A 115,343-nucleotide genomic window follows, 5' to 3' on the forward strand; every position below is an offset into this window, starting at 1 on the left:
ATCGCGGTCAAGTCGATTCGACGTCGAAGTGGATTGACCGGTGGTGTAGGAAAGATCAAGCCCCGTGACATCATGCTGTTTGCCCGCCAAATGGCAACCATGATCCGCGCTGGAGTACCTGTATTGCAAGCCTTCGCCGTAGTGGCCGACAGTCTCAAAAAGCCAGCTATGAGCGCTTTGGTACAGGAATTGATGAACGAGGTGGCTGCAGGCTCCAGTTTCTCTGATGCACTGCGCAGGCATCCACAACACTTCGACCGCTTATTCACCAACATGGTCGGTGCAGGTGAGCAATCTGGCTCGCTGGATCGCATGCTAGAGCGGGTAGCAAGTCACAAGGAAAAGATCGAGTCACTCAAGGGACGTGTCAAAAAGGCACTTTATTACCCTGCAGCAGTGGTAGCCGTGGGCGTTGGTGTCACAGTGTTATTGCTGACCAAGGTAATACCGCAATTCGAGAGCTTGTTTCATGGCTTTGGTGCTGAGCTACCTGCCATGACACAGATGACCCTTGCCATGTCTGATTTCACCCAACGCTACTGGCTGTGGGGTATCGGACTGTTAGTAGCCATGGTGTTAATCGTGCGCCATGGCGTCCAGCATTCCGAAGCCTTCGCCTATCGTATGCATGCCTTGTCACTAAAAATTCCGGTAGTCGGTGACATTCTCGACAAGTCTTCGGTGGCACGCTATTCGCGCACCCTGGCCACGACGTTTGGTGCAGGGGTGCCGCTGGTTGAATCGCTGGAAACTGCAGCGGGAGCCTGCAGCAACAAGGTCCATGAGCGAGCCATCCAACAAATTCGCGAGAACGTCGCCGCTGGACAGCAATTGCACTTCGCCATGCGACTGACCGGACAATTTCCGGCGCTGGCAGTGCAGATGGTTAGCATCGGCGAGGAATCCGGGGCATTGGATGCCATGCTCAATCGCGTGGCCGATTACTATGAAGAGGAGGTCGACAATAAAGTTGACGCCCTGACCTCTCTGCTGGAACCCTTTATTATCGTGGTACTCGGGGTACTGGTGGGTGGTTTGGTAGTGTCCATGTATTTGCCGATCTTTGAACTCGGTACGGCCCTATAAGGTGCCGCCGGGGTCAAACTATTTGATGTTGGATTGGAGCTGTTTATTTGTTCATGGATATCTCTCCCTCACTGCTCTGGCCGTTGGCCGCTGTTTTTGGGCTATGTCTGGGCAGCTTTCTCAACGTCGTGATTACGCGTCTGCCGGTGATGCTGATGTACGGCTGGCGGGCCGAAGCACGTGAAGCCCTGGAACTGGAAGCGGAAGAGCTTCCCCGCTTCAATCTGCTTAGCCCACCATCGCAATGCCCCCGCTGCGGAACACCAATCGCCTGGCACGACAATATTCCCTTGCTGGGCTATCTGAAGCGACGCGGTCGCTGCGCCACTTGCGGGAAGCGCATCAGCCCTCAATATCCTCTGATCGAGTTGGCAGGAGGAGCACTGACACTGGCAGTGGTAGCGATCCATGGGGCAAACCTCGCCTCACTATTCTTGATTGGTGCCTGCCTCTCATTACTGGTCCTTGCCGTTATCGATTTTCGTACCCAGTTGTTACCCGATGTGGTTACCCTGCCGCTACTCTGGACAGGACTGCTCTATCACCTGTTGTTCCAGCCACTGATGCTGCAGAGTGCAGTAATCGGTGCCATGGCCGGCTACTTGGTACTGTGGGGGTTTTACTGGTTATTCAAACTCGTGACCGGTAAGGAAGGCATGGGTTACGGCGATTTCAAGCTAATGGCAGCATTAGGAGCTTGGTTAGGCTGGCAGAATCTGCCACTCCTACTACTGCTGTCGGCCGGTGTTGGTGCCTTGGTCGGAGTAACTGCACAACTTGCCATGCCGCGCTTGCGTGGTACTCCCATGCCATTCGGCCCTTTCCTGGCCATGGCTGGCTGGATTGCCTTGCTCACCGGCACGCCGTTAATAGCCTGGTATCAAGGAGTATTGTCATGAAAAGTCGGCTTACCATTGGGGTGACTGGAGGTATCGCTTCAGGCAAGTCGACCGTAGCGCGCGCCTTTGCCGCACACGGCATTCCCTGGGTGGATGCTGATGATGTGGCTCGTGAGGTCGTCGAGCCCGGCGAACCAGCACTGGCCGAGATCACTGCACGCTACGGCAACAAGGTACTCACCAAGGATGGTCGCCTCAACCGCCGTGCTCTGCGAGAGATCGTCTTTCGTGACAGTACTGAACGGCACTGGCTGGAATCGGTAACTCATCCAAGGATACGTCAGCGCCTGTTGGGATGCCTGCAACGCATGCGAGCCAGTGCGGCCCCCTATCACCTGCTGATTTCCCCTTTACTATTCGAATCCGGACAGCATGAACTGGCGGACCGGACACTAGCGATCGATATCCCCGAAAGCCTACAGATCTCACGTACTACCAGCCGCGACGATGTCGATGAAGCGCAGGCACGTGCTATTATCGCTGCTCAAATGTCTCGCAGTGAACGCCTGGCACGCGCTGATGACATCATCGACAATAGCGGTGATCCTCAGGCACTGGAGCGTCAGGTCGCCGAACTGGATCGCAAATATCGGGCATTGTGCGAAGAAGCGTAATTCGGCATCCTTATCGATACGCTTTCAACCTGTCGAATCATCATGAATCAAGAACAGTCATCCCGCCCCTTGGAAGTGGCATGCCCTCAATGCCATGCCAAAGTGTTGTGGATCGAAGAGAACCTCTATCGTCCTTTCTGCTCCAAACGCTGCAAGCTGCTAGACTTGGGCGCTTGGGCAGACGAATCGCATCGGATTGCAGGTGAATCCGCTATGGACGAGACCGATATCGATGAGATGATCCTACGTGCCGAACGTGGACAGCAAGAGTGAAGCGTCTATTGCCATGAAGCCCGCCTATCGGCTGTTGGCAGAACTGGAAGCCACCTTCGACGACACCATCGAGTGCATTGAAGCCCTAGTGGCCTGCTACCGACAGCATCCTAGAGCAGCCTGGGCTCTACACAGCCCAACTCCAAATGCTGACTGGCTACGAGCCGCACTACTGGATTTCTGGTACCAGGATGGGCAAGACGGGCGTGTAACGCGCAGCTACGTGGGGCTGATCGCCGCTGACGAGGATTTACTCGAGCACGTCACCAGAGTCAATGCGGCCAAGACGAATTTTGCCGACATTTTGGCGCGGATTCGGCAGGAAGCTGCAACGCTCATTCCCGAACTCAAGGCAGTGCTGCCTTTCCGTCACCCTGCACTGCATACTCACTTACGGGGCCAAGGGTTGGCAAGACTGCACCTGAAGCAGTGCTGGCGAACCCTGCCCGTCGCCGATGCCCCGCTTTCCCGGGCACGCCTGGCGTGGTACTCCAGCGGCCGGTCGATCAAGAAGCTCTCAGTACATGATGCTGAGAAGAAACTATTGGCGTTGGATCAAGACGCTCCCCATATCCGTATTCAACTTCAGCGCCTAGCGGGTATTCCGGATAGAGAACCGCTGGCTCAGGTGCAGAAGCAAGCGCCACTGATGCGTGCCAACCTGTTCTTTCGCGAACCGCTCGTCGATGGCCGCTTGCGCCGGGCAATGAATGTGGCATTGCCGTTGTTCATCCCCAGTCATAATGGGCAGCTGCCTGATCACAACACTCCACCACCTTTCCCCAACGACAAGCGTACCCGTGCCAAACGCAGTGATGAGCGTCTGGAAGATGAGGTATTTCTGCCAAGCCTGCGCGTATATCGGTACAAGAACTAAAGAAGGAAGAAGGAAGAAGGAAGAAGGAAGAAGGAAGAAGGAAGAAGGAAGAACAGTGTGAGGGTATTAATGCACTAGCTACAAGGGGTTTTCTTCCCTCTTCAAGGCACGAAGTGCCGTCTTATGTCTTCTCTCTTGCAAGCGCGTAGCGCCGATCTTTCCTTTTCAAAACAACCGATTCAGGCCATTTTGTGTGGCGACACGATACGCTTCGGCCATGGTCGGATAGTTGAAGGTGGTATGAATGAAATATTTGAGGGTATTGGCTTCACCCTGCTGCTGCATGATCGCCTGACCGATATGCACGATCTCCGAGGCTTGGTCACCGAAGCAATGGATGCCCAGAATTTCCAGGGTGTCACGGTGGAAGAGGATCTTCAGCATGCCTACGGTATCACCAGTAATCTGAGCGCGAGCAGTATCCTTGAAGAAGGCCTGAGCTACCTCATAGGGCACCTTGGCCTCGGTGAGTTCGCGCTCATTCTTGCCGACGGAACTAATCTCGGGGATGGTGTAAATACCAGTCGGGACATCATCGACAAAGCGGAACTCATCATCGACCAAATCATCACTGGCATTCTTGCCTTGATCATAAGCTGCGCTGGCCAGACTGGGCCAACCGATCACATCGCCCACGGCATAGATATGCGGGATATCGGTGCGATAGTGGTCATCAATCTGCAACTGTCCACGACCATTGGCCTCAAGGCCAATATTCTCCAACCCCAGATTATCCGTATTACCGGTACGACCGTTAGCCCACAAAAAAGCATCGGCACGCAGACGCTTGCCGGACTTGAGGTGTACCACCACCCCGGACTCATCGCCTTCTACACGCTCGTAATCCTCATTGTGCCGAATCAGCACACCATGCTGGCGAAGGTGATAAGACAAAGCATCGCTGATTTCGTCATCGAGAAATGACAATAGCCGATCACGGGTATCAATCAGATCGACTTTGACCCCCAGTCCGGAGAAGATCGAAGCATATTCACTACCGATCACGCCGGCACCGAAGATGATCAAAGTTCGCGGAGTGTGGGATAGCCCTAGAATAGTATCAGAGCAGTAAATACGTGGATGGCGAAAGTTGATATCACCCGGGCGATAGGGACGTGAGCCAGTGGCGATGACGATCTTCTGTGCGGTAAGTTCCTCGACTCCTTCGTGATTGTCTCGCACGATCAAGGTGTGCTCGTCCTTGAAACGTGCTACACCAAAGAACAGGTCGATGCGATTGCGGGAATAGAACTTGGTACGCATCTCCACCTGTTGGTCGATGGTTACCCGCGAGCGTTCGAGGACCTTGGGAAAGGAAAACCAGCGTGGCTCGCCAATATCGCGGAACATGCGGTTAGTGTTGAACTGCATGATCTGCTTGACTTGGTGGCGAAGTGCCTTGGAAGGAATAGTGCCCCAGTGCGTACAGTTACCGCCCACGGCTTGCTGCTTCTCTATCACGGCCACACGCTTGCCATGCTTGGCGGCGTTGATCGCTGCACTTTCCCCTGCCGGACCTGTTCCGATCACCACCACGTCGTAGTTATGGACTGCCATCAGTCTTTGATGCTCCCTCGCTCGTCCCTTCGAAAACTTCTCTCCACCCTACGAAGACTGACCGTGTTCATTTCCCGTCAATAGCGGCTACAGCCGCTCCAACAGCTATCGCGCCAAATTCGACGGCAACCGCCAACCACGATCATCTCCGCGTGGCATCATAACCTAAATCGGCACCGCGGTTCTCATCGCTACGGCGGCGCGTACTGCTTTGGCTACGCTTGCGATTTTCTTCTTCGCATATCTCGTCTTTGCCACCGCACACTTCACAGCCTTCTTTCAAGCCGAGATTATTGAGGCCGCCACACGAACCTGCGATGGGCTTGCGGCCCATGATGATGCCAATCGCCATGGCCCCTACGATCAGCAGCATGAAACCCAGCACCAACAGCCAGATCGTCATCCCGATGCCTCCTTCATTCCCCTTTACAGCATTCGACAGGAAGATTGCACCAATGTTTTGTTTTGCTTGGCATTTGGTTCTTTCTACCAGTCCACCTTGCATGGCGGCGGTGCAATGACAACCGGCATGCAAGGGTGACCGCGACGTGAAGTGATCGGGGCCGACCCACATAGGTCGACCCCGATGACTGCCTACAGCTGTGCCGATATCAGCCGCCGAAATCGTCCAGCATGATATTTTCGGGCTCGACCCCTAAGTCCAGCAGCATCTTGATCACTGAAGCATTCATCATGGGAGGCCCACACATGTAGTACTCGCAGTCCTCCGGTGCGGGGTGATCCTTGAGGTAGTTCTCATAAAGAACATTATGGATAAAGCCGGTGGGGCCTTCCCAATTGTCCTCCGGTAACGGATCGGAAAGCGCCAAGTGCCACTCGAAATTATCGAACTCTTCGGCAAGCTGATCGTACTCGTCGTTATAGAACGTTTCGCGCCAGGAACGCGCACCGTACCAGAACGACATCTTGCGATTAGTCTTGATCCGTTTGAGCTGGTCGAAGATATGGCTACGCATTGGCGCCATACCGGCACCACCACCGATGAACACCATCTCGGCGTCAGTGTCCTTGGCAAAGAACTCGCCAAAGGGTCCCATCACCGTGACCTTGTCACCCGGCTTCAGATTGAAGACATAGGTCGACATGAGGCCAGGTGGGTGATTGGTACCAGGAGGTGGTGTGGCGATACGGATATTGAACTTGAGAATACCCTTCTCTTCAGGATAGTTCGCCATGGAATAGGCGCGGATGACCTCTTCATCATTCTTGTGGGAGATCTTGAACAGGTCGAATTTCTCCCAGTCGCCGCGATATTCCTCCTCGACATCGAAGTCTGAGAACTTGACATCGTAAGGAGGAGCCACGAGCTGCACATAACCGCCGGCACGGAAGTCGACATTCTCCCCTTCCGGAAGCTTGAGGTTGAGCTCCTTGATGAAGGTGGCGACATTGGGGTTAGAGACGACCTCACACTCCCATTTCTTGACGCCAAAGACTTCTTCAGGCACTTCGATCTTCATGTCCTGCTTGACCGGCACCTGGCAAGACAGACGCCAACCATCCTTCTTCTCACGCAGAGTGAAGGCCGATTCCTCGGTGGGTAGAATGGCACCGCCTCCCTCTTCTACACGGCATTTGCATTGAGCACAGGAGCCGCCGCCGCCACAAGCGGAAGAGAGAAAAATGCCATTCGCGGCCAGGGTCTGCAGCAACTTGCCACCAGCCTGAGTGGTCACGGTGTTTTCGGGGTCACCATTGATTTCGATGGAGACGTCCCCGCTGCTGACGAGCTTGCTACGCGCGGCCAGAATCACCAGCGTCAATGCAATGACGATAACGGTGAACATGATCACGCCGAGCAAGATGACATTTGTATCAACCATGTCGGGTTCCTATCGTTGCATTCCTAGAGCTGGATACCGGAGAAGGACATGAAGCCCAGAGACATCAGCCCGACGGTGATGAAGGTAATTCCCAATCCTTGCAGGCCCGCCGGTACATCGCTGTACTTGAGCTTCTCACGGATCCCTGCCAGGGCGGTGATTGCCAGCGCCCAGCCAATACCGGCACCAGCGCCATACACCATCGATTCGCCGAACGTATAGTTGCGCTCGACCATGAACAGGGTGGCCCCCAGGATCGCGCAGTTCACTGTGATCAGCGGCAGGAATACACCCAAGGCGTTGTAAAGCGCGGGTACGTACTTATCGAGGAACATCTCGAGGATCTGCACGATGGCCGCGATCACACCGATGTAACTCAGATAGCCAAGGAACGACAGGTCAATGTTCTCGGCTCCAGCGACACCGGTCCAGGACAGAGCTCCCTCATCGAGTAGGTAAGTGAGGATGAGATTATTGACCGGCACGGTGATGGCCAGTACCACGACCACGGCAATACCCAGGCCAATGGCCGAGGAGACCTTCTTGGAAACTGCCAGAAAGGTACACATACCAAGAAAGAACGCCAACGCCATGTTCTCGACGAAGACTGAGGCGATGAACAGACTGAGGTAATGGTCGAGCATTTACACGGCCTCCTTCGGCTGGGAGTTTTCCTTCATCTGGAACTGGTTCTCCTCCACCTGTTCCGGGTTGACGCTGCGCAGCACCCAGATAATCAGGCCAATAACGAAGAACGCTGAAGGGGGCAGCAGCATCAAGCCGTTGGGTACGTACCAGCCACCATCTTGTACTGGAGCTAGCACGCTGAAGCCGAACACGCTGCCGGAGCCCAGCAATTCACGGAAGAAACTCACCACCATCAAAATCAAGCCGTAGCCAAGCCCGTTGCCGATACCGTCGAGGAACGACAGCGCGGGCCCATTCTGCATGGCAAAGCCTTCGGCGCGGCCCATGACGATACAGTTGGTGATGATCAGTCCAACGAATACCGAGAGCTGCTTGGACATCTCATAGGCATAGGCCTTGAGCACCTGATCGACCACGATCACCAAAGAGGCAATGATGGTCATTTGCACGATGATGCGAATCGCCGAAGGAATGTGATTGCGGATCAACGAAACGAACAGGTTGGAGAACGCCGTGACCGCGATGACCGCCAGCGCCATGACCAGCGATACACTCATGCTGCTGGTTACCGCCAAGGCCGAGCAGATACCAAGAATCTGCAATGCGATGGGGTTGTTCTTGAAAAGCGGCGTCAGCAGGACGCCTTTCGGAGTTGCGGCTGACATGCTTAGGCTCCTTCGGAAGAGTCACGGAACTTGGCGAGGTATTTGCCGAAGCCATCCTCTCCAAGCCAGAACTGCACTAGATTGGTCACCCCCTTGCTGGTCAAGGTGGCTCCCGACAGGGCATCGACTTCCGTCTCACCACTGGCACCACCCTTGACCAAGGTGATGTCCGGTTTGCCCTCACCTAGTTCGCCGTCGGCATAGACCTGCTTGCCGTCCCACTGAGACTTCCAGCGTGGATTATCTACCTCTCCTCCCAAGCCTGGTGTCTCGGAGTGGGAATAGAATGTGATGCCTTCGATGGTATTGCCATCTCCGCTCAGCGCCAAGTAGCCACGCATCAAGCCCCACAGCCCCTGGCCACGGATCGGTAGGATGATCTTCTCGGGATTCTGCGGATCCCCGACCAGATAGACTACCGAGTAGTTCTCTTGACGTGACAGACCGGCAATGTCGCGTTCACCCGACAGAGTACGCGACTGGGCCGGGTCACGAGCGGCAGAGAAGCCATCGTAGTTCGCTGGGTTCACCTCGTCGGTGTATTCGCCGGAGCGCAGGTCGACGGCTCGCGGGGTTACCTTCTCGAACTGCTCGTTGATCGGCTCTCCAGGCTGGTACAGGTCAGCGACCTGCAGGATGTTCGTCTTGCGGTCGGCCTCCTGGTTGAACTGCTGTTGTGGACGCAAGGCCACCGCTGCAGCGGAAACGATCACTGAGCAGACGATACAAAGCGCGAAGGCTACGATCAGGATCTTCTGAATGGAGTTGTTGCTCATCGCCATCAGGCACTCTCCTCAGCCAGTTCACCGGTACGCCGCATACGACGCTTGATGTTGGCCTGGATAAAGAAGTGATCGATCAACGGGGCAAACAGGTTGGCGAACAGGATAGCCAGCATGATGCCCTCGGGGAAAGCCGGGTTGACGACACGGATCAGCACGGTCATGACCCCGATCAAGATGCCGAAGATCAAGCGTCCCGGATTGGTCATGGAAGCCGATACAGGATCGGTTGCCATGAACACCATACCAAAGGCGAAGCCACCGATAACTAGATGCCAGTACCACGACATGGCAAACATGGGATTGGTCTCAGAGCCAACCAGGTTGAACAGCGCACTGGTAGCTGCCATTCCCAGGAAGGTACCAAGCATGATGCGCCAGGAGGCGATCTTGGTCCACAGCAGCACGGCGGCACCGATCAGAATGGCAAGTGTCGAGGTTTCACCAATCGAGCCGGGAATGAAGCCGAGGAAAGCATCCCACCAACTGTATTGCTGAACCAAGGCAGCCATACCATCTTGGTAAGCCATCGACAGTGGTGTTGCACCAGTGTAGCCATCGGCCGCCACCCATACTGCGTCACCGGAAATCTGTGCCGGATAAGCAAAATAGAGAAAGGCGCGACCAGTGAGCGCCGGGTTGAGGAAGTTCTTGCCGGTGCCCCCAAAAATTTCCTTGCCGATCACCACACCAAACGTGATGCCAAGTGCCACCTGCCACAACGGAATGGTAGCCGGCAGAATCAGCGCATAGAGCACCGAAGTGACGAAGAAGCCTTCGTTGACTTCATGGCCGCGCTTGACGGCGAACACCACTTCCCAGAAGCCCCCAACCACGAAGGTCACCAGATAGATGGGCAGGAAGTAGGTTGCCCCCAGTACGAAGTTGGCCCAAATGCTGCTGGCATCATGGCCGCTGGCGAATACCATCATGATCGCCTCACGCCAGCCATCCATTGAGCCGTACCCATTGGCGATGGCCATGTTGGCTTGCCACCCGGCATTCCACATGCCGAAGAACATCGCCGGGAAGGTACACAGCCAGACGGTAATCATGATGCGCTTCAGATCGATACCGTCACGCACGTGCGCCGTGGTCTTGGTTACGCTTGGTGGCGCATAGAAAATGGTGTCGACCGCTTCGTAAAGAGGATAGAACTTTTCGTACTTACCACCTTTGTGGAAGTGCGGCTCGAGATTGTCGAGTGTCTGTCGGATACCCATCATCAGGCCTCTTTCTCGATCGTGGTCAGGTTGTCACGCAGGATGGGACCGTATTCATACTTGCCTGGACATACATAGGTGCACAGGGCCAGATCCTCTTCATCCAGTTCCAGACAACCGAGCTGCATAGCGGCCTCGATATCGCCAACGATCATCGAGCGCAGCAACTGGGTAGGCAGGATATCCAGCGGCATCACTTCTTCGTAAGTACCTACCGGCACCATGGCCCGCTCCGACCCATTGGTAGAGGTATTGGGCGCATAGTCGTGCAACCCAAAAAACTTGGAGAGGTAGATCCCCATTACCGAATGGCGGTTGGTTCCCGGCGACAACCAGCCCATGAAGGCGCGCTTGTTGCCTTCTTCGAGCAGGCTGAATTGATTGTGGAAGCGCCCCAGGTATTTCAGGCTACCCTCGGCGGTGAATCCCGAGAACACCGAGCCGGAGATCACGCGCGTATCGTCAGGATTGATCACTTCCCCTGCGAGGAGCTCATCGGTGCTAGCCCCTACTCGTGTGCGAAGCAGGCGAGGGGTCTCGGCGCGTGGACCACCCACGGCAACCACACGACTGACGTCGAGCTTGCCTTGCGCAAACAGTTTGCCGTAGGCAATGACGTCCTGATAGCCAATGTGCCAGACACGCTTATGCAAGGAAACTGGCGACAGGAAGTGGATATGCGTACCGACCAAGCCCGCCGGATGTGGACCTCGGAACGTCTCGACCTGAACACCAGCGACATCGCTTCCCGGGACCTTGGCTTCCGGCGACGTACATAGGAAGACCTTGCCCTCGGTCAGGCGCGACAACACTTTGAGGCCATCTTCGAAGGCCTCTGGCTGCTCATTGATGATATCGGACGGCTCCGCACTCAGCGGATGGGTATCGATCGCGGTGACGAAAATATTCTCTGGAATACCGTCGAGTGCCGGTGTGCGTGAATAAGGCCGGGTACGCAGCGCTGTCCACAGGCCGGATTCCACGAGTTGATCGACCACGACCTGGCGTTCCAGGCTTTCCAGCTTGTCACGACCATGGGCAGTGAACTCAACTGCCTCTTCATTCTCTGCGATCTTGATCACCACCGACAGCAGCTTGCGCTTTTCTCCACGATTGATCGCCACGACCTCGCCTGCGGCCGGTGCAGTGAAGCGCACTCCCTCGATCTTCTTGTCAGTGAACAGTAATTGGCCCAGTTTGACACTATCCCCTTCCTGGACCTCCATGGTCGGCTTCATGCCAACATAGTCGGTACCCAAGACAGCCACGTGGCGCACCGGTCGCGCATCCTCGATACGCTGCTCGGGCGTCCCCGTGATGGGGAGATCCAGGCCTCGTTTGACTTCGATCATACGTCTCGCCCAGTTATCGGATCTGATGTTCTAGGAAAGGTGTTCGAAAGACGTGCAGACGCGTGGGATACTTGCTAGCGGTATCAGCCTGCCGCCACGGTATTCGAATGCTTTTCTTATCAGAAGGTTGCAGTACAGCCCAGCCTTGACCGGACCTTCCCAAAAATCCCGTGCATTATAAAGACATGGGCAAGGAAAGGCCACATGAGCTTAGGTCGCAGACGCACAAGAAGGCGTCGCGGGGGGAGAAGGCGCGAATTCGTTGAAACAGTGATTAATTGAGCACGAGGCCCTTTCAGGACAAACCACAAGCCGGGCGCGAGGCCGCCCGGCTTGCAGTCATGTTTCTTTGTGGCTTACGCCTTATAGATTACGGCTCTAGTCACGATCCTTGGGAAACACCAGGAAACTAACGTTGGACATATGCTGCAGAATGCGCACCACTTGGCAGCTATAGCCAAACTCGTTGTCGTACCAAACGTAGAGCACCACATGCTTGCCATCGGCAATCGTGGCCTTGGCATCGACGATGCCTGCGTGACGGTTGCCGACGAAGTCCGATGACACCACCTCCGGAGAATCGACATAGTCGATCTGCTTCTGCATCGACGAATGGATCGCCATACGCCGCAGGTAGTCGTTGATCTCCTCAGCATCGACCTCCTGATGCAGGTTCAAATTGAGAATCGCCATTGACACGTTCGGTGTCGGAACACGAATCGCGTTGCCTGTCAGCTTGCCAGTGAGTTCGGGCAATGCCTTCGCCACCGCCTTGGCGGCACCGGTTTCGGTCAACACCATGTTCAACGGTGCACTACGACCGCGACGATCGCCCTTGTGATAGTTGTCGATCAGGTTCTGGTCATTGGTGTAGGCATGTACCGTCTCGACATGACCATGATCGATACCGTAGTGATCGTTGACCGCCTTGAGCACGGGCACGATGGCGTTGGTGGTACAGGAGGCTGCCGAGACGATACGATCGTCGCCGGTGATATCCTCATGATTGATACCGTAGACGATGTTCTTGACATCACCCTTGCCCGGCGCGGTCAACAAGGCCTTGGATATGCCCTTGCAGGCCAGGTGCTGGCCAAGACCTTCCTCGTCACGCCACAAACCAGTATTGTCGACGACGATGGCGTTATCGATACCATATGCCGTGTAATCGACCTCGCTGGGAGAATTAGCGTAGATGACCTTGATGTAGTTACCATTGGCGATCAGCGCACTGTTCTCTTCATCGACGGTAATCGAACCGGCAAAGGGGCCATGCACACTGTCGCGACGCAACAGGCTGGCCCGCTTCTCCAGATCCTTGCCAATATCGCCGCGCCCACGCACGACGATGGCACGAAGACGCAGCAGATTTCCCCCGCCCGCCTTCTCGATCAGGATTCGTGCCAGAATGCGGCCAATACGCCCGAAACCGTAGAGCACCACATCCTTGGGTTCACCGTTGTTGCCATTCACATCATGGCCGCCGACGATTCCTGCGAGTTCGGTCTTGAGGAACGCTGTGACATCATTCTCATCGGAATGCTTGAAGGCCACTGCCAGCTTGCCGACATCGACATGCGCCGGCCCCAGGTTGAGATCGACCATGGCCTTGACCAGGGGAAAGGTGTCACGAACCGAAAGTTCGGTGCCTTCGACCTTCTTGACGAAGCGGTGATCCTTGAGAATACGGATTACCGATTGATTGATCAGTGAACGACCAAACAATGAAGTGACAATGTTGTATCTGCGATACAGAGTCCCCAGCAGCGGGATCATTTCCTCGGCAAGGGCTTCGTTGCTTTGCCAATCCTCAAAGACGGTCTCGAGCTTTTGCTGAGTCACGGGGGGAGCCTCTTTTCGACAATTCAGATCACAGGTATGCGAGGAGACGATCCATGCATAATGTATTGTTATTATCTGGTCACCGCTGCGCTGCCGCAATTGCTGTATAGTCGCACTCCCTGTAAGGCAATTACAGAATCACGGGGTTGACTACAAGATGAATTTAAGGCTGATATCATCCCCGCTGCCGTTAAATGTCCTCCACACGATCTGACGCCATGCCGCATTTTTCTCCACTCGTCCCACCGCGCCCTACGGGCACGCGCGATACCCTTTACTGGCACGCACCTGAAGGCAGCGCCACGGCCCTGGCGCTATCGCGCCTGGCCGATGACGCTCCACTGTTGGTAATCACCGCCGACACCGCCAGCGCCCAGCGCCTGGAAAATGAATTGCGCTTCTTCGCCCGGGTGCCGGTCATGCCGTTCCCGGACTGGGAAACCCTGCCCTACGACAGTTTTTCACCGCACCAAGACATTGTTTCGGGACGCTTGCGCACCCTGCGTGATTTGCAGGATGCCCATGACGGCATCGTATTGGTGCCGATCAACACCTTGATGCAGCGCCTGTCGCCGGTGGATTACATCGCTGGGCGGGTATTGACCTTACGGGTCGGTATGACACTTGACCGCGAAGGCTTTCGTGAAACGCTTTCACGCGCGGGCTACCGCGCCGTGGAAACTGTCTACGAGCCTGGTGAGTACGCTCTGCGCGGCGCCTTGATCGATCTTTTCCCCATGGGCAGCGAAGCGCCTTTACGACTCGACTTGTTCGACGATGAGCTCGACAGCCTGCGATATTTTGACCCCGATACCCAGCGCTCATGCGATAAGGTGGAGGCCATAGAGCTATTGCCAGCGCATGAATATTCGCTGTCGCGTTCGGCTATCGCCTGTTTCCGTGAGGGATTCGAGACGCTGTTCGATGTTGATCCTCGCCAGTGCCCACTTTACAACGATGCCTTGAAAGGCATTCCTTCCCCAGGGTTGGAACAGTACCTACCTCTGTTCTTCGAAGAAACAGCCACCTTGTTCGATCATCTGGCTGACAGCACTCAAGTCGCCTTGATGCCACAGGTATATGAGGCGGCCGAGCACCACTGGGCAGCCATTCAGAGTCGATACGAGAATCTGGGGGTCGACCCCACACGCCCACTCCTACCACCGTCCAAGGCTTTCGTACCTGTCGCCGAGGTATTCGCTGCCATCAAGCGCTACCCCAGGGTCGAACTGATCGACAAACAGGAGCACCCCCACGCCCGCCTACCGACAACCCGCTCTCCGGCACAAGTCGCCATCAACGCCCGTGCCCAACAACCTTTGGCGTCACTACAGGCCTTCCTTGAGCAACACGCGGACTTACGCGTGCTATTCGTTGCCGAGTCGCGTGGCCGCCGCGAGGCCATGGAAGAAACCTTGGCTCCACTGCACCTGACGCTTCCCCATCTGGAGGATTGGCATGCCTTTCTCGATGATGGCGCCCCCCTTGCCATCACTGAAGGCGAATTGGAGGCCGGCCTGTGGCTGGAACCCTGCGAATCGGGAAGCGGCCTGTCAGTCATCACCGAGACCGAATTATTCGGGGATGTGGTGCGCCAGAGTCGACGTCGCGAGAAAGCCACTGACGACAATGAACTGGCAATTCGCCATCTTTCGGAGTTACGCCCCGGATCGCCGGTCGTCCATCAGACCCATGGCGTGGGACGCTATATCGGACTCGAGATACTGGAAGCCGGCGGCCAGGCTGCGGAGTTCGTGGCACTGGAGTACGCCGACAGTGCGCGACTCTATGTTCCGGTGGACAGTCTTCATTTGATCTCTCGCTATGCCGGGGCCAGCGATGAGCTAGCACCATTGCACAAGCTCGGTTCGGAGCAGTGGGACAAGGCCAAGAAGAAGGCTGCCGAGAAAATTCGCGATACTGCCGCTGAATTGCTGGATGTCTACGCACGCCGCGAGGCCCGCGAGGGTTTCGCTTGCGACCTTCCCAGCGAGGAGTATGCACGGTTCGCCGGGAGCTTCCCTTTCGAGGAAACACCAGACCAAAGGGCAGCCATTCATGCCGTCCTCCAGGATATGACGTCGCCACGCCCTATGGACCGAGTGGTATGTGGCGATGTGGGGTTCGGCAAGACCGAAGTCGCCATGCGTGCCGCTTTTCTGGCCGTATACTCCGGGCGCCAAGTGGTAGTGCTGGTGCCCACGACCCTGCTGGCTCAACAGCATTACGACAACTTCCGCGACCGTTTCGCGGATACCGCCGTGCAGGTAGAGTTAATTTCCCGCTTCACTGCTGGCAAGAGACAGACTGAAACACTCAAGCGCATCCAGGAAGGACGTGCCGATATCGTGATCGGCACCCACAAGCTGCTGTCAAAGAACATGCAATTCCCCAATATGGGGCTGCTGATCATCGATGAAGAGCATCGTTTCGGCGTGGCACAGAAAGAGCGGCTCAAGAGTCTACGTGCGGAAGTCGATATCTTGACGCTTACCGCCACACCAATACCGCGCACCCTCAACATGGCCATGAGCGGAATTCGTGATCTATCGATCATCGCCACCCCACCGGCACGCCGTCTCTCGGTAAAAACCTTCATTCAGCAGCGCAACGAACCCGTCATCAAGGAAGCCCTACTACGCGAAATTCTGCGTGGTGGCCAGGTCTACTTCCTGCATAATGAGGTCAAGACTATCGAGAGCGCCGCCACCAAGGTTCGCGATCTGGTCCCGGAAGCCCGAGTTGGCGTGGCTCACGGTCAGTTACCCGAGCGCAGCCTGGAACGGGTGATGTCGGACTTCTACCATAAGCGCTTCAATGTGCTGGTGTGTTCGACCATCATCGAAACCGGTATCGACGTTCCCAGTGCCAACACCATCATTATCGAGCGCGCCGACAAGTTTGGACTGGCCCAGCTTCATCAATTGCGTGGCCGCGTAGGTCGCAGTCACCACCAAGCTTATGCCTATCTGCTCACACCACCCCCTCAGGCAATCACCAAGGACGCTGTCAAACGGCTGGAAGCCATTGGTCAGGCGGAAGACCTCGGTGCCGGATTCACCCTCGCCAGTCACGATATGGAAATTCGTGGTGCCGGCGAATTGCTTGGTGACGAACAAAGCGGGCAGATGGAAACCATCGGCTATAGTCTCTATATGCAAATGCTTGACCGCGCAGTAAAAGCGATCAAGGCTGGCAAGACACCCAACATCGAAGCGCCGTTGGACGAAGGCGTGGAAGTCAGCCTCAACCTACCGGCATTGATCCCCGATGACTACATGCCTGATGTACAGCAGCGCCTGATCATGTATAAACGCATTGCTAGCACTGCCGACGAGGCCGAGCTAAAAGAACTGCAAGTGGAAATGATCGATCGCTTCGGCCTGTTGCCGGCACCAGTAAAGACGTTGATACGCCAGACGCACCTACGCCAACGTGCCGAACGGCTGGGAATCAAGCGTCTGGAAGCAGGCCCAGAGCGTGGTCGGGTGATCTTTGGCTCAGGAACCGCCGTGGATCCCATGACATTGGTCACCTTGATCCAACAAGACCCAGCCCATTACCGTCTGGAAGGCGCCGACTCCCTTCGCTTCGATGCTGAGATGAACAACACAGACGCTCGTTTCGAGGCAGTCGAAAAGCTGCTGACACGACTCAACAGGAAAACGGAGGCCGCCTAGGCCAAGAGTAAGGAACCAATGACCAAGACTTCTTTTCCCCATTATGCCGCTCGTGCCAAGCATGCCATGGCAATGCTCACGATGCTGATGGCGGCTCTCCTGCTGTCGCCCCTGACACAGGCAAGCCAAAATGACCTGCCCAGAGGTCATTACTACCTGCCCGAAAATGGTGATGTGATCGGTGAAATGCAAACGGTCATCGCCAAGGAAGAAGACACTCTGATCGACATCGGTCACCGTCATGGACTCGGATTCGAGGAGATGCGCCGCGCCAATCCCAACCTAGGAATGTGGTATCCCGGTGAGGGAGCCGAGGTCCTCGTTCCAACGCGCTTCATTCTCCCCCCCGGACCTCGTGAAGGCATTGTGATCAATCTCTCCGAGCTGCGGCTTTACTACTACCCGCCGACATCCGAAGGCGAAAAGCCTACTGTCGAAACCTATCCGATCAGCGTCGGTCGCGAAGGCTTCGAGACACCGTTGGGAACATTCAAGACCACTGTCAAGGTCAAGGATCCTGCCTGGGCGCCGCCTGAATCAATGCGCAAGGAAGCCGCTGCTCGCGGCGAACCAGCCCCGGCAATCGTGCCTCCGGGCCCCGACAACCCACTGGGCCGGCACGCCATACTACTGAATATCCCGAGTTACCTCATCCATGGCACCAACCGACCGGCAGGTGTGGGCATGCGGGTCAGTCGTGGTTGTGTACGCATGTTACCCGAGGATATCGAGTCTCTCTTCGAGCGAGTACCCAACGGCACCCAGGTCACCTTGATCAACGAACCCTTCAAGGCAGGTTGGGAGAATGACGAACTCTACGTACAGTCTTACCCGCTACTGGGAGACAAGGAAGGCAGTGTCGAACCGCTGATCAGTGCGCTGGAAATGCTCTCCAAGACATTCGGAGATAAGCAGCCGCCGGTTGACTATGCCCAGGTAAGGCAAGCCGTGGAAGCTCCCACCGGTCGACTGCAAACCGTGCTACGGGCCCCGACTCCCGACATCGAGCCAGTGGATATCTACCGCGAACTCGATACTGAAGCGACCGTAGAACTGGCGCACCGGATCGAGACAATTTCGTGAATTTCCCTCTCAACCACAGGTAACAAAAGACCCCGCATTAGCGGGGTCTTTTGCTATCCATAGCCGAAGAACATCAACGCTCGATGTCCTCCAGAAACAGATTACAAACGCTTACTTCTGCATGGAGCGCTCGAACATACGATTCATCTGCTCGCGGTTCTCCTGAGCCATCTGCAGAGCTGCTTGGGCATCACGCTGCGCCTGGTTGGCAGTGTTCTGCGCCTGGTTAGCAGTGTTCAGGGCTTGAGTCGCATCTGACTGAGCTGACTCGGCAGTCATACGTACTTCTTCCAGGGCACTGTTGCTGGCACAGCCCGCCAGGACGGCCAGAGAGGCGGCAGCGGCAGAAAGCTTCAGAGCGTTCTTGAAGGTCATGATGTTCTCCTTGAGAGACTTCCTTGGTTCAGCTTGGGTTGTGCCTGGTGTCAAACAGGCGTCCTGCTGGTGCAGGTTCTTCTTACATGACTTCGACTGACAAGTCATGAAGTCAAACGCTGTTTTATTATAGACATGGGTATCTTGTCTACCTAGAAAACTGCGTTTTTATGTTAAGAGCCTAGCGGATCACAACGCGAGTGCCAATTTCGACAAGCTCCATCAAGCGCTCGATTTGTTCATTGGTCACGGCAACACAGCCTTCGGTCCAGTGAAACCGTTGATGGATCGATGGATCCCCCTTACCAATGCCGTGAATACCGATATCACCCCCTAGCACCGTATCTTGCGGTGGCTTGCCATACCGACGGAGATAGGAAAAGTAATCATCGTACTCCTGTTGGGTCATGATACCAGCATTCAAGGCATCAAGTGCATGCCAGGGGGTAGGATAGTTGAGCCCGAGAAAAATATGAAAGCGACTATCGAGATTGACCCAGTTGATGCGAAATTCCCCTGTCGGCGTTTTTTTGTCTCCCCTGACCCGGATCGGAGCGGCTCCCCGCTGACCAAGCGATATCGGAAAAAAACGTTCGATTTCTTGTTCACCTCGGTAGATATACAAGGTAGAGGCCTTGTCATCCACCAGCAGCCATAACTCATCAGGTGCGTGCGGGGGCAAGGTGGCCTGAGCACTCAACGTCGGCATGATGGCCAAGATCCAGACCAGCAGAAATTTTTTCAGGTGGCTCATCCGTGGTGCATCTCCGACAAACACAAACAAGTAGCGGCGCATTCATACCGTATTGTCATCCAAGATACAATCCTCTTTAGCAAAAGAGGTACGCACCAAGTCAAACATTCCATCACCACTCCATGATACGGGCCAATAGACAGCCTGTATCTTTGTTTGCAATCATGACCGCCTGTCCTTCCAGGTTGTTATCGATATCAAGCCAGGGCACGCTGTATCAACGCCTGATGCGGAGCCGAGAACTCAATGGTGCGGGCTAGATCATGCCCACGATCCGACATCTTGTTCCAAGTCTTGCGTATAATCCGGCGCAATTTGTCCTCGTCATGCTCCTTGGAAAAATCAGTGAAATAGTACTCCAGAAAAACCAGACAGGCAGTATCCTCCAACGCTTGCGCCTCGGTATCACGACGTAGATCCTCCTTGCGAATCAAAGCGGCGACTCGTTCGCATGTCACCTCGTCGTAGCCGACATCTGTCAGCACCCTGGTGGCCTGCTCAGCTTGGCGGCGTCCAAGTTCACGCCGCCAAGCCAGATAGCCAGGTCGATCACGGGGATAGTCGTCACGCGGAACACGCCAGCGCTGCAGGTGCTGAGCACGAACCGCAAGGCGCAAGACGTCGCTGGCATCCGGTGCTACACGTTCCAGCCATTCACTCATGCGCCGAGCATAAAGCTGCTCGTAAGCAATGCGTTGTCCCTTCACCTCCACAAGACGCGGATCTTCACAGTGCAGGGCATCGAATCGCTCGATAGCGGCCTGAAACCGGGATGCTTCATGCATCGTCATACATCCTCCTCGAGTCGATCACCCTATGAGCCTAACCGAAAGCAAGTTTTCAGCAAACGACTCAAGGGCATCCCTGAACTCCCGATGACGGAGCAGCCCAGCGTTCGTCCGCAGTGAACACCACGTCGGTAACCAAGGGAGAGTACACTTGTCGTACTTCAGCATCGAGGCGTTGACGAATCGCATCCAGATCATTCAACGAATTCAGCGGAAAGCCAGAGGGCAGAACCACATGCACGACCACGTATAGCATGCGCCCCGGCCTGACCATGCGTACGTGGACACGACGTGCCGGCAATTCAGCCAATGCCCGGTCGATGGCAGCCCGTACCGGTACGCTCAATGAGGAGGACGGTGTACGGTTGAGAAGCTCTAGAATGGCCCGCGAAGCCATGCGTACCGGCACGCCCAAACACAGCAACACCACAGCGATGACCAGTACAGAGTCTACATAGGGAATCAGCAACGGCCACTTGAAGAAATCGAGTACGGGAATCACACAGAAAGCCAGCAATACCGACCCAGAGATCACACTGTTGACCAACCAGTTTTCCTGGTCGGCACGCACCAGTGGACTATCAATGCGTGCCATCGTGCGGGTAAGAGCCCAGGCTGTCAGCGAGCAGGCCAGCGTAGCGAATAGTGCATATCCGATAGCCAGCCCGGCGACGATGGTCCGACCACCGGAGAACAGGGTAACACTAGCATCGAACAATGCGAATCCCGATACCCCGAGGATCAACAGTCCCTTCCCAGCGTTGACCAACGATTCGAAGTAAGTGTAACCGAAGGGGTATTCGTCGCTATCCGGCCCACTGGCCAGCCGACTGACTCGTACCGTCAGCAAAGCAATGGCGAAATAGATCAGATTGAACAATCCATCGAGCAAGATCGCCTGAGAATGGGAGATCCAGGCCACGATCACTGCTACTACGCCGACTACCAAGGCCATGATCGTCGATAGCAACAGCGCCCCCTTTTCGGATTTCATTTCCCTCTTCCCCTTCTGCCCTGGCCTCGCCCCAGCGACATCGAGCATTTGTCGGGCGAGCACAAAAAACCCCGTACGAACTGCTCGTACGGGGTAGCATGATCTCGTGACCATCAATGGACAGTGGCGGGAAACTCTTGATCCTCACTTTCTTCCTGCCACAGCTTGCTGCGAGTGATGGCATGGTCGATCATTTCCTGTGCCACTTCGAAGCGGCTCTGGCGCAACAGATCCGCGGCTTCATCAGAAAAGCGAATGCGCATCAAAGGTTCACCCTCGCCTTCGGCGGGGCGCAATACGATCTCGCCATCGGCGAGTTCAACGATTTCCAGAATCGCAGTATCGGACATCGGGGACTCCCCCTCTGAATTGGGGACAAAGAGCACAGCAATAAAAAACGACCACGGCAGCCATCCATGGTCGTTGTCTCATCTAACGACTAGCCTATCACCTTATCACCCAAGGCGTCACCACTCGAAGCTGGTTTCGCGCATACTGGCCAGCTCACGCTTGAACTCCTCCACACACCAACGCAGCTCATCAGCAAGCGAGAGTCGCTCAGCCGTAGTGATCAACGCAGGTGATATTGACGACTCACGTCGCGCCGCCCCCTCCACACCATGTAGCCGCTCGATACGCTGCAGTAGCAATGCCAGCCAGCTTCCATCACGCCGGACTAGTTCCCGAAGTCGCTCGAGTTCTGCCAGGCGACGCTCGTCTTCCACCAAAAGTTCCCGCCAGTCGTGGCGCTCCAGCATGGCATGCTCAGTCAATTCACGCAGCGCTGAGTTCAATGCCAGCTCAATAAGCGCCAACGCCCCCTCTTCCGAGGCTAGACGCCGGGAAACGGCATGCTCATCGTCACCGGCCATCGTGTCGAGAAGTAATTCTGCCTGATAGAGCAATTGATTGGTGCGGCCCCGAGGTGTCATTTACGCTTGTCCTCTACCTGCCACTTGCCATCCTCGAAAACAGCCCGCCAGCCGGTTGCCTTGCCGTCCTCTTCGGTCATCACGTATTGCGACTTGGACTTGCGCGAGAAACGAATCTGCGCTGGACGACCATCTGGATCTTCGCTGGGGGCATCGAGAATGAAATGATACTTCTCGGGCAACTCGTTGGCATGTGCCTTGAGCTCGTGGACCAAGGGTGGTCGCGTCTCTCGGTTCTTGGGGAATTGGCTCGCCGCCAGAAACAAACCGCTGGCGCCATCGCGCAGCACATAGTGATCGTCGACCTTCTGACAGGCCAGTTCCGGCATAGGTATCGGCTCCATCTTGGGAGGCGCTACCTCACCGCTCTTCAGCAGCTTGCGTGTGTTCTTGCATGCCTCGTTGGTACAACCGAAGTACTTGCCGAAACGGCCTGACTTCAATTGCATCTCCGCCCCACACTTGTCGCACTCTAGTGTCGGCCCCTCGTAGCCCTTGATCTTGAATCGTCCTTTCTCAATCTCATGACCATCGCAATCAGGGCTATTACCGCAAATATGCAGCTTGCGCGTCTCATCGATCAGGTAGCTGTCCATAGCGGTACCGCACTTGGGACAGCGATGCTTGGCACGCAACGCCACGGCCTCGGCTTCCTCGTCGGCATCAGCAGCCACCGCTTCCTCTCCAGGAATCAGATCGATGGTGGTCTTGCAGCGTTCCTTGGGGGGCAGGTTGTAGCCCGAACAACCGAGAAAAACCCCAGTGGAGGCGGTGCGAATCTGCATCTTGCGCCCACAACTCGGACAGTCGATATCGGTTGCCACAGGCTGATTCGGGCGCATGCCATCTTCACTCTCGGCATGTTCCAGGCGCGTCTTGAATTCGGCATAGAAGCTGTCGAGTAGCACCTTCCAGTCACGCTCCCCCTCAGCGATCTCATCGAGACTGTCTTCCATGCGCGCAGTGAATCCGTAGTCCATCAAGTCACTGAAGGATTCCTTTAGGCGCTCGGTGACGATATCGCCTAGTTTTTCGGCATAGAACCGTCGGTTCTCCAACTTGACGTAGCCGCGATCCTGAATAGTGGAAATGATCGACGCATAGGTCGAGGGTCGGCCGATACCACGTTTTTCCAACTCCTTGACCAAGCTCGCTTCAGTAAAACGAGCCGGCGGTTTAGTGAAGTGCTGTTTCGGATCCAGTGCCTCGAGCGACATCGGCGTTCCCTCGGAAAGGTCGGGCAACGACTGGTCCTCGTCCTTCTTGCCGGCGGGTTTCATTACCCGCGTGTAACCATCGAACTTGAGCACTCGCCCCTTGGCTTTGAGCTCGTAGCCATTGGTTTCCACCGTCAACGTGGTCGAGAGATATTCCGCCGGGGTCATTTGGCAGGCCACGAATTGGCGCCAGATCAACTCGTAGAGACGTTCGGCATCTCGCTCCATACCAGCCAGATCGGTCGCCTTACGCTCCACGTCCGAGGGGCGAATCGCTTCGTGGGCCTCCTGGGCACCCGCCTTGCTGGTATAGCGGTTGGGGGCCTCTGGCAGGTACCGCTTGCCGTATTCACGCTCAATGTGGCCGCGTACCGCTGCCACCGCATCCTGAGACAGATTGGTGGAGTCGGTACGCATGTAAGTGATGTAGCCCGCCTCGTAGAGCCGCTGGGCCAGGGTCATGGTCTTCTTCACCGAGAAGCCCAAACGACCGCTGGCGGCCTGCTGCAACGTCGAGGTAATGAAGGGCGCACCGGGCTTGGACCGAGTCGGTTTGTCTTCCCGACCAGTGATTTCGAGGCTAGCTTGTCTAAGCGCAGCAATACGCTCAAGGGTCTCGGCCTCAGAGGTGGGCCGGAACACCTCCCTCCCCTGACGCGTCAGCTCGAAACGCACCGACTTGCCTTCAGGGCTCATCAAGTCCGCATGGACGTCCCAAAACTCCTCGGGCACGAAAGCACGGATTTCACGCTCGCGCTCAACGATTAGACGAACGGCCACCGATTGCACACGCCCGGCGGATAGCCCTCGAGCCACCTTGTTCCATAGCAACGGCGACAGCATGAACCCCACCACCCGATCGAGGAAGCGCCGCGCCTGTTGAGCCTCGACACGCTCGATATTGAGCGTCCCAGGATCCTTGAAAGCTTCCTGGATGGCGTTCTTGGTAATTTCGTTGAACACTACCCGCTTGTAACGTTCGTCTTCACCGCCAATGGTTTCCTTGAGATGCCAGGCAATCGCCTCCCCTTCACGGTCCAAGTCCGTTGCCAGGTAGACGGCATCCGCTTTGGCAGCATACTTCTTGAGCTCAGCGACGACCTTTTCCTTGCCCGGAAGTATCTCATACTGGGCACGCCAGCCATGCTCGGGGTCTATTCCCATTCGCCGGATCAGCTGGCCCCAAGCTTTCTGCTGCCGATAGCTGGCCTTCTCCTCCGCAGACATCTTGCGTGTCGCTGCCGCCTGCCGGGCGCGCTCCTTGGGATCGGAGGCTGCCTTGCCCGAGCCGCTGGTCGGCAGGTCACGAATATGACCCACGCTGGATTTCACGATGAAATCATTGCCGAGATACTTGTTGATCGTCTTGGCCTTGGCCGGAGACTCGACGATGACCAGTGACTTGCCCATAGTGCTCCATTTTCCTCATGGCACCGGCCACACGACCCGTGCCTGGCTGCTCGACTCCCGGCATTTCACCGAGTGAAAAATGCGCCTACCCTACCCCAGCCTCCGGCTTGACGCCAGTCATCTCACTCCACTCGCTTTTTGACCCTAGACTGCCAGCCTATTCTCTCGCAAGCTTTGACACGCTCCTGCATCGCCGTCTCGTTCTCCATTCAATCCGCTCATGGCATCTTCGTTATCACCTTGTCATGAAGGCTTTTTTCTCAAGCGAGAGCGTGGTGTACTATGATGTAGTAAAATCACTACATCACATGAAACCCTCTATACGATTGGGTTTGTCACATTACCTCCTTATACATAACGCCACAGAAACCATTACAGGAGTTCTCCATGCCGTACCCACTTCACGACCCCATCCGCCGTACCAAGATCGTCGCCACCCTGGGCCCGGCCAGCGACCGCGAGGGAGTGCTCGAGGCCATGATCGAAGCCGGGGTCGACGTGGTGCGCTTGAACTTTTCCCACGGCTCGCCCGACGATCATCGCCGCCGCCTGGCCCGGGTCCGCGAGATCGCCGACCGCCTGGGTAAGAGCGTCGCCGCGCTCGGCGACCTGCAGGGCCCCAAGATCCGCATCGCCCGCTTCCGCGACGGCGCCGTGCGCCTCGAGGAGGGCCAGGCCTTCGTCCTCGACATGGCGCTCGACGGTGAGGCCGGCGATGCGGCACGCGTGGGTTGCGACTACAAGCAGTTGGTCGACGACGTCGTCGCCGGCGACCGCCTGCTGCTCGACGATGGCCGCCTGGTGCTCGAGGTCGAGCGAGTCACCGGCCCCGAGGTCCATACCCACGTGGTGGTGGGCGGCAAGCTGTCCAACAACAAGGGTATCAACAAGCAAGGTGGCGGGCTCTCCGCTGCGGCGCTCACCGACAAGGACAAGGCCGACCTCAAGACCGCCGTCGACATTGGCGTCGATTACCTCGCCGTGTCCTTCCCGCGCTCGGCCGCCGACATGCAGGAAGCCCGCGCCCTGCTCGGTGAAGCCGGCGCCGAGATCGGCCTGGTGGCCAAGGTCGAACGTGCCGAGGCAGTGGCCGACGACGCCACCCTGGACGGCATCATCGAGGCCAGCGATGCGGTGATGGTGGCACGCGGCGACCTCGGCGTGGAGATCGGTGACGCGCAGTTGATCGGCGTGCAGAAGCGCCTGATCAAGCGCGCCCGCACCCTGAACCGCGCGGTGATCACCGCGACGCAAATGATGGAGTCGATGATCACCGCCCCGCTGCCGACCCGCGCCGAGGTGTTCGATGTCGCCAATGCGGTGCTCGATGGCACCGATGCGGTGATGCTCTCCGCCGAGACCGCCGCCGGCGATTACCCGGTGGAAACCATCGAGGCCATGCATCGCCTGTGCCTGGGGGCCGAGCGCGAGCGCATCGCCCAGGAGTCGGGACACCGCATCCATGAAGGCTTCTCGAAGATCGACGAGACGGTGGCACTGTCGGCGATGTACGCCGCCAACCACCTCGAGGGCGTGGCGGCGATCGCCTGCATGACCGCCACCGGCTACACGCCGCTGATCGCCTCGCGCATCCGTTCGGGGCTACCGATCGTCGGCCTGGCCCACAGCCCCATCGCCCAACGGCGCATGGCGTTGTACCGCGGCGTGGTGTCGCTGCCGTTCGATACCACTCATTTGACGGCCGACGAACTCGACCCCCGAGCCATGGCAATCCTCAAAGAGCGCGGTATTACCTCACCAGGCGACCTGATGATCCTTACTCGAGGTGATCACATGAACGCCCACGGCGGCACCAATACGCTGAAGATTCTCGAGGTGCAATAGAACCATGACCGAGCAACGCCCTGGCCAGCAAACGGCTCGTACACTTCCGACACGCAAGCGCATCGCCCTGATCGCTCACGACGGCAAGAAGGATGAACTGCTGGACTGGGCCCGACGCTGGCGCGAGACTCTGACTCGCCATCAACTCGTTGGCACTGGAACGACCGCCAGACGCGTCTCCAGTGATTTGGGGTTGGATGTAGAGGGCCTGATGAGCGGCCCACTAGGAGGAGACCAGCAGATCGGTGCGCGAATTACCGAGCAACGCCTCGACCTGTTGATCTTCTTTTGGGACCCCTTCGCCCCCCAGCCTCATGATCCCGACGTCAAGGCACTGCTGCGGTTGGCAGCGCTGTGGAACATTCCGGTGGCCTGCAATGCCGCCAGCGCCGATTTCCTGATCAGCTCGCCCTATCTCAGCGAAGAAGTCAGCATCGGGATTCCCGATGCCGGCGATTGGTTGGCCGCGCGGACCACTTAGCCGAAACCAGCTTTACCTCTGGTGGGAGCGCAGATATTCTGCGCGATCCGGCCGCCAGGCCGGCTGCATGGACTCGTTCCAGCCCCATCGGCGCAATGAATTGCGCTCCCATGAGCGCTCCTAACTAGGCCTGCGCGCCTCGGTTCGGGCGCTAGCCGGCGGGCGGGCCTGGTCGAAGGCAGCCTTGATTACCGATAGACGCTCACGGGAGTGCTCGCTCAGCGGCCCACTAGCATCCAGCACATGCTCGATATGCGCCAGATGCTCGTCGATCTGAGCGTTGCTCTGCCCTTCGAGCAAGGTCGGCAACGCATCCAATGCTGCCTGGCGGTCCAGCTTGAGGATGAAGAACTGGTCACGCACCAATGCCTTGAATGCCGCCAGATCAATGGAAGGCTCCACTTCAGCACGCGTTGCCTTCAAGCGCTGGAAATTGCGTTCATCGGTAGCCGGCGCCCCACCCAATACATAAATCAGGGAGCGCATCACCGCTTCGTGATAGCTCCCCTTGTCGATTCGAGAACACAATTCCGTCTTGCGATTCTCGACGAAGCGCCGGTGATCAGGCTCGATACCCGGCCGCCGTCTCAGCGGCTCGTTACCGGCCCCCAATCCAACCATGGTCTGCAACCAAGGCTGGCCGTATATGCCAAGAAATAAGCGCTCGGAGGCCTGATCACGAAGTTCCCGATAGGCATCCAACGATTGTGCGATCTGGTGTGAAACGATGCCTTCCAGCACCCGCCATGGGTTGTCGGCATTCGTGGCGTGCCGGTCAGCCTTGACCCACTCGGCCATCACAGGGACCGGTACCATCAATGGATTACGATCGGAAAACAGCTTATAGCCCAACCGAATCGGATGCATGCGGCGGATCCAGCGCGCCGCCGACGGTGTCATCAAAGCTTGCAGCCAAGGCTGGACAAGCATCTGATAGACCCCCAGGTTGATATCGGACACACGCGCCACCGTAGCAAAACGCCGATCATCCTCTTCGCTAGGCCTTACGATCTCATCCAGATCCCCCAACTCGCGTGGTACAAATTCCAGCAGATAGTCACCATCGATATGCACTGCATCCTCATCGCGAGCTGCGGTTTCGATCACCGTCGTCTCGTACAACCCTGGGGGCAATACATCGATGTAATCCATGTTGGCGGTGAACTCGGCATGCTCCTTGCGGGAGACGCTCCCTGACACGAAAATCCCCAGATGACCGGTGGAATCGTGCACACAGTAGACGATGGTCTGCTCATTGGCCTGAATATCATCGACATCAGCATACAGATCGCGGACCCATCCCAGTGCTTGCGGCGGCGGTGTAATATCGTCCCCTTGCGAACAGAACACCACGATCGGCGAGCGGATGTTGCGTAAATCGATGCGCCGCCCATCGCGCGTCGAAAGCTGCGAGGTACTCAGGCGGTTACCGATGAACAGATTGTCCACGATATACTGAATTTCTTCGGCCCCAAGTACCACGTGGCCGCCCCACCAGCGCTCGAACTGCAGGTAGCGTTGCGCCTCACTATCAATGTTAGCGAACAGCCGATACTGCTTGGTCCATAGCGTATTGGCGGGGTTGAGCTTTTCGAAGTTCTGCACCAGCCAAGCACCGTCGAAGAGCCCGGCTCCCAGATCGCCGGCCAAAGCCGTCATCCAACTGCCACCCAACAGGCCGCCGGTATAGCGCATAGGGGCCCCGCCACGCTCGCCGGCCCAGTAGGAAAGCGGCGCTCCGGCGATCAAGATGGGACCGAAGCAGTCGGGCTCCAATGCGGCAGCCATCATGATCTGCCAGCCAGCCTGGCAGTTGCCAACCACCATGGGCCTTTCGGCGGTATCGGGATGACGGGCAATCACCTCACGCAGAAAAGCGATCTCAGCATCAACCACGTCTTCCACCGTTTGACCGGGAACGGGAAACGGCAGGAAACCGATGAAGTAGCACGGATGGCCGGCTCGCAACGCCACGCCGAGTTCGCTGTCAGGTTTGAAACCGCCGATACCGGGGCCATGACCGGCACGAGGGTCGACGACCACGAAGGGGCGCCCGTCTGGGTCGATCTCGACCCCCGCAGGTGGCAGGATGCGCATCAATTCGTAATTGACCGGGCGGGGCAAGTCCCGCCCATCCATCAGAACCTCAGCATCGAAGCCCAAAACATTGGGTTTGGTCTGCTCCATGTGCTCGAGGTACTGGTTGCCGCGCTCGCGCATGACATCAAGATACAATACGCTACGCTCGATTGTGTCGAGCCAGTAGTGAAACGCATCGCGCCCGATTCCCAACGGGTCGAAGAGCGCTGAGGACAAAGTCGCAAGGTTGGCAGGGGCCGGCAACATGAGAGACTCCCTTAAGCATGTATTGCTGCACTGCAATACAGCGTAACGCGAAACCTTGATGGTTGTCATTGCATTAAATAAGGAAAGTCACATCGGCCGGCCCATCCAGCACTTGCGCCCAAACGAAACATCAGAGCCACGAGCGAAGCAAGGCTAGGGAGTTTCAGTGATCTCCACCAGCACCTCTCCCGGCACCACGCGGTCACCACGCTGGACATGAATGGCGGAAACCTTGCCACTCGAACGCGCATGGACCTCGGTTTCCATCTTCATGGCTTCGGTAATCAATACCGCCTGACCGGCCTCGACATCATCACCCTCCGCTACTAACACTTCGACGATGGTACCCGGCATGGCAGTAGTGACGTGCCCGGACAAAGTCGCACGGGCACGCCCCGGCGATTTGGTTGCCTGGTAGCTGTCACGCGGCTCGAAGACCACCGATTCGGGCATGCCGTCCAGGGTCAGATAGACTTGGCGCTTGCCACCTGTCTCACTGCCCACTCCCGTGATCTGTACCTCATAAGACTCGCCATGCACGTCGATCACGAACTCCGTTGGCGTCCCTTCGGTAACCGGCCTCTGGGCATTACTCGCCATTGGTAGCGGTTCCGGTACCAGGCTGCCATCGCGCCGCCCTTCAAGGAAGTCACGGCCAATGTCGGGGAACATGGCAAACGTCAGCACATCTTCCTCTCCCTCAGCCAGCTCGCCGATCTCTTCGGTCAGACGCGTCATCTCCGGGTCCAAGCGATCCGCTGGGCGCCCCTCCTCTACTGGCTGGTTACCGATGGCCTTGCTACGCAGCGTACTGTCGACAGCTGCCGGTGGTTGACCGTAGCCACCCAACAGGTAACGCTTGACCTCGTTGGTGATACTCTTGTAACGACTGCCGGTCAGCACATTCATCACCGCCTGAGTGCCAACGATCTGAGACGTCGGCGTCACCAACGGTGGGTAACCGAGGTCGGCCCGGACCCTCGGGATCTCGTCGAATACCTCGCGAATCCGTGACAAGGCATTCTGCTCCTTGAGCTGATTAGCCAGATTCGACATCATGCCGCCCGGCACCTGATTGATCTGTACCGCCACGTCTTCGCGGGTGAACTCGCTCTCATAACCAGCGTACTTCTTGCGCACCTCACGAAAGTAGTCGCCGATCTCCTTGAGTGCTTCCAGATCGAGGCCGGTGTCGTATTGGGTATCCTTGAAGGCTGCCACCATGGCCTCGGTAGAGGGATGACTGGTGCCACCAGCAAAGGCCGAATTACAGGTATCGATATGCCGACAACCGGCTTCCACGGCTTTGAGATGGCATTGAGAGGAGAGCCCTGAAGTGGCATGAGCGTGTAGATGGATAGGGACTTCGACCGACGTCACCAGTGCCGCTACCAACTCATGGGTGGCATAGGGTGTCAACAGACCGGCCATATCCTTGATGGCAATGGAATCGGCACCCATATCGACCAACCGTTTAGCTTGATCGACGTACATCTCCAGGGTATGCACCGGGCTGACCGTGTAACAGATCGTGCCTTGGGCATGCTTGCCATTAGCCTTGACCGCGCGCATGGCGGTTTCCAAGTTGCGAAGGTCGTTAAGCGCATCGAATATCCGGAATATATCGATACCGTTGTCAGCAGCCTTGGCAACGAAGCGCTCCACCACATCGTCGGCGTAGTGACGATAGCCAAGCAGGTTCTGTCCACGCAACAGCATTTGCAGTGGCGTGTTGGGCAGTGCTTCCTTTAGAGAACGTAACCGCTGCCAGGGATCTTCCTTGAGGAAGCGCACACAGGCATCGAAAGTGGCACCGCCCCACACCTCCAGGGAATAGAAGCCGATGGCATCGAGCGAGGCGCATGCCGGTAGCATGTCCTCGGTACGCAAGCGGGTGGCGATCACGGACTGGTGACCATCGCGCAATACCACATCGGTCACTTGCACACGGGAGTCAGGGGTAACACTCATGACATTTCTCCTTACAGACCTGCGTGGGCGGCAATGGCAGCGGCAATGGCCAATGCCGTCTCTTCCGGATTACGCTTGGCGGAGTATTGAAGCAGTTCGGGATGGGCCGGCACGAAGCCAGTATCGAAGCACCCGCTGCGGAATTCCGGATGACGCAGAATTTCTTCGTAATAGGGGGCGGTGGTCTTGATGCCTTGCAGACGCATGTCGTTCAACGCGCGGATACCACGGTTCAGCGTCTCCTCCCAAGTCATGCCCCACACAATCAACTTGAGGCACATCGAATCGAAATGTGGCGGGATCTGGTAGCCGGTGTAGATGGCGGTATCGGTACGCACCCCAGGGCCGCCTGGCGCATAATAGCGGGTGATACGGCCAAACGAGGGCAGAAAATCGTTCTTGGGATCCTCGGCATTGATCCGAAACTGGATGGCATAGCCATGATGGTCGATGTCTTCCTGGCGAAACGATAGCTTGTGCCCGGCAGCAACACGAATCTGTTCACGGACGATATCCACCCCCGTTATGGCCTCGGTGATGGTATGCTCCACCTGCACGCGGGTGTTCATCTCCATGAAGTATATTTCGTTGCCCTTGACCAGGAACTCCACGGTGCCAGCGTTCTCATAGCCCACGGCGCTTGCCGCACGCACTGCCAGCTCACCGACGTAGGCTCGCTGCTCCGGCGTCAATTGAGGGCTAGGAGCGATCTCGATCAGCTTCTGGTTGCGGCGCTGGATGGAGCAATCACGCTCGAACAGGTGGATCACTCCACCATGCCGGTCGGCAAGTATCTGGACCTCGATGTGGTGTGGATTGACCACGCAACGTTCAAGGAACACGTCCGCCGAGCCAAAGGCCTTGGTGGCCTCGGAAATTACGCGCTCCCACGCCTGTTCGAGTTGGACAGGAGTATCACAGCGGCGGATGCCGCGACCGCCACCACCGGAGGTGGCCTTGAGCATCACCGGATAGCCGATGGTATCGGCCAGGCGCAATGCCTCCTCGAGGTTCTGCAGGTTACCCTCAGAGCCAGGAGTTACTGGTACGCCGGCCTTGCGCATGGCATCACGGGCCGCGGTCTTGTCACCCATGCGTGCGATCACGGAGGCATCAGGGCCAATGAAGGTAATGCCGGCCTCGGCACAGATACGGGCGAAATCGGCGTTCTCCGAGAGAAAACCATAGCCTGGATGGATAGCATCGCAGCCGGTCTCTCGGGCCAGATCCACCAGCCCTCGCGGGTCCAGATAGCCGGCCAGCGGATCGTCACCGACGAAATAGGCCTCATCGGCACGCTTGACGTGAAGAGCGAAACGATCCGGCTCGGTATAAATGGCTACCGAGCGGATGCCCATCTCGGCACACGCGCGTTCGATACGCACGGCGATTTCGCCCCGGTTAGCGATCAATAGTTTCTGGAACACGGTCGTAACCTCCAGGGTTGCGTCCACGGCGGGCATGAGAAAGACTGAAACGGTATAATTGTCAGCCTTGTCGAGAGGACTTCCACCTTATCGAGACAAATACCAATAGAAAAATTGATATTTTTTTGCCAACCTATAAGTTAGACCTTATACCTAGCGGAATCCCGGATGTCGCGCCCTAGTCTGCTCAATCGTCTGACATTTCGTCAGCTTCAGGTCTTCCAGGCCGTATACCGCCAGCAATCTTATTCTCGGGCGGCGGAACAACTCGGCCTGACCCAACCAGCGGTCAGCGCCCAGATTCGCCAGCTTGAGCAAGCCCTCGAGCAGCCGCTATTCAAGTACGCTGGCAAGACCTTGCATGTGTTACCCGCTGCCGATGCCCTGGCAGCCTCGGTGCAATCGATCTTCGGCCAAGTCTCCAGCCTACAAATGGAGCTCTCCGAACTAGCCGGCACCATTCGCGGCGAACTCAATCTCGCTGCCGTCTCCACCGCACAGTACGTGGTGCCTCATATCCTGGCACGCTTTCGCGCCCGCTACCCGGAAGTGCAGATTCGCTTGCGCGTGTGTAACCGTAGCCAAGCCTTGGAGCGTCTTGCCGAACGCCGGGACGACTTGGTGATCATGGGAATGGTTCCCGAGGACGCCAATCTTGCTTTCATGCCGATCCTCGACAACGAAATGATCCCTGTAGTATGGCCGGGCCATCCGCTGCTCACCGCAAAATCTCCCACACTGGAAGACTTCGCACGACACTACGTACTGATGCGCGAACCTGGCTCGGGAACACGTACCGCGTTCGAGGAATTCGCTGCTCGCGAGCGGGTATCGCTTCTGCATACCATCGAGCTAGGCACTAACGAAGCCATCAAACAAGGGGTAATGGCGCATCTTGGTGTCGCCGTCCTGCCACGACTGGCAGTGCAACTGGAGTTAGCCTCAGGGCTGCTAGCTTCGCCGGTGTTACCCGGCTTCCCCCTACGACGCTCGTGGTGCACTGTCTACCCCAAGGATCGCCATCCTTCGCCTGTCACCGAATTGTTCCTTCGCTTCGTGCGCGAGCTACTGCCGGAACTCAATGCCCACTTCAGCTCGCCACTGGAACCCATGCCCGGCCATGGGGTGGTCTGCCTGCCCCTCTCGACAACCCAAGACGGCTGATGCAACGGCGTTGATGTGATAAATTGCACGACAGCAACGTCGTGCCGCAAGGCAGCACAAGCCGCCGAGAAGAGAGTCTCGAATCGATATGAGCAACAAACCCTCGCAGTCCATATCCAGTGGTGAGAAGTACCGCAACGAGCACGGTGTTTCCGCGATCAAGGACGGCATGAAGCAGCGCAAGCAAGCCGAGGATAGCGCTGCCACCGGACGCAAGCCACCCTGGCTGCGCATCCAAATTGCCGGCGGGGAACGCTTCGAAGCGGTCAAGCGTAACGTTAACGAGCATCGCCTGAGTACCGTCTGTGCCGAATCGCACTGCCCTAACATGGGAGAGTGCTGGAGTAACGGCACCGCCACTATCATGCTGATGGGTTCGGTATGTACTCGTGCCTGCCGCTTCTGCGCCGTGGATACCGGCAATCCCAAAGGCTGGCTGGACACCGAGGAACCTGAGAACACCGCCAAATCGGTCGAGTTGATGGGGCTGCGCTATATCGTCCTGACATCGGTCGATCGAGACGACCTGGATGATGGGGGTGCCTCTCATTATGCCGCCTGCATTCGTGCCATCAAAACACGCACTCCCGAAGTGGTGGTCGAGGCCCTGACGCCGGACTTCGACGGCCACCAGGCCGCCATAGAAGAAGTGGTCGATTCTGGTCTAGAAGTATTCGCGCAGAATGTCGAAACCGTGGAAAGGTTGACCCACCGGGTGCGCGATCCACGCGCCGGCTACCGCAAGACTCTTGACGTTCTGGCCCACGCCAAGCGCTATCGCCCAGACACCTTGACCAAGACCAGCCTGATGCTGGGGCTAGGGGAAACCGACGAGGAGATTCTCGCCACCTTTGATGACTTGAGAGCCATCGGCGTGGATATCGTCACTCTTGGCCAGTACCTGCGTCCGACCAAGAACCATCTGCCGGTTGAGCGCTGGGTCACACCCGATGAATTCGAGCGCTATCGTCAGCTAGGCTTGGAAAAGGGCTTCATGGAAGTGGCCGCCGGTCCGCTGGTACGCTCCAGTTACCGTGCCGATCGCGTATTCGAAAAGAACAACCTGGGCTTGGCAGCCCCCGCCGAGGTGCCGGGCCAGACATCCGACCCGGATATCATCCCCGCCATCAACGTTGGTTAGATTAGGCTAATTCCTTCATGCTGATACCCTGTTCAATACAGGGCATCGGCAATTCACCATAGCCAGCCATCTCGATATCCCGGTGCAGCAACGTGGCCAAGTGCTCGACAAGAAGCCGTGACACCACCTCCAGGGATGGCGGCACGGCGACAAGATCAGCCAAGCGGGTCATCTGCATACCGGCATAACCACAGGGGTTGATTCGCTGGAAAGGCGACAAATCCCCATTCACGTTCAGTGCCACGCCATGAAAGCTGGCTCCACGACGGATGCGTAATCCCAGCGAAGCGATCTTGGCCTCGCCAACATAGACACCTGGTGCGTCGGGGCGCGCATGCGATTCGATACCCTCATCGGCCAGCACATGGACCACCGCTTGCTCCAGCGCCGAAACCAGGTCGCGGACACCGAGCTTGCTGCGCCGCACATCAAGCAATGGATAAAGCACCAATTGTCCAGGCCCGTGATAGGTGACCTGGCCACCGCGATCGGTCTGCACTACCGGAATGTCACCGGGCATCAACAAATGCTCCTGCTTGCCCGCCTGCCCTTGGGTAAAGACCGGATCGTGCTCTACCAGCCAGAACTGGTCCTGCGTATCAGCATCCCGGCTATCGGTAAGGGCACGCATCGCCTGCCACACGGGAAAGTAAGACTGACGGCCGAGTCGGAACACTCTGATCGGCAGCGCCGAGACGATGCCCATTCACAGCACCATATGCACACGACCGGTGGCCTTGAGCGAAGCGAACAACGCTTCGAGTTGCGCGTGGCCGGTAGCGGTGATGGTCACACGTACGGACTGGAACTTGCCATTGCGGCTGTCGACGACGCTGACGCGATTACGGTCGATACCGGGAGCGTGCGTTTCGACGATATCGACGACCACGTCGCGAAAATCGTCCGCAGCATCGCCCACGATCTTCAAAGGGTAATCACAGGGGAATTCGACCTTGGGTGCTTCGGTCATGGGACACTCGATAAAAAATATTTCTGAGTATTTTACTCAACCTATGGACGACTACCAAGGAGTGAAATCGAGGGCATGGAGACAACCGGCCATCGCCGTGGCGATGGCCGGGAGTCCATCAGTCGAACAGGCCGCTGATGAATTGACGAATGGCATCGAGAAGACGCTTGAAGATTCCGCCCTGCTCGACATCCTCCAGGGCAACCAGCGGCAACTCATCTAATGCTTCATCACCCAAGCGGATCTCAAGCGTGCCAACGCGTTCGCCCGCTTGTACCGGCGCACTGATCGACTCACGCAGATTCAGGCGGGCAGTCAGCTCATCACTGCGGCCGCGAGGTACCGTCATTCGCACCTCCTGGCCAACACCAACCCGCAATTCATTCTTTTCCCCACCCCAGATTCTCGGGGTATTGAGCACCGCTCCCTTGTCATACAGCTTGAGAGTCTCGTAGTAACGGAATCCATAGCTCATCAGCTTCTGGGTTTCCTGTACCCTGGCCTCTTCGGAGCTGGTCCCCATAACCACAGAGATCAGGCGCATGTCATCACGCTTGGCAGAAGCCACCAGGCAGTACCCAGCCTCTTCGGTATGGCCGGTCTTCAGGCCGTCGACGCTGGAGTCGCGCCATAGCAGCCGGTTGCGGTTGGGCTGACGAATGTCATTGTAAGTAAAATAACGCTCGGCATAGATGGCGTAGTGCTCGGGATAGTCGTTGATGATATGACGCGACAGCAAGGCTAGATCCCTTGCCGATGAGTAATGCTCGGCATTCGGCAGGCCGGTGGCATTGACGAAATTGGTGTTATTCATGCCCAGGCGAGTCGCATGCTGATTCATCAGATCGGCAAAGGGACGCTCCCCGCCCGCCAAGTGTTCGGCCACAGCCACACTGGCATCATTGCCGGACTGGATGATGATGCCATAGAGCAGATCCTTGAGTGGGACTTGGTTACCCACCTCGATGAACATCTTGGAACCACCTGTCCGCCACGCTTTCTCGCTAACGCTGACCATGTCGTCCATTGAGACGTTACCTTGGTTCAGCTCACGCTCGACAAGGTAGGCGGTCATCAGCTTGGTCAGGCTTGCCGGCGGCAGTCGCTCGTCGGCGTTATGCTCAACCAGGACTTCGCCACTATCGGCATCCATCAGGATCCAGGAAGAGGCCGCCAATTGTGGCGGCGATGGAACCATCGTCTGTGGACTTGGCTCCGGCTGTGGGCTCGGCGTCGCCGACTGTGACAAGGCCGGCAAACTGAACGCGGTGACGCACAGCAACGACACAGTGAGCAGGCATTGACGTGCAAATGAAGGAACAACAACTCTCATGGCACTGGTTCTCACATAAAGGAATCAGATAGTGGACTGCATGGCATGCAAGGGCTTTGGCAAACTCATTGCGCTCCATTGACCACGAATGCTTGGGCATACCCCGCCCGCCGCAGCTTGTCGCGGAGCGGTTCGAGTAGCCTGCTGTCAGTCAGCGGACCGACCTGCACTCGATGCAGGCTGGTGTCGCTAGTCACCCGTACGGGTTGAGATATTTCATCCTGCAACTGCGCCTTGAGCGCCTGAGCATTGGCCATGGAACCAAGCGCCGCCACTTGCAGGTAGATGTGCTCGCCCGGCTCATGACCATTAGCCATCGCCGGAGCGGTCTCACCCGTCGACGGTACGGGCGGAGGCTGACGTGGCATCGTAGCCACCTCATTCGTTACTTGGTGGGCCTCTGCTGCCACAGCCGTCGTGGTAGCGCTCCGTTCCGGCTCTCGAGATGCCACGGAGCGCTGCTCGGCCTGCCAGGCGACCGGGTCGATGGCTTCCACCCGCACTCTCCCCGTACCGTTGCCGAGAATATCCAGGCGCGCCGCCGCCGCATAAGAGAGGTCGATCTCTCGATCACTATGGAAGGGGCCGCGATCGTTGACCTTGACGATCACTGACCGACCGTTATCGACATTGCTGACACGGGCATAGGTAGGCAATGGTAACGAACGATGAGCGGCTGTCATCTTGTACATGTCGTAGATTTCACCGCTGGCGGTGGTATAGCCATGGAATTTCTCACCATACCAAGAGGCCACTCCCTGATTGCGATAACCGGAAGGATCCGCCAAAACGTGGTAGGTCTTGCCCCATACTTCGTAGCTCTCGCGGTTACCGCTCGGAGCGCGCGGCTCCACCCGGGGCACAGCGTCAGGCACGTTCGAGACATCCGGCGGAAGATCGGGATAAGCATCTTTGGCCATGCTATAACGCCCGGTCGACGACGATGTCGCCGCTGTCGCACTCTCTCCTCCCGAAGATGCCGAATCGTACCGAGTTCCTCCTCCGCCGGCACAACCAGCCAACAACAACACCGTGACCACCAACCCTCCTGTCAAGGCCCTCATGCCCTATCCTCCCTTTCGGCAAGAATTGCCTCGGCCAACTCGGTCACGGCCATGGCGTAAAGATGGCTGTGATTGTAACGAGTAATCACGTAGAAGTTGTCATATCCCAAGCGATAGCGATAGCTGCCATCCTCCTGATCGAGTGCCAACGGAATCACACGCTGGCCATCTTCGAGGTCATCTTCCTGCTTCGGGCGAACGCCATATTTCGCCAGCCCCAGGAGGGTTTCATAGGGAGGCCTTGTTTGATTGAAGGCAACTTCTCCAGGTGGCTCATCGGGACCAAAGGCCTCGCCATAGATCGGGGCATTCGTTTGCCAACCATGCTTGGCGAAGTAATTGCCGACACTACCAATGGCATCCACTGGGTTATCCCATAAGTCGCGCTTGCCATCGCCATCGAAATCCACGGCATAGGCACGGTAACTGGTGGGAATGAACTGCGGATATCCCATGGCACCGGCATAGGAACCTTTCAGCGAACCGGGATCGACCTCTTGCTCGCGAGTAATCTCGAGAAAGGCAAGTAACTCGCCGCGAAAGAAGCCGCCTCGGCTCGGGTGGTGAAACGCCAATGTCGACAAGGAATCGAGCACCCGGTGGCGTCCGGTATAGCGACCGTAACTGGTTTCCACTCCGATGATGGCAGCTACGACTTCCGCCGGCACACCATACTCGGCTTCGACACGATCAAAAGCTTCACGGTGCGCTTCGATGAAAGCGACACCACGTTCGATACGCTCTTGCTGCAGAAATATTTCACGATACTCATCCCAGCGTAACCGGCGTTCGACGGCGCCAGCCATGGCATCGAGCACGCCTTGCTGAAATTGAGCGTCTTGCATGGCATCGACCAACCAAGCCCTCTCGATACCCTTGGCCTCCAATTCATCTATCAGGGCAGCTACGTCGTCACGCTGGCCAGGATCGAAGCTCATGGCAGCCAAGGAGACCATTGATGCTAGCGACAGCCACGCACCAGCAACGAACAGCCATATCGCTCTTCCATGAGGTCGGAAAGCCTTCATGATCATCATTCTCCCTGGATCAGCGTATTCGTGAAGCCTAGCGTGGCAATAGCCGACGGTGGGCCTGAATCGACATGAGAATACCGAAACCGGCCATCAAGGTCACGCTGGAGGTACCACCATAACTGACCAGCGGCAAAGGAACCCCAACGACTGGCAAAATCCCACTGACCATGCCGATGTTAACGAACACATAGATGAAGAATGTCAGGATGATGCTGCCAGCCAATAGCCGTCCAAACGTATCCTGGGCAGCATTGGCCAGCCATAATCCACGACAGACAATCAGTAGGTAAAGAGCCAGAAACAACAGCATGCCGGCCAACCCGAATTCCTCACCCAATACAGCGACGATGAAGTCGGTGTGTCGCTCCGGCAAGAACTCGAGTTGAGACTGCGTCCCCTGCAACCACCCCTTGCCGAACATTCCGCCACTGCCAATAGCGGTAGTCGACTGAATGATGTTCCACCCCGCTCCCAACGGATCACTTTCGGGGTTGAGAAAAGTCAGCACCCGCTGGCGCTGGTAATTGTGCATGTTCATCCACAGCAAGGGGAGCGCGGCGGCAGCCACTACGCAAAGGAAAACGATGAACCGCCAGGATAGGCCGGCGAGCAGCACCACGAAGACAGCGGCACAGAGCACTAGCAACGATGTCCCCAAATCCGGCTGACGGGCGATCAGCAGTACCGGCAATGCCAAGACGGCGGCACACACTAACAGATCCCGCCAACGAGGAGGCAATTCACGGCGACTCAGGTAAGCTGCCAGCATCATTGGCATTGCCAGTTTCATCAGCTCCGAAGGCTGGAAGCGCACCACGCCAGGAATCACCAACCAGCGCTGGGCCCCCATTCCCATATCGCCCATCACCTCGACCGCGACCAACATCAGAAGTGATGCTCCATAAGCCAACGGAGCCCAACGCAACAACGTCACGGGAGACAGCTGGGCCAGCACCACCAAGGCCATTAGGGCAACACCAAAGCGCGATGCCTGGGCAATCACGACCTCAATGCGTTGGCCACTGGCACTGTAGAGCACCAGCAAACCAGCCCCGAGCAACATCAACAACAACAACAACAGCCATGGATCCAAGTGTATCCGCGACCACAGGCTACGGCGCCTAACCATACCGCTTTGCGGTGGACGAACTGGATAACCGCGCATCCCCCTGGCCAAATCGATGAGAGCCATACTTAGTCCTCGGCCTCCAGCAACGCATCCACATTACGACCGTTTTCTTCCGGCTCGAGTAGCCAAGCATCGGTCATGGCGCGTGCCAAGTGTGCCGCGTGGGTACTCCCTCCACCAGCATTCTCGACAATCACCGCGACAGCGATCTGTGGGTCCTCGATGGGAGCAAAAGCGATGAACAGAGCGTGGTCGCGCAAGCGTTCGGCCAACTCTTCCGCGTTATATTTCTGGTCCTGGCCCAACGAGAATACTTGGGCGGTTCCTGACTTCCCCCCCATACGATACTTGAGGCCGACACCGGTACGACGCGCCGTTCCTTCACTACCCGAGATGACTTTCTCCATTCCGGAAAAGACTCGATCCCACCATGCGTCGTTTTCGAGAACGATATCCTCCTTGGTGTCGGGCAAATCGACTGCGAGCTCTTGATCGCCGATGCGCTTGGCGATTCTCGGTTTCACCCATTCTCCACGATTGGCCAGGATGGAAGTTGCCGTAGCGAGTTGCAAAGGAGTCACCATCCAGTAGCCCTGACCGATACCAACCGAAAGGGTTTCGCCCGGATACCAAGGTTGATTGAAACGTGCTCGTTTCCAATCGCGGTCCGGCATCAGGGCCGTACTTTCACCGAACACATCATACGCATTGCGCTCACCGAACCCGAAGGTATGCATTCGCTCGGAGAGCCGATCGATACCCAAGTCATGGGCCAAGGTATAGAAATAGGTGTTGTTGGAGACAGCGAGTGCACGCTCCAAATCGACCCGGCCGTGCCCCCAACGCAACCAGTTGCGATAACGTCGTGAGTCATTTGGCAACTGATAGTATCCGGGATCGTAAATGGTCTCTTCCGGTGTGATCACACCCTCGGCAAGCCCAGCCAAAGCCAGAAAAGGTTTGACCGTCGACCCCGGAGGATACTGGCCTCGGATGGCACGATTGAACAACGGCAAATCGATGTCTTCCTGCAAGGCCTGATAGGAAGCCGAATCGATACCGGTAACGAAACGATTACTGTCAAAGCCTGGGGACGACACCATGGCAAGTATCTCCCCGCTTCCTGGCTCGATGGCGACGATAGAGCCACGTCGCCCCTCCAGCAACTGGTGGCCCAATGCCTGCAAGTCCTTGTCGAGAGTCAAGGTGAGATCCTGACCGGGTACCGGATCGGTACGCCCCAACTCACGCAATACACGACCACGTGCATTAGTCTCCACTTTCCTCAACCCAGCCTGACCGTGCAGTTCATCCTCGTAGAAACGCTCGACACCGGTCTTGCCGATGAAATGGGTCCCGGCGTAATTGCCAACATCCAGTTCCTTCAATTCCTCGGCATTGATCCGTCCCACGAAACCCAAGGCATGAGACATGATTTCAGCATCCGGGTAATAGCGTAGTAGCTGCGCTTCCACTTCCACCCCCGGAAGACGGTGGCGATTGACTGCCAATCGAGCGATCTGCTCCTCACTCAGATCGCTCATCAACAGCGCTGGCTGAAAAGGACGTTGACGTTGACGCGAACGCTGACGGAAGGCTTCGACCTCTTCCTCGGGTAAGTCCAGCAAATCCACTAATAGCGCCAGCGTCTCTTCGAGATCATCAACACGCTCACGTACCAACGTCAGGTTGTAGGTTGGACGATTCTCGGCCAGCAATTGGCCGTTGCGATCGAAGATCAACCCCCGAGTCGGCGGCAAGGGCTCGACACGAACCCGATTATCTTCCGAGCGGGTGATATATACCTCATGTCGCACCACCTGCAGATACACCAAGCGACTGATCAGTAGACTGGTCAGCAACATGACGATAAGAAATGCCAACAGCGAGCGGATACGGAAGATACGCACTTCCTGTTGCGTGTTCTTCAACGCTGGGCGGGGATTATGCATGGACGAGGCTCGGGTTGGTCATCGATATCGGCAAAGCAAAGTGAAAACAATCAGCGATGATAAGGATGTCCTACCAACAGCGTCCAGGCGCGATAGAGCTGCTCAGCAACCAGGATTCGCACAAGAGGGTGCGGCAGTGTCAACGAAGAAAGCGACCAACGCTGGTCAGCATTCGCCGAAAGATTAGCCTCCAACCCTTCGGGCCCACCTACCAGCAACGCCACGTCGCGTCCCTCCAAGCGCCAATGATCCACCTCGGTGGCAAGGCGTTCGGTGCTCCAGGGCTGGCCACCGACTTCCAGGGCAACGATATGTTCATTACCGCGCAAGCGCTCACGCATGCGCTCCCCTTCTAGAGCCACGGCTCTGGCCACATCGGCATTCTTGCCCCGTGCACCGGGAGGAATTTCATGAATCTCGAGGGCCAAGTCACGTGGCAGGCGCTTACGATACTCCTCTACGCCTTGCTCGACCCAGTCAGGCATCCGTGTACCCACCGCTAGCAGTTTGAGCTTCACGCCCATCCCCCACCACGAACCTCTTCTTCTGTATCGCTGGGCAGATCGGACCACAGACGCTCCAAGTCATACAAGCGACGGGTTTCCGGCACCATGACATGCACCACCAGGTCACCGAGGTCGACCAGTACCCACTCGGCACCGGCACGACCTTCCACGCCCAAGGGTTGCAGCCCTTGTTCCTTGACTTTTTCGATCAGATTATTGGCCAGCGCCGAAACATGGCGGGAGGAGGTGCCGCTGGCCACCAGCATCAGGTCGGTTACGCTAGTCAGGTTGGTCACATCCAGGGTGACGATGTCCTGCCCCTTGAGCTCTTCCAGGGCGTCCACCGCCAAGGTCTTGAGTGCGTCGATGTGCATAGCCCCTCTTCGTAATGGAACGCTTCCTTTATTATTCTACTCCTTTGTACCCAGCTCGACAGCGCCAAAATAAAGAAAACATGTTGCCCTGCCACCACACTTGGCAGCGACAGCCTTAGCGGTAGAGCCCATGAGTCTGGATATGCCGTTCGACCGCATCGGGAAGCAAATAGCGCACGCTACGCCCACTAGCGAGTCGATGGCGAATGTCGGTGGCGGAAATGGCCATGCGACTGGGTAGCGAGAGCCGCAGCAAGCCTCCTGCAGGTGCTGTAAAAAGTGCTTGGGGCGTAGCGACTTCTCGCTTCTCGATGAGTGACCTCAGTGCCGCTGGTAAGGAATCCTGATGATCGGGGCGCTCTATGACCACCACATGGGCCAATTCGAAGAGTCGCTCGGGCTGGTGCCAGGAATCCAGCTTGAGAAAGGCGTCGTGCCCAATCGCCATGACGATTCTTGCCTGCGTACCGAACACTTCGCGCAAGGAGGCCAGCGTATCGGAAGAGTAGGAAGGACCGTCGCGGCGCAACTCCCTGTCATCGGCTACCAACCCCGGTGTATCACCGATACCAACCTTGAGCATCGTCAGGCGCTGTTCACTGGAAACCCCTGGGTCTTCTCGATGCGGCGGCATATTGGCGGGTATCAGATGCACCCGGTCGAGCGCCAACGCCTCGTGCAACTCCACCGCACTGCGCAGGTGTCCCAAATGCACCGGATCGAAGGTTCCACCCAGCATGGCCACACGAGGCACCGCACCTTCACTTGACCGTTGACGATCAGACACGCACATGTCCGTCGCCAAGCACCACGTACTTGCGAGTCGTCAAGCCTTCCAACCCCACTGGGCCTCGCGCATGCAACTTGTCGGTGGAAATGCCGATTTCCGCCCCCAAACCATACTCGAAACCATCAGCGAAGCGAGTCGAGGCGTTGACCATTACCGAGCTTGAGTCCACTTCAGCCAGAAAACGCCGAGCGAGGCCATAATTCTCGGTTACGATGGCATCGGTGTGATGCGAACCATAGCGATCGATGTGTGCCATGGCCTCCTCGATACCATCCACCACACGGATGGCTAACACTGGGGCCAGGTACTCCGTCGCCCAGTCTTCCTCATTGGCCGCAGCGATGCCTTTCAGGATCGCCTGGGTGCGTTCACAGCCACGCAACTCGACTCCGTGCTCGGCATAGAATGAAGCCAAGCGTGGCAGTAACTCGGCAGCGACAGGCGCATCCACCAGCAAGGTCTCCATGGTATTACAGGTACCATAACGATGCGTCTTGGCGTTGACGGCAATGGCGACAGCCTTGTCGAGATCGGCCGACGCATCGACATAGACATGGCAGACACCATCCAGATGCTTTATCACCGGCACACGGGCTTCGCGCGAAATGCGCTCGATCAGGGACTTGCCACCTCGAGGAATGATGACATCGACATATTCAGGCATGGAGATCAATTGCCCTACAGCTGCCCGATCGGTAGTCGCCACCACCTGCACGGCAGCAGCGGGTAAGCCTGCCTCGCGCAAGCCAGCGTCAATACAGGCCGCGATGGCAGCATTGCTCTCACGCGCTTCAGAACCGCCACGCAGGATACAAGCATTACCCGCTTTGAGGCATAGGCTGGCAGCCTCGATCGTGACATTAGGACGCGACTCGTAGATGATGCCGATCACACCCAGCGGAACCCGCATTTGACCGACCTGAATCCCGCTGGGACGTGAGTGCAGACCGTCGATTTCGCCGACGGGATCGGGCAGAGCGGCCACCTGATGCAGCCCCTCGATCATGCCATCGATACGAGTATCGTTCAGCGCCAATCGATCCAGCAACGCGGCGTCGAGCCCCGTCTCGCGCCCCCTGGCCAGATCCTGGGCATTGGCGTCGATCAGTTCAGAGCGAGCGGCTTCCAAATGGCGTGCCATGGCCATCAATGCCGCGTTCTTGGCCGCGGTGTCCTGGCCGCGCATCACGGCCCCCGCCGCCCGTGCCGACCGCCCTAGCGATGTCATGTAGGCAACGATATCAGTGCTCACAGCAACGTCTTTGACGTTATCATCGTTTACAGGTGCGTGACGTGACATGCCGTAGAGTGTCTCCTAGCAGGGCACCACGTTCGATGGCGAGCGTGGTAAAGAAATAAAATAGAAGGAACTATAGTAAGTCACCATGGATAGCAAGTACAAAACCCGCTCGTTCCGGCTAACTCTGCTGTTCGGCGCTGGCGTTCTAGCGCTGTTGGCACTGCGGGCCACCCAAGAAGCAGTACAAGCGCTGCTGTGGTTGGGCGCGTTATGGTTGATCGGAACGGCCACTCTACACGAACTCAGTCAGCGCTGGCCCACGCATACACCCTGGCAACTAGTGCCGACACTGTTGCTGGCCAGCTTGTTATGGCTTTCCCCGCTTCAGTTCGCCTGCTGGCTTTGGGCTTTCGCTATCCTGCTGATATTACCACAGCCCTGGTGGCTGGTGACGTTCAACATCCTGCTAGCCACCCTGAGCTGGTGGCGGGTCCAGGCTTATTTGAGTACCGAACAAAGCATGTCAAGCGCTTTGATCCTGGCGGCGTTGATGCTGCTTGGCCTGATAAGGTCACTGTATTACCGTCCGCTATGGCAAGGAATCAGCGAGCGGGTTCGTCTAATGCCCGGAACACGCCTATGGACGGCCTCCCAACTGCTCGAGGATTTGCCTCGCGAAAGTGCCCGTAGCGATCGCGAAGCGACTCATACCGAATTGGTATTGCTACGGACTCAACATCGTTATTGCTGGTCTCTCGCACAGGCTTTGAGCCGCCAGCTCCAGCCCTTCGAGCACTGCTATCGGGTGGATGGGAGAACGCTGGCCACCTTGCTCACCAGCCGTGATATCGACCACGCCCGACAGCGTCGCGATGCTCTGCTGGCCTCGCTGCATGGCCCTCGACGCACTCGCGTCATATCGCTGGCATGTCCACTGACATTGGATGCCGAATGCGAGGCTCTAGCCAAGCAGAGTCGAGATCTGGTCATCATCGAGAAGGTCCCTTCCCATGCATGACGAAAAGCCTTGGCCCTCGCGCCTGTTTGCACTGATCTATGTCATGGGCGTGTTGCTGATGGTCGGCAATGCCGCTTGGCACTATCTGATGGGAGATTTCCTGAGGATATTATTGCCTGCCGTACTGGCTCTGTTGTTATTGGGGGCCACTCTGTTGCACTTGACCGATCCCCGTTACCAGAGGCCATCCGCCTATCTGGTACTGATCAGTAGTTTCTTGTTGCTCGCCGTCGAGCTCGACCAGACATCAGAGGCCATCATACTGTGGATCGGCTTGCCCCCCTTGTTGGCATTGCTGCTGCTACCACCGAGTTCGGCCTTGCTACTCAACTTGCTACTGGCACCGCTATGGTTGGTATTGCCGGTGGATGGCCAAGTAACTTACGACATGGCCTTCACCTACTTGGCGATCATCATATTGGGAGCACTCGCGCCACTGGAGCAGCGCCGGCAACAGGCCCTGCTCGAAGCCACGGACCCCATGGATTCCGAGTGCCAGGCTTTGAATGCCTCCGCCATCCATGAACTGCTCGATAGTGAATTCGCTCGCGCCACATTGCTGCAACGTCGACTTAGCGTACTGGCGATCCATTTGCCGCAACTGGAAATGGCTCACGAACAGTTCGGCGCACGCTTGCGTCTTGAATTGCTGCAACGATTCTGCAGCGTCGCACACCACACTTGCCGTGCCCATGATAGCCTTGGTCGCGCACAGACTTCGCTGTTCTGGCTTCTGCTGCCCGACACCGGGGAAACCGGTGCCCTCATGGTCAGAAATCGTTTGATTAGCGCTTTGGATGCCACGGTTCTGGCCGAGACAGGCGCCATCGCTTCGCGTATCGCGGTTTGTTCGCCGCATCCCAGCGAAACCTGGACCACTTTCGAACAACGCCTGCAGATCAAAGGACAGGCTTTGATGGAGTCAACGCATTGAACCTGGCCGACTGGCTATTCCAACTCACACCATCTCCACAGCTGCTGTTATTGCTCATCGCCGTGATCGCCTTGGTCGAATGCCTGGCCCTGCTAGGCTTGGTGATACCCGGAGTCATCCTGATGACAGCTGCTGCCTCAATGGCAGGCCACCAAGACATATCCACGTTTGCGGTGTTGCTGGCAGCCTTTCTGGGCGCCGTGATCGGCGACAGCTTGAGCTTCACACTGGGCTATACCCAGCGCGAACGGATTCCACGCCTTTGGCCCTTCGATCGCCACCCTGAATGGCTTGCCCGCGGCGCCCGTTTCTTTCAGCAGTACGGCATGCTATCAGTGATATTCGCACGCTTCGTCGGGCCGGTTCGCCCTATCGTACCGATGATTGCCGGCATGCTGCACATGTCACCGTTGACCTTTGGTTGGGCGAGTGTGGGCTCGTCCCTACTCTGGGCTCCAGCCTATGTGCTCCCTGGCTTTCTGCTGGGGCGCACTTGGCAGCAGCTTCTCGACGTACCGCCCGGGCTGGAGCTAGGACTGGTGGTTTTTGGTGCTATCGTCCTGGTGTTGGCTGTGAGCTTTTCCTGGCTGCGGCACCAGCTCGCTCGAGAAGGCCGCCTCTACCGAGTCATGGCACACTTGGCACGTGGGGGGCGCTGGCGTCGACGCGCCTGGATGTCGCTACGCGCCCGACGCCCACGCAGCGAATTCCCGCTGGCGTCACTGTGCCTGCTGATCCTGAGTCTGGCCGCACTATGCTTGTGGACGCTGGTAGTGTTGGAAGCCGATGGACCACTGGGCATGGATCGACAGATCCATGCGTTATTCGCCAGTTTCGACTGGCCCACGCTAGTGGCCCTCAGCCAAGCATTGGCACGGGCGGGCGATAGCTATGGAGTAATAGCTCTGGCGTTACCTTGGGTAGTGTGGCTGTTGTGGGCACGGCATATCTCGGCCTTCGCCCACGTGAGCGCGGCTCTAGTGGGAATTGCCATAGCCAATACCCTGTTCAAGCAGTTGGCCGCCCGCGAGAGACCAGACTTCCCAGATTATTTGTCCGGCTCCATGGCCTATCCTAGTGCTCATGCCTCTACTGCCGTAGTGGTTTATGGTCTGGCGGCTGCTTTCATTGCCCAGGAATTGCCAGCTCAGCGGCGCTTCTGGGCCTACTGGCTAGCCATCGCCCTGTGTATTCCCATGGCCTTGTCACGCTTGGTGATTGGCGTTCATTGGGTCAGCGATCTGATCGGTGGCGCCCTGCTAGGCTTGGTTACCTGCGCCCTAACACGCGTCAGTTATCACCGCTTCGCTCACCGGCCACTGCGGCCTGCCCCCTGGGGATGGTTGACCATTGCCTCGCTGGTGCTATTGGCCGCACGCTTGGCCTGGTTGCCTCCTATTTAACCAAAGGCCAGCCAGGCACCGACCCCCACCATCAGCGACCCGGCGATACGGTTGAGCAACCGCACATGAGTGCTTTCACCCAGCAGCTGCCGTGCGGTGCGCCCACCGCCCGCATAAAGCAGCAGGCACAGGAATTCGATCAGCAGAATCACCCCTACCAGCGCCAGCAACTGTGATGCCAGCGGCAGTGAGGCATCGAGAAATGGCGGCAACAGAGCGACAAAGAATGCCCACCCTTTAGGATTAGCCACCGCTGTGACAAAACCCTGCAATGCCAATTGCCTGCGAGACGCCTTAGGGGTATCGAGGGTTTCCAAGGGAATCGCCATGCGACCTCGAGAGCGCCACATCATCACCCCCAAATACCCCAGATAAGCTCCCCCCACCCACTTGAAAACAGAGAACAATTCCGGGTGGCGCAGCATCAGCGTCGCCACCCCGGCGCCAGCGGCAGCAGCCACCAGCCCGACACCGACCAGTTCACCGATCATCATCCACAAGGTACGTCTCACGCCCTGCGTCATGCCCAACACCATTGCCAGTGTCATGCACATACCTGGGGTCAACGAGACAAGAAAGAATGTCGGCACGAATACCGACAACAGCGACAGCTTGATCACTCCGACTCTCCCCAGCGCGGCAACAAAGCGTGTTTCACTCCCAACTGGTTGAGGATGCGAGCAACGATGAAGTCGATCATATCGTCGATGGACTGAGGCTTGTGGTAGAAGCCCGGCGCCGCGGGCAGTATCACCGCCCCCATACGCGTAAGCGCCAGCATGTGCTCGAGATGAATTGCCGAAAGCGGTGCCTCGCGAGGAACCAAGATCAATTGACGCCGCTCTTTGAGCGCCACGTCAGCGGCACGTTCGATCAAGTTGTTACTGGCACCTGTTGCCACCGCCGACAGCGTTCCTGTGGAGCATGGACAAATCACCATCGATGATGGCGCTCCCGATCCGGAGGCCACAGGGGCCATCCAGTCTTCGCGGGCAAAGCAGCGAACCTGGCCTGCATGCGCTCCACAGCGCTCGATGAGCGCTTCGGTCAGGCGCCGAGGCTGAGCCGGCAGGCGAGTTTCGGTCTCGGTATCGATTACCAAATGCGCTGCCTTGGAGATCATGACCCAAACTTCATGGTTCGCCGCCACCAGGCGGTCGATCAAACGTAGGCCATACTGAGCACCGGACGCTCCTGTGAGAGCGACAGTGACCGGCGGTTCGAAGTCAGTTTTTCTAGCCGCCATCATGAGCCACCCTCAGTGCTGTCAGCAGCTTTTCATGAATACCACCGAATCCGCCGTTGGACATCACCACGATCCGGTCCAATGGCCTGGCTTCATGCACCACGGCGGTAACCAGGTCATCCAGCCCCCCCATTACATGGCTGGGTATCGGACTTTGCTCGATGACACCGGCCAGCGACCAACCAAGCTCGGGCGGCCGATACCACCAGACGATATCTGCTTCGGCCACGCTCTCGGCCAATCGGCCACGCAGGGTGCCCAAACGCATGGTATTGGAACGCGGCTCGATCACCGCCAACAACCGCCCCTTTGGTGTTGCTGCACGCAACCCCCGCAATGTTGCGGCAATTGCCGTAGGATGATGGGCGAAGTCATCGATGACCTGGACACCGGCCACCTCGCCACGCACTTCCTGGCGTCGCCGCGGGGTTTCGAAACGCGACAACGCTGCACAGCCCCGAGCCAGGTCGACACCACAGCTATGAGCCGCCGCCAACGCGGCCAACGCATTGCGAGCGTTGTACTCACCGCTGAGCGACCAATCGACGATAGCATCCTCACTGATCTCTGCCGTTTCATGAATCACCTGGAAGCGACTGGCGTCGCTACGTTCCAGCACTAGCCGCCACGAGCTATCCTCGGCGTTACCGAAGCGGCTCACCGGCGTCCAGCAGCCCTGTTCCAACACTCGGTCGAGTGCCGGCTCTCCATCAGCGACCAACAACTCACCGCTCCCCGGTACGGTGCGTACCAAATGATGGAACTGACGCTCGATCGCCTCCAGGTCGGGGAAGATATCCGCGTGATCGAACTCCAGATTGCCCAGGATCGCGATATCAGGGCGGTAGTGCACGAACTTGGAGCGCTTATCGAAGAAAGCAGTATCGTATTCGTCGGCTTCCACCACAAAGGGTGAGCCCTCGCCACCCAGGCGTGACGACACCCCAAAATTCCGTGGCACCCCGCCGATCAGAAAGCCTGGCTCATGACCTGAGCTCTCCAGCAGCCACGCCACCAAGCTGGCCGTGGTGGTCTTGCCATGGGTACCAGCGACGGCAATGACTCGACGGCCGGGTAACACATGCTCGGCCAGCCATTGCGGACCGGAGACATACGGCAGCCGCGCATCGAGTACAGCTTCGACTTCCGGGTTACCTCGGGAAAGTGCATTACCAATCACCACGAGATCCGGACGCGGCACGAGATTCGCTGCGTCATACCCTTCGAGCAACTCGATACCGACTTCCCTCAGCTGAGTGCTCATAGGCGGGTAGACATTGGCGTCCGAGCCACTGACGCGATGGCCCTGCTCACGGGCCAGCAACGCCAGGCTACCCATGAAGGTGCCGCAAATTCCGAGGATATGGATGTGCATCGACGAACTCCTGCCAAACCAGCTTCCTGCCAAGATGGCAGCGAGACTAGCATGCCGCCTGCAGACTCACCATAAGAGGGGTGATGAAACACTACCACCAGCATTGATAAGCGTCTGGCGGATGCGTCGATGTCCACTTTCGGCTAACATATCGAGCGATTTTCTCGTAAAGCCCTCAGGAAGCGCTGAATGAATCGGCGAGCGGCGTAAAAAGTGCCAGGCACACGGAACACAGAAAGCGAGGCATGGCGTGACAGGTCGGGTTTTCGATCGGTCCGCGTTCCAGCACCGCACAACGCAGCGACTTGCCAGGAACGCCAAGTTCGTACAGGCACCCATTCAGAGCTTCTTCACTAGACTCCCAGGAGCGAAGCATCCCCATGGCCCAGCACAATGCGTTCTATGCCCAGTCCGGTGGTGTCACCGCCGTGATCAACGCCAGCGCCTGCGGCGTGATCGAGGCGTGTCGGCGAGAATCCGATCGTATCGGCAAGGTATATGCCGGCCACAATGGCATCATCGGCGCCTTGACCGAAGATCTGATCGATGTCTCCCAGGAAACCGACGAGACCATCGCTGCCCTGCGCCACACCCCCGGCGGTGCCTTTGGCTCCTGCCGCTACAAGCTCAAGGACATCGAGACACATCGCACCCAGTACGAGCGTCTCATCGAGGTGTTCAAAGCCCACGACATCCGCTACTTCTTCTACAATGGCGGTGGAGACAGTGCCGACACCTGTCTCAAAGTCTCGCAATTGTCCGAGAAAATGGGGTACCCGCTGACCGCTATTCATGTGCCCAAGACCGTGGACAATGACCTGCCGATCACCGACAACTCGCCGGGCTTCGGCAGCGTTGCCAAATATATCGCCACTTCCACTCTCGAGGCATCACTGGACATCGCCTCAATGTGTGCGACCTCGACCAAGGTGTTCGTGCTTGAAGTAATGGGCCGCCACGCTGGCTGGATCGCCGCTGCCGGAGCCCTGGCCGGCGAAGGTGAAGGCGAGCCGCCCCACCTGGTGATTTTTCCTGAAGTCGACTTCAACCGCCAGGCTGTGATGACGCGGGTCGAGGAGGCGGTCAAAAAATATGGCTATTGTGTGATCGTGGTCTCCGAAGGAGCCCGCTACCCCGACGGTACTTTCCTGGCCGACTCCGGTAACACCGATGCCTTCGGACACCGCCAGCTGGGTGGCGTAGCCCCGACACTTGCCGGCATGATCAAGCAAGACCTGGGCTACAAGTATCATTGGGCAGTTGCCGACTATCTGCAGCGGGCCGCACGTCACCTGGCGTCGAAGACCGACGTTGACCAAGCCTACGCCGTCGGCAAGAAGGCCGTGGAGCTGGCACTGGAAGGCAAGAATGCCATGATGCCAACCATCAAGCGCCTCAGCGACGCTCCTTACGAATGGCGCATCGATGCCGCACCACTGGCAGAAGTCGCTAATCGCGAGAAATTCATGCCTCGTAACTTCATTCGCGAGGATGGCTTTGGCATCACGCCGGCCTGTCGCCGTTATCTGCAGCCATTGATTCAGGGCGAGGATTTTCCGCCGTTCGAAGACGGTTTACCCCGAGTAGCCACACTCAAACTGGCCAAAGTCGAGCGGAAGCTGCCCGAATTCAAGCTCTGAGCTTCGGGCTTCGGGCTTCGGGCTTCGGGCTTCGGGCTTCGGGCTTCGGGCTTCGTGGCTCTGAGCCTTACACAAAGGCAGGATTGTCGTTGGCTCTGAGCCTTACACAAACTGCTCGTAGCTCACAGCCCGCAGCTCGTTACTGGTACTCTCACCGCAGCAACCACGACAATACGAGCAGCAGCAGTAACACCCCCGCCACGCCTTGCCAGAAATTGGCCGGTTCGCGCAACAGGCGGGGGTTATTGTGCGAGCGCACCTGCCCCTGGGGGTCACGTAGCGCATAGAGAAATTCCGAGAGACGGCGGAAACGCAGCGCCCGTTGCGGATCCAAGGCACGACGTAGAGCGTCATCGAGCGCCACGCTGACCTCGGGGTTGAGAGTCCGTGCACTGTGATAGACAAGTTTCTCGAGGTCGGTATGACTTCGAAGCTGATGCGGCGGCAAGTCATAAGGTAGTTGACCGGTCAACAGCCAGTAGACGGTGGACGCCAAGGCATACTGATCGCTACGGCGGCCAACATCGTCATCCAAGGCATATTCAGGCGCACTGTGCTCGGTCAGCCCCAATTGACGTGCCAACTCGCGGGAACGCTTGTGGCCATCACCCTCGCGCAACCGGCAAGCGCTAAAATCAGCCAGTACCACTTGACCATGGCTGTCGATCAGGATGTTGTCAGGATGAATCTGCTGATGTAACAGATCGCGACGATGTAGCGCCTGCACCGCCTTACCCAATTGACGAGCGATATCGAGACGTTGCGCCAGGCTTGCCTGGGGATGACGGCGCGCCCAATCGGAGAGCCGTTCACCTTCCACATAGCCCATCAGATAATAGAGGTGACGCCGTGGACGCGAAGACTCCATCACCTTGGCCACGAATGGAGAATTGACGCGCTCTACCACCCACTGCTGCAACAGAAAGTGCTCCAGGTAGGCATTGCGACTGGACAGTTCAGGGCTTGGCGCCTTCATCACCATTTCGCGCTCGCTGTACATGTCGCGCACCCGATAAACCCGAGACTGGGCGGTACGAGACAGCACTTCCTGCACTTCCAATCCATCGAGACGATCTCCCGGCGATAACTCAGGCGGCACCGGCAGATCTCCGTACAACTTGCCCGGCTGATCCGACTCTTCCTCGGGAAGCTGGTCGATCCGCACGAGTTGAAAACAAAACTGCTCCCCACCATAACCACGTTCCTGCGCACGTGCTTGAGCCGTACTGGCAAGACGTTCACAGGCAGCATTGAGATCGCTGGCATCCTGACGGATCAACTGAACGTAATCGGACGGCATCAGGGTGCCGCGCACCGCCTGGGTGGTGAACAGGAAAATATCTCCCTGCTTGAGCGGCATGCTCATGTAGTCGATGTCGATACTGACATCCAAGCCCAACGCGCGAGAAGGATAACGGTACCCACCCAAGTCGGTGACATGATCACGAGAGAGCTGTTCGAACTCGGCACCACGCAAACGGAAGACCAGAGTGTCGCCCATGTGGAAGAGATGCGCTTCGCGACCCAGGAAAACCATCGCCGACAACGACGACATATAGCTTCCTTCCCGTATGTGGTCACTTTGGCTGTGACACCACCCATTCAGCGCGCGCAACACCCGGGTCGCCGACATCTTGACGTCCCAGTGATCGGGGGTCGAGAAATAGTCGGCAAGAAAGCCCCGCACGCTGATATCGCCCGCTTGCTTGGCAATGGCGTTACGAGAGGTGGAATCACTGATCACGGCACTGGCCCCCTTGACCCGCAGCAGCGGCCCGTCGGGAATGCGTACCGACATTGAACTACGGTGTCGCCGACGCTCTGGAGCGACAAAAGCCTGACCAACACTCAGCGACAACTCTGATTCCACCAACGCAGCTCTCCTTGACCGATGACCTGTCCGTTGCAACCTTCCATCATACACCCCTAATGCGGCAACGACTCGTCAACAAAGAGGGGCCACATCCTGCAATGGCTTTCGTCGCATTGGTAATCGGGCAGGGCTATTCGTATAATTTGGCGGATTCCAGGCCCTATCCGTTCATTTCAAGGACTGCATAATGAGTTTCAACAAGATCCCCGCTGGCAAGGACCTCCCCCACGACGTCTACGTCGCGATCGAGATCCCTGCCAACCATGCGCCGATCAAGTACGAGATCGACAAGGACATGGACGCGCTCGTCGTCGATCGTTTCATGGCCACGCCGATGTTCTACCCGGCCAACTACGGTTTCATTCCCAACACACTGGCCGATGACGGCGACCCTCTAGATGCCCTGGTCGTCACTCCCTATCCTGTACAAGCCGGCAGCGTAATTCGTGCCCGCCCGGTCGGCATACTCAACATGACCGATGAAGCCGGAGAAGACGCCAAGCTGGTCTGCGTTCCCCATCAGAAACTCTCCGCCCTGTACGACGATGTCCAGGAAGTCACCGACCTTCCCGAACTGTTGCGCCAGCAAATCGCTCACTTCTTCGAGAACTATAAGGATCTCGAGAAAGGCAAATGGGTCAAGGTCGAATCCTGGGAAGGCGCCGATGCGGCTCGCAAGGCTGTTGAAAAAGCCGTCGCCGCTTACGGCAAAGCCTGATAGAGATTCGAATATTTGCCAATGTGACGGGCGCCCATGGCGCCCGTCGTCGTTTCCCATTAAGCAGTGCCCGCTTTCAGTGCTCGGCTCCTGACGAATTTTCGCTCTCAGCAGCCGGGGATGTCTGCGCCGGCGCTTTTTCCTCTTCAGTGGATTTCTGTTGCTCGGAAGGCGCTCCACCCGTGGTCGTCTCTCCCGATGCATCGCTCTCGGAGGCCGCCTCGCCCTCGACCGGCGCCTCTTGTTCGGGGGTTCTCTCTTGCTGCGCTGATGCCTCTTGCTCTGAGGTTCCCTCTTGCTGCGCTGACGCTTCTTCCTCAGTTGGCATCTCTTGCTGGGAGGGGGCGTCTTGTGGGGAAGGTGCCTTTTGTTCAAGCGGTGACTGTTGCATCTGCGCTGGAGCGCCTTCATCTCTCTCGACTTTCACCCCTTCCAGCCGAGTTGCCAGGTCAGCCGCTAGATCCCGGGCGCGAGCCATGTAATTGGCCATCATCAGTGGATGATTGGCAAAGATCCCAAAGCCAGAACCATTGAGAATCACCGGACTCCAGATTTGGCGCTGCGTCAGCTTCAATTCGGCAATCAACCGCTGCCAGCCATCATTCACTCCAGCAGCTCCGATCACATCGCTGAAGTCACGCTCCATCGCTTCAAGCAGATGAATCAGCGCCCAACCAGCCCCGCGAGCCTCAAAAAAGGTATCGTCCACCTTGTACCACGGCACATGCGCGGGAAGTTCATCATCATCGACATCCACCAAATCACGCAGAGCTTCACGCTCTTCGACGCTGGCCGAGAGTCGGTGAGTCAATGAATTGAGGCGTTGCTCGACCCGTTCCAACCAGCGAACAATGCCATCACCATTAGCGGAAAACTCAGTCTCACCTGATGCCGAAGCCTCTTTCAGGTAGCTATCCAAGACATCTAGTGCCTGCTCAAGACGATGCTCGGTAGAGGGGTACAACCAATTATCGCTACTGGCGGATAGTCGCGTATAGGCTTCTTCGAATGCACCTTGCTGAGCGGAACTCAGCTCAGGTAGGGTCTGGGCCAAATCCCGTGCCTGGCGCAATACACCAAGTTCCCAATTAGGCATGTTATCGAGCCATAACCCTGGCGGCATCACATCGTTGCGCAGATAGCCCCCCGGCTTTTCGAGCAGGGTTTCTACGGCTGTCATCAGCGACGCCACTATCACCACGCCGCGCGAGCGTGGAGAGGTCGATTCCTGAGCGGCCACGTCGCTGGCTTGGCTACGCTGATTGACCACGGTCTGTTCCACATCGAAGGTCGCCGGTGGTCGGCTCCACCAGATACCCAGAGCAATCGTTACTATCAGGTAGAGCACTATCAACACCAATAGTGGCTTCCAGATCCAGCCATACTCCGGGCGCTCGAGCACCTCCGTGCTGCGCTTGGGATTTGCGGCCTTGCGTTTGCCGAAGATTGACATGGTCGACATCCTTGAGCGAGATAGAGACATTGAAAGGCTTTCAGTACTGCCGCGACAAAAACGACAACAATTGCGTTATCCTAGCACGCACGGTAACCCTGGACCGTTGGGACTGAATGGCTGGCGGTTACGCGGTAGGCACATTGTCATCGATCAGGTATAGGATCTTGGCGTTGAAACATCGGTTATCCATTCTTCTGTACTGCCTGTTGATGCTGGTACCGGCTGCGTCCCAGGCTCAATGGTTTTCCAGCAGCTCGGACAAGGGCGAGTTCCTGCCGGTACTGGAAGCCTTCCAGGCCAGTGCCTGGCACGACGACGATACCTTGTATGTCGGTTTTGAAAATGCCGAGGATTATTACCTTTACCGTCACCGTTTCAACGTTGAAAGCCTAAGTAACGACACTACGCTCGGTGAGCCGATATTGCCCCCCGGGGAATTCAAGAGTGATGAATTTCTCGGTGATGTCTATGTCTTCTACGATAGGGTCGTATTCGAAGTACCTTTCGAAGGCAACCCCGATGGTGCGCTTCCCTTCGCCCTGACGTTCCAGGGTTGCGCTGATGCCGGATTATGCTACCCGCCGGAACGCATCACGCTTGACGCCCTGCCCGGTTCAGCGCCAGCCGCTTTCGCCGGCTGGATGCCCGACCCGCAAGCAGACGCCGAGAGCGGACAGGCGACATCCCCCCCATCGAGCACGGCAAACACAGCCGCCCCTAGCCTGCAAAGCCAAGATGGCCGCTTTAGCGCGCTGCTGCTTGATGCCAGCCCCATGTGGGTTCTCGGCTTGTTCTTTCTTGCCGGCCTGGGATTGACCTTCACGCCCTGCGTATTGCCGATGATCCCGATTCTATCGTCCCTCATCGTCGGTCAGAATCCGAGTCGACCTCGCGCTTTTGGTCTCTCGATTAGCTATGTCGCCGGCATGGCCGCCACCTATGCACTGGCAGGGGTTTTGATGGGGCTGTTTGGTGCTGGCCTGAACCTGCAAGCACACCTGCAATCGGCACCGGTGCTCATCACCTTTAGCTTGCTGTTCGTTGTCTTTGCATTGGCAATGTTCGGCGTCTTCAACTTACGCCTGTCGCCGGCAATGGCCACCCGTGTCGACGCGTGGCAGGCGCGAGCCCAGCGTAGCGGTCCAGGAGGGCTGGCATTGGCCGGGGCGCTTTCCGTGTTGGTGGTTTCGCCCTGCGTTTCGGCACCGCTGGCCGGCGCTCTGGTCTTCCTGTCCACTACCGGCAATGCCCTCATGGGTGGGCTCGCGCTACTGGCATTGGCATTGGGCATGGGCGTGCCACTGATATTGGTCGGCACCTTCGGTACCACATTGATGCCACGCACCGGCGCTTGGATGAATGGTGTCAAGAGTGCCTTCGGTATCTTGTTGCTGGGTGTGGCGATCTGGCTGATCGAGCGTTTGTTACCCGCGCCTCTGACACTGTTGTTATGGGCCGCACTGGCCATCGGCACTGCCATGGCACTCGGTGCACTTCAGCTCAACACTCACCAAGGCTGGCCACGGCTGCGCCAAGGCGCTGGAGTGCTGCTACTGGTCTGGGGTATCGCGCTGATCATCGGTGCCGCTCGTGGCGCACATGACCCCCTACGCCCTCTGGCCCCTCTGGGCAGCGAGATCCTTCAAGCCTCGACTCCGGCCAATGCCCCGGAAATTACCGTGACCCGGCTGGATGCACTGAAGGCTGAGTTATTCCGTGCGGCAGCCCAGGGGCGCCCGGTATTCGTCGATGTCACCGCCGACTGGTGCATCTCCTGCAAACAACTGGAGCGTACAGTCTATCCTAGCCCCCAGGTTGCGGAACTGCTGTCAGCCTTTACTCGCATCCAGGTCGACGTCACCGATACCAACGCCGACAGTCAGGCACTGCTCAAGCACTTCAATTTGTTCGGTCCTCCCAGCCTGCTGTTCTTTGCGGACGGCGAAGAAATCCGTGCCGCCCGCATCCAAGGCGAAGTGGATCGTGAGAGCTTCGCCAATCACCTCGAGCAGTTGCTGCAATGGCTTTCTAGCCGCCCCACCTTCGACCAGCCTTCGATATCTTGAAGGTCAGTGAGCGATCGCTTATGCCAAATTGGTGCTTGGTCGTCATTTCAGTGTGAACTGGACAAGCCTTCCATTTTTCGGCAAACTCCGCCCACAATGCTCTTTTAGGCCTCTAGATACGGCATCTTGCAAGATCGTGCCGTGATCTGGACAAATTTCAAGCTGGTTAACAGCTCCATTTTTCTTCATCCGATCGAGATAGGCTCATGGATATCCGCAAGGTCAAGAAGCTGATCGAGTTGCTGGAAGAGTCCAACATCAGCGAAATCGAAATTCAGGAAGGCGAAGAGTCAGTACGCATCAGTCGTCATCCGAACGGTGTGGGGTATCCCTCCGCCCCGGTACCGCAAGGCTATGCACCAGCACCAGTTTCCACCACGCCCCCACCTGCCCAGCAAGCTGCTCCAGCAACTCAGGAACCCAGCGCTTCGGCAGAGCCTCAAGGTCATGCCGTGGCATCGCCCATGGTTGGCACCTTCTACCGTGCATCGGCACCTGGCGCCAAGCCTTTCGTGGAGGTCGGCCAGAGCGTCAGGAAAGGTGACCCGGTTTGTATCGTCGAGGCCATGAAGATGATGAATCAGATCGAGGCCGACAAAGACGGCGTGATCGAAGCGATTCTCGTCGAGGATGGTGAGCCGGTCGAATTCGACCAACCGATGCTGATCATTGCCTGACACGGCTCCCACATGACCACTCTCCATGACAACATGGGCGGATCAACAATGTTGGACAAGGTACTCATCGCCAACCGCGGCGAGATTGCCCTGCGCGTACTGCGCGCCTGCAAGGAACTGGGTATCCGAACCGTTGCGGTGCACTCCAAGGCCGATCGCGAGCTCATGCACGTGCGTCTTGCCGACGAAGCCGTGTGTATCGGACCGGCGCCTTCCGCGCAATCATATTTGAACATTCCGGCACTGATCAGTGCCGCCGAAGTCACCGACGCCAGCGCTATCCACCCCGGCTACGGCTTTCTATCCGAAAATGCCAACTTTGCCGAGCAGGTAGAGCGTTCCGGTTTCGTGTTCATCGGCCCTCGTGCCGAAACCATCCGCCTGATGGGTGATAAGGTCAGTGCCATCAAAGCTATGAAAAAGGCAGGGGTTCCCACCGTGCCCGGCTCCGATGGCCCACTGCCTGATGACGAAACTGAAGTATTGCAAATCGCCCGCCGCATCGGCTATCCGGTCATCATCAAAGCTGCTGCGGGCGGCGGTGGCCGAGGCATGCGTATGGTGCACAGCGAAGCCCACTTGCTGTCGGCACTCAGCATCACCAAGAACGAAGCCAATGCGGCTTTCGGCGATGGCACGGTGTACATGGAGAAATTCCTCGAGCAACCGCGCCACGTCGAAGTACAGGTGCTGGCCGATGGCCAAGGCAATGCCATTCATCTGTTCGATCGCGACTGCTCGTTGCAACGCCGTCACCAGAAGGTTCTCGAGGAAGCGCCGGCGCCGCACCTGGATCAGGAAGCCCGGGCACAAGTCCTCAAGGCCTGTACCGATGCCTGTCTGGCAATCAACTACCGGGGTGCCGGCACTTTCGAGTTCCTTTACGAAAATGGCCAGTTCTTCTTCATCGAGATGAACACCCGCGTGCAGGTCGAGCATCCGGTAACCGAGATGGTCACTGGCGTGGATATCGTCAAGGAACAGTTGCGGATCGCCTCCGGTCTGCCGTTGTCGATCAAGCAGGAAGACGTCGAACTCATCGGCCATGCCTTCGAGTGCCGTATCAATGCCGAGGACTCGCGCACCTTCATGCCCTCACCCGGCAAGGTCACGCTTTATCATCCCCCCGGCGGCCTTGGTGTACGGATGGATTCTCACCTGTACACGGGATATACCGTGCCGCCTCACTACGATTCGCTGATCGGCAAGTTGATCACGTGGGGCGAAAGCCGCGAAGCGGCTCTGACGCGCATGCGTAATGCCCTCGACGAGCTGCTGGTAGAAGGCATAAAGAGTAATATCGACTTGCAGAAGGACCTGGTACGTGACGGTCACTTCCAGCAAGGTGGCGTGAATATCCACTACTTGGAAAAGAAGCTCGGTCTCTGAGAGCCGACTATGGAACACGCCGATGCGGGGTGGCCATGGCCACCCCGCTCTGTTCTCCTCACAAGAGGCGACATAATGCCCTGGCTACAACTCAAGGCCTACATTACTCCCAATCAAGCCGACGCACTGGAAGAGCTGCTGCTCGCTGAAGGAGCCTCGGCCATCACCTTGCAGGATGCCCACGACGACCCGGTTTTCGAGCCCGAGCGAGGCACAACGCCACTCTGGCACGATACCGTGCTCACTGGGCTCTATGATGACCTGGAAGGCATCGAGGACATGCTCGAGCGCGTGCGTCAGGCCTGGGCTGCACAAAACCCCGAAGAGCCTTGCCCGGAAATCGAATTCGAACTGCTCGCCGATCGTGACTGGGAACGCGAATGGATGGACGGTTTCCAACCCCTGCGCATGGGAAGCCGGCTGTGGATTGTACCAAGCTGGCACGAGGCACCCGATCCTGAAGCCGTCAACCTGCTGCTTGATCCTGGTCTTGCCTTTGGTACCGGCACCCATCCCACCACTGCCCTATGCCTGGAGTGGCTCGACGCCCTAGCGGCAGCCGGCAAGCTCGAAGGCCTCGACGTGCTGGACGTGGGCTGCGGTTCAGGCATCCTGGCCATTGCCGCGCTGAAGCTTGGCGCCAAGCATGCCATCGGTACCGATATCGACCCCCAGGCGCTACAAGCTAGCCGCGATAACGCTAAACGTAACGCCATCGAGGCATCGCGACTAGTGCTGCGTTATCCCGAACAGCATGAACCACGCCCCTTTCCGGTGGTGATCGCCAATATCCTCGCCGGACCGCTCATCGAACTATCGGCAGACATCGCCAGTCAAGTAGCGCCCGGCGGACGGCTGGCCTTGTCCGGCATTCTCGCCCCTCAAGCCGAAGAAGTGTTCGAGGCTTATCGCAGCCAAGGGCTGGTCATGGACGAGCCTGTCGAGCGTGAAGGTTGGGCACTTCTGAGCGGCCATCGCCCAGAGATATGAACATCATATTGGCCTGCGACCTTATTCCACCTTCACCCAGGCCCGGTCCGTGGGTATGATAAGCCCCCTTTAGCCAGTGATAGCCAAGCGATCCGAGTAACGATGCCTCATCACCACCAGCGGATGCTGCCCGCCATTGGGCCGCATCGACTCCTCAATCGAGTGATACTGGCTCCGATGGCCGGCGTCACCGACCGCCCCTTCCGCCAGCTCTGCCGGCGCCTGGGTGCAGGACTGGTGGTCTCGGAAATGGTAACGTCGGACCCCAGCCTGTGGCATACACGCAAATCGAGGTTGCGCCTCGATCATCGCGGTGAACCGGGACCACGCTCAGTGCAAATCGCCGGTGGTGATGCCCACATGCTCGCCGAAGCAGCGCGCTTGAATGCCGATCAGGGTGCCGAGATCATCGATATCAATATGGGGTGTCCGGCAAAGAAGGTCTGCAACAAGGCGGCCGGCTCAGCGCTGCTTCGCGACGAGCCGTTGGTGGGTGAAATACTCGACGCTGTAGTCAACGCCGTGTGTCTTCCGGTGACGTTGAAGATTCGCACCGGCTGGTGCGAGAAGAGCAACAATGCCGTGCGCATAGCACGCATGGCGGAAAGCGCCGGTATCGCCGCCTTGGCCGTACATGGCCGAACCCGGCAGCAACGCTATAATGGCCATGCTGAATACGACACCATTGCCGCAGTCAAGGCAGCGGTGAATATTCCGGTCTTCGCCAATGGTGATATCGATTCTCCTTTCAAGGCTGCCGCCGTCCTCGACTATACTGGTGCGGATGCAGTAATGATCGGTCGCGGAGCCCAAGGCAATCCGTGGATATTCCGCGAGATCGACCATTACCTGAGACATGCGGAGTGCCTGTCGCCACCAACGAACGATGAGAAGGTCGGCGTGATACGTGGCCATCTCAGGGCCTTGCACGACTTCTATGGGGAGCATATGGGGGTGCGTATCGCCCGCAAGCACTTGGGCTGGTACCTCGCCAACCGTTTGCACTTCTCTCCCCAGGCAGCCAAGTCGCAACGGGCCATCTTCAATGCGCTGGAGCGGCCTCGGGACCAACTTCATTTTGTGGACGAACTGTTTCGTCACGCGGCAGCCGAAGCTGACTACCGCATGGCGACGGATGGAATCAGTGCAGCATGACCAGCAGGCAAGCGACTCCCAATCATGGTTTTACCGCTCATCAGGACGCCCTGGAACTCGCCAGCACGCCCTCGATGTCACTGCAAGCGACACATGCGGAACCGACCCAGGAACGACCTCTTCGCGAAGCGGTCGACGTGGCCATGCGCCGTTATTTCGCCCACCTCGATGGCGAGACGGTCACCGACCTCTATGACATGGTTCTGGCCGAGGTCGAGGCCCCTCTGCTCACATCGGTGATGGACTATGTCAACGGCAATCAGACGCGTGCCGCCGAGATCCTCGGCCTCAATCGTGGGACCCTACGCAAGAAGCTCAAGCAGTATGCGCTGATATGACAGCGAAGGGGAGTCGACTGTGACTCCCCTTTTCATGCCCCTCGCCGCGGGCACCGCCGAATTTTCTCCTCTCGTTTCAAGAGTCGAATCGAATGGCCAATCAAGCAACTCCCTCTTCTCCGCAAACGGTACGTCGCGCCTTGATAAGCGTCTCCGACAAGACCGGAATCGTCGAATTCGCCAAAGGCCTGGCTGGACACGATGTCGAACTGCTGTCCACCGGTGGCACCTTCCGCCTGTTGAAGGACAGCGGCATCACCGTACGTGAAGTCAGCGAACATACCGGTTTCCCGGAAATCATGGACGGTCGGGTCAAGACGCTGCATCCCAAGATCCATGGCGGCATCCTTGGACGTCGTGGCCAGGACGATGCGGTAATGGCTGAGCATGACATCGCCCCCATCGACATGGTGGTGGTCAACCTTTACCCTTTTGCGGCGACTGTAGCTCGTACCGACTGCACCCTCGAAGACGCGATCGAGAACATCGATATCGGCGGGCCAACCATGGTTCGAGCCTGTGCCAAGAATCATGCCCATACCACCATCGTGGTAGATGCTGCCGATTATGAGCGAGTACTGAGTGAAATGGGTGAACAGGGCGGCGCGGTCAGCGATGCGACCCGCTTCGATCTTGCAGTCAAGGCCTTCGAACATACCGCAGGCTATGATGCAGCAATTGCCGACTACCTAGGGCAGCGGGTACCCGGAGGTGAGGAAGGCTTCCCACGCACCTACAGCCTGCAGTTTCGCAAGAAGCAATCGATGCGCTATGGTGAAAATCCCCACCAGAGGGCAGCCTTCTACGTGGAAGAGGACGCCACTGAAGCCAGCGTCGCCACCGCCACACAGTTGCAGGGCAAGGAACTGTCATTCAACAACGTTGCCGATACCGATGCCGCTTTCGAGTGCGTCAAGGCATTCACCGAGACTGCCTGCGTCATCGTTAAACACGCCAACCCCTGTGGCGTGGCCGTGGGACAGACGATACTCGATGCCTACGAGAAAGCCTTTGCTACCGATCCCACCAGTGCTTTCGGAGGTATCATCGCCTTCAATAAGCCTCTCGATGCCGATACTGCTCGAGCCATCATCGACCGTCAGTTCGTTGAGGTGATCATCGCTCCAGGTGTCAGCGACGAAGTCAAGGCCATCGTCGCCGAGAAACAGAACGTTCGTCTGCTCGACGTCGGCGACAAATGGCCCGGCAAGCGCGAACAGGCTCATGACCTCAAGCGTGTCACCGGAGGCCTGCTGGTCCAGGATCGCGATCTGGGCATGGTCGGGCGTGACGAACTGACAGTGGTCAGCGAGCGTGTTCCCAGCGAGCAGGAAATGCGTGACTTGGCATTTGCCTGGAAGGTCGCCAAGTACGTTAAGTCCAATGCCATCGTCTACGCCAAGCATGGCCAGACCATTGGCGTAGGTGCCGGTCAGATGAGCCGTGTCTATTCGGCCAAGATCGCCGGCATCAAGGCTGCTGATGAAGGCCTGGCCGTACCCGGTTCGGTGATGGCATCCGATGCCTTCTTCCCGTTCCGCGATGGCATCGATGCCGCCGCTGCGGCCGGCATCACGGCAGTGATCCAACCCGGCGGCTCAATGCGTGATCAAGAAGTGATCGATGCCGCCAACGAGGCGGGTATTGCGATGGTGTTTACCGGCATGCGCCACTTCAGGCACTGAAGCTGTAAGCTGTAAACTGTAAACGTAGGATAGGTTACTGATAAACTAGAAAACCCTCACACGAAAATTTATCGTGTGAGGGTTTTTTTTGCATCATGGATCAGGCTATGCTTCGTCGACGATGGTCTTCTCGGTATCGGCGGCATTGCCGACATCTTCGCCCAAGAAACCGCCAGATTGGCGTTTCCATAATGCGGCATACAGCCCATCGCGGCGCAGCAATTCTTCATGAGTGCCGGTTTCGATGATGCGCCCCCGGTCCATGACCACCAGCCGGTCGAGCATGGCGATGGTCGACAGCCGGTGGGCAATGGCTAGTACTGACTTGCCTTTCATCAGCGCATAAAGCTGCTCCTGGATCGCCGCCTCGACCTCGGAATCCAGTGCCGAGGTTGCCTCGTCGAGAACCAGGATCGGGGCATTCTTGAGCAGTACCCGGGCAATGGCGATACGCTGGCGCTGCCCACCGGAAAGCTTGACCCCTCGCTCACCAACGTGAGCGTCCAACCCTCGACGCCCTTGTGGGTCGCTCAAAGTGTCGAGGAATACATCGGCATGCGCACGTCGTGCCGCTTCCATTACCTGCTCGTCAGTGGCATGCGGGCTGCCATAGCGGATGTTGTCACGGATCGAGCGGTGCAACAGCGACGTGTCCTGAGTCACCATGCCGATCTGCCGACGCAACGATTCCTGGGTGACCTCGACGATATCCTGTCCATCGATCAAGATATGCCCCGTTTCCAAGTCGTAGAAGCGCAGCAGTAGATTGGCAAGGGTCGATTTTCCTGCCCCGGAGCGACCGATGATACCGACCTTTTCACCTGGCTGGATGGTCAGCGAGAGATCCTCGATGACCCGCGGATGACACTCATCGTCACGCACCTTGCCATAATGAAAGTGAAGCTGCTCGAAGCGGATCTCTCCCCGAGGAACCATCAGCTCTTTGGCATTGGGCTGGTCAGTAATCGCCGGAGTCTGGGCAATGGTATTGATGCCATCCTGTACCGTGCCAATGTTCTCGAACAGGCCAGCCACTTCCCACAAAATCCAGTCCGACATGAAACGGATACGCATCACCAGCGCGATCGCCACTGCAATCACACCCAGGGAGATGAACGAGAAATACCAAGCCATGATCGCGATGCCAGCTACCGAAGCCAGCAACAACGAGTTGAGCACCGTCAACGTCACCGTCATCAACGTCACTAGACGCATCTGACGGTGCACCGTCTGCATGAAAGTGTCCATGGCATCGCGTGCATAGGCCTGCTCGCGTAGGGAATCAGCGAACAGCTTGATGGTCTGGATATTGGTATAGCTATCGACGATACGCCCGGTCATTTGTGCCCGAGCATCAGCCTGAGCCATCGAGACACGCCGCAAGCGTGGCACGAAGATCACCATGATCCCAATATATCCCGCCAACCACACGACCAATGGCAACATTAGCCAAGGATCGGCGCTTCCGACCAGAAACATCGCGCCAGTGAAGTAGACGACGACATAGACAAATAGGTTGGTCAGCTTCATCACAGTCTCGCGGATGGCCAGTGCCGTTTGCATGACCTTCTGCGATACACGCCCCGCAAATTCGTCCTGAAAGAACGCCATGCTCTGACGAAGGATATGGCGATGCGCCAACCAACGCCCGATCATCGGATAGTTACCAAAGATGCTCTGGTGGGTCAGCAATGACTGCAGCAGTATCAGCAGCGGAAAGCCAACGACTATCATCAGCGCCATGCTGGCCAGACTCGCCCCATGCTCGGCGAAGAAGTTCTCACGCTCGGCATTGGATAGCCAATCGACGAGGTCTCCCATATAGCTGAAGAACACGACCTCGGCAACCGAGACCAGGGCAGTCAATAGTGACATCACCCCCAACAGCGGCAATACCGGCCTCGAGTAGTAATGAAGGAAGGCCAACAACCCACGAGGAGGTGTCTTGGGTTCACCCGACGGATAGGGATGAACCAGTGTCTCGAAGAAACGGAACATGGCGAACTCGACTCCCTTCATATGCAAGTACGACGACGCTATCCACCCTAATACCTCAACTTAAATTGAGGTCAAGGGTTTTTCTCTGCACATTTTCCTCTGTATAAAAGCAACGGGCAGCCCGTCCACTGGGCTGCCCGTTACTGGCGGCATGGGTTATTTACCGCGACGGCTCAGCCAAGATCAATGCACAGATATTTGGTTTCGACGAACTCCTCTATCCCCTGATGACCACCTTCGCGCCCCAGTCCCGATGCCTTGACGCCACCGAAGGGAGCCGCAGCATTGGAAACCAGGCCGGTGTTGATTCCAACCATGCCATACTCCAGGGCTTCGGCGACCCGCCAGACACGGGCCAGGTCACGGGAGTAAAAATAGGCGGCCAGGCCATAGGGGGTGTCATTGGCCATGGCCACGGCGTCTTCCTCATCCTCGAACGGGAATACCGCCGCCAAGGGGCCAAATGTTTCTTCCTTGGCAACCTTCATTGCGGCATTGGCACCACTAACCAATGTCGGGGTGAAGAAGTTACCGCCCAAGGGGTGTGGATTTCCGCCCAGCAGTAACTCAGCACCATGATCGACAGCATCGTGGACATGCTCACTCACTTTTGCCACTGCCTTGTCATCGATCAAGGGGCCGATATTGATACCTTCCTGCATGCCATCACCGACATGCAGTTCGCTGTTCATGGCTACGGCGAGCTTTTCGCAGAAAGCATTAACCACACTGGACTGCACCAGAAAACGGTTGGTACACACGCAAGTCTGGCCGCCGTTGCGGAACTTGGCGACCATGGCGCCGTCCACCGCGGCATCGAGGTCAGCATCCTCGAAGACGATGAAGGGCGCATTGCCCCCCAATTCCAACGAGATTTTCTGAATGTGCTGCGACGCCTGAGCCATCAATTGCTGGCCGACCTCGGTAGAGCCAGTAAAGGTGATCTTACGCACCACGGATGATTCGGTAAGCGCTGCTGCGATTTCGCTGGCGCGCCCGGGGATGACATTGAATACGCCGCGCGGTACCCCGGCACGTTCGGCGAGCAGCGCCAGCGCCGTGGCCGAAAATGGGGTCTGGCTCGCAGGCTTGACGATGAATGGGCATCCCGCAGCAAGTGCCGCACCCGCCTTGCGGGTAATCATGGCAGCAGGAAAGTTCCACGGTGTGATGGCCCCGACCACACCCACCGGTTGTTTGGTCACGACGATACGTTGGTTACTCTTGGCGGCAGGAACTGTCTCGCCATAAATACGCCGTCCCTGTTCAGCAAACCAACGCAGAAAGCTTGCAGCATAAGCGATCTCACCAGCAGCTTCCTTGACCGGCTTACCCTGTTCAAGGGTCATGATAGTGGCAAGTTCTTCCTGATGCTCATGCATCAGGTCATGCCATTTCATCAGAATATCAGCCCGCTCCAGCGCCGTCAGAGCTCGCCAAGCAGGAAAAGCAGCCTCAGCCGCGGCAATGGCTCTCTCGGTTTCGACACGACCAAGACGTGGAACCTGACCAATGACTTCGCCATCAGCCGGGTTGACGACATCGATCTGTTCGCCGCTGTCAGCAGCAACCCAACTACCATCGATATAGGCAAAGGGGCGAAACAGCGGGCTGTCTTGCAGGGATTCCATGGTAATCTCCTTCCCGGGATGACGGCGCCAGGCGCCGTTCAGGATGGCATCGGCGGCATTGTCACCGCTGATACCGCGATAGTGGGATGATCGATGCGACTACCATGGCCAGATCTCGGGCCAATGCGATAGCCGCTCAGCAGAGCCTGCGACCCCGACGACGTTCGGGATCGCTACGAATTTGGCGCAAACCGATGTTGGAGAGCACAGTAATATCTTCCATTCGTCTATCGGCTTCATCCTTTCATGCTAAGCCGATTCACAGCACGGCACCAACCCCAATCGCTCACAACGCCTCTCGTGAATCCGACAGCGTAATCGATACCGAGTCAGCGAATCGCAACGCATGCGGCTTATCTATCTCGACCTGTGCCGTCAGTACCTGTTCGTAGGACATGATGATATCAAGCACTTCCCGGGTCATGCGTTCCAGTAGCAGGAAGCGATTGTCTTCCACATGTGCGATCAGGTGCTTGGTAATAGTGCGATAGTTGAGCGCCTGATCGATATGATTGAATTGCACGGCCCGCGCGGCCCGGTAGCGAATCACCGCATTGATCACCACATCCTGACGGTTTGCGATTTCCTCTTCCTTGATGCCGATATAAGTACGAAGACGCAGGTTCTTGATACGAATGGTGGCCAAGTCGTGATCGAAATGCTGGTCGTTAAGCGCATGCAACGGCATGAGGATCCCCTTCGAATGGAAAATGGCTACCACTCAGCGGCCGTGAACCAGGGTGAGAAACTCCTGGCGGGTCGGCTGGTTATCGCGGAAAGCCCCCAACATGACCGAACTGGTCATGCTCGAATTCTGTTTCTCCACCCCTCGCATCATCATACACATGTGCTGGGCCTCGATGACCACAGCCACCCCTCTCGCCTCAGTGACCTGAAGCACCGCCTCGGCAATCTGTCGCGTGAGGTTTTCCTGGATTTGCATCCGCCGGGCATACATGTCGACAATACGTGCGAACTTGGACAGCCCCAGTACCTTACCACTTGGCAGATAGGCAATGTGGCACTTGCCAATGAATGGCAACAGGTGGTGCTCGCACATCGAGTAGAGCTCGATATCCTTGACCAGCACCATTTCATCGGTTTCGGACTCGAATACCGCGCCATTGACCAGTGCTTCCAGCGACTGGGAATAGCCGCGGGTCAGGAACTGCATCGCCTTGGCGGCACGTTTGGGTGTATCACGCAGCCCCTCACGCTCGGGATCTTCTCCCAAGCCGCTAATGATCTGACGATAGTAATGGGCGAGTTCTTCGGTCATCGTTCGGCCTATTGGTCAGGGTTGTAGCACACCCTTTATTTTTACAGTCTTTATGCAAACAAAACGCGCGCGTACAACAATATCTGGCATCAAACGTCAATTCTATCCCAACCGTCGCCACAACGCAGGAGCATAAGCGACAGTACCTCCGCGACAACCTGCCTCGCTGCGTCGCCACCACGATCATGCTAGAATCGTCGCCCTGATTTCCCCTGCCTGGCTCTGGTAAAGTCGTCTGGCGAAAGCGCTTGGTAGTACTCGTTCGCGTGACGATCTTTCGTACAGAGAGACTAGGGGCCGTTCCATCCTCGAGGGCTCAGACCATGATGAAACGATACTTGAGTACATTGCTGATGGTCGGCCTAACGCTGCCCCAGGCTGCCATGAGCGACACGTTGCGCCTGCCTGAAGATGCCTCCTTCGCGGTCCACGTGATCGACGAGGCACACCTGACGCGAGACACCCCCACCCTTTCCGATCTGATCCTGCAACCCGTGGCAAGCCAGCAGGCCGATTATCATCTTCCCGAACATTGTCTGATCACGGCCGATGCACAGCTTGAGGGCGAGCGCGTCAGGATCTCGGCCAAGACCCTGACCTGTATCGACACCCATGGTGCCGATAGCGAAATATTCAGCGGCAAGCTCTCGGCATCGGCCATGGAGAGTGACGGCAGCTACGCCGTTGATGCCTGTATAGAAAAGCTCGGCAGCGAGTGCGAGCGTGCCGAGTTACAGCCATCGCATATCTTCCAACTGCGCTTGGGGCGAGCCTTGGCGTTGGATCCTCAAGACAACCCTGCCGCCCGAATCAACGAACAACGCCGCCAAGCCGAGGGAGAAGGAATCGCCAACCCGATTCCCAATGAGCGCCCGGATCCCGACGAAGACTGACCGCCGCGTGTTTCCATGACGTCGTGATGCTTCGTTGTCCACCACTGCGAATGCCGCGATCTTGGACACAGCCCGCCTGCGTCTTTGAGACAAGCCCCAACACGCGCTCCATGACCTCAAGTACGTGTTGGGCAAGGAGAGATGCAAACTTGCGACTATAATAACGGCATGCGAACACTCAGAATAACAGCATGCGCACACTCCGAAAATTCCACCAGCTCCCCCACGCCCGGAAAATCATGCTCATGGAAGCTGCTTATCTGCTGCCGTGGGCATGGGTTCTGGTAAGAGTTCTGCCGTTTCGGTTCTGGTCACGCGGGCTGGGCAAGCCGACACCGGGAGAAGCCGCCCCCTCCGCTGCCTCCACCGATAAACGGACGCGAGACATCTGCTGGGCTGCCATGGCCGTCAATAACGCTTCCGGCGGTCGATTCACCTGCCTGATGCTGGCCATGACCGCCCAATGGATGCTGAACCGACGCCGCATCTCCAACAGCCTGGTTCTGGGTACGCAGACCGAGCAAGGCGCTGACAACCGGCTTGCCATGAAGGCCCATGCTTGGCTGCGGGACGGCACGCGAATCGTACTGGGACAGCATGGCGGCCAGTACACTGCGGTTTCCAGTTTTGTCAGAACGTACCACCATCATGTCGATGGATGATGCACGATGAGCGCCATTCTCGGTCGTATCCACTTTTCCGGTGACCCGGTCGACCCACATGGGTTTCAGGCGGCGATGACGGCTCTGAGCACCTATGGACGAGAAGGCTCCGACGTCTGGATCGATGGCCCCGTCGCGCTAGGCTATCAGCACCTTGTGATCAGCCCCGAGTCGGCCCATGAAGCCCAACCCTTGGCGCTTGATGGACTGGCCATCGTCGCCGATGCCATCATCGATAACCGCGAACAACTGCTCGACCAGTTGCTTCTCAACAGCAACGGCCGTGCAGCTATCCCCGATAGCCAGATTATACTGCACGCCTACCGGCGCTGGGGCCGAGAGTGCGTCTCCCGCCTGGAGGGCGATTTTGCCTTCGCCATTTGGGATACACGCCACCAGGCCCTGTTTTGTGCCAGGGACCATATCGGTTCTCGGCCGCTATTTTTTTACCATGGCGACGACCGGTTCCTGTTCTCGACCGATATCCGGGGCTTGCTGGCCTTCAGTGATATCAGCTTTACCATTGATGAATATCGGGTGGCCTCGTTTCTGATCTGGCCCCTTGATGCCAACGAGAACAGCTTCTTCCAGCACATCCGGCATGTACGGCCAGGGCACTATCTCCATGCGTGCCGTGGACGACTGGAACAGCAGCCCCACTGGCACCCGCAGGAGGTGGCGAGCATTCGCTATCGACACCGAGAAGAGTACAGCGAGCATTTCAGGGAACTGCTGGAAGCTGCAGTGGCCGACCGCCTGAGGACCCGCTTCCCCGTAGGCTCCCATATCAGTGGAGGGCTCGACTCCACCGGGGTGACGATTCTCGCCAACCGCCTTCTTCGCGCCGAGAGTCGCGAGCTGGACATGAGTTATACCTGGGCGCCACCGGTGTCGGAGCGCTACCCCCTATCCAACAGCCCACGCGACGAGCGCCGAATCATCGCGGATATCTGCCAGCGGGAAGATATCGCATGCCATTATGGAACCGCGACAGGCCGAGATTTCCATGATTTTCTGGCTCGAGATATCGCTGTGGAGGGCTCCACGGATCTGTTCGAGGAGCTGCCGGTCATGGCGCATGCCGGCCAGCGAGGCATCCGGGTGATCCTTTCCGGCTGGGGCGGCGATGAATCCGCCACTTTCAGCACAAGGGGTTACCCCGCGTATCTGCTCAAGCGAGGGCAATGGTTGACACTGTTCGACGTGACACGGATCAGCGCCGGCGGCCTGCGCCACGTCATGCGTATGGCCAGATTCTTGTGGCAGTCGGCCCTGCTGCCGTTGATGCCCGATGCAGTTTATGACCGTTTCACCCCCTTCCTGAGAACCGATCGACTCGAGCAGTTCATCCGTCCGGATTTCATTGATCGCTTTCCACAGGTCTGGAGCCAGCGAGGACTGGCATGGCGAGAGTATGCCGATCCCATGAAAATACAGGCGATACTGCTGCAGAATGGGCACCTGGCCAGCCGCATGACGACATGGGCCAACTGGTCAGCACCACAAGGTCTCATCTACCGCTATCCACTAACGGACATTCGTCTACTGCGCTTCACTATGGGCCTTCCTCCTGACCTGCTTTGGCATAACGGCGTAGCGCGTTACCTCTATCGGAACGCGCTCAGGGACATACTGCCTCGCAATCTTGGCAAGCAGGATATCAGCAACGAACAAAAGCGCATGGACATGCGGCTGGAGTGCTGGCGGCTGCTGGCGGACGAGGCAAAAAATGGGCAGTTCCGGCAGTACTGCGACTGGTTGGACACTCCGTCCTTACACGCCCGTATCATGGATGTCCCGGAGCACGTTTCTTCTCATAACCTATTGAAATTTATCCCACTTCCCTCGACCTTGCAGACATGGCACCTGTGGCGGCGATACGGTACGTTCGATCGAAGAACATATCGCCAAACAGCCTCGAGGGCCTTACCAGAAAACACTTGACATTAATAGCCAAGCGGCCAATTCTTAACAAAGCATTACATTTCGGAAATGTAAAAGGTGACCGATCCCAATTCGGTTTGGAGAGGGAAAGTCCATGAAGAACGGCAAAGATTCATCTAGCCAGAATAGCCAGAACAAAAGTGCCTGGGTCACACCCGAGCTGTTCGTGATGAGCGTCGAGCAGACACTTTCAGGACGGCGGAACAACCCATCAGAAAGTATGTCATCGAGTAATGCTTCATCCCATGTTCCAGGCACCCTAAACTCATAAACAATAGCGAGACAAACACAAAATCGTGCCATTCTGTTCGATAAACTTGGTTTATTCGAATAAAAACATAGTGTCTTTACATCCCTTTCATTCCGACAAAGTTTCTTCGGAAGGGATTTTTTATTCTTGTAAAAGTATAAAAACCTTCCCGCTGAGCATTTTAAAATAGGGATTTTTTATGGATTTATCGAACAAAGTAAGCCGCGAGAAAGGCCCACTGGCCTCACAAGTAAACGACGACCTGGTCATTTTCAGTGCTCGAAATGGCATGTACTACGGTACCCAAATCGTGGGAAATCGCATCTGGTCGCTTATTGAGCACGAAACTACCATTTCCGCCATCTGCGAAAAGTTACTGAGAGAATTCGAGATCGATCGTGACACTTGCACACAAGAAGTCGTTGCGTTTCTGGAGCAACTCAATCATGAAGGGCTGATCAAGGTCCGGTAAATAATTGCTAGCCCATAAATTTCTTGACAGTGACGGCACGGCGATCAATTCTTAACAAACCTTTACATTTAATTGCATGTAAGGGAAGTCATTGGTCCCGCAACCGAGTCCACGTGGGAGGTCCCATAATGGACAACACACAATCATCCTGCAAACAAAAGAGTGCCTGGGTCACACCCAAGCTCTCCCACATGAGTATTGAGCAGACCCTTTCAGGACTACTACCTAACCCATCTGAAACCATGGCAAATTTCCACTCTTCCGAGAACGTCCCAGGTGGTCTCGAGTCATGAGATTAGTGTGACAGCCTTAGGACGATTATGATTGGAGAAGTCCCTTTTCGCTTATCAAGCGAAAAGGGCTTTTTTTCAGAGTCCCTTTATTTGCGACATCGTTACTGCGGCTCGCGGGAATTGAGTCGTTTGATCAGCCCGCGGAACGGTCGGCTCAGCAGGTACAGCCACTGATAGCAGGGTCGCAGAGGCCAGCTTTCGTAGTCGGAATAGCTCGGCTGCAAGGGGCTCACCCAGCCCCTTATCCTCCACCATAACCGATGGGGAAGGCTAGTCTGCCAGGCAAAAGCAAAATCAGGCGTAGGATTCCCATTGCGCAGAAACACTTCCACCTCGCGCGCCCCTTGCAGGTTGATCAGGCAAGCCTCGACCAAGGCCTTGCCGTGATCGCTGATTGTCTCGTTGCGCCACGGTTCAAGCATGGCGCAGGCCTGATAAAGCTCCAACGAGGCTTCGAGGGTGGCAGTCAGATTGCGCCGCCTGGCACAGGCACGGACCTCTGCCAGATCGAAATCCGGGGATCGCTGCATCGCATCGAGATCGGCCAACCAATGCAAATGGGACCAGCGGTGTCGGGTATGATGCAGGCAGGCGTAGACGAAAAGCTCAGCTGAGGGCATGACCGACATCTCGATGTCATCCACCCACAGGGCTTCGGCGTTGGCCACAAGCTCGGCAGAGTCATAGATCGTACCGGCCTTGTCGATCTGCTTGTGGATCTCGATCTGAATTCCTTGAGGAGACAGCAAGGTGATGACCGTTCGCACCCGCGCGGCGAAGGTCAAGCTAGCCCGATCCGGGGCCAGGTTCCGGGGCCAGTACGGCGTGTAACCTTGTGTCAGCGCCGCTTCGAGCAGTTCCACTATTCGCTCATGAGGTACCAGCAGATCGATATCCCGACAGAAGCGCATGGCTGGCTCATCATAGTAGCGAGCTGCCAGCGCACGCCCTTTGAAGAACAGGTGAGGAATTTCCAGGGGATCCAGTAACTCCTGCACCAGTTGTCGCTGCGCGTCGGCGAGGCAAAGGTTGTATTGGACGATGGCCAAGCATTGGCAACGCATACCTTCGAGCTGTTCCGGCGGGAGGTTCTTCGGTGCGAGTTGGCACAAATGCCGATAGATCAACGGCAATACAAAGCGCTGCTCGGCCTGTTGTGCAACTTGAAACCAGTCGTCGATTCGGGAGCACAAAGCCAGGACAGCTCGTTCCTGCGCTGCCGACAATTCCAGTCGCGTCAATAGCAGCACAAGCTGTAGCGACGGCTCCAACGCGGAAGAGCTCATCGCCACTCTACCGCTCTTGACCGTGCGCGCTGCGCCGGGCTGACACTCCAATCGTGAATTCACGTCGGGGCCCGGAAGGATTGACAACCCTCACCATTTATCGTCTGCACTTCCCCACCTGCGCCTTTCAAAAGTAAACCCAATGTTTATTTTGGTAATAAAGTGTTAACACGTTTTGTAAGGCTAAGATAAAACCCCGGCTCGCCCAAGTTGAATTTCTTGATGGAAGCCTTGCAGGAAGGGTAAGGACAATGAGTGAGTTGGGGCTCGAGTCATGCCATATCAAATAATGAGTGATGCCATACTCACACTATGCCAGCCAGCGTGCATCCTCGTCCAACGCTTGGCGCTGTTGCTCCAATGTCCGGATATGACCATCCCAATAGCCTTCCTCAGCCACCCAAGGGAAGGCACGGGGAAAGGCGGGATCGTCCCAACGAGCTGCTAGCCAGGCGCTATGGCGAATCAAGCGCAGGCTGCGCAGTGGCTCGATCCATTCCAGTTCTCGACGATCGAACTCGGTGTGTTGCTCATAGCCTTCGACGATCTCGGCCAGTTGCATATGCGCTTCCTGGTCACTCTGGGCGGTCAATAGCATCCACAGATCCTGCACGGCCGGCGCCATCACGCAGTCATCGAAGTCCACCAGGCTGAAGTGTTCCTCACGTCCCAACATGTTGCCCAAGTGGCAATCACCGTGTACTCGGATAGCACGGCTAGCCGGCCAGGCTCGAGCTTTGAGTGCCCTGTGCAACTCCCCACTGATACGCTCATAAGCGCGGCGCTGACGGCGATTCAGCCAAGGGCCGGATAGCACCTGTTCACGGCTCTCGTCTACCATGCCATCCAGATCCAGGGTGCGACGATGAACGAAGGGACGGCGTTTGCCAACTGCATGCAGTTGGCCAATGACATCCCCCAACGCGAAAAGATGGGCTGGATTCTCGAGCTCCGGCGCTTGGCCTGCGACCTGGGCAAACAGTGCGAAACGAAACCCTTCCGCATGATGCAAGCTCTCACCACTTTCATTGCGCCATGGCGCGCCCACCGGCACTCCCGCCTCGTCAAGCTCGGCCAGAAAGTCGTGCTCTTCCAAGATTTGAGCATCGCTCCACCGCCCGGGGCGGTAGAACTTGACCACCCAACGGCGACGCTCGTCGTCATGAACCAGGTAGACTCGGTTCTCATAGCTGTTGAGCGCAAAAGGCTCGCCAGGCAACCACATTCCCAGCGACTCAACGGCATCGACGATGCGCTTGGGATCCAGGCGCTCGAATGGATGAGCGTTTGCGGTCATATGGTGGCACCTTGTTTGAAAACATCGTCTGAATGAATCCTAACAGAATTCACTCCTTCGGCGTTCGTGCCACCGCCCAAACTTCGACCTCCTGAGCACCAGCGGATAGACAGGCCCGCGTCAGTTCCTCCAGCGTTGCGCCTGTCGTCATTACATCGTCGACCAGTGCTACGCGCGCAGGTAACGCTGTCGTCACTGAAAAGGAATGACGCAGGTTGGTTTGGCGCTCACGGCGAGTCAGCCCACGTTGACTCGGGGTCATGCGCTTGCGTACTGCCTGGTAGCATGGCACCCCTAGGCGCTTGCTTAGACGGGTGGCAATCCAGCCGGCTTGATCGAATCCACGTTGCCGTGCCTTCAGTGGATGCAAAGGCACCCCTACCAATGCCTCGGGGCAAATCACCTCACGCGTTCCTGGACAACTCCATTCGCGACGCAATGCCTGCTCCAACAACGTCACCAACAAAGCGCCAGCACGCGGCGAGGCGGAAAATTTGAAGCGTTGCACCAACTGGGCAATCTGGTCCTGGTAGCAAAGCGGTACCCGCGCTCGCACAAAACTCGGAGGTCGATTCAGGCAGGTTCCACAGAGAAGCGCGTCGTCTGTCACGCTTCCACTCATAGGCTCGGCACACCTCAAACAAGCCGGGAGGTTCCATGGTAAGGCTACCAGACAAGGTTCACACCAAGGCTCTCCTGGCAGAGGCATTCCCAAGCAAAAGGCGCAATGCCCCGGCAGGGCATGACGCAACAACTCGTTAACCTTTTCAACCAATCTGGTTGACAGTGACACGCCAGACCCTATCATCCTTGTTAACCCAAGATCATTTATTCAGTTAACCAACGTCGATAGCTGCCCATGACCCTACTTTCTCCCGCCGAACCTCGCCACGACTGGAGCCTCTCGGAAATCGAGGCACTATTCGCCCTGCCATTCAACGACTTGCTGTTTCACGCCCAGCAGGTACATCGTCAGCATTTCGATGCCAATGCCGTGCAAGTCTCGACATTACTGTCGATCAAGACCGGGGCCTGCCCAGAGGATTGCAAGTATTGCCCGCAGTCTGGGCATTACAATACCGGGCTAGGCAAGGAAAAGCTGTTGGAAATAGAAAAAGTCGTTGCCCAGGCCCAGGCGGCGAAAGATGCCGGTGCCAGCCGCTTCTGCATGGGTGCGGCATGGCGCAGCCCTCGCGAACGCGATCTCGAGGTAGTGCTGGAGATGGTCAAACGCGTCAAGGCACTGGGGCTCGAGACCTGTATGACGCTGGGCATGGTCGATACCGACCAAGCACAGCAACTCGCCAGCGCTGGGCTCGACTATTACAACCATAATCTGGATACCTCGCCCGAGTACTATGGCGAAATCATCACCACCCGCAGCTATGCTGACCGACTCGAGACGCTGTCCAATGTGCGCGATGCCGGCATGAAGGTCTGTGCTGGCGGCATCCTCGGTATGGGCGAAGCGCCCAGCGATCGTGCAGGCCTGTTGCAGCAACTGGCGCGCCTAGACCCACACCCAGAGTCGGTGCCCATCAATATGCTGGTCAAAGTCCCAGGCACTCCTCTCGAAGACGCCGACGATCTCGACCCCATCGACTTCATTCGCGCCATCGCCGTGGCACGCATCTTGATGCCCAAGAGCCATGTGCGCCTGTCCGCTGGTCGCGAACAGATGAGTGAGTCGACCCAGGCCCTGGCCTTCCTGGCTGGCGCCAACTCGATCTTCTACGGCGACAAGCTGCTGACCACCGACAATCCAGAAGCTGAACGCGACCGCGCACTGTTCACCAAATTGGGGTTGCACCCGGAAACTCGTGAGACCTGCCAGAGCGATGTCGACGAGACCGCAGCACTTGCACGGTCGGTGGCCAAGCAAGCAAGACGTGACCTGTTCTACGATGCCACGCAGGCGGTATGACATGCTCCGCAGTTCCTGGCAGACGCATCTGAACGACCGGCTAGCACAGCGGCGTGAGGCGAAATTATGGCGTGAACGACCGATACTCGAACAAGTCGTGCGCCAACGCGACTTTGCCAGCAACGACTACCTCGGCCTAAGCGACGACCCTCGCCTGGCCGAGGCGCAAGCCCAAGGCGCCCGCCGCTTCGGCGCCGGAGCCGGCGCTTCTCATTTGGTGTCCGGTCATCTATCGCCACACCATGAACTGGAAGAGCGGCTGGCTGAACTGATGGGACGTCCCCGTGCACTGCTCTTCTCAACTGGCTATATGGCTAACCTGGGCACCTTGCAGGCACTTGGAGACAGCCACACCCAGATCTACCAGGACCGCCTGAACCATGCGTCACTCCTCGATGGAGCGGCCTTGGCTGGCGCCCGCTCGCGACGTTTCCATCATCGAGATCTCGGCGACCTCCACCGTCTGCTCGAGCGCACGCCGGCTGACAGTCGGCGGCTAGTCGTCAGTGACGGTGTATTCAGCATGGATGGCGATATCGCTGATATCACCGGTCTGGCCAGAACCTGCCAACAACATGACGCCTGGCTGATGATCGATGACGCCCATGGCATTGGCGTACTTGGAGAGCATGGCGATGGCTGCGTGGGTCAATGTTACGGCACCGACCAAGTGCCCATCCTGGTTGCCACCCTGGGCAAGGCACTAGGCTCAGCGGGCGCCGTCGTCGCTGGCGATGAACTGCTGATCGAAACCCTGATCCAGTTCGCCCGCCCCTACATCTATACCACCGCCCAGCCACCGGGTGTGGCCAGCGCCACCTTGCGAGCATTGGATATCCTGGCAACGGAGCCGGAGCGACGAACACGCTTGCACGACAATATTCATCATTTTCGCGCCGGTGCCGCTGCCCTTGGGCTGCCACTCATGCCGTCGACGACGCCGATTCAACCCCTACTATTGGGTACCAGCACCAAGGTGATGGCGTGGCGCGACACCCTGGCCAGTCATGGTTTCCTGGTCGGCGCCATTCGCGAACCCACGGTCCCGAGGGGCCAAGCACGCCTACGGCTTACCCTCAGTGCTCGGCACACGCTCAACGATATCGATGCCCTTCTCGACTGCTTGGGTGAATTGGTCAGCCATGAGTGGCAGGGAGCACAGGGGGCCACCAACTCATGAGCAAACTCGTGTTGTTATCCGGTTGGGGGATCGATGCGCGCATCTGGCAATCGCTAACGCCGTATTGGCCCAACGACATCCAAGTCGATACCCCCGACTGGCCAGGTTATGGCAATCGCCCCCCACTGAGCACTCCGGAAGACCTGGATGCCCTGGCGAATGCGATGGCCGAGGACCTCCCACGTGATGCCGTATGGGTCGGCTGGTCACTCGGCGCTCTTCTTGCCGCTCACCTGCTTGAGCGCCTACCACCTCCTAAGGCACTGGTAATGTTGGGCATGGGCTCCCATTTCACCATCGCCAAGGGGCAGAGCGGCGGTGTCACGCGCCATGAGCTCAAAGCCTTCCAACTCGCTTTTCGACGCGATTTCGAGGCCACCTGGCACCACTTCCTGCGCTGGCAACTGGGGGGCGAACCGGCTCCCCGTGCAGCACTCGAGCGCTTACTCAGCTTGATTGGACAAACGCCCCCGGCCACAAAAGAGACATTGGGCGTTGGCTTGACTCACCTCAGCTCGTTGGATGCTTCCACGCTCCTGGCCGCCCCACCCTGCCCGGTGTATCGCTGCCAAGGCGCCATGGATCCTCTCGTCGCTCCGCCGCCGAACGACACCAACATTCAGCGGCTCGAAAATAGCGGCCACTGCCCTCAGCTTTCCCAGCCAGCGGCGCTCACTCACTATTTGGTCGCAATCGCCTATCGCCATACTGCCACCGAGTATCATGCCAGGGAGGTATCGCCATGACGGTCCTGACCAAGTGCGATATCGGGGAAAGCAGCACCGAACGGCAATGGCGTCACGATTGGCGCCGCCGGGTGGCGCACGCCTTCAGTCGTGCCGCTCCACATTATAGAGAGCGCGCCAGCGCCCAGCAGGCCATGGGCGATACATTGTGGGCCAGGCTACCAGCACAAGCCAACCGTGTGCTGGACCTTGGTTGCGGCCCGGGGCACTGGACAGCCAGACTATCACAACGTTACGCCACCATCGCCTTGGGAGCCGATCTTGCCCCCGGCATGCTGAATCAGGCACGCCGCGAACATGGCGAACGTGCCCAATGGCTATGCGCCGATGCCACCAGCTTGCCTCTTGCATCCCGCTCCCTGGGGCTGGTTTTCTCCAATCTGGCCATCCAGTGGTGCCCCGACCTTGCGGCCGTGATGAACGAGCTCTACCGAGTGTTAGCACCGGGTGGCATGGCCTTGATCAACACATTGGGCCCCGGCACCTTAGCCGAAGTCCAACATGCCTGGTCATATCCAGGCCGTCCTGCCGCCATTCTCGATTTTGCACCACCGGCAACGCTACGGATGAGCGCATACCATGCAGGCTTTCGCCACATGGAGATCGACGCCACTCTTCAACGCTTTCATTATCCAGACCTCTCCGCTGTCATGGCCTCGATCAAAGGCGTGGGGGCACAGGCAGCTACTGGTGCCCGCTTGTGCCGTAAGGATATTGAGCGTGCCACACAGCGTTACGAATCGTTTCGCGAACCCAAAGGGCTGCCAGTGAGCTATCGACTTTTGACTCTCACATTGACCAAGGACCCCCTTTCCTAAATGGCCACCTATTTCGTGACAGGCACCGATACCGATGCCGGCAAGACGCTGGTCAGCGCTGCTTTGCTGGCTTTGGCCCGACGCCAAGGGCTGACGACGCTAGGCCTCAAACCCGTGGCCTCTGGCAGCGAAGTGACAGCAGATGGTTTGCGCAACGCCGACGCTATAGCCCTGCAAGCACAGTCATATCCCGCAGTAGACTATGAAACCGTAAACCCCTACGCCTTCGCCCCGGCAATCGCGCCACATCTGGCGGCTCAACAGAGTGGTAAGGAGTTGAAGATCGATGATCTGGCTCGATCTCTTGAAAGACCAATCGCCGAACGTCGCGACCTGACACTCATCGAAGGCGCGGGAGGTTGGAAGGTACCGCTCAATGGCAGTGAAGACCTGAGCGATCTAGCAGCCAGGTTCGACTTACCGGTGATCGTGGTGATCGGCTTGCGGCTCGGTGCCATCAATCATGCGCGCCTGACACTCGATGCCATCGCCGCCCAAGGGTTACGTATCGCCGGCTGGGTCGCCAATCAGATCGACCCAAATATCGCTGCATTCGATGGTAACCTGACGACACTCCGACACCAGCTTGTCGCCCCCTGCCTAGGCACGGTCCCCTATCTCGCACGACAAGATATCGATACCCTGGCCCAACAAGCGGCCGACCACCTGCAATTACCGGATTAACTCGTTGACTTGCCCCCACCTATCCGTAAAATATGGGCGGCCAACGAAAGATCGCGGATGTGGTGGAATTGGTAGACACGCTGGATTTAGGTTCCAGTGCCTTCGGGCGTGGGAGTTCAAGTCTCCCCATCCGCACCAAAAATCCTTCTAGGTTATTGTTTTTCCTAGCCTGATATTTCGATTTTCCTCTCAGGTTGGTCCCCGGCTGGTCCCCAGCGATCATAAACGAATCCATCCTTCCCCCATTCCGGTGTAAAGAAATCACCAGCACGTTTGCGTCCGCCGAAAAGTAGTATATGCTACAAAAAAATAGAATTACGTATTTTATGTAGCATTAACTACAAACATGCACTGAGGCAGAAGGATGCCAAATCTCAAGACACTACTGTCATCACCCCCCACATCGTTGACGCAGGCCGAGCGCAAGGTCGTGCGTACCTTGCTCGACGACTTTCCTCGAGCAGGACTCGGCCCCATGGCTCGCCTGGCAGCAATGGCGGGAGTCAGTGAGCCGAGCGTCATGCGGCTAGTCCGGAAGCTGGGCTTCAGCGGCTATTCGGATTTCCAACGCGGGCTGGTCGAAGAAGTCGACGAGCGCCTGCGTTCCCCACGCATGCAGTTGGACAAACAGCGCTATAAGCACCCCTTGCCCGAAAACTGGGATGACTATCTGGCTGGCACATCGTCGCTAGTTGATGAGACACGCCAACTGATGTCAGCACCAGACATCCAAGGGCTCTGCAAGCTTCTGTCTTCTCCACAGCATCATGTCTGGCTGCACGGCGGTCGCTATAGTTTCTTCCTGGCAGGATACCTACACGCGCATTTAAGACTGATGCGTGCCAATTGCCACCTGCTTCCCGACTCAAGCCATATTGCCGATGCGCTGGCCGACATTGCAGAGCAGGATATCGTGGTGGTCTTCGATTACCGACGTTATCAGCAACAAGCGCAAACCCTGGTACGGATCGCTGCTGCCCAGGGGGCACGGATCATACTGTTCACCGATATTTATGCTTCCCCCTTGCGGAAAAACGCGGACCTCGTCATCAGTGCGCCAGTCCAGTCGACATCGCCTTTCGACACACTGGTACCCGCCATGGCCCAGGTGGAAGCATTGGTTGCCTGCCTGACCCACCAATCTCACGACGCACTCGACGAGCGCCTGGCCCGCATCGACAGAATTCGCTCCGAGTTTCATGTTCACCTGATCGAGGACGCATGACATGGCTATGACGTCCGTCAATTCGCCGCGCGACATGCCCTACAAGAAAAATGCAACGGCCCTGCTTTTTGTCGACATGCAAGAGGTGTGGATCCGCCCGGAGCTCGCCCCACAAGCGGACGATGAGGAATCCAGTTACTACTTCGATCGATTACGGGACACGGTGATACCCAATCAGCAAGCGCTTCTGAGCGCTTTCCGTGGCGCCCAGCAAAATGTGCTGCATACCATCATCGAAAGCTTGACCGAGGATGGCCGCGACCGGTCTCTCGATCACAAGCTTTCCAATATTCATCTGCCCAAGGGACACCCTCATGCCCAGGTGATTTCGGAATTGGCACCTGTCGCCAATGAAATCGTGCTACCCAAGACATCGTCGGGCGTCTTCAACTCCACGGCCATCGACTATGTGCTGCGCAATCTCAACGTGGAGCATTTGGTGATCTGCGGGGTGGTCACCGACCAATGCGTGGACATGGCCGTGCGCGATGCCGCTGATCGCGGCTATCTCGTCACCATGGTCGAAGATGCCTGCGCCACACAAAGCGAAGCACGTCATCGATCTTGTCTGCATGCCATCAAGGGGTACTGCTTCATTAGCGACACCCAGACCGTGCTGGAAAAAGTTGCACGAATGCAGGGCTAGAAACTCGCCGCGACCTGTTCGATAACCAATACAAGAGCAATATTTCATGGACCTGATCAGTATCGTCACTACGGACCTCACGGCTATCACGCGAGGCCGGGCCGTTCCTCGCGAGGCACTAGAGAAAGAAGCAGCAAGTGGCTGTGGCTGGGTGCCTGCCAATAGCGCTCTCACACCACAGGACATCATCGCCGATCCCAACCCATGGGGGTCCCATGGCGATCTGCGCCTGGTACCGGACCTGGATAGCCAGGTGCATGTCCGCGCGATTTCTGACCAGGTTCCCGACATGCATTACGTGCATGGCAACCTGCATATGGTGGATGGAGATCCTTGGCCGGCATGCCCCCGTACACTGCTCGAAGCCGAGTTAGCCCGCTACCAAAGCGACCTCGGCTGGCGGGTCAAGGCTGCGTTCGAGCATGAGTTCATCCTGAACGATCCTGCTTCCTCGCCGGCACCGGCCTTCTCATTACAGGCTCAACGTCGGGCAGCGCGATTTGCTGCATGTCTGGTGGAAGCCCTAGCCAGCAGCCACAACTCGCCAGAGACCTTTCTTCCAGAATATGGCCAGTACCAGTACGAGGTGACCTGCCGGCCGGCCATGGGGCTGGCGAGTGCCGACCGCGCCATTAACGTTCGTGAGATCACACGGGACATCGCCAGGCAGCTGGGCTTGAGTGCCAGCTTCACGCCACAGCCTTCTCCGGGAAGCGTCAGCAATGGCGTTCACTTGCATATCAGTTTCCTCGACGAGAATGAGGTACCGGTATTGCCCAATTTGGAAGGTGCTGTCGGCCTGTCGAAGTGGGGCGAGCACTGGGCCGCTGGCGTGCTGCATTATATGCCAGCGCTATGCGCATTCACTGCGCCGTCGCCTGTCTCCTATCTTCGCCTCCAGCCGCACCACTGGAGTTCCGCCTATACCTGCCTGGGCGTACGAAATCGCGAGGCTGCATTGCGAGTGTGTCCGACCACACGTCTCGGCAACAAGCCGGTGGAACGACAGTTCAATCTGGAATACCGCGCACTCGATGCCACAGCCAGCCCCCACCTGGCGATGGCGGCCATCCTAATGGCCGGTCGTCTGGGAATCGAGCAACAGTTACCGATGACAGCACGAGCCGACCAGGACCCGGATGCGCTCAGTGAGAGGGAAAGAGCGGAACTGGGAATCCTTCCTTTGCCATCGTCTTTAGGTGCTGCGATGGAGGCATTGCAGGCTTCCCCCGAACTGGAAGCGTGCCTACCCGAGCCATTGCTAGCCACCTATCGAGCACTCAAGCGCCAGGAGCTCGCCAATGTCGAAGGCCTGGATGACAACGCACTATGCGCCTTGTACCGCTCCATCTATTGAGGCCTATCATGTTCGTCGATGCTCATCAGGACCTTGCAACTCGCTTCACGAAGCCAGCCTATACGCTGCGCCATATCGACTCATCGCATCCCGTCATGCTGCTCTGCGAGCATGCCAGCGACTATATCCCCGAGAGTTATGCCAATCTCGGCCTTCCTTCCGGAGTGCAACGCGAGCATATCGGCTGGGATATCGGTGCGCTTGCGCTGGCACAGTCGTTGAGCGATCGGCTGAAAGCCCCTTTGGTGTTGGCCAACTATTCGCGACTGTTGATCGATCTGAATCGTCCTGTCGAGGCACCGGACAGCATACCATCTCTTAGCGACGGTTGGCGGATACCAGGGAATGTCTCGTTGACCGAAGAGGAGCGCATGGCGCGCCGATATCATTTATTCCAGCCTTTCCATGCAAGGGTCAGTGAACTGATCGACCACCGCATGAAGAAGGGCATCCCGACGCGGGTTGTCGCCATTCACTCGTTTACCCCAGCCATGCATGGCCGGCAAAGGCCTTGGGAGGTCGGCGTACTCTACGCAAAAGCCAAAGCGTATGCCGAGCACATGATGCTTGGCCTGACTCGCGCGGGGGTTCACGTGGGCGACAACCAGCCCTACCAGATTCACCCCGATGAAGATGTCACCGTGCCCGTGCATGGCGACGGACGCGGACTACCTTGCGTACTGCTCGAAGTTCGCAACGACCTGTTACGTACGCATACCGCAATAGAGCGATGGGTCGAACGCCTTGCACCCCTGCTTTAATCCACCCCCGGAACAACCCCACACCTTTAGTACAAACAACAATAGGTGATTGATATGTCCATTGAAAACTTTGGCTACCAACAGCAACTCAAGCGTGGCCTGAGCCTGACTGATCTGGTGATCTACGGCATGATCTTCATGATCCCCATCGCTCCCTTCGGGGTTTACGGCTGGGTGCATGCCGATGCCCAGGGGATGGTGCCACTGGCGTATTTCATCGGCATGATTGCCATGCTATTCACGGCGCTGAGTTATGCGCAGATGTCGAAAGCATTTCCCATCGCCGGGTCGGTGTATTCGTATGCCCAGCGCGGCGTGCATGAGCACCTGGGATTCATAGCAGGATGGGTGCTGCTACTGGATTACCTGTTAATCCCACCGCTTCTCTATATTTTCAGCGCCTTGGCATTGCACCATTTCTTTCCGGCCATTCCAAAGCTGGGCTGGATGCTGATTTTCCTGGTTTCCGCCACCTTGGTTAACTTGCGCGGCGTGACCTTCACGGCTCGTGTCAACAAAGCGTTTCTTATCGGCGAGTTGATCGTCTTGGCACTATTCCTGGGACTAGGTTTCGAGGCGCTCTATAGCGGCATGGGACATGGAAAGCTCACTCTTCAACCACTCTATGATCCAGCTAATTTCGACCTGAACCTAGTGATGACAGCGGTATCAGTGGCAGTGCTATCCTTTCTCGGCTTCGACGCCATTTCGACCTTGGCGGAAGAAGTCAAAGGCGATCCCTCCCGCCAGGTTGGCCGTGCTGCCCTGATCTCGCTATTTCTGATGGGCGGGATTTTTATCCTGCAAACTTGGCTGGCTACCGATCTCGCTGCTGGTTTGGAGTTCGACTCGCTGGATACTGCCTTCTACGAGATCGCTGCAGCCGCGGGGGGTAACTGGCTAGGCACGTTAACCGCCATCGCTACGGCTCTTGCCTGGGGTGTCGCCGTTTCCATCGTGTCGCAAGCTGCAGTGTCACGTCTGCTTTTCTCCATGTCTCGCGATGGTAAGTTGCCTAAAGCACTATCACTCATTCATGAACGCTATCGCACCCCTCATGTCAGCCTCTATCTCGTCGCCGCACTCTCCCTGATTATCGGAGTTGTCTTCCTCGATGCGCCTGATGTGCTGACGACGCTGGTGAACTTCGGGGCTTTGACCGGCTTTTGCATTCTGCATGTGTCGGTCATTAGCCATTACCGTATCCGTCAACGCTCACATCGCTTGCTGGCACATCTAGCCTTCCCGCTCATCGGACTCCTCATCATCGGCTATGTGCTGATCAGCATGAGCACCTATGCCAAGGTGCTCGGCCTAGCCTGGATCGCCATTGGCATGGTGTATCTGGCAATACTGATCAAGCGTGGCAAAGGAGTGCATCTCGTATCGGAAATCTAATTGGTTCTACTGGGATGGCCCCATCTGTGGGGCCACTGGCCACTGACCAGACTTCCACTGGCTATCAGACCACTCATATGGTCTGCTCGAAACGGTATCACCAAGATGTTGGCGATACTCTGGCGAACCAAAAGCCTGTATTTCCATCTCAATACTGGTTTTGGTCGCTGCATTCTAATTCGAGACGCCCCGCTGTCACGACCATGCGCCACAAGCCAAGCCCATCCCTTCTCGAAGGTGCGAGACTGACGTCATGAATCGATATAGCAAAGCATCGGAACTTCCAAGGAACCATTCGACGGCCCCAGCCATCAGCCGGAGGAGGTTCCTGCAAGGAGCTGCTAGCGTAGCGGCACTCTACCTTGCACCGGTCACCATTGATGTCGCCCAACAGCCTCGCAATCTGATCCGGCTCACCAGCGAAGCCAACATTATCGTCTTGACCGAGAAGCGGTAGGTTTCGAGGCATCTCAAATCCACCACCCTGAACGGTACTAAAATGTTGCCTCTTCGGCGGGGTTTTTAGTGCTCGGTCGAGATCAAGTACTTGAAAGAGGCTGGTTCAGTTCTGACGTGGGATTATCTGCTTGAATTGCGCTTTGAGATCGCCCTCTCGAACATAGATAAACGACCTCATCTCTTTGCCTGACCTAGCTACCCATTCGATTTCGTTCTGGCCTTGCACCAACAGTTGGTTAGCTTTCTCGGCAGATGAGGGAGTGCCACCATTAATCGTTCGAATGGTGCCACGCTCCATCCCATACCCTTTCAGAGGGCTATCAGGAGCCAGGCGCAGTACCCGCACCCCCCCGACTTGCTGCGGTTCGTCAGGAGACTCTGCCTCCTCGGCATCTGAATCGTCTGTTTCCTGATCCTTGAACAGGGTGTCATCAAGGGAAGTATTGATCTTCGCACATAGCATAGCGGCGATGAACAGCAAGGCGTTCAGCAGTGGAGCCCCAAGAAAGACAGCGTCGCCGTATTTGATGATGACGTACGTCGAATAAGGTGTCAGCACAGCTGCCACCGACCAAATCATGAACTCGAGAATGCTGCGTTCCCGGCGCTGAAACATCGCGTACCCTCACCCTGCGTTAGCGAATCGCCCCAGACACCATCGCTTTATTCCCGAGAACCGAGTTGTCCTTTATGGAAGATCCGCGACCAAGTGGTGGACTCGATATTTTTTATAGGAATATGGTGCATTGACCGCTGCGTGAATTGGAACCCTTGGGATGGCCTGGAAATCCACTAATTCTTTATTATTCGGGACGTTATATACTCATGAATAGCAAATGTCATGTAAATAAATGAAACACAACGTAATGATGCCACAAGAAGATGGCCGCACCGACTTTAGCGAAACAAGTAACGTTCGCCACCTTGTCGGCTCCTTCTCTCCAGCCATGACAAGACCCTCACACCACCATGCAAAATGTGAATGGCAATGGGCACGACCAGTCTCAATAACCAAGACCCGAGATAAAGGCAGGGCAACAGGATCAGACTCCAGCCCAGAAACTGCACTAGCCACACGGAATAACCCAACGAACGAGCCACTGCTACCAAGGCATCGTTGATGAGCACTGGATGACGGACGATGAGATAGGTACCTGCCATCACTGTCGGCCATTTGGCAAAACGCCCAACCCTCATTAGCCTGCCCAGAACATTGAAGCGGCTCGCCAACACCGCATTACGCTGCATCGCTCCCGTTGACCGAGTGGAGACAGCCCCAACCCGCCCCATTCGCAATAGTTTGACGGCACTGACCATGACCGCCCCATCGGCAAGCGCCCAGCCGATATCGCTGGCATCCACCGTCTGACCACGCTGCATACGAGTTTCAAGCTGACGGATACCACCAGCAAACAATGAGTTGGTCGCTTCAAGTAAACGTTCGCTCTGGAGCCATTTCACCGTTCCCTCGGTATCGAGGGTGAATTGTCCCAGAAAACCGTGTCCCTCATCGGCAATGAGATTGATCGCATACCATCCGCGCTGCTCGGGTGCCAGGGTAACTGACATCTCTTCGCGCTCTTCCTGGATCGCCCTTTCCTGACCGTGATTTGCCACATCACCCCTCTGCCACCAACGCTGTGCCGTCGTCTTGACCGCCTGCCATTGCTGTGCGGCCGCTTCCTTCAACGCCAAAGTGCGAACATCGTGATGCAGGAAATAGTGGATTGGTAGCAATACGGCCGATCCATATTGGCGTAACACCGACTGAAACTCGGGTTCGGCACCGTAACGCGGCAGGATTTCACGAGCGAGCCGGGGAGATTCGAGCAGGGCCGCTTCAGCCTTCAACCGTAATAGATCGTCTTGGTGATAATCGAGCAGTACCGCCAGTACTTCCAACGGCTCCTGATCGAGTTGCCCCATGTAGTCGGGGTAAGCCTCGGCTGCCTGGAGGCGAATCATGCGCTCCTCCACTGCCATAGGCTGCCCGACCAGACTGATTGCAGCGGCTGCCAACACTGCGATCCCCAACATGCGAGCGAGCTTGTTCATGGTCCCTCCTGTCGGCATGGCAATCAACACTTTGCCTGCTGGCATGACTATCTCAATAAAGGGATAGCGGCTGCACGATCTGGCGGGCATAGCGTGAACGTCAATACATTATCGGCGCCCATTCGAGAATATTTAATCAAGCGTCATACATATCCGACCAACGTCACCTTTAATTTTAGGGCCTACCTGCCGATATGATCGTTAATGACAGACATCTGATAGCCCGACTACCCGAGAGAGCGCCAATTGCCACTATGCACATGACAGCAAAGGAAGCGTTTCGGTCACTGGCCGATTGCATGACTCTGGAGTCCAATGCGCTCTTCTTCAGCCGCCTCGTCGCTCAGCTAGCCGATATCTTGGGCGTGGACCATGTGCTCGCGGCACGCATACTGCCCGACAAACAGCATGCACGCACCCTGGCGGTATGGAGCCATGGCCAACAACAAGACAATTTCAGCTATCCCTTGGCCGGCACGCCTTGCGAACGGGTGATTGGCGACAGTGTCTGCTTCTTCCCTGAAGGGGTATGTCAGCACTTTCCCCACGATGCTGCCCTCATCCGCTTGAAAGCCGAAGCCTATTTGGGCATTCCTATCACCTCTCCCGATGGCCTGCCTCTTGGCCTGCTAGCCATTCTCCACGACACTCCCTTGCCCGACATTGGATTCGCCGACGAAATACTGCGCATCGCAGCGGCACGTACCGGTGCCGAACTGATACGCCAGGACATGGTTCAGGCATTGGAGACAAGCCAGGAACGGATGCATAACCTGATCAGTCACCTGCCAGGAATCGTCTATCGTTGCCGCAACAACCGCGATTGGACCATGGAGTTCGTAAGCGATGGCGTCATGGAACTAACCGGCTATCCCGCCGAAGATTTCATCGAAAGTCATCGACGTTCCTTCGCCGACCTGATCCATGAGGATGAGCAAGAACGTTTGTTCGACGAAGTGCAAGCCAGTATTGCCCAGCGATCGTCGTTCAACATCACTTACCGGATCACCACTGCCACGGGTGAAACCCGTTGGCTATGGGAACAAGGTAAAGTCATCTTTGATGAGCAACGTAGCGATCCGGTACTGGAAGGCTTCATCTGCGATATCAGCAAGGAAGTTCTCTCAGAGCGACAACGCGAGGAACATGAGAGAAAACTCATCGCCACCAACCGGGCACTCAATCTTCTCAGCCACTGCAATGAGATGTTGGTACATGCCGAGGACGAAGATAAGCTCCTGCAGGATATCTGCCAGCTGGCCGTCGATATCGGTGGTTACCGCATGGCCTGGGTCGGTTTTGCCATGGACGACGCACAACGGACGATCGAGCCACGAGCAAGCGCCGGCGCGGTCGACGGTTTCCTGGACGAAATCTGCCTGAGTTGGTCGCCTAACCTGCCCGGTGGCCGTGGTCCAACCGGCATGGCAGTCCGCAGTGGCACACCACAGATCCTCGTCGACCTGGCCTGCGATCCTAATCACACCCCTTGTCATGATGCCGCGCTCTTACGAGGCTACCGAAGTGTCATCTGCCTGCCGCTCAAGAATTCACAGCGCACTTTTGGCGTACTGGTGCTATACCAAGGCACGACGGTGCCTATCACTAACGATGAACAGCGCCTACTCTGCGATCTAGCTGACGATCTCGCTTTCGGTATCGACACGCTACGTGCCCGTCAGCGGCAACAACGCATCCAGCATGCGGTAATGCAAATCGCCACTGCGGTGACATCGCGCAGCGGCGATGCCTTCTACTTGCAACTCGCACACCATACGGCCAGCGCGCTAGGCGCCGGCGCCAGTTTCGTGGCTCGCTTGTCACCTTCGTCACCGCATATGGTCGAAACACTCGCCGCATTCATTGAGGGAAAGCGGTTGGAAAACGCCCTATACGATTTGTCGGACACCCCCTGCGAACGCGTGCTTCGCGATGGCGAATGCTTGCTCAGTGAATGCTCCATCCATGATATGTCAGCCAATGCAAGAGAGGCGCTTCATTGGGTCAAAGCCTACGCCGGACGACGGCTCGACAATAGCGCCGGCAAGCCCATCGGTTTGTTATCGATCCTGTTCCGCGAGCCCATCGAGGATCCCGAGTTCGTGAGTTCCATCTTGCAAATCTTTGCCGCGGGTGCTGCCGCCGAACTAGAGCGTCAAAGCGATGAGGCACATATCCGTCGTCTGGCTTACACCGATACATCAACGAACCTACCCAATCGCTCGGCGTTCCGCGAACGCCTCGATAAGATCCTGCAACAAGCTCCTGAGCGATTGTCGCTACTGTTTCTCGATCTCAACCGTTTCAAGGAAATCAACGACATCCATGGCCACGACATCGGTGACCAGATACTCGCCTATGTCGCAGAACGCTTCCAGCGGACACTAGAAGAGAAAGAGTTTCTCGCCCGGCTGGGAGGCGATGAGTTCGTGGTCATCCTGGAGAAAGTCGACTCCCAAGCGGCTGTCCAGTGCGTACGGCGTCTGCAAGCGGTGCTGGACACCCCCTTCACCATCAAAGAGCAGACCTTTCACCTGGACGTCAGTATCGGCATCGCTTGCTACCCCGATCATGCCTCCTCCTCCAGTGAGTTGCTACAACATGCCGATATCGCCATGTATCAGGCCAAGCAACAAGCCTCCCGCTATTGCCAGTATCAACCGGAGATGGGGCACGACATGGCGTCGCGACTGGATATGGCCAAGCGACTTTCCCAAGCGATCGATGATGACCGGCTGGAGCTTTACTACCAAGCACAAGTGGAAATCAGTGACGGACGATTGATCGGTGCCGAAGCGCTATGTCGTTGGTACGACGAGGAGCTCGGCTGGGTCAGTCCTGGGGATTTCATTCCCCTTGCCGAAGAACGTGGCATGATCGGGCGCCTGGGTGACTGGGTCATCAAGGCCGCTTGCCGACAGCTTGCCGCTTGGCGGGATCAGGGCCAGCCACTGCCAGGCCAATTGGCAATCAATGTCGCCTCTCAGCAACTGGACGACCGACACCTGATGCAGACCCTGAAACAAGTCATGCAAAGACATGACATTGCTCCCAGTCAGTTGTGCCTGGAAATTACCGAGACCAGTTTCATGAGTGACCCTGAGCAAGCCATTGCCATGGCGGACGCCCTCAAGGCCCAAGGTTTTGGCCTAGCCATCGACGACTTTGGTACCGGCTACTCTTCACTGGCTCACCTCAAGCGCTTTGCGGCGGACAAGATCAAGATCGATATCTCCTTCATCCGCGATATGCTGACCGATACCAGCGACCACACCATCGTCAAGACCATTATCGCCATGGCCCAGAACCTAGGCCTGGAAACCATCGCTGAAGGCATCGAACTCGACGCCCAAGCGAGCGCCTTGCAGGCTCTGGGCTGTCGTCAAGCACAAGGGTTCCTCTATGCGCCCCCGCAATCTCACGATCAGTTCAGCCACCGCTGGCTGCGTTGAGTGATGTATCGACTTGGCTTGCTTACCAAACTGACACCACACATTCAAAATGTAACTCACCACAGTGCGCACTACTGCGGGACAGATCATGCAAGCCACCATCAAGGATCTGCGCCTTCGTACGCGTAAGCTGTTCATCGCAACCCTGCTTTTGTTTTCTGGAGCGACCGGGACGCAACCACCGTCGACAACGACATTCGCCAACGACGACGCCCCGCCAATTCACACCCAAGGATGATCGCTGATGCTGATAAAGAATCACATCTGACCATTGTCAGGGGTCGCGCACGGACCCTGACAGTGGCGAGGTAGGTCAGAAGGTATAGCTGATGCCCAGCACTGCTACCGGATAGACGGAGAGCTTATCGGCATCTTCCTCGAGTTCGCGCTCCTCAGCACGCAGGTTTTCTTGGAAGTTTGAATCGCTGGTGCCACTTCCCGAAGCGCTCAACGATACGTCGACATCGGTAGCCATCACGCCCAGTTCGGAAAAGAACCCAAATCCGCTGCGGTGTGAACTACGCCACCCCAGGCCGACATAGGGCTGAACGCCATCGGCGATAGTCAGCTTGCCGCGAACGCTATCCAGACTGTAAGTCTGGCCGTTGAGCTCATAAGTTCCTCCATTGGTGGAGCTGCCGGTCACGTGCGCTTCCATCTCTGGAAACATGGCGCCAGCGGTAAGATAGAAGCGTCCGGCGAAAGGATAGAAATCCAGCTTCAGTGCACTGGCAGAAATGTCCAGGTCGCCTTCGTAAGTGACATTGTCACTATCGTAGTCACCATCCCAAACCAACCCAGCAGTATAATTGGCGGTCAGGCTGGCACGTTCATGGAAGCGCCAGGATGCCTCCGCACCAAAGCCGGTGGTACCGGCCAGGGCCCCCACTGTCACGTTGCTATCGAAGGCATGGGCACTGCTCGCTCCCATGCCCATCAATGCTGTCATCAGGCCCACGGTCAAACACTTATTCATCATGGATTCCCTTGCGTTTTGGATACACGATGGACGAAAACAATATTTCTACACTCACCAACGAGAGTTATCGGCAGTACCCTAAAATAACTTGAGAGAACCACAAGCTCCCTTTCCTAATGATCTATCGAATAACAGGGCCATTCTTCTTTCAACTTAACTTATTCTTGACAGCATCCTCCACAAAGGGAGAACCAATAGCCTTATCAACAAACAAAGGATCGAAAAACGCTATTCTATTCAAGACATCGACTTCATCTTCCAAAAAAGACAATTCTGCAGAATTCCGACCATTCCCTTTGTTCGGATTGTGATGTACAGATGTGATTTCCTTATGATGCTTTTTCGCAGCACTCTTATTCGAAACACTCAAACCGAAAAACTCACCTATCTCCAATGTTTTATCAAAATCATGAAAATCATCAACTGTCACCCAATGATATCTACCACCTTCATGATCATAGATTTGTTTCGCTTGCATCTGCCTTGCATAAGAGTCAAGCACCCCCCAATAACACAACTGATAATCCGTCAAACTTTCTGGTTCATAAATTGGAAGACTACCAGGAACGCGAGGATCTGCCGAGAAGTGTCTACCTCTCTGCGTTCGCATCGGTGTACTCCCTCTTTCATAAAGACTGGATGCTGTCTTCCTAAAGTTCCTATTTAGAAAGAGTAATCCAGGCATGATCCCTAGGCGAAGCAAGGGGATCAAAAAGCCCTTTCCAAAAACATTGCTTGTTTCCACATAATGATTTTCTGAGCAACCATTGATATACTCTATTTTTTCCTCCAAAAAAGAGACAGCTCGCTCTGGGTCCTCCTTGACAGATGGAAACACATTGGCATAGTTTGGTTCTGGCTCATGCAGAGAACTTGTATCTTCAAAAATCTTGAAGACCTCCGTCAAGAAAGTTGTCCCCGTTCTTCCATGCGTTACAGTAAAAATCAAATTCTTTTTGGAAGAAATCATATAGATTCTCCAGTAATCTTTTTCACGGGCTTGGCAGGACGACCAGCAACAATGGTATTGGCAGGGACATCACCGACGACAAGACTTCCCGCAGCAACGACAGCATTTTCCCCTATCACTGCTGGACCTAGTACAGTAGAGCCGGATCCCATCCACACTCCCCTTTTGACATGGATATCTCGTCCCGAATCAGGTACTGCTGCAAGACGTTCCATCCCTGTCTTCTTATAATCATGAGTCCCAGTAAGTAGCATGCAACGATGTCCAAAGAAGCAGTTTTCTTCTACTGTCACGTGCCCGGAACGAGTATTTACCAAAAGATCATTGACTGATATTGTCGCCCTATCCAGATGAACCCGACTTTTATCTCCCCATATACGAATTTGTCTCATCTCATATTCAGCGATATAAGGCATCAAGAGCTTTGCCAGGACCGAAAGCTCCTTCTTTTTCACCGTTCTCAATAAGCTAAGGAACTCACTCTCCTTCCCTTCAACTTCTCTACTCTCCTTTGTCGGAGGAAGTTCTTGCTTCACTTTGTCTTTCTTTACATTGACAAAAGGTATCATAATCAACCCTCAAAAATCTTGATTAGTGGCTATTCATCAGGCGATCAATATCTTGGCTGATCGTATCGTCAAACTCATATGACGACTGAACTTTCCCTTGAGAATTTTTGCTTTCTATCGCTTCACTCTCGGCATCGTTTATTGCTACGATACCTTCGGCTCTCAGATATCGTTCTGCTTTTTCAGAATCCACGCTCGCTATCAACGAATAAGTGATGTCCTTTACGCTATATATCGTATGTAGCAAGAACGCCAGCTTCGTCTTCTGGTTATCATCAAGCTTAGCCAAGCGTTCGTGGCTGGGCAGAAACAATGCATCAGCGCTCTCTAGTTCAGTAGCCTGATACCCTTGCAAGTCATCGCGAACCGGCAAATGACTCCGATGGGCCAAATCATTCAAACGATAGAAGCGGAAACCATGCCGCGACATCCAATGGCTGATTTCGGTGAGATTGGGCTGTCGTTCGTGAGTTGGCTGGAAAGCAACACGTGCTTGGATCAGCAGGGTCTCGCGCAGTGCTTTTTCACCATGTTCCAAGACGACCATGGAGTCGCTGAGATCGTCCAAAATGAGCCAATCCAGGCTTTGCAATCCTTCGATGCTATCTAGTGTGATGGTATTGATAGGTAGCGTAGTCAGTACTTGCGCGCCAGGACGCTTCTCTTCCGGCAGTTGCTCAGGCGGCAATGGATGGAGCGTGCTACCCATTTCCGGCGACAAACAAGCGTACAGAGTAGCGGGCTGACCGTTGCCAAGCACGGCATGAGGGAAGAGCTGTACGTCTTCGCTTCCCTCGAAGCGTTGAGGATTGGATATTCGACTTACTGGATCAAAACCCACTACGGCAAAGGTATCAAGCGCTCTCAGACCATCAAAGCCACTATCCTGTAACAGCTTGGCTCCGTTATCCAGCGCAATGATCTTGCCACTGAACTTCCATTGAAAATCATTCTCTTTTTCTGACTCTAACAACAGCTCGGCATTGACTATCTCTACTGGCTGGCTTTCGCCTTCAAACCACGCCTCTCCTTCTTTGTTGAAAGTCAGGGCAGCGGGAGCTTTGTCTTCACAGTAGCGTTGCCAGATGGCGCGCATAACAGTAGTAAAGTGCTTGGCGAAACGGGGAGCATCGCATACCGGTGAGGATTTGAGCTGCGAGCGCAAGTTGCGACGAATAACGCTCAGGCTTTCCAAGTCGGAAGCTAAATCTACGGCAAGCTGCTTGTAGTGCTCCCAATTATTCGCTACAAGTTCCGGAAGTCCAGCATTAATCAGGTGTGATGCCGAATGGCGGCCGGCAAAGGTCGGTCCAGGGTAGGTGATAACCGGCACGCCCATCAGCAACGCTTCGCAGGTGGTTAGACCACCTGAATAAGGCCACGGGTCGAGTGCAATATCTACATTATTATAGCATTGCAAAAGCTCAGCATGCGAGGACGGGCCTTCAATCAACACCCGTTCATGCGCAATACCTTCTCCCTCCAGAAAGGAGGTGATTTTTTCTGCCACCTCACTATTAGAGTACTGATGGCTTTTTAGATACAATCTTGCATTAGGAATATTTACAAGAATATCCACCCAGTGTTTCAAAAGCACTTCATTTATCTTAATGGCGTTATTGAAACACCCAAAAGTCAAATAACCGTTTCGGTTGGCTGGTAAATCGACCACATCGGGCGTATATGCATGTGGCGGATCGTAGCAGATGTAATCATCTGGCATTCTTATCAGATTTTCCACATACTCTGTATCACAGCCAGGTGGCGTCTCTACCGAATCTGTTATCAGATAATCGATCGCCTCTATACCCGTAGTGTTGATGAGCCCGCCAACCCACTTTACTAATAAAGGTGCAGGCTGCATCGCCATCGTCAGCATGCGATTGCCTGCATTATGGCCCGCCATATCGATAAGTATGTCTATTTCGTCTCGACGGATTTTATCAGCCAGCTCTGAGTCATTTAGCTGCTCAACGAATGCCCAACTGGAAGAAATTTTTTGCAGGCGAGTAGTAAGATAATCCGAAGCGCTACTCGTAGAGTAAAAATAAAACTCTATTGGTCCTTTAACAATCTCCTCAACAGCGCTCGTTACCATACGCCCAACAGGATGCCCTCTAAACCCATCTGAAATAAGCCCTATGCGAAGACATTTTCCTTTATACTTCGAAGTTTCTGGGCGATTAACATTTGCCAAACCAAAAAGCTTATTCCACTTTTTGCAAAGCTTTGTTATTTCTTCCTTTTTGATGTCAGGAAGATAGTGAGAGGTAGTAATTATGTTAGAAAATGGTCCTGGGTATTCAGGCGCAAGACAGCTTGCTTTCTCATAGTTTGATAATGCTTCATTCAACCTCCCCAAGTCTTTCTCAGCGTTCGCTAGGTTATTCCAAGCGTAATAGCTTTTTGGCCTCAACGAAATAGCCTTTCGAAAGACATCGACGGCCTCCCTCTGTCTCGAGAGAGCTACAAGCACATTCCCTTTGGTGTTTAACGTCTCGTATACATTAGGTTGTAGTCGATCCGCAATCTCACAGTGGTACAGAGCCTTATCCTGCTGAGCGCTATTATGATAAATATAGCCTAGGTAGTGATGCGCACGCGCATAGTCTCTATTAACCTCTACCGCTCGGCTAAGAAACTCTAACGCTCTATCCGCATAACCTAACTTATATTCAACCTGACCAAGAAGGGCCAACGTTTCGCAGTCTCTGGTGTCGAGCTGGCACGCCTTCTCTAGGGCCTCTTTCGCCTCTTGGAGTCGATCCGCATCAGAGAGATGTGCGCCTAGTATTTTCCAAGCATCAACATTTGCCGGTTGGCGCTCTGTCACCGCCTTGGCTTGCTCCAGGCTCATGGAGGCTGGCCTTTTCGTTACTTTTGCCATTGATTTGGAAAACGGCTTACGAGAAAGCTTTGATTTACTCATAGGGGCCACACCAGTCACTATGCAGAGATATGGAATACTTGTGCCAGTCTATCTGTTGGCATGCCACAGGGAGTACGCAAACACAGAGGGAGTTTCACCTTTTTTCTGCGCTTTGGCAGGAACAAAAAAGGCGGTAGGGAAAACCCTACCGCCTGCTCCGATAGAGCGACTAGCCAGTGCTTAGCCAAGCAGGGACAGCACGTTCTGCGGCACCTGGTTGGCCTGGGCCAGCACAGAGGTACCAGCCTGCTGCAGGATCTGCGCGCGAGTCATGTTGGAAACCTCGACCGCGTAGTCGGCGTCTTCGATACGCGAACGAGCGGCGGAGAGGTTGGTTTCGTTGGTCTGCAGGTTAGTGATAGCAGACTCAAAGCGGTTCTGGATAGCACCCAGATCGGAGCGCAGCTCATCCACTTGCTTGAGTGCAGAGTCCAGTTGGCTCATCGGGTCTGCAGTTGCTTGGCTCAGAAGATCCTTGGCGCCAAGCGTTGAGCCATCCACAGTGAAGGCCGCTGTTGAGTTACCACTGGCGATTGCAGCATCCGCCGAATCAAGCGCAACACGGAACGTTTGAGCATTGCCAGCGCCGGTGCCTGCGAAATCGAATCCTTGCAGGTTCAGCGCAGTTACCTCTGAATCATTCTGAGCTGTAATGGTAACGTCAACATACCAGTTACCGGCTTCATCGACTTGCGCCACGGTACCATTAGTAATGGCAGCCGCGCTAATGCCAAGCTCGGTTGCCAGATCCGCATCAAATGCGGTGACAGTAGTTGTGGTCACGCCAGTGGCAGTACCGAACGCATCTTCGAAAGCAGCAGTCGCTGTAGCGCCGCCAGCTGAAGAGAGATCAGTCATAGTACCATTCGGACCATTCACGTTGAAGCTGGAGAGGCTCAGCGTACTGGCAGTAATTTCCTTCAGGCTGACACTGATAGACTCACCATCATTAGCACCCACCTGAATGCTGAGAGACTGATCGCTTGCCAGTACCTTGACGCCGTTAAAGTCAGTCTGCTCGGAGATGCGATCGATCTCGGTCAGACGCTGGTCGATTTCAGCCTGGATGGATGCCAGGTCGTCAGCAGAGTTGGTGCCGTTCTGGGACTGAACGGTCAGCTCACGAATGCGCTGCAGGTTGTCGTTGACCTGGTTCAGGGCACCTTCAGCGGTCTGGGCAACGGAGATACCGTCGTTGGCGTTACGCTGCGCCTGGGAGAGACCGGTGATCTGGCTGCTCATGCGGTTGGCGATGGCCTGACCGGCGGCATCGTCCTTGGCACTGTTGATGCGCAGGCCGGAAGACAGGCGCTCCATGGAGGTCGCCAGGGCATTCTGGGACTTGCCCAGGTTGTTCTGGCCGATCATCGCGGTGATGTTGGTATTGATCACTGACATGATAAATCCTTCCTAATGTTGAGGGCTCCATTGGCTGGTCTCGAGTCAGCGGTTTCGAGAAGTGCTGATCCGGGTCCTGCCACAACGGCGCCGTTGGCCGTTACCCTATTTATCGGAAGTCGTCAGCGAAGCTTTAGGGTCGAATGGAAAAAATTTAGAAAAAGATGGAAGAGCGGCGTTACGCGCCTGGAAGAAGGAAGGTTTTTGCCACAGCAGCGCTCATGCTCGTTGGAAAAAATCGCGCCTTGTTCAGCAACGCATCATCTGCCATATACGCTTCCCCGCTGCTGGATGTCCCGAATCAGGTCCCGGCGCCGGATAGCCAGACCCCAGTACTCACTGAGCACGAAAAGCTCGAACTCATCCGATTCCAGCCCCTGGCTCTATAGGCGTTGCCCATGCTGCACCACTTGATATTGCATGACGGTGCTTCGCTGCCAAAGAGATAAACGGCCTGCAACGCCGGTAGCGCTTCGCGCAGTTGTCCTCTGCACTGCTGAACCGTATGGTTTGCCAGGCTCATAATCTCACCCATCGATTAGACCTTTCCGCACTCTACGAGGTGGGGGGACACTCTGGCAACAATACACTCACCACAGCCATTTGACGCCCCTCATATCAACCGACTATCGTTACATGTAACATAGCAGGAGAACAATATGCCTCGTTCCGTCAACGATAGAGTTCGCCGTCGCCGCGATGCCCTGCGCGCCCATGGGCTACGCCCCATACAAATCTGGGTACCCGATACTCGCTCACCCGATTTCGCAAGGCAATGCCGCGAACAGTCAGCGGCCCTGCGCGATGATGCTCAAGAGCGAGAGATCCTAGATTGGATTGAGGAAATCTCCGATCAGGAGGGCTGGCATTGAAGCGCGGCGATATTGTCATTGTCGCGATGCGTGGCGATTATGGTAAACCCAGGCCAGCGCTGGTCGTCCAGTCGGATCTTTTCGAGCAACACCCCTCTGTGACAGTTGCCCCCATCACAAGCGATGTACGCTCTGAGCTTCCCTTGTTCAGGCTGGATCTTCCCCCCTCCGAAACGAACGGAGTTCATCGCCCCAGCCAGGTTATGATCGATAAACTCGTCACCGTACCGAGGCACAAGATCAGTAGTACGGTAGGCCATGTAAATGATACGGATATGGTGCGCGTTACCCGGGCACTGATGGTGTGGCTCGGCGTCGCTTGAGCAGGAACTGACCATGCCCAGTATCGATGTGGTGATCAATCTGACTCGGGAAGAATGCCTGGCCCATTACGAAGGCTGGGCACAGAAGGTTCATACTCGCAGCCTGGATGGACGGCGGGTGGTGTTCCCCGCTTCGGCACTCAGGCAAATCATTGGCCGCGATGGGGTCGATGGAATCTATCGACTGACCTACAGCGAGAGTGGCAAGTTCGAGTCGATCGTGGTGCTTCAGCAAAACCGATGAAAGCCACAAGACAAGACGCCTGACCATATGGCCAGGCGTCTGTCGTTCGTGCCGAACTACCGATGATCGGATACCGATGATCGGATGCCACAACAATGCCTCAGAAGGTTTCCCACTCATCGGCGGTTTCACTCACTGGCCGTTTGGCGGGGACTTTGGACGTTGCGGATGGAAGCACCATCGTTTGCGACCTGGAAGTTCGATGTGTCATGTGGGGCGCCGCCAGCGGCGAGTCCTCACCAAGCACAAAGGTATTGATCAGTTCATTGAGGCGTTCGGCATGATGACGCATATCGGCAGCAGCGGTCGTGGATTGCTGGACCATGGCGGTGTTCTTCTGTGTCATGGCGTCCATTTCCGTTATGGCGGTATTGACTTGACCGATGCCGCTGCTCTGTTCCTTGGCAGCCGCACTGATTTCGCCGATGACATCCGTCACCCGCGACACGCTGGCAACGATATCCTGCATGGTCTGACCGGCACTGCGCACCAACTGCGCACCCGACTGGGTATGTGAAACAGAGGTATCGATCAGTTCGCGGATCTCGCGCGATGCCTCACCAGACCGACTGGCCAGGGTGCGGACCTCCTGGGCAACCACCGCGAAACCACGTCCGTGCTCACCGGCGCGTGCGGCTTCCACTGAGGCATTGAGCGCCAGGATATTGGTCTGGAAAGCGATGCCATCGATCATGGTAATGATATCGCTGATCTTGCTGGCTGAGGCATTGATATCGTCCATGGTGCGCTCGACTTGGCTCATGGCGGCCTCACCTTGGCGCGCAACCTCGGCAGTGGATTGAACCAGTTGGTTGGCCTGCTGAGCGGATTCCGCGCTATGGCTCACCGTCGAGGTGATTTCTTCCATGGATGCCGACGTTTCCTGCAAGTTGGCGGCCGTCTGCTCGGTTCTCGACGCCAGTTCCTCACTGCCTTGGGCAATCTCACCGGCCGAACGATAGACACTACCTGTGCTCGCGCGCACCTCACGCAAGGTGTCCTGCATACGCGAGACGAAGGCGTTGAACTGAGTCGCCAGATTGCCGATCTCGTCGTCGCTCTCGATCGTCAAACGTCGGGTCAGGTCACCTTTTCCCTGGGCAATATCCTGCATGGCTGCTGCGGTGCTGCGAATCGGCTGGACGGTACGACGTACCAGCCAGATGGCAATGAGGGAAACCCCAGCGAACATCAGGGCCCCGACCAGAGCGGCCATGAGGATGGAGTGGCGCAAGTTGCGCTCCGCCGCGGCTTCGATATCGGCCATCGCCTCATTGATGTCGGTAACATAGACGCCGGCACCTAGCATCCATCCCCATTTTTCGATGCCGTCAGCATAGGAATATTTCTGCTCGACCGTTCCAGTGCTCGGGTTCGGCCACTCGTATTGATAAAAGTCGCCACTCCCTTTCTTGGCAATCTCGATCATATCTCTTATCAGGTGATTGCCGTTGCTATCTTGCACATCCAGCATATTGGTGCCTTCGCGCTCCGGCGATGGCGCTGTCACCAGGTTTGTCCCTTGGAAGTCATAGGCGAATACATAATTTCCATCATCAAAGCGCATGCTGCGCAGGATGTCCTTGGCCTTCTCCTGTGCCTCGGCATCATTGCGCCCCGCGTTGGCAACGATCGGAGCAATGGCGGACTTGGCAGCCTCAACGATATTGCGAATAGCGACTTTTCGGGTTTCGATCAGCTTGGCGCGCTGATCGGCCAGGCTTGCACGCGTATCCTGAATACGGCCATACGATGAGATGGAGACCAACGCTACGGTCACCAGCAGCATGGGAACCATGACCAGCACTAGAATCTTTCCTTGCAGGCCAAGGGATAGCCGGCGGCGAGGCTTGAGTGTTGTCATTCGAAATGAATACTCCAATGGCGGGAATGCTAAACGGGATATGTCTACTATCGGCAGGATTGCCGTTAGCTTTAGTTGGCCGAACGTGACAAATCGCGGAACCAACGCGCCGAGACGTATCGTTGGTCGCGACTGGACCGATGACACATATCGGCTGACCTGTTGGAGATGAGATGGTGGTTGATCCCAGTCGATCATGCAGCCTGGCTAATGACCTTGCGTTTCACCGCTTCACCGGAGGGGCCGCACCCAGCCAGCGTTTGGCAAAACTCGCCGCGTCCGTAGGGCGTCCGAAGTAATGCCCCTGTCCCTGGTCGCAGCCTAATGCACGCAAGGCTTCTGCCTGGGCTCGGGTTTCGACACCCTCAGCCACGGTCTTCATGCCCAGACTCTTGGCCATGGCGATAATGGTGGTAACGATAGTGTGGTCATGACTGTCGGTGAGCATGTCACGCACGAAAGACATGTCGATCTTGAGTGTATCGGCGGAGAAACGCTTGAGATAAGCGAGCGAAGAATAGCCGGTGCCAAAATCGTCGATCGCCACACCAAATCCGGCCCTTTTGAGTTCCCGCATTAACCATACCGCTTGGTCGGGGTCCGCCATGAAACCGCTTTCGGTCAGCTCCAGCGCGATCATTTCGGTTGCCAGCCCCGCCGAGGAAACGATGGTATTCAAGCGCTCGGCGAAACGTATGTCTTCCAATTGCTGGGCAGCCACGTTGATGCTCAGTTGCCCCGTGAAAGGATGCCCTTCACGTTGCCACCGCAATAACTGACGACATACTTCCTCGGTCACCCATGCCCCGAGAGCCGGCGTCAAACCACGTTCCTCCGCAATGGGAATGAACTCGGTTGGCCCAACCCACCCCCATTCCGAATCGTGCCAACGACAGAGCACTTCGGCACCAATGATATCGCCACTGTCCAAATCGATCTGCGGTTGATAGTGAAGTTGCAACTCGCCATGGTTCAGCGCCGCAATGAAGCGTTTGGCCAGCATCAGGCGACGCGACACCCTTTCGCCAAGACTGGGCGCGAAGAAACAGTGCCCCTCCCCACTTTCCTTGGCACGGTGCATCGCAATGTCGGTGTTCTTTAACAGATCGCTGGTCGTACGGCCATGTTCGGGGTAGAAGGCAATGCCGATACTCGCTTCGAGACTGAAAGACTGGCCTCGCACCATCAACGGCTGTGTCAGTGAATGTCGCAAGCGCAGTGCCGTACGTTCGATCAGGGCACGATGAGCGTTTTCTATCATCACCACGAATTCATCGCCACCCAAACGTGCCAGGAACTCGTCACCCCGCAGGGCGATGGAGAAGCGTTCCGCCACATTGACCAGCACCTTGTCGCCCACCTCATGGCCTTGGGTCTCATTGATATCCTTGAAGTGGTTCATATTCAGCATCATCAACGCCAGCCTGCTGCCATCCCGATCGGCGTCGCTTATGGCAGCCCGAAGCCGTTGCATGAAAAAGGTGCGGTTAGGCAATCCTGTCCCCATGTCGTAGAAAGCCAGTCGGCGCACTCGAGCCTCACCGCTCTGGCGCTCGAGCTCGGCCGCCGCTCCGGCAGCGAAGATCTGTAGAATCGAGCGTACGAAATCCACATCCGTTGGTGGCTTCCGGAACATGACCACCAACAGACCTAGCGGTTTGCCATCCGTACTATCCAGTCGTCGGCCCATATACCCCTTGGCCCAGCTCAACGGCTCGTGAGAGGTCACAACGGTACGATCATCAGCATCACGGTCACTGATCACGCATTCACTTTCGTGAATCACGCGCTCACAAGCCGTGCGAGGGAAGTAATAGCTGAAATTGTCCACTGACTGGCCATCGATCATGGCCGCCAAGGTATGCGCCGTATTGGTGGCCTTCTTGTCGACCAAGGCAATATAACCAGCATCCGCATTTATCGCGCATGCCATATGGCACACCAGTTGGTCGAAATACTCCTCTCCGCTGCGAGTCGACACAGCGGTAGCAATACTCACTACCGCCTGTTGCACCCGCTGCTGCTCGTGACGAGCACGCAGTGTGGCGATACCGAAAGCCAAATTATCCGCCAGTTCCTGCAGGAGCTTGAGCTCCTCATTGGGGATAGGAGCCACTTCATCCAGAAACAGGCTTAGAACACCGAACGGCCCTTCCCGATCTTTCAACGGCAAGGTGACGACTCCGCGGTATCCGCGCTTACTGGCTGCCTCGCCCCAGGGCTGGTATTCAGGAGCTTCATTCAGATCGCTAATGATCTGTGGCATACCCCGACGAATGGCCAGCCCCTCCGTACCCTGCCCATTGCGGGTCTGTTCCGACCAACTAAGGTGCACCTCATCGAGATACCCTAGTTCCTCCCCTGCATATGCCCGAGGCACGATGGTCTTGGCGTCATCGTTTTGGGCGAACCCCACCCAAGCCATCCGATAACCGCCCACTTTCACCGCCAGTTCACAGATATCGCGCAACAAGGTGACCTCGTCGCGCATATTGATCAACGCATGATTGCAGCGACTGGCGAATGCCAACGCGCGGCTGAGGCCCACCAGTTGCTCGTTGTGTGGACGTCGGGGACGTTGGTCTTCCTGACCATCGCTGGAAGTGCTCAATGGATATCACCCTCTGGTATCAGGCGCGTCAGCATCACGCGTTATTCTTATATTCGTACTATTGACCATGAAAGTAAGGATCAGTTAAGTCAAGAACACTTATCTTTTCACTAAAGCGACAGGGACTTGCACTCATCCGTAAAGCACGACACCCAGCATGAAGCCGGGTGTCACAGGAGAAACTTGAACGCTCAGCTATCAGCCCGTAGCTTGAACCCGAGGCCGGCGCTCCGGCAGCATGCCGCGATCGAGAATGAAGCGAATGATCTCTTCCAACCCCACGCCATCGTAGAGATTGGTGAACACGAAGGGACGATCGCCGCGCATCTTTCTCGAATCGCGCTCCATCACCTCCAACGAGGCATGCACCTGTTCGGCAATGTCGATCTTGTTGATGATCAACAGATCCGACTTGGTAATACCCGGGCCACCCTTACGGGGAATCTTGTCACCAGCGGAGACATCGATCACGTAAAGTGTCAGGTCGGAAAGCTCAGGACTGAAAGTTGCGGAGAGATTGTCGCCGCCAGACTCCACCAGCACCAGCTCGAGGTTCGGATGACGCGCCTGAAGATCATCGATGGCAGCGAGGTTCATCGAGGCATCCTCGCGGATGGCGGTATGCGGGCAACCACCAGTTTCGACGCCGAGGATACGATCCGCGGGCAGAGCCTCGTGCTTGAGCAGGAAATCGGCGTCCTCACGGGTATAGATATCGTTGGTGACCACGGCGATATCGTAGTAATCGCGCAGCGCCAGGCAGAGCTGCTTGAGAAGTGCCGTCTTGCCGGAGCCCACCGGGCCCCCGACACCAACACGCAGGCAGTGTTTCATTTTCTTGCTCCTTACATGAATTCAAAAGGAAGAAGGAAGAAGGAAGAAGGAAGAAGGAAGAAGGAAGAAGGAAGAAGGAAGACAGTGTCTCGCTCTTTCTTCCTTCTTCAAGTCACGAAGCGACGTCTTTCCTCTTCTGTCTTCCAGGTGCGAAGCACCGGTCTTATTTCTTCCAGGCGCGCAGCGCCGTACTTCCGTCTTCGAGCTGCGCAGCAGCGTTCTTCCAGCTTCGAGTCGCGAAGCGACATCTTCCGTCTAACTCCGAAACAGTCTCGAATACTGGGTTTCGTGCAACGCACTGGCCAGCGCCAGACCAGGCAGCACAGGGCCGAGTTCGTTATCTTCCAGCACCAGTGCAGCGTCCACCGCTGCCACCAGCGCTGGGCGCAACCGCTCCACCAATCGCTGGGCAGCGGTATGACCAAGTGGTAATGCCTTGCAGGCCACCGCCAACTGGTTCTCGAGCCAGGCCCAGGCAAAGCCGAGCAGTATCTGGCGCAATGGTACCCCTCGGCGATAAGCCGCCCAGGAAAAGACCGTCACATAACCAGTCTTCTCCGGCAGAAATGGGGAGTCCGGCAACAGATCGAGACTTCCCAGTAGCCGCGCCAGAGATGCCCCCAATCGACTATCCTCGGCTGCCAATTCCGCTGTCTCACGGTTGGCATGTAGCCAGTCGTTCCAATAGGAGATGGCTTCACCATCGGCCGCTGCCCAAGCAACCTGCAAGCGCGCCAATATCGGCAGCTCACAGCGCGCCAAACCATCGTTGAGCACCCCGGCCAGCCATTCGCCTAGGCTCTTTTCATCCTTTACCCAATCCAACTCGAAGGCACTTTCCAGCCCCTGCGAGAAGGCGAAAGCACCGATTGGTAACGCGGGGCTGACCAGTTGCATCAACCCTAGCAGTGCCATATCGTCACTTGCGCCTGGTCCCGATTCAGTGGACATGGCCATGGGGATGCTCAAGATGGTGTGAGTGATCGTGGTCGTGCGAATGGCCATGACCTGACTGGGAGTACGCACCCGGCTCCGGGTCGAATGGCGCCTGCTGGTGCTCGATTCGCGCCCCCAGTCGCTCGGCCAACTCCTCGAGCACATGATCTGGAGGGAAGCGTACCCAGCCCAGGCGGTCATCACCGCCAATCGCCAGCGTTACATGGCGATTGCCGAGGTGATAGCAAAGCCGCGCCAATGGTAGGCCTGGTTCCACCCAAGCGGTCGCTACCGGTTCATCGGCGGCTATCACACGTACGACCTCACCACTCTCGGCGCGCAACAGCGCACCGTCCTGCAACACGGGACCACGGTCGAGAAACAATCCCAGTTCACGTCCGCCGTCACTGACCGCCTTGAGCCGACCACGAATGCGCAGCTCATAAGGCAAGGTCAGAGTATCGTCAGGCGACGCATCGGCGGTGATATCCAGACGTTCGATCAGTTTCAGCATTTTCAACCCCTTAGCATCGAGCTTCGAGCTGTGGGCTTCGAGCCCGTAGCCCGTAGCCCGTAGCCCGTAGCCCGTAGCCCGTAGCCCGTAGCCCGTAGCCCGTAGCCCGTAGCTCAGAATAGATGGTAGCGTTGCGCCAGCGGCAGCTCCGTTGCCGGCTCGCAGGTCAGCAACTCACCATCGGCATGCACCTCGTAGGTCTGCGGATCGACCGTCAACTGCGGGCAGGCGTCGTTGAGCTTCATGTCGGACTTGCGCACGCCACGCACGTCCTTGCACGCCACCAGCGCGCTATGCAGGCCAAGACGTTCCTTGATGCCGGCTTTCTGCGATGCCTGGCTGACGAAGCTGACCCGCGTCTGGCTCGCCGCTTTGCCGAAAGCACCGAACATGTAGCGATAATGCACGGGCTGCGGTGTAGGGATCGAGGCGTTGGGGTCGCCCATCGGTGCCGCGGCAATCATGCCGCCCTTGAGAATCAGCGCCGGCTTGACGCCGAAAAAGGCGGGGTTCCACAGCACCAGGTCGGCCAGCTTGCCGACTTCCACCGAACCCACTTCGTGCGCGATGCCGTGAGTGATGGCTGGATTGATGGTGTACTTGGCGATATAACGCTTGGCACGGAAGTTATCGGCACCAAGCGACTCATCCTCGGGCAGAAAACCGAGTTGTACTTTCATCTTGTGCGCGGTCTGCCACGTCCGGCACACCACTTCACCGACCCGTCCCATGGCCTGCGAGTCGGAAGAGATCATCGAGATCACACCCATATCGTGGAGGATATCCTCGGCGGCGATGGTCTCGCGACGGATGCGTGAGTCGGCGAAGGCCACATCCTCGGGAATGTTGGGATCGAGGTGGTGGCACACCATCAGCATGTCGAGGTGTTCGTCGATGGTGTTGACCGTGTAGGGCCGGGTCGGGTTGGTCGACGATGGCAGCACGTAGTCCTTGGAACACGCCGTGATGATATCCGGTGCGTGGCCACCACCGGCACCTTCGGTATGGTAGGTATGGATGCCACGCTCCTTGAACGCCGCCAGGGTATCTTCGACGAAACCGGACTCATTCAGGGTGTCGGTATGGATGGCAATCTGCACGTCGTACTTCTCGGCCACACTTAGGCAATTGTCGATCGACGCCGGCGTAGTGCCCCAGTCTTCGTGCAACTTGAGCCCCATGGCACCGGCCTCGAGCTGCGCTTCCAGGGCTTCCGGCAAGCTGGCATTACCCTTGCCAAGAAAACCGATATTCATCGGCATGTCGTCGACCGCCTGCAACATCTTGCCGATATGCCAGGCCCCCGGCGTACACGTAGTGGCGTTCGAGCCAGTGGCCGGCCCCGTGCCGCCACCAAGCATGGTGGTGATACCACTCATCAACGCTTCTTCCACCAGTTGGGGGCAGATGAAGTGGATATGCGCATCCAAGCCACCCGCGGTGAGGATCTTACCCTCGCCGGCTATGATCTCGGTGCCAGGCCCGATAACGATATCGACACCTGGCTGGGTATCCGGGTTACCGGCCTTGCCGATGGCGGCAATGCGCCCACCTTGGATGCCCACATCGGCCTTGACGATACCCCACCAGTCGAGGATCAGGGCATTGGTGATCACGGTGTCCATCACCGACTCGTCAAGTCGCTGGCTCTGGCCCATGCCGTCGCGGATCACCTTGCCACCGCCGAACTTGACCTCGTCGCCGTAGTGGGTATGGTCCTTCTCGACCTCGATCCACAGTTCGGTGTCGCCCAGGCGCACGCGGTCGCCGGTGGTAGGGCCGTACATCTCGGCATAGGCCTGACGGCTGATCTTGTGAGTTGGCTTCATGACTTGTCTCCTGCCCCTGGCGCTGCTCCAGGCACATCGGAGAGCGCACCCATCACCTCACCGCGGAAGCCGTAGATACGCCGTTCGCCTGCATAGGGAATCAACGTTACCTCGCGTGTCTGGCCGGGCTCGAAGCGGATTGCCGTGCCAGCAGCCACATCGAGACGATAGCCACGCGCCTTCGCGCGATCGAAGTCGAGCGCTGGATTGGTCTCGGCGAAGTGATAGTGCGAGCCAACCTGAATCGGCCGGTCGCCGGTATTGGCGACCTCGACGGTGATCCGCTCACGCCCCTCGCAGAGCTCGATCTCACCATCCTTCAATTGGTATTCACCGGGAATCATGGCGCCCCCTAAACAATCGGATTATGTACTGTCACCAATTTGGTGCCGTCAGGGAATGTCGCCTCGACCTGCACCTCGTCGACCATCCCGGCCACCCCCTCCATCACATCGTCGCGTGTAAGGATCTCGCGTCCGGCACTCATCAGTTCGGCAACACTCCTGCCGTCGCGGGCACCTTCCATGATCTCGGCACTGATCAAGGCCACCGCCTCGGGATAGTTGAGCTTAAGGCCGCGAGCCTTGCGGCGCTCGGCAAGCAGCGCCGCGGTGAACAGCAGCAGCTTGTCCTTGTCTCTGGGGGTTAGTTCCATGGGCGTATCTCCCTCTCCAAGATGTAAGTACGGCGCTACGCGCCTGGAAGAAATAAGACCGTTGCTTCGCACCTGGAAGTAGGAAGGCGTCGCTTCGCGACTGAAGATCGAAGAAATAATAATTATTCGCCTCTTCCCTCTTCCTTCTTTAAGTCAACCAAATCCTCGGTACACACACTTGCCGCCCGATCAGCAACGGCCGCAACACTTCCCAAGTCCGCTGGCACAGGTCCCAGGCCTGGTTGCGTTCCTGGCCCAGGTAGCGCAGGAGCAACACTCCATGACGCTGGGTCACCGCCCAATTCGGTGCTGCTGTTAGCGCCTCACGCAGCGCAGTCACGGCGGCTTGCTCGTCTTCTAGCCCAACGGCCCACAGCGTCGCTTGGACTGTGGCACCACCCTGCCCCCAGCGGCCTTGAAAACGCGGGTGATGGGGGTCGAGCGGTTGACGTTCCAGCCATAGCGGGCGGCCATTGCGAGTCAGACGAAAACGCTGTTCGACACGACCAGAGACGAACGGCAAGCGGCTGGCCGGGCGGCCCAACACCATGACTTCCCAGCCTAGGCAACGCGCACTGCCGGCCAGATCGATGGTGGTACTCTGCTCACCGCGTGAGCCGTCAAAACACAGTGTCTCTTGCGGCAACCACTCGAGGATGCCATCGTCGTCCACTTTTAACCGGGTGTGCTGTGCCCAGGACACGCCATGGCTGTCGGCCTTGTAGAGCTTGGCAGCCGCCGGCGTGGTCAACAGCGCATGCGCACCACCACCGACTGAGGTATGGATGTTCAGTTCATCGCCACTGACCAGGCCACCCGGTGGATGCAGCAGATAGACATGACAGGCGCCTTCCGCTCCCTCTGGGTAGAAGGGGCGTTGCACTCGCAGCGGCCCATGATGACTAGCCCTGGTCATGCGTGTGATCAAGCCACGACTCTCCCGCCGAGCCTCGAATGCCAATCCCAGCGAGGCCGCCCAGCGGCGCTTGTCGTCGAAGCGGTGGCCGGAGCCCATGTCGGTGGTCGTGCTCAAGGATTCAAAGACTGTCATACCGTCAGGTGCTGCTTGATCAGTTCGTCGGATAACTCTCCGATGGCGCCTTTGGCTACCTGGCGGCCACGGTCCATGATCACGAAGCGGTCGGCATACTTACGGGCGAACGGTAGTTTCTGTTCCACCAAGAGTACCGTCAGGCCATCCTCGTGGATCAGCTTGCGGATTACCTCGCCAATCTGAGTGACGATGTTGGGCTGAATGCCCTCACCCGGCTCATCGAGAATCAGCAATCGCGGCTCGATCACCAGCGCTCGGCCGATGGCGAGTTGTTGCTGCTGGCCACCGGAAAGGTCGCCACCACGTCGATGGCGCATTTCCTTGAGCACCGGAAACAGCTCATAGATACGCTCGGGTATGCTGCGCTTGCCATCGGCACGCGCCGCCAGCCCGGTACGCAGGTTTTCCTCCACCGTCAGCAGAGGGAATATCTGCCGGCCCTGCGGCACGTAACCGATACCCAGACGCGAGCGATCCTCGACACGCCGTTTGGTCAGCTCCACATCGGCGGCGAATAGAATGCTGCCGCTGGCAACCGGCACCTCTCCCATCACGCACTTGAGCAATGTGGTCTTGCCCACGCCATTGCGCCCCATCACGCAAGTACATTCGCCGCGTGATACCTCAAGGTCGAGATCCCACAGGGTATGACTTTCACCGTAATACTGGTTGAGCTTATCGACCTTGAGCATCAGGCGGCCTCCTCGCTTTCACCCAGGTAGACCTCGATCACCCTAGGGTCGCTCTGTACCTGATCCATGCTGCCCTCGGCCAATACGCTACCCTGGTGCAATACCGTGACCTTGCGTGCGATCGAACGCACGAACCCCATGTCATGCTCGACGACGACCACCGACTGCTTGCCAGCGAGGCCGGTAAGCAACTCGGCGGTGCGTTCCATCTCTTGTTCCGTCATGCCGGCCACCGGCTCATCGACCAGTAACAATCGTGGACGTTGCATGATCAGCATGCCGATCTCCAGCCACTGTTTCTGGCCATGGGAAAGAATACCCGCCAATTGATGGCGTTGCGCGACGAGGCCGGTCATGACTAGCACCTCATCGATGCGATCACGCATCTCGCCGTTCAGACGTGCGGTCAAGGTTGGAATCACACGCTTGTCGACGCTCATCGCCAGTTCCAGATTTTCGAATACCGTCAGTGCCTCGAATACCGTGGGCTTCTGGAACTTGCGCCCAATCCCGAGATGAGCGATTTCCGGCTCCTTCATGGTCAGCAGGTCATGGCGGGTACCAAACCAAACCTGGCCGGCATCGGGACGAGTCTTGCCGGTGATGATATCCATCATGGTGGTCTTGCCCGCCCCATTTGGGCCGATGATGCAGCGTAGCTCGCCATCATCGATAGTCAGGTTGAGATTGTCGATGGCCTTGAAACCATCGAAGCTAACGGTAACGTTCTCCATGTACAGGATCGGTCCATGGCGAACGTCCACCGGCGAGTCGGCTGGCGCCAGGAAGTCGAACACCCGGTCACGGTTGGCCAGTTCCTTGAGAATGTTCATGTGGTCGCCTCCCCAGCAGTGAGATCGCCATGGCCTGGGCCTGACGATTCGGAACGCTTGAAACGCCAGGCCAGCAAGCCAGCGATTCCCTTGGGCAACAGCACCGTGACCAGCACGAACAAGCCACCAAGAGCGAACAGCCAGGCCTCGGGCATCACGCCGGTGAAGACCGTCTTGGCATAATTCACCAGTATGGCCCCTATCACTGCGCCGTACAGCGTGGCGCGCCCGCCCAACGCCACCCACACCACGATCTCGATGGAGAACAACGGCGAGAACTCACTGGGATTGATGATTCCAACCTGGGGTACGTAGAGCGCACCGGCCACGCCAGCCAGCATCGCCGACACCACGAACACGAAAAGCTGCACTCGCTCGACTCGATAGCCAAGGAAGCGGGTACGTGCTTCGGCATCGCGCGAAGCGATGCAGACCCGGCCCAATTTGCTGCCGACAATGGCTCGACAGACTATGTAGCCCAGCGCCAGGGCAACGCCCGAGGCAATGAACAACCCGACTCGGGTGACATCGCTTCTTAGATTGAAGCCCAGCAATTCTTTGAAGTCGGTGAGGCCGTTGTTACCGCCAAAACCCATTTCATTGCGGAAGAAAGCCAGCATCAGGGCGAAGGTCAGGGCCTGGGTGATGATCGACAGGTAGACCCCGGTGACCCGCGAACGGAACGCCAGGAAACCGAATACCAGTGCCAACACTCCAGGGGCCAGCAAGACCATTGCGAAGGCGAACCAGGCCATGTCGAACCCCTGCCAGTACCAAGGCAAACTGTCCCAGTTGAGAAACACCATGAAATCCGGCAACACCGGATGGCCATAGACACCTCGGTCGCCGATCTGGCGCATCAAATACATACCCATGGCATAGCCACCCAGGGCGAAAAAGGC

Annotated in this window: 103 protein-coding genes and 1 tRNA gene (2 of these 104 cut by a window edge); 43 read left to right on the top strand and 61 right to left on the bottom strand. The window is 56.9% G+C overall.

Annotated features, from left to right (window positions below):
• The 5 genes in view from L861_RS05590 to L861_RS05610 are tightly spaced (at most 53 nt apart) and all read left to right on the top strand, a layout consistent with a single transcriptional unit that may run on beyond the window.
• On the top strand, window positions 1-1,086 hold the 3' portion of the coding sequence (locus L861_RS05590; RefSeq protein ID WP_016415596.1) for a type II secretion system F family protein. Its footprint begins 147 nt before the window's first position; 1,086 of the gene's 1,233 nt are visible here — the last part of the coding sequence; its start codon lies off the left edge, out of view; the stop codon is at window positions 1,084-1,086.
• A gap of 53 nt (window positions 1,087-1,139) precedes the next feature.
• Window positions 1,140-1,985 (top strand): prepilin peptidase, encoded by an 846-nt coding sequence (locus tag L861_RS05595; protein WP_016415597.1) that lies wholly within the window; start codon window positions 1,140-1,142, stop codon window positions 1,983-1,985.
• Complete coding sequence (gene coaE, locus L861_RS05600; protein WP_016415598.1) at window positions 1,982-2,599, top strand: dephospho-CoA kinase; 618 nt, start codon at window positions 1,982-1,984, stop codon at window positions 2,597-2,599. Before L861_RS05595 ends, coaE begins: the two co-directional genes overlap by 4 nt.
• Window positions 2,600-2,641: 42 nt before the next feature.
• Window positions 2,642-2,872, top strand: a complete 231-nt coding sequence (gene yacG, locus L861_RS05605) for a DNA gyrase inhibitor YacG (RefSeq protein WP_016415599.1) — start codon at window positions 2,642-2,644, stop codon at window positions 2,870-2,872.
• A gap of 13 nt (window positions 2,873-2,885) precedes the next feature.
• The gene (locus L861_RS05610) at window positions 2,886-3,749 is read left to right on the top strand and encodes a hypothetical protein (RefSeq protein WP_016415600.1); all 864 of its coding nucleotides are present in this window, start codon (window positions 2,886-2,888) and stop codon (window positions 3,747-3,749) included.
• A gap of 165 nt (window positions 3,750-3,914) precedes the next feature.
• On the opposite strand, the gene sthA is transcribed toward L861_RS05610, so the two are convergent.
• From sthA to L861_RS05655, 9 genes are all read right to left on the bottom strand, one after another.
• On the bottom strand, window positions 3,915-5,306 hold the full coding sequence (gene sthA, locus L861_RS05615) for a Si-specific NAD(P)(+) transhydrogenase (RefSeq protein ID WP_016415601.1): 1,392 nt from the start codon (window positions 5,304-5,306) through the stop codon (window positions 3,915-3,917).
• Window positions 5,307-5,448: 142 nt separating this feature from the next.
• Window positions 5,449-5,709 carry a (Na+)-NQR maturation NqrM gene (nqrM, locus tag L861_RS05620; protein WP_016415602.1) on the bottom strand — a complete coding sequence of 87 codons (261 nt, stop codon included), beginning with the start codon at window positions 5,707-5,709 and terminating at the stop codon, window positions 5,449-5,451.
• 208 nt (window positions 5,710-5,917) lie between these two features.
• Window positions 5,918-7,150 carry an NADH:ubiquinone reductase (Na(+)-transporting) subunit F gene (gene nqrF, locus L861_RS05625; protein WP_016415603.1) on the bottom strand — a complete coding sequence of 411 codons (1,233 nt, stop codon included), beginning with the start codon at window positions 7,148-7,150 and terminating at the stop codon, window positions 5,918-5,920.
• Between the two features lie 23 nt (window positions 7,151-7,173).
• The gene (gene nqrE, locus L861_RS05630) at window positions 7,174-7,794 is read right to left on the bottom strand and encodes an NADH:ubiquinone reductase (Na(+)-transporting) subunit E (RefSeq protein WP_016415604.1); all 621 of its coding nucleotides are present in this window, start codon (window positions 7,792-7,794) and stop codon (window positions 7,174-7,176) included.
• Entirely contained in the window at window positions 7,795-8,463 is a 669-nt protein-coding gene (locus L861_RS05635) for an NADH:ubiquinone reductase (Na(+)-transporting) subunit D (protein ID WP_016415605.1), read from the bottom strand.
• A 2-nt stretch (window positions 8,464-8,465) separates the two neighbouring features.
• Window positions 8,466-9,245, bottom strand: a complete 780-nt coding sequence (locus L861_RS05640; protein ID WP_016415606.1) for a Na(+)-translocating NADH-quinone reductase subunit C — start codon at window positions 9,243-9,245, stop codon at window positions 8,466-8,468.
• Window positions 9,245-10,471, bottom strand: a complete 1,227-nt coding sequence (locus L861_RS05645; RefSeq protein ID WP_016415607.1) for an NADH:ubiquinone reductase (Na(+)-transporting) subunit B — start codon at window positions 10,469-10,471, stop codon at window positions 9,245-9,247. Before L861_RS05645 ends, L861_RS05640 begins: the two co-directional genes overlap by 1 nt.
• Window positions 10,471-11,820, bottom strand: coding sequence for a Na(+)-translocating NADH-quinone reductase subunit A (locus L861_RS05650; protein WP_016415608.1), 1,350 nt, complete (start codon window positions 11,818-11,820; stop codon window positions 10,471-10,473). The genes L861_RS05645 and L861_RS05650 overlap by 1 nt, the downstream gene beginning before the upstream one ends.
• A gap of 378 nt (window positions 11,821-12,198) precedes the next feature.
• Window positions 12,199-13,662: a glyceraldehyde-3-phosphate dehydrogenase gene (locus L861_RS05655; protein WP_016415609.1), complete on the bottom strand. Its 1,464-nt coding sequence runs from the start codon at window positions 13,660-13,662 to the stop codon at window positions 12,199-12,201.
• 218 nt (window positions 13,663-13,880) lie between these two features.
• Between L861_RS05655 and mfd the strand changes: the two genes are divergently transcribed.
• Together mfd and L861_RS05665 are read left to right on the top strand one after the other, a co-directional pair.
• Window positions 13,881-17,342, top strand: a complete 3,462-nt coding sequence (gene mfd, locus L861_RS05660; RefSeq protein ID WP_016415610.1) for a transcription-repair coupling factor — start codon at window positions 13,881-13,883, stop codon at window positions 17,340-17,342.
• Between the two features lie 18 nt (window positions 17,343-17,360).
• Window positions 17,361-18,425 carry a L,D-transpeptidase family protein gene (locus L861_RS05665; RefSeq protein WP_016415611.1) on the top strand — a complete coding sequence of 355 codons (1,065 nt, stop codon included), beginning with the start codon at window positions 17,361-17,363 and terminating at the stop codon, window positions 18,423-18,425.
• Between the two features lie 111 nt (window positions 18,426-18,536).
• Here L861_RS05665 and L861_RS05670 read toward each other — a convergent pair whose 3' ends face one another.
• The 7 genes from L861_RS05670 to topA all read right to left on the bottom strand — a co-directional run bounded on the left by L861_RS05670 (window position 18,537) and on the right by topA (window position 24,895).
• Complete coding sequence (locus tag L861_RS05670; RefSeq protein ID WP_016415612.1) at window positions 18,537-18,800, bottom strand: Lpp/OprI family alanine-zipper lipoprotein; 264 nt, start codon at window positions 18,798-18,800, stop codon at window positions 18,537-18,539.
• A gap of 181 nt (window positions 18,801-18,981) precedes the next feature.
• Window positions 18,982-19,554, bottom strand: coding sequence for a L,D-transpeptidase family protein (locus L861_RS05675; protein WP_051149304.1), 573 nt, complete (start codon window positions 19,552-19,554; stop codon window positions 18,982-18,984).
• 197 nt (window positions 19,555-19,751) lie between these two features.
• Complete coding sequence (locus tag L861_RS05680) at window positions 19,752-20,345, bottom strand: DUF4202 domain-containing protein (RefSeq protein WP_016415614.1); 594 nt, start codon at window positions 20,343-20,345, stop codon at window positions 19,752-19,754.
• Window positions 20,346-20,406: 61 nt separating this feature from the next.
• Window positions 20,407-21,336, bottom strand: coding sequence for a cation diffusion facilitator family transporter (locus L861_RS05685; protein WP_016415615.1), 930 nt, complete (start codon window positions 21,334-21,336; stop codon window positions 20,407-20,409).
• A 113-nt stretch (window positions 21,337-21,449) separates the two neighbouring features.
• Window positions 21,450-21,686 carry a hypothetical protein gene (locus L861_RS05690; protein ID WP_016415616.1) on the bottom strand — a complete coding sequence of 79 codons (237 nt, stop codon included), beginning with the start codon at window positions 21,684-21,686 and terminating at the stop codon, window positions 21,450-21,452.
• Window positions 21,687-21,803: 117 nt separating this feature from the next.
• Window positions 21,804-22,268: a DUF6586 family protein gene (locus L861_RS05695; protein WP_016415617.1), complete on the bottom strand. Its 465-nt coding sequence runs from the start codon at window positions 22,266-22,268 to the stop codon at window positions 21,804-21,806.
• On the bottom strand, window positions 22,265-24,895 hold the full coding sequence (gene topA, locus L861_RS05700) for a type I DNA topoisomerase (RefSeq protein ID WP_016415618.1): 2,631 nt from the start codon (window positions 24,893-24,895) through the stop codon (window positions 22,265-22,267). The genes L861_RS05695 and topA overlap by 4 nt, the downstream gene beginning before the upstream one ends.
• 387 nt (window positions 24,896-25,282) lie before the next feature.
• Here topA and pyk point away from each other — a divergent pair, with 387 nt between their 5' ends.
• Window positions 25,283-26,740: a pyruvate kinase gene (gene pyk / locus L861_RS05705; RefSeq protein ID WP_016415619.1), complete on the top strand. Its 1,458-nt coding sequence runs from the start codon at window positions 25,283-25,285 to the stop codon at window positions 26,738-26,740.
• 4 nt (window positions 26,741-26,744) lie between these two features.
• On the top strand, window positions 26,745-27,221 hold the full coding sequence (locus tag L861_RS05710; RefSeq protein WP_016415620.1) for a methylglyoxal synthase: 477 nt from the start codon (window positions 26,745-26,747) through the stop codon (window positions 27,219-27,221).
• A 120-nt stretch (window positions 27,222-27,341) separates the two neighbouring features.
• Here the strand turns inward: L861_RS05710 and L861_RS05715 are convergent, their stop codons facing one another.
• From L861_RS05715 to L861_RS05725, 3 genes are all read right to left on the bottom strand, one after another.
• Window positions 27,342-29,567, bottom strand: coding sequence for a DUF3141 domain-containing protein (locus tag L861_RS05715; protein ID WP_016415621.1), 2,226 nt, complete (start codon window positions 29,565-29,567; stop codon window positions 27,342-27,344).
• 153 nt (window positions 29,568-29,720) lie between these two features.
• Window positions 29,721-31,538 carry a sodium-extruding oxaloacetate decarboxylase subunit alpha gene (gene oadA / locus L861_RS05720; protein WP_016415622.1) on the bottom strand — a complete coding sequence of 606 codons (1,818 nt, stop codon included), beginning with the start codon at window positions 31,536-31,538 and terminating at the stop codon, window positions 29,721-29,723.
• Between the two features lie 11 nt (window positions 31,539-31,549).
• Window positions 31,550-32,965 (bottom strand): acetyl-CoA carboxylase biotin carboxylase subunit, encoded by a 1,416-nt coding sequence (locus L861_RS05725; protein WP_016415623.1) that lies wholly within the window; start codon window positions 32,963-32,965, stop codon window positions 31,550-31,552.
• A gap of 168 nt (window positions 32,966-33,133) precedes the next feature.
• Between L861_RS05725 and L861_RS05730 the strand changes: the two genes are divergently transcribed.
• The gene (locus tag L861_RS05730; protein WP_016415624.1) at window positions 33,134-34,129 is read left to right on the top strand and encodes a LysR family transcriptional regulator; all 996 of its coding nucleotides are present in this window, start codon (window positions 33,134-33,136) and stop codon (window positions 34,127-34,129) included.
• Window positions 34,130-34,217: 88 nt separating this feature from the next.
• On the top strand, window positions 34,218-35,270 hold the full coding sequence (lipA, locus tag L861_RS05735; RefSeq protein ID WP_016415625.1) for a lipoyl synthase: 1,053 nt from the start codon (window positions 34,218-34,220) through the stop codon (window positions 35,268-35,270).
• A gap of 1 nt (window position 35,271) precedes the next feature.
• Here the strand turns inward: lipA and lipB are convergent, their stop codons facing one another.
• From lipB to L861_RS05790, 11 genes are all read right to left on the bottom strand, one after another.
• Window positions 35,272-35,976: a lipoyl(octanoyl) transferase LipB gene (lipB, locus tag L861_RS05740; RefSeq protein ID WP_016415626.1), complete on the bottom strand. Its 705-nt coding sequence runs from the start codon at window positions 35,974-35,976 to the stop codon at window positions 35,272-35,274.
• Window positions 35,977-36,240, bottom strand: a complete 264-nt coding sequence (locus tag L861_RS05745) for an HP0495 family protein (protein WP_016415627.1) — start codon at window positions 36,238-36,240, stop codon at window positions 35,977-35,979. It abuts the gene before it with no gap.
• 118 nt (window positions 36,241-36,358) lie between these two features.
• Window positions 36,359-37,573 carry a D-alanyl-D-alanine carboxypeptidase family protein gene (locus L861_RS05750; RefSeq protein ID WP_021029112.1) on the bottom strand — a complete coding sequence of 405 codons (1,215 nt, stop codon included), beginning with the start codon at window positions 37,571-37,573 and terminating at the stop codon, window positions 36,359-36,361.
• 65 nt (window positions 37,574-37,638) lie between these two features.
• On the bottom strand, window positions 37,639-38,637 hold the full coding sequence (locus tag L861_RS05755; protein ID WP_027947739.1) for a septal ring lytic transglycosylase RlpA family protein: 999 nt from the start codon (window positions 38,635-38,637) through the stop codon (window positions 37,639-37,641).
• The gene (gene mltB / locus L861_RS05760) at window positions 38,634-39,665 is read right to left on the bottom strand and encodes a lytic murein transglycosylase B (RefSeq protein ID WP_035567890.1); all 1,032 of its coding nucleotides are present in this window, start codon (window positions 39,663-39,665) and stop codon (window positions 38,634-38,636) included. The genes L861_RS05755 and mltB overlap by 4 nt, the downstream gene beginning before the upstream one ends.
• Window positions 39,666-39,702: 37 nt before the next feature.
• A complete protein-coding gene (rodA, locus tag L861_RS05765) occupies window positions 39,703-40,863 on the bottom strand; it encodes a rod shape-determining protein RodA (protein ID WP_016415631.1) in 1,161 nt (386 codons plus the stop codon).
• 2 nt (window positions 40,864-40,865) lie between these two features.
• Entirely contained in the window at window positions 40,866-42,752 is a 1,887-nt protein-coding gene (gene mrdA, locus L861_RS05770; RefSeq protein ID WP_016415632.1) for a penicillin-binding protein 2, read from the bottom strand.
• 50 nt (window positions 42,753-42,802) lie between these two features.
• Complete coding sequence (gene rlmH, locus L861_RS05775; protein WP_027947740.1) at window positions 42,803-43,270, bottom strand: 23S rRNA (pseudouridine(1915)-N(3))-methyltransferase RlmH; 468 nt, start codon at window positions 43,268-43,270, stop codon at window positions 42,803-42,805.
• Entirely contained in the window at window positions 43,267-43,632 is a 366-nt protein-coding gene (gene rsfS, locus L861_RS05780; protein WP_016415634.1) for a ribosome silencing factor, read from the bottom strand. The genes rlmH and rsfS overlap by 4 nt, the downstream gene beginning before the upstream one ends.
• Window positions 43,633-43,747: 115 nt before the next feature.
• Entirely contained in the window at window positions 43,748-44,371 is a 624-nt protein-coding gene (nadD, locus tag L861_RS05785) for a nicotinate-nucleotide adenylyltransferase (RefSeq protein ID WP_016415635.1), read from the bottom strand.
• A gap of 40 nt (window positions 44,372-44,411) precedes the next feature.
• The gene (locus tag L861_RS05790) at window positions 44,412-45,722 is read right to left on the bottom strand and encodes a glutamate-5-semialdehyde dehydrogenase (RefSeq protein ID WP_016415636.1); all 1,311 of its coding nucleotides are present in this window, start codon (window positions 45,720-45,722) and stop codon (window positions 44,412-44,414) included.
• Between the two features lie 85 nt (window positions 45,723-45,807).
• On the opposite strand from L861_RS05790, the gene L861_RS23535 reads away from it, so the two are divergent.
• Genes L861_RS23535 through L861_RS05805 form a run of 3 tightly spaced genes read left to right on the top strand, consistent with a single transcriptional unit; the run spans window position 45,808 to window position 49,017 of the window.
• The gene (locus L861_RS23535) at window positions 45,808-46,680 is read left to right on the top strand and encodes a hypothetical protein (protein WP_016415637.1); all 873 of its coding nucleotides are present in this window, start codon (window positions 45,808-45,810) and stop codon (window positions 46,678-46,680) included.
• Window positions 46,673-47,614 carry a diguanylate cyclase domain-containing protein gene (locus L861_RS05800; protein ID WP_016415638.1) on the top strand — a complete coding sequence of 314 codons (942 nt, stop codon included), beginning with the start codon at window positions 46,673-46,675 and terminating at the stop codon, window positions 47,612-47,614. Before L861_RS23535 ends, L861_RS05800 begins: the two co-directional genes overlap by 8 nt.
• Window positions 47,611-49,017, top strand: a complete 1,407-nt coding sequence (locus tag L861_RS05805; protein ID WP_016415639.1) for a bifunctional DedA family/phosphatase PAP2 family protein — start codon at window positions 47,611-47,613, stop codon at window positions 49,015-49,017. Before L861_RS05800 ends, L861_RS05805 begins: the two co-directional genes overlap by 4 nt.
• On the opposite strand, the gene L861_RS05810 is transcribed toward L861_RS05805, so the two are convergent.
• From L861_RS05810 to mpl, 3 genes are read right to left on the bottom strand one after another with little or no spacing between them, the layout of a single operon-like run.
• Window positions 49,014-49,637, bottom strand: coding sequence for a LysE family translocator (locus tag L861_RS05810; protein ID WP_016415640.1), 624 nt, complete (start codon window positions 49,635-49,637; stop codon window positions 49,014-49,016). The genes L861_RS05805 and L861_RS05810 overlap by 4 nt on opposite strands.
• Window positions 49,634-50,266, bottom strand: a complete 633-nt coding sequence (locus L861_RS05815) for a flavin prenyltransferase UbiX (RefSeq protein ID WP_016415641.1) — start codon at window positions 50,264-50,266, stop codon at window positions 49,634-49,636. The genes L861_RS05810 and L861_RS05815 overlap by 4 nt, the downstream gene beginning before the upstream one ends.
• Window positions 50,253-51,638 carry a UDP-N-acetylmuramate:L-alanyl-gamma-D-glutamyl-meso-diaminopimelate ligase gene (gene mpl, locus L861_RS05820; protein ID WP_016415642.1) on the bottom strand — a complete coding sequence of 462 codons (1,386 nt, stop codon included), beginning with the start codon at window positions 51,636-51,638 and terminating at the stop codon, window positions 50,253-50,255. The genes L861_RS05815 and mpl overlap by 14 nt, the downstream gene beginning before the upstream one ends.
• 380 nt (window positions 51,639-52,018) lie before the next feature.
• On the opposite strand from mpl, the gene L861_RS05825 reads away from it, so the two are divergent.
• Window positions 52,019-53,278, top strand: coding sequence for a 6-phosphofructokinase (locus L861_RS05825; protein ID WP_016415643.1), 1,260 nt, complete (start codon window positions 52,019-52,021; stop codon window positions 53,276-53,278).
• 151 nt (window positions 53,279-53,429) lie between these two features.
• Here the strand turns inward: L861_RS05825 and L861_RS05830 are convergent, their stop codons facing one another.
• Window positions 53,430-55,076, bottom strand: coding sequence for a protein kinase domain-containing protein (locus tag L861_RS05830; protein ID WP_371827880.1), 1,647 nt, complete (start codon window positions 55,074-55,076; stop codon window positions 53,430-53,432).
• Window positions 55,077-55,338: 262 nt separating this feature from the next.
• Here L861_RS05830 and ppa point away from each other — a divergent pair, with 262 nt between their 5' ends.
• Window positions 55,339-55,869 (top strand): inorganic diphosphatase, encoded by a 531-nt coding sequence (gene ppa, locus L861_RS05835; RefSeq protein ID WP_016415645.1) that lies wholly within the window; start codon window positions 55,339-55,341, stop codon window positions 55,867-55,869.
• A gap of 76 nt (window positions 55,870-55,945) precedes the next feature.
• On the opposite strand, the gene L861_RS05840 is transcribed toward ppa, so the two are convergent.
• Complete coding sequence (locus L861_RS05840; protein WP_016415646.1) at window positions 55,946-57,322, bottom strand: DUF2333 family protein; 1,377 nt, start codon at window positions 57,320-57,322, stop codon at window positions 55,946-55,948.
• A gap of 164 nt (window positions 57,323-57,486) precedes the next feature.
• Between L861_RS05840 and dsbD the strand changes: the two genes are divergently transcribed.
• The 7 genes from dsbD to purH all read left to right on the top strand — a co-directional run bounded on the left by dsbD (window position 57,487) and on the right by purH (window position 65,625).
• A complete protein-coding gene (gene dsbD / locus L861_RS05845) occupies window positions 57,487-59,391 on the top strand; it encodes a protein-disulfide reductase DsbD (RefSeq protein WP_035567896.1) in 1,905 nt (634 codons plus the stop codon).
• Window positions 59,392-59,597: 206 nt separating this feature from the next.
• Window positions 59,598-60,068 carry an acetyl-CoA carboxylase biotin carboxyl carrier protein gene (gene accB, locus L861_RS05850; RefSeq protein ID WP_016415648.1) on the top strand — a complete coding sequence of 157 codons (471 nt, stop codon included), beginning with the start codon at window positions 59,598-59,600 and terminating at the stop codon, window positions 60,066-60,068.
• Between the two features lie 48 nt (window positions 60,069-60,116).
• Window positions 60,117-61,457, top strand: coding sequence for an acetyl-CoA carboxylase biotin carboxylase subunit (accC, locus tag L861_RS05855; RefSeq protein WP_016415649.1), 1,341 nt, complete (start codon window positions 60,117-60,119; stop codon window positions 61,455-61,457).
• A gap of 75 nt (window positions 61,458-61,532) precedes the next feature.
• A complete protein-coding gene (gene prmA, locus L861_RS05860) occupies window positions 61,533-62,447 on the top strand; it encodes a 50S ribosomal protein L11 methyltransferase (protein ID WP_016415650.1) in 915 nt (304 codons plus the stop codon).
• A gap of 102 nt (window positions 62,448-62,549) precedes the next feature.
• Entirely contained in the window at window positions 62,550-63,602 is a 1,053-nt protein-coding gene (gene dusB, locus L861_RS05865) for a tRNA dihydrouridine synthase DusB (protein ID WP_081645773.1), read from the top strand.
• Window positions 63,599-63,940 carry a DNA-binding transcriptional regulator Fis gene (gene fis, locus L861_RS05870; RefSeq protein ID WP_016415652.1) on the top strand — a complete coding sequence of 114 codons (342 nt, stop codon included), beginning with the start codon at window positions 63,599-63,601 and terminating at the stop codon, window positions 63,938-63,940. The genes dusB and fis overlap by 4 nt, the downstream gene beginning before the upstream one ends.
• A gap of 92 nt (window positions 63,941-64,032) precedes the next feature.
• Window positions 64,033-65,625 (top strand): bifunctional phosphoribosylaminoimidazolecarboxamide formyltransferase/IMP cyclohydrolase, encoded by a 1,593-nt coding sequence (purH, locus tag L861_RS05875; RefSeq protein WP_016415653.1) that lies wholly within the window; start codon window positions 64,033-64,035, stop codon window positions 65,623-65,625.
• A gap of 105 nt (window positions 65,626-65,730) precedes the next feature.
• Here purH and L861_RS05880 read toward each other — a convergent pair whose 3' ends face one another.
• The 4 genes from L861_RS05880 to folE all read right to left on the bottom strand — a co-directional run bounded on the left by L861_RS05880 (window position 65,731) and on the right by folE (window position 70,533).
• Complete coding sequence (locus L861_RS05880) at window positions 65,731-67,623, bottom strand: ABC transporter ATP-binding protein (RefSeq protein WP_027947743.1); 1,893 nt, start codon at window positions 67,621-67,623, stop codon at window positions 65,731-65,733.
• Between the two features lie 173 nt (window positions 67,624-67,796).
• Window positions 67,797-69,254: an NAD-dependent succinate-semialdehyde dehydrogenase gene (locus L861_RS05885; RefSeq protein ID WP_016415655.1), complete on the bottom strand. Its 1,458-nt coding sequence runs from the start codon at window positions 69,252-69,254 to the stop codon at window positions 67,797-67,799.
• A gap of 286 nt (window positions 69,255-69,540) precedes the next feature.
• Window positions 69,541-69,942 carry a dihydroneopterin triphosphate 2'-epimerase gene (gene folX, locus L861_RS05890; RefSeq protein ID WP_016415656.1) on the bottom strand — a complete coding sequence of 134 codons (402 nt, stop codon included), beginning with the start codon at window positions 69,940-69,942 and terminating at the stop codon, window positions 69,541-69,543.
• A gap of 33 nt (window positions 69,943-69,975) precedes the next feature.
• On the bottom strand, window positions 69,976-70,533 hold the full coding sequence (gene folE / locus L861_RS05895) for a GTP cyclohydrolase I FolE (RefSeq protein WP_016415657.1): 558 nt from the start codon (window positions 70,531-70,533) through the stop codon (window positions 69,976-69,978).
• Window positions 70,534-70,856: 323 nt separating this feature from the next.
• On the opposite strand from folE, the gene L861_RS05900 reads away from it, so the two are divergent.
• The 4 genes from L861_RS05900 to L861_RS05915 all read left to right on the top strand — a co-directional run bounded on the left by L861_RS05900 (window position 70,857) and on the right by L861_RS05915 (window position 74,754).
• On the top strand, window positions 70,857-71,426 hold the full coding sequence (locus L861_RS05900; RefSeq protein WP_021029116.1) for a hypothetical protein: 570 nt from the start codon (window positions 70,857-70,859) through the stop codon (window positions 71,424-71,426).
• A 245-nt stretch (window positions 71,427-71,671) separates the two neighbouring features.
• Complete coding sequence (locus tag L861_RS23540; RefSeq protein WP_021029117.1) at window positions 71,672-72,088, top strand: lasso peptide biosynthesis B2 protein; 417 nt, start codon at window positions 71,672-71,674, stop codon at window positions 72,086-72,088.
• 6 nt (window positions 72,089-72,094) lie between these two features.
• Window positions 72,095-74,032: an asparagine synthase-related protein gene (locus tag L861_RS05910; RefSeq protein ID WP_016415660.1), complete on the top strand. Its 1,938-nt coding sequence runs from the start codon at window positions 72,095-72,097 to the stop codon at window positions 74,030-74,032.
• A gap of 449 nt (window positions 74,033-74,481) precedes the next feature.
• A complete protein-coding gene (locus L861_RS05915; RefSeq protein WP_016415661.1) occupies window positions 74,482-74,754 on the top strand; it encodes a PqqD family peptide modification chaperone in 273 nt (90 codons plus the stop codon).
• A gap of 394 nt (window positions 74,755-75,148) precedes the next feature.
• On the opposite strand, the gene L861_RS05920 is transcribed toward L861_RS05915, so the two are convergent.
• From L861_RS05920 to L861_RS05930, 3 genes are all read right to left on the bottom strand, one after another.
• On the bottom strand, window positions 75,149-76,333 hold the full coding sequence (locus tag L861_RS05920; RefSeq protein WP_016415662.1) for a nucleotidyltransferase family protein: 1,185 nt from the start codon (window positions 76,331-76,333) through the stop codon (window positions 75,149-75,151).
• A gap of 310 nt (window positions 76,334-76,643) precedes the next feature.
• Window positions 76,644-77,630 (bottom strand): serine/threonine protein kinase, encoded by a 987-nt coding sequence (locus L861_RS05925; protein ID WP_016415663.1) that lies wholly within the window; start codon window positions 77,628-77,630, stop codon window positions 76,644-76,646.
• Window positions 77,631-77,679: 49 nt separating this feature from the next.
• On the bottom strand, window positions 77,680-78,240 hold the full coding sequence (locus tag L861_RS05930) for a ComF family protein (protein ID WP_236617045.1): 561 nt from the start codon (window positions 78,238-78,240) through the stop codon (window positions 77,680-77,682).
• Window positions 78,241-78,489: 249 nt separating this feature from the next.
• Here L861_RS05930 and bioB point away from each other — a divergent pair, with 249 nt between their 5' ends.
• The 11 genes from bioB to L861_RS05985 all read left to right on the top strand — a co-directional run bounded on the left by bioB (window position 78,490) and on the right by L861_RS05985 (window position 88,369).
• Complete coding sequence (gene bioB / locus L861_RS05935) at window positions 78,490-79,554, top strand: biotin synthase BioB (RefSeq protein WP_016415665.1); 1,065 nt, start codon at window positions 78,490-78,492, stop codon at window positions 79,552-79,554.
• A 1-nt stretch (window position 79,555) separates the two neighbouring features.
• Window positions 79,556-80,734 carry an 8-amino-7-oxononanoate synthase gene (gene bioF, locus L861_RS05940; RefSeq protein WP_016415666.1) on the top strand — a complete coding sequence of 393 codons (1,179 nt, stop codon included), beginning with the start codon at window positions 79,556-79,558 and terminating at the stop codon, window positions 80,732-80,734.
• Window positions 80,731-81,480 (top strand): alpha/beta fold hydrolase, encoded by a 750-nt coding sequence (locus L861_RS05945; RefSeq protein WP_016415667.1) that lies wholly within the window; start codon window positions 80,731-80,733, stop codon window positions 81,478-81,480. The genes bioF and L861_RS05945 overlap by 4 nt, the downstream gene beginning before the upstream one ends.
• The gene (gene bioC / locus L861_RS05950; protein ID WP_016415668.1) at window positions 81,477-82,298 is read left to right on the top strand and encodes a malonyl-ACP O-methyltransferase BioC; all 822 of its coding nucleotides are present in this window, start codon (window positions 81,477-81,479) and stop codon (window positions 82,296-82,298) included. Before L861_RS05945 ends, bioC begins: the two co-directional genes overlap by 4 nt.
• Window positions 82,299-82,982 (top strand): dethiobiotin synthase, encoded by a 684-nt coding sequence (gene bioD, locus L861_RS05955; protein WP_016415669.1) that lies wholly within the window; start codon window positions 82,299-82,301, stop codon window positions 82,980-82,982.
• A gap of 53 nt (window positions 82,983-83,035) precedes the next feature.
• A tRNA-Leu gene (locus L861_RS05960) sits at window positions 83,036-83,120 on the top strand.
• 226 nt (window positions 83,121-83,346) lie between these two features.
• Window positions 83,347-84,207 (top strand): MurR/RpiR family transcriptional regulator, encoded by an 861-nt coding sequence (locus L861_RS05965; protein ID WP_016415670.1) that lies wholly within the window; start codon window positions 83,347-83,349, stop codon window positions 84,205-84,207.
• Window position 84,208: 1 nt separating this feature from the next.
• Window positions 84,209-84,853: a cysteine hydrolase family protein gene (locus L861_RS05970; protein WP_016415671.1), complete on the top strand. Its 645-nt coding sequence runs from the start codon at window positions 84,209-84,211 to the stop codon at window positions 84,851-84,853.
• A gap of 46 nt (window positions 84,854-84,899) precedes the next feature.
• Window positions 84,900-86,210: a type I glutamate--ammonia ligase gene (locus L861_RS05975; RefSeq protein WP_016415672.1), complete on the top strand. Its 1,311-nt coding sequence runs from the start codon at window positions 84,900-84,902 to the stop codon at window positions 86,208-86,210.
• Window positions 86,211-86,218: 8 nt separating this feature from the next.
• A complete protein-coding gene (locus tag L861_RS05980; protein WP_016415673.1) occupies window positions 86,219-86,971 on the top strand; it encodes an N-formylglutamate amidohydrolase in 753 nt (250 codons plus the stop codon).
• A gap of 54 nt (window positions 86,972-87,025) precedes the next feature.
• The gene (locus tag L861_RS05985; RefSeq protein ID WP_016415674.1) at window positions 87,026-88,369 is read left to right on the top strand and encodes an APC family permease; all 1,344 of its coding nucleotides are present in this window, start codon (window positions 87,026-87,028) and stop codon (window positions 88,367-88,369) included.
• A 562-nt stretch (window positions 88,370-88,931) separates the two neighbouring features.
• Here L861_RS05985 and L861_RS05990 read toward each other — a convergent pair.
• The gene (locus tag L861_RS05990; protein WP_016415675.1) at window positions 88,932-89,444 is read right to left on the bottom strand and encodes a hypothetical protein; all 513 of its coding nucleotides are present in this window, start codon (window positions 89,442-89,444) and stop codon (window positions 88,932-88,934) included.
• A gap of 281 nt (window positions 89,445-89,725) precedes the next feature.
• Window positions 89,726-90,883: a hypothetical protein gene (locus L861_RS05995; RefSeq protein ID WP_016415676.1), complete on the bottom strand. Its 1,158-nt coding sequence runs from the start codon at window positions 90,881-90,883 to the stop codon at window positions 89,726-89,728.
• Between the two features lie 299 nt (window positions 90,884-91,182).
• Here L861_RS05995 and L861_RS06000 point away from each other — a divergent pair, with 299 nt between their 5' ends.
• Together L861_RS06000 and L861_RS24665 are read left to right on the top strand one after the other, a co-directional pair.
• Window positions 91,183-94,335 carry an EAL domain-containing protein gene (locus L861_RS06000; RefSeq protein ID WP_016415677.1) on the top strand — a complete coding sequence of 1,051 codons (3,153 nt, stop codon included), beginning with the start codon at window positions 91,183-91,185 and terminating at the stop codon, window positions 94,333-94,335.
• Window positions 94,336-94,423: 88 nt separating this feature from the next.
• Complete coding sequence (locus L861_RS24665) at window positions 94,424-94,573, top strand: hypothetical protein (protein WP_154658834.1); 150 nt, start codon at window positions 94,424-94,426, stop codon at window positions 94,571-94,573.
• Window positions 94,574-94,648: 75 nt separating this feature from the next.
• Here L861_RS24665 and L861_RS06005 read toward each other — a convergent pair whose 3' ends face one another.
• The 5 genes from L861_RS06005 to L861_RS06025 form a co-directional block, all read right to left on the bottom strand.
• Entirely contained in the window at window positions 94,649-95,314 is a 666-nt protein-coding gene (locus L861_RS06005; RefSeq protein WP_236617046.1) for a hypothetical protein, read from the bottom strand.
• 148 nt (window positions 95,315-95,462) lie between these two features.
• Window positions 95,463-96,284, bottom strand: coding sequence for a hypothetical protein (locus L861_RS23545; protein ID WP_016415679.1), 822 nt, complete (start codon window positions 96,282-96,284; stop codon window positions 95,463-95,465).
• Window positions 96,281-96,853: an acyltransferase gene (locus tag L861_RS06015; protein WP_016415680.1), complete on the bottom strand. Its 573-nt coding sequence runs from the start codon at window positions 96,851-96,853 to the stop codon at window positions 96,281-96,283. Before L861_RS06015 ends, L861_RS23545 begins: the two co-directional genes overlap by 4 nt.
• 22 nt (window positions 96,854-96,875) lie before the next feature.
• Window positions 96,876-99,782, bottom strand: coding sequence for an O-linked N-acetylglucosamine transferase, SPINDLY family protein (locus L861_RS06020; protein WP_021029119.1), 2,907 nt, complete (start codon window positions 99,780-99,782; stop codon window positions 96,876-96,878).
• 180 nt (window positions 99,783-99,962) lie between these two features.
• A complete protein-coding gene (locus L861_RS06025) occupies window positions 99,963-101,180 on the bottom strand; it encodes a FliC/FljB family flagellin (protein ID WP_016415682.1) in 1,218 nt (405 codons plus the stop codon).
• Between the two features lie 659 nt (window positions 101,181-101,839).
• Between L861_RS06025 and L861_RS06035 the strand changes: the two genes are divergently transcribed.
• Genes L861_RS06035 through L861_RS06045 form a run of 3 tightly spaced genes read left to right on the top strand, consistent with a single transcriptional unit; the run spans window position 101,840 to window position 102,619 of the window.
• The gene (locus tag L861_RS06035; protein WP_016415684.1) at window positions 101,840-102,052 is read left to right on the top strand and encodes an antitoxin MazE family protein; all 213 of its coding nucleotides are present in this window, start codon (window positions 101,840-101,842) and stop codon (window positions 102,050-102,052) included.
• A complete protein-coding gene (locus L861_RS06040) occupies window positions 102,049-102,375 on the top strand; it encodes a type II toxin-antitoxin system PemK/MazF family toxin (RefSeq protein WP_016415685.1) in 327 nt (108 codons plus the stop codon). The genes L861_RS06035 and L861_RS06040 overlap by 4 nt, the downstream gene beginning before the upstream one ends.
• Before the next feature lie 13 nt (window positions 102,376-102,388).
• On the top strand, window positions 102,389-102,619 hold the full coding sequence (locus L861_RS06045) for a DUF2835 family protein (RefSeq protein WP_016415686.1): 231 nt from the start codon (window positions 102,389-102,391) through the stop codon (window positions 102,617-102,619).
• A gap of 100 nt (window positions 102,620-102,719) precedes the next feature.
• Here the strand turns inward: L861_RS06045 and L861_RS06050 are convergent, their stop codons facing one another.
• From L861_RS06050 to urtC, 12 genes are all read right to left on the bottom strand, one after another.
• On the bottom strand, window positions 102,720-104,483 hold the full coding sequence (locus tag L861_RS06050) for a methyl-accepting chemotaxis protein (protein ID WP_021029121.1): 1,764 nt from the start codon (window positions 104,481-104,483) through the stop codon (window positions 102,720-102,722).
• A 223-nt stretch (window positions 104,484-104,706) separates the two neighbouring features.
• Window positions 104,707-107,094: a bifunctional diguanylate cyclase/phosphodiesterase gene (locus L861_RS06055; RefSeq protein WP_016415688.1), complete on the bottom strand. Its 2,388-nt coding sequence runs from the start codon at window positions 107,092-107,094 to the stop codon at window positions 104,707-104,709.
• A 198-nt stretch (window positions 107,095-107,292) separates the two neighbouring features.
• Window positions 107,293-107,928, bottom strand: coding sequence for an urease accessory protein UreG (ureG, locus tag L861_RS06060; RefSeq protein ID WP_016415689.1), 636 nt, complete (start codon window positions 107,926-107,928; stop codon window positions 107,293-107,295).
• A gap of 255 nt (window positions 107,929-108,183) precedes the next feature.
• On the bottom strand, window positions 108,184-108,879 hold the full coding sequence (locus tag L861_RS06065) for an urease accessory protein UreF (RefSeq protein WP_027947750.1): 696 nt from the start codon (window positions 108,877-108,879) through the stop codon (window positions 108,184-108,186).
• A complete protein-coding gene (gene ureE, locus L861_RS06070; RefSeq protein WP_016415691.1) occupies window positions 108,869-109,378 on the bottom strand; it encodes an urease accessory protein UreE in 510 nt (169 codons plus the stop codon). The genes L861_RS06065 and ureE overlap by 11 nt, the downstream gene beginning before the upstream one ends.
• Before the next feature lie 113 nt (window positions 109,379-109,491).
• Window positions 109,492-111,207 (bottom strand): urease subunit alpha, encoded by a 1,716-nt coding sequence (gene ureC / locus L861_RS06075; RefSeq protein WP_016415692.1) that lies wholly within the window; start codon window positions 111,205-111,207, stop codon window positions 109,492-109,494.
• The gene (locus tag L861_RS06080) at window positions 111,204-111,551 is read right to left on the bottom strand and encodes an urease subunit beta (protein ID WP_016415693.1); all 348 of its coding nucleotides are present in this window, start codon (window positions 111,549-111,551) and stop codon (window positions 111,204-111,206) included. The genes ureC and L861_RS06080 overlap by 4 nt, the downstream gene beginning before the upstream one ends.
• An 8-nt stretch (window positions 111,552-111,559) precedes the next feature.
• Window positions 111,560-111,862 carry an urease subunit gamma gene (gene ureA / locus L861_RS06085; RefSeq protein ID WP_016415694.1) on the bottom strand — a complete coding sequence of 101 codons (303 nt, stop codon included), beginning with the start codon at window positions 111,860-111,862 and terminating at the stop codon, window positions 111,560-111,562.
• 148 nt (window positions 111,863-112,010) lie between these two features.
• Window positions 112,011-112,913, bottom strand: coding sequence for an urease accessory protein UreD (locus L861_RS06090; protein ID WP_016415695.1), 903 nt, complete (start codon window positions 112,911-112,913; stop codon window positions 112,011-112,013).
• On the bottom strand, window positions 112,910-113,608 hold the full coding sequence (gene urtE / locus L861_RS06095) for an urea ABC transporter ATP-binding subunit UrtE (RefSeq protein WP_016415696.1): 699 nt from the start codon (window positions 113,606-113,608) through the stop codon (window positions 112,910-112,912). Before urtE ends, L861_RS06090 begins: the two co-directional genes overlap by 4 nt.
• Window positions 113,608-114,441: an urea ABC transporter ATP-binding protein UrtD gene (urtD, locus tag L861_RS06100; protein WP_016415697.1), complete on the bottom strand. Its 834-nt coding sequence runs from the start codon at window positions 114,439-114,441 to the stop codon at window positions 113,608-113,610. Before urtD ends, urtE begins: the two co-directional genes overlap by 1 nt.
• On the bottom strand, window positions 114,438-115,343 hold the 3' portion of the coding sequence (gene urtC / locus L861_RS06105; RefSeq protein WP_016415698.1) for an urea ABC transporter permease subunit UrtC. It continues 234 nt past the right edge of the window; the window shows 906 of its 1,140 coding nt (coding positions 235-1,140); its start codon lies off the right edge, out of view — the gene reads right to left on this strand; its stop codon occupies window positions 114,438-114,440. Before urtC ends, urtD begins: the two co-directional genes overlap by 4 nt.

Origin of the sequence: Litchfieldella anticariensis FP35 = DSM 16096, from assembly GCF_000409775.1 — a bacterium.
GTDB classification, from domain to species: domain Bacteria; phylum Pseudomonadota; class Gammaproteobacteria; order Pseudomonadales; family Halomonadaceae; genus Litchfieldella; species Litchfieldella anticariensis.

Coding starts and splice junctions, on each gene's coding strand:
- folE (WP_016415657.1), bottom strand. CDS start 70,533: ATGACCGAAGAACTCGCCCATTACTATCGTCAGATCATTAGCGGCTTG.
- L861_RS23535 (WP_016415637.1), top strand. CDS start 45,808: ATGGATAGCAAGTACAAAACCCGCTCGTTCCGGCTAACTCTGCTGTTC.
- bioB (WP_016415665.1), top strand. CDS start 78,490: ATGACCCTACTTTCTCCCGCCGAACCTCGCCACGACTGGAGCCTCTCG.
- L861_RS06065 (WP_027947750.1), bottom strand. CDS start 108,879: ATGTCCACTGAATCGGGACCAGGCGCAAGTGACGATATGGCACTGCTA.
- L861_RS05980 (WP_016415673.1), top strand. CDS start 86,219: ATGTTCGTCGATGCTCATCAGGACCTTGCAACTCGCTTCACGAAGCCA.
- L861_RS06050 (WP_021029121.1), bottom strand. CDS start 104,483: ATGACAACACTCAAGCCTCGCCGCCGGCTATCCCTTGGCCTGCAAGGA.
- ureC (WP_016415692.1), bottom strand. CDS start 111,207: ATGAAGCCAACTCACAAGATCAGCCGTCAGGCCTATGCCGAGATGTAC.
- ureG (WP_016415689.1), bottom strand. CDS start 107,928: ATGAAACACTGCCTGCGTGTTGGTGTCGGGGGCCCGGTGGGCTCCGGC.
- L861_RS05880 (WP_027947743.1), bottom strand. CDS start 67,623: ATGTTCCGTTTCTTCGAGACACTGGTTCATCCCTATCCGTCGGGTGAA.
- L861_RS05995 (WP_016415676.1), bottom strand. CDS start 90,883: ATGAACAAGCTCGCTCGCATGTTGGGGATCGCAGTGTTGGCAGCCGCT.
- L861_RS05790 (WP_016415636.1), bottom strand. CDS start 45,722: ATGTCACGTCACGCACCTGTAAACGATGATAACGTCAAAGACGTTGCT.
- topA (WP_016415618.1), bottom strand. CDS start 24,895: ATGGGCAAGTCACTGGTCATCGTCGAGTCTCCGGCCAAGGCCAAGACG.
- L861_RS05595 (WP_016415597.1), top strand. CDS start 1,140: ATGGATATCTCTCCCTCACTGCTCTGGCCGTTGGCCGCTGTTTTTGGG.
- mpl (WP_016415642.1), bottom strand. CDS start 51,638: ATGCACATCCATATCCTCGGAATTTGCGGCACCTTCATGGGTAGCCTG.
- L861_RS05645 (WP_016415607.1), bottom strand. CDS start 10,471: ATGATGGGTATCCGACAGACACTCGACAATCTCGAGCCGCACTTCCAC.
- L861_RS06020 (WP_021029119.1), bottom strand. CDS start 99,782: ATGAGTAAATCAAAGCTTTCTCGTAAGCCGTTTTCCAAATCAATGGCA.
- L861_RS05675 (WP_051149304.1), bottom strand. CDS start 19,554: ATGAGCCACCTGAAAAAATTTCTGCTGGTCTGGATCTTGGCCATCATG.
- dusB (WP_081645773.1), top strand. CDS start 62,550: ATGCCTCATCACCACCAGCGGATGCTGCCCGCCATTGGGCCGCATCGA.
- L861_RS05910 (WP_016415660.1), top strand. CDS start 72,095: ATGAGCGCCATTCTCGGTCGTATCCACTTTTCCGGTGACCCGGTCGAC.
- coaE (WP_016415598.1), top strand. CDS start 1,982: ATGAAAAGTCGGCTTACCATTGGGGTGACTGGAGGTATCGCTTCAGGC.
- L861_RS05920 (WP_016415662.1), bottom strand. CDS start 76,333: ATGAGCTCTTCCGCGTTGGAGCCGTCGCTACAGCTTGTGCTGCTATTG.
- ppa (WP_016415645.1), top strand. CDS start 55,339: ATGAGTTTCAACAAGATCCCCGCTGGCAAGGACCTCCCCCACGACGTC.
- lipA (WP_016415625.1), top strand. CDS start 34,218: ATGAGCAACAAACCCTCGCAGTCCATATCCAGTGGTGAGAAGTACCGC.
- L861_RS05925 (WP_016415663.1), bottom strand. CDS start 77,630: ATGACCGCAAACGCTCATCCATTCGAGCGCCTGGATCCCAAGCGCATC.
- urtE (WP_016415696.1), bottom strand. CDS start 113,608: ATGCTCAAGGTCGATAAGCTCAACCAGTATTACGGTGAAAGTCATACC.
- L861_RS05915 (WP_016415661.1), top strand. CDS start 74,482: ATGGATTTATCGAACAAAGTAAGCCGCGAGAAAGGCCCACTGGCCTCA.
- nqrE (WP_016415604.1), bottom strand. CDS start 7,794: ATGCTCGACCATTACCTCAGTCTGTTCATCGCCTCAGTCTTCGTCGAG.
- L861_RS05650 (WP_016415608.1), bottom strand. CDS start 11,820: ATGATCGAAGTCAAACGAGGCCTGGATCTCCCCATCACGGGGACGCCC.
- nqrM (WP_016415602.1), bottom strand. CDS start 5,709: ATGACGATCTGGCTGTTGGTGCTGGGTTTCATGCTGCTGATCGTAGGG.
- nadD (WP_016415635.1), bottom strand. CDS start 44,371: ATGCTGGGTGGAACCTTCGATCCGGTGCATTTGGGACACCTGCGCAGT.
- L861_RS23545 (WP_016415679.1), bottom strand. CDS start 96,284: ATGATTTCTTCCAAAAAGAATTTGATTTTTACTGTAACGCATGGAAGA.
- mltB (WP_035567890.1), bottom strand. CDS start 39,665: ATGAAGGCTTTCCGACCTCATGGAAGAGCGATATGGCTGTTCGTTGCT.
- L861_RS05750 (WP_021029112.1), bottom strand. CDS start 37,573: ATGAGAGTTGTTGTTCCTTCATTTGCACGTCAATGCCTGCTCACTGTG.
- yacG (WP_016415599.1), top strand. CDS start 2,642: ATGAATCAAGAACAGTCATCCCGCCCCTTGGAAGTGGCATGCCCTCAA.
- L861_RS05670 (WP_016415612.1), bottom strand. CDS start 18,800: ATGACCTTCAAGAACGCTCTGAAGCTTTCTGCCGCTGCCGCCTCTCTG.
- ureA (WP_016415694.1), bottom strand. CDS start 111,862: ATGGAACTAACCCCCAGAGACAAGGACAAGCTGCTGCTGTTCACCGCG.
- L861_RS05730 (WP_016415624.1), top strand. CDS start 33,134: ATGTCGCGCCCTAGTCTGCTCAATCGTCTGACATTTCGTCAGCTTCAG.
- prmA (WP_016415650.1), top strand. CDS start 61,533: ATGCCCTGGCTACAACTCAAGGCCTACATTACTCCCAATCAAGCCGAC.
- L861_RS05710 (WP_016415620.1), top strand. CDS start 26,745: ATGACCGAGCAACGCCCTGGCCAGCAAACGGCTCGTACACTTCCGACA.
- bioF (WP_016415666.1), top strand. CDS start 79,556: ATGCTCCGCAGTTCCTGGCAGACGCATCTGAACGACCGGCTAGCACAG.
- L861_RS05800 (WP_016415638.1), top strand. CDS start 46,673: ATGCATGACGAAAAGCCTTGGCCCTCGCGCCTGTTTGCACTGATCTAT.
- rsfS (WP_016415634.1), bottom strand. CDS start 43,632: ATGCACATCGACGCACTCAAGACCTTGGCGGTGGACGCCCTGGAAGAG.
- accB (WP_016415648.1), top strand. CDS start 59,598: ATGGATATCCGCAAGGTCAAGAAGCTGATCGAGTTGCTGGAAGAGTCC.
- L861_RS05680 (WP_016415614.1), bottom strand. CDS start 20,345: ATGACGATGCATGAAGCATCCCGGTTTCAGGCCGCTATCGAGCGATTC.
- L861_RS05665 (WP_016415611.1), top strand. CDS start 17,361: ATGACCAAGACTTCTTTTCCCCATTATGCCGCTCGTGCCAAGCATGCC.
- L861_RS05635 (WP_016415605.1), bottom strand. CDS start 8,463: ATGTCAGCCGCAACTCCGAAAGGCGTCCTGCTGACGCCGCTTTTCAAG.
- L861_RS05715 (WP_016415621.1), bottom strand. CDS start 29,567: ATGTTGCCGGCCCCTGCCAACCTTGCGACTTTGTCCTCAGCGCTCTTC.
- L861_RS05825 (WP_016415643.1), top strand. CDS start 52,019: ATGGCCCAGCACAATGCGTTCTATGCCCAGTCCGGTGGTGTCACCGCC.
- sthA (WP_016415601.1), bottom strand. CDS start 5,306: ATGGCAGTCCATAACTACGACGTGGTGGTGATCGGAACAGGTCCGGCA.
- L861_RS05970 (WP_016415671.1), top strand. CDS start 84,209: ATGGCTATGACGTCCGTCAATTCGCCGCGCGACATGCCCTACAAGAAA.
- bioC (WP_016415668.1), top strand. CDS start 81,477: ATGACGGTCCTGACCAAGTGCGATATCGGGGAAAGCAGCACCGAACGG.
- L861_RS06005 (WP_236617046.1), bottom strand. CDS start 95,314: ATGATGAATAAGTGTTTGACCGTGGGCCTGATGACAGCATTGATGGGC.
- accC (WP_016415649.1), top strand. CDS start 60,117: ATGTTGGACAAGGTACTCATCGCCAACCGCGGCGAGATTGCCCTGCGC.
- fis (WP_016415652.1), top strand. CDS start 63,599: ATGACCAGCAGGCAAGCGACTCCCAATCATGGTTTTACCGCTCATCAG.
- L861_RS06000 (WP_016415677.1), top strand. CDS start 91,183: ATGACTCTGGAGTCCAATGCGCTCTTCTTCAGCCGCCTCGTCGCTCAG.
- L861_RS05990 (WP_016415675.1), bottom strand. CDS start 89,444: ATGTTTCAGCGCCGGGAACGCAGCATTCTCGAGTTCATGATTTGGTCG.
- rodA (WP_016415631.1), bottom strand. CDS start 40,863: ATGGCTCTCATCGATTTGGCCAGGGGGATGCGCGGTTATCCAGTTCGT.
- purH (WP_016415653.1), top strand. CDS start 64,033: ATGGCCAATCAAGCAACTCCCTCTTCTCCGCAAACGGTACGTCGCGCC.
- folX (WP_016415656.1), bottom strand. CDS start 69,942: ATGCCGTTGCATGCGCTTAACGACCAGCATTTCGATCACGACTTGGCC.
- L861_RS05885 (WP_016415655.1), bottom strand. CDS start 69,254: ATGGAATCCCTGCAAGACAGCCCGCTGTTTCGCCCCTTTGCCTATATC.
- L861_RS06090 (WP_016415695.1), bottom strand. CDS start 112,913: ATGACAGTCTTTGAATCCTTGAGCACGACCACCGACATGGGCTCCGGC.
- L861_RS06015 (WP_016415680.1), bottom strand. CDS start 96,853: ATGATACCTTTTGTCAATGTAAAGAAAGACAAAGTGAAGCAAGAACTT.
- L861_RS05985 (WP_016415674.1), top strand. CDS start 87,026: ATGTCCATTGAAAACTTTGGCTACCAACAGCAACTCAAGCGTGGCCTG.
- urtD (WP_016415697.1), bottom strand. CDS start 114,441: ATGAACATTCTCAAGGAACTGGCCAACCGTGACCGGGTGTTCGACTTC.
- L861_RS06035 (WP_016415684.1), top strand. CDS start 101,840: ATGCCTCGTTCCGTCAACGATAGAGTTCGCCGTCGCCGCGATGCCCTG.
- L861_RS23540 (WP_021029117.1), top strand. CDS start 71,672: ATGGAAGCTGCTTATCTGCTGCCGTGGGCATGGGTTCTGGTAAGAGTT.
- oadA (WP_016415622.1), bottom strand. CDS start 31,538: ATGAGTGTTACCCCTGACTCCCGTGTGCAAGTGACCGATGTGGTATTG.
- L861_RS06080 (WP_016415693.1), bottom strand. CDS start 111,551: ATGATTCCCGGTGAATACCAATTGAAGGATGGTGAGATCGAGCTCTGC.
- bioD (WP_016415669.1), top strand. CDS start 82,299: ATGGCCACCTATTTCGTGACAGGCACCGATACCGATGCCGGCAAGACG.
- L861_RS05745 (WP_016415627.1), bottom strand. CDS start 36,240: ATGACCGAAGCACCCAAGGTCGAATTCCCCTGTGATTACCCTTTGAAG.
- mrdA (WP_016415632.1), bottom strand. CDS start 42,752: ATGCATAATCCCCGCCCAGCGTTGAAGAACACGCAACAGGAAGTGCGT.
- nqrF (WP_016415603.1), bottom strand. CDS start 7,150: ATGGTTGATACAAATGTCATCTTGCTCGGCGTGATCATGTTCACCGTT.
- ureE (WP_016415691.1), bottom strand. CDS start 109,378: ATGCTGAAACTGATCGAACGTCTGGATATCACCGCCGATGCGTCGCCT.
- L861_RS06025 (WP_016415682.1), bottom strand. CDS start 101,180: ATGTCAGTGATCAATACCAACATCACCGCGATGATCGGCCAGAACAAC.
- L861_RS05900 (WP_021029116.1), top strand. CDS start 70,857: ATGATGAAACGATACTTGAGTACATTGCTGATGGTCGGCCTAACGCTG.
- mfd (WP_016415610.1), top strand. CDS start 13,881: ATGCCGCATTTTTCTCCACTCGTCCCACCGCGCCCTACGGGCACGCGC.
- lipB (WP_016415626.1), bottom strand. CDS start 35,976: ATGGGCATCGTCTCGGCGCTGCCGATCAGAGTGTTCCGACTCGGCCGT.
- L861_RS05965 (WP_016415670.1), top strand. CDS start 83,347: ATGCCAAATCTCAAGACACTACTGTCATCACCCCCCACATCGTTGACG.
- L861_RS06045 (WP_016415686.1), top strand. CDS start 102,389: ATGCCCAGTATCGATGTGGTGATCAATCTGACTCGGGAAGAATGCCTG.
- L861_RS24665 (WP_154658834.1), top strand. CDS start 94,424: ATGCAAGCCACCATCAAGGATCTGCGCCTTCGTACGCGTAAGCTGTTC.
- L861_RS05685 (WP_016415615.1), bottom strand. CDS start 21,336: ATGAAATCCGAAAAGGGGGCGCTGTTGCTATCGACGATCATGGCCTTG.
- L861_RS05690 (WP_016415616.1), bottom strand. CDS start 21,686: ATGTCCGATACTGCGATTCTGGAAATCGTTGAACTCGCCGATGGCGAG.
- L861_RS05945 (WP_016415667.1), top strand. CDS start 80,731: ATGAGCAAACTCGTGTTGTTATCCGGTTGGGGGATCGATGCGCGCATC.
- L861_RS05830 (WP_371827880.1), bottom strand. CDS start 55,076: ATGTCGGTACGCATTCCCGACGGGCCGCTGCTGCGGGTCAAGGGGGCC.
- L861_RS05840 (WP_016415646.1), bottom strand. CDS start 57,322: ATGTCAATCTTCGGCAAACGCAAGGCCGCAAATCCCAAGCGCAGCACG.
- L861_RS05975 (WP_016415672.1), top strand. CDS start 84,900: ATGGACCTGATCAGTATCGTCACTACGGACCTCACGGCTATCACGCGA.
- pyk (WP_016415619.1), top strand. CDS start 25,283: ATGCCGTACCCACTTCACGACCCCATCCGCCGTACCAAGATCGTCGCC.
- L861_RS05755 (WP_027947739.1), bottom strand. CDS start 38,637: ATGAGGGCCTTGACAGGAGGGTTGGTGGTCACGGTGTTGTTGTTGGCT.
- L861_RS05695 (WP_016415617.1), bottom strand. CDS start 22,268: ATGACACCTCGGGGCCGCACCAATCAATTGCTCTATCAGGCAGAATTA.
- L861_RS05610 (WP_016415600.1), top strand. CDS start 2,886: ATGAAGCCCGCCTATCGGCTGTTGGCAGAACTGGAAGCCACCTTCGAC.
- L861_RS05640 (WP_016415606.1), bottom strand. CDS start 9,245: ATGGCGATGAGCAACAACTCCATTCAGAAGATCCTGATCGTAGCCTTC.
- L861_RS05815 (WP_016415641.1), bottom strand. CDS start 50,266: ATGATGGCGGCTAGAAAAACTGACTTCGAACCGCCGGTCACTGTCGCT.